The 115,343-nt window shown below is 68.2% G+C and carries 94 protein-coding genes, 1 tRNA gene and 3 pseudogenes (2 of these 98 cut by a window edge); 47 read left to right on the top strand and 51 right to left on the bottom strand.

The genetic code is table 11. The features are described from left to right. The 6 genes from F0U63_RS05280 to F0U63_RS05255 all read right to left on the bottom strand — a co-directional run. A protein-coding gene (locus F0U63_RS05280; RefSeq protein WP_395844330.1) for a pilus assembly protein PilY crosses the window boundary here: on the bottom strand, window positions 1-109 show its beginning. It extends 4,439 nt beyond the left edge of the window; 109 of the gene's 4,548 nt are visible here — the first part of the coding sequence; its start codon is at window positions 107-109; its stop codon lies off the left edge, out of view. A gap of 11 nt (window positions 110-120) precedes the next feature. Next, complete coding sequence (locus F0U63_RS05275) at window positions 121-627, bottom strand: hypothetical protein (RefSeq protein WP_395844328.1); 507 nt, start codon at window positions 625-627, stop codon at window positions 121-123. A 6-nt stretch (window positions 628-633) separates the two neighbouring features. After that, a complete protein-coding gene (locus F0U63_RS05270; protein ID WP_395844326.1) occupies window positions 634-1,827 on the bottom strand; it encodes a prepilin-type N-terminal cleavage/methylation domain-containing protein in 1,194 nt (397 codons plus the stop codon). A gap of 10 nt (window positions 1,828-1,837) precedes the next feature. After that, the gene (locus F0U63_RS05265; protein ID WP_395844324.1) at window positions 1,838-2,452 is read right to left on the bottom strand and encodes a prepilin-type N-terminal cleavage/methylation domain-containing protein; all 615 of its coding nucleotides are present in this window, start codon (window positions 2,450-2,452) and stop codon (window positions 1,838-1,840) included. A gap of 15 nt (window positions 2,453-2,467) precedes the next feature. Next, window positions 2,468-3,169 (bottom strand): Tfp pilus assembly protein FimT/FimU, encoded by a 702-nt coding sequence (locus F0U63_RS05260; protein WP_395844322.1) that lies wholly within the window; start codon window positions 3,167-3,169, stop codon window positions 2,468-2,470. Between the two features lie 182 nt (window positions 3,170-3,351). Next, the gene (locus tag F0U63_RS05255; RefSeq protein ID WP_395844320.1) at window positions 3,352-5,526 is read right to left on the bottom strand and encodes a M4 family metallopeptidase; all 2,175 of its coding nucleotides are present in this window, start codon (window positions 5,524-5,526) and stop codon (window positions 3,352-3,354) included. Window positions 5,527-5,701: 175 nt separating this feature from the next. On the opposite strand from F0U63_RS05255, the gene F0U63_RS05250 reads away from it, so the two are divergent. Continuing rightward, entirely contained in the window at window positions 5,702-6,847 is a 1,146-nt protein-coding gene (locus tag F0U63_RS05250) for a DUF1615 family protein (RefSeq protein ID WP_395844318.1), read from the top strand. 15 nt (window positions 6,848-6,862) lie between these two features. Here F0U63_RS05250 and F0U63_RS05245 read toward each other — a convergent pair whose 3' ends face one another. The 5 genes from F0U63_RS05245 to F0U63_RS05225 form a co-directional block, all read right to left on the bottom strand. Then, complete coding sequence (locus F0U63_RS05245; RefSeq protein WP_395844316.1) at window positions 6,863-8,329, bottom strand: M16 family metallopeptidase; 1,467 nt, start codon at window positions 8,327-8,329, stop codon at window positions 6,863-6,865. Further along, window positions 8,326-9,726: a M16 family metallopeptidase gene (locus F0U63_RS05240; RefSeq protein WP_395844314.1), complete on the bottom strand. Its 1,401-nt coding sequence runs from the start codon at window positions 9,724-9,726 to the stop codon at window positions 8,326-8,328. Before F0U63_RS05240 ends, F0U63_RS05245 begins: the two co-directional genes overlap by 4 nt. A 41-nt stretch (window positions 9,727-9,767) precedes the next feature. Continuing rightward, window positions 9,768-11,414, bottom strand: coding sequence for a bifunctional 3-(3-hydroxy-phenyl)propionate/3-hydroxycinnamic acid hydroxylase (locus tag F0U63_RS05235; protein WP_395844312.1), 1,647 nt, complete (start codon window positions 11,412-11,414; stop codon window positions 9,768-9,770). A gap of 166 nt (window positions 11,415-11,580) precedes the next feature. After that, window positions 11,581-12,324 carry an Imm52 family immunity protein gene (locus F0U63_RS05230; protein WP_395844310.1) on the bottom strand — a complete coding sequence of 248 codons (744 nt, stop codon included), beginning with the start codon at window positions 12,322-12,324 and terminating at the stop codon, window positions 11,581-11,583. 9 nt (window positions 12,325-12,333) lie between these two features. Continuing rightward, window positions 12,334-13,515, bottom strand: a complete 1,182-nt coding sequence (locus tag F0U63_RS05225) for a Tox-REase-5 domain-containing protein (RefSeq protein ID WP_395844308.1) — start codon at window positions 13,513-13,515, stop codon at window positions 12,334-12,336. Window positions 13,516-13,854: 339 nt separating this feature from the next. On the opposite strand from F0U63_RS05225, the gene F0U63_RS05220 reads away from it, so the two are divergent. The 3 genes from F0U63_RS05220 (at window position 13,855) to F0U63_RS05210 (ending at window position 19,649) form a co-directional block, all read left to right on the top strand. Beyond that, window positions 13,855-15,786 (top strand): fibronectin type III domain-containing protein, encoded by a 1,932-nt coding sequence (locus F0U63_RS05220; RefSeq protein WP_395844306.1) that lies wholly within the window; start codon window positions 13,855-13,857, stop codon window positions 15,784-15,786. A gap of 60 nt (window positions 15,787-15,846) precedes the next feature. Further along, window positions 15,847-17,679 (top strand): fibronectin type III domain-containing protein, encoded by a 1,833-nt coding sequence (locus F0U63_RS05215; protein WP_395844304.1) that lies wholly within the window; start codon window positions 15,847-15,849, stop codon window positions 17,677-17,679. Window positions 17,680-17,798: 119 nt separating this feature from the next. Further along, complete coding sequence (locus F0U63_RS05210) at window positions 17,799-19,649, top strand: glycosyl hydrolase family 18 protein (protein WP_395844302.1); 1,851 nt, start codon at window positions 17,799-17,801, stop codon at window positions 19,647-19,649. Between the two features lie 67 nt (window positions 19,650-19,716). Here F0U63_RS05210 and F0U63_RS05205 read toward each other — a convergent pair whose 3' ends face one another. The 6 genes from F0U63_RS05205 to F0U63_RS05180 all read right to left on the bottom strand — a co-directional run bounded on the left by F0U63_RS05205 (window position 19,717) and on the right by F0U63_RS05180 (window position 30,538). After that, the gene (locus F0U63_RS05205) at window positions 19,717-20,280 is read right to left on the bottom strand and encodes an RNA polymerase sigma factor (RefSeq protein WP_395848318.1); all 564 of its coding nucleotides are present in this window, start codon (window positions 20,278-20,280) and stop codon (window positions 19,717-19,719) included. Between the two features lie 161 nt (window positions 20,281-20,441). Beyond that, on the bottom strand, window positions 20,442-22,217 hold the full coding sequence (locus F0U63_RS05200) for a glycosyl hydrolase family 18 protein (RefSeq protein ID WP_395844300.1): 1,776 nt from the start codon (window positions 22,215-22,217) through the stop codon (window positions 20,442-20,444). Between the two features lie 203 nt (window positions 22,218-22,420). Then, window positions 22,421-25,147, bottom strand: coding sequence for a family 20 glycosylhydrolase (locus F0U63_RS05195; RefSeq protein ID WP_395844298.1), 2,727 nt, complete (start codon window positions 25,145-25,147; stop codon window positions 22,421-22,423). Between the two features lie 131 nt (window positions 25,148-25,278). Beyond that, window positions 25,279-27,027: an N-acetylglucosamine-specific PTS transporter subunit IIBC gene (gene nagE, locus F0U63_RS05190; protein ID WP_395844296.1), complete on the bottom strand. Its 1,749-nt coding sequence runs from the start codon at window positions 27,025-27,027 to the stop codon at window positions 25,279-25,281. Window positions 27,028-27,056: 29 nt separating this feature from the next. Next, window positions 27,057-29,639, bottom strand: coding sequence for a phosphoenolpyruvate--protein phosphotransferase (ptsP, locus tag F0U63_RS05185; protein WP_395844294.1), 2,583 nt, complete (start codon window positions 29,637-29,639; stop codon window positions 27,057-27,059). Then, complete coding sequence (locus F0U63_RS05180; protein WP_395844292.1) at window positions 29,627-30,538, bottom strand: N-acetylmuramic acid 6-phosphate etherase; 912 nt, start codon at window positions 30,536-30,538, stop codon at window positions 29,627-29,629. Before F0U63_RS05180 ends, ptsP begins: the two co-directional genes overlap by 13 nt. A 251-nt stretch (window positions 30,539-30,789) precedes the next feature. On the opposite strand from F0U63_RS05180, the gene F0U63_RS05175 reads away from it, so the two are divergent. Genes F0U63_RS05175 through nagA form a run of 3 tightly spaced genes read left to right on the top strand, consistent with a single transcriptional unit; the run spans window position 30,790 to window position 33,799 of the window. Next, window positions 30,790-31,581 carry a GntR family transcriptional regulator gene (locus F0U63_RS05175; RefSeq protein WP_395844290.1) on the top strand — a complete coding sequence of 264 codons (792 nt, stop codon included), beginning with the start codon at window positions 30,790-30,792 and terminating at the stop codon, window positions 31,579-31,581. Continuing rightward, window positions 31,578-32,636 carry an SIS domain-containing protein gene (locus F0U63_RS05170; protein WP_395844288.1) on the top strand — a complete coding sequence of 353 codons (1,059 nt, stop codon included), beginning with the start codon at window positions 31,578-31,580 and terminating at the stop codon, window positions 32,634-32,636. The genes F0U63_RS05175 and F0U63_RS05170 overlap by 4 nt, the downstream gene beginning before the upstream one ends. Next, window positions 32,636-33,799 carry an N-acetylglucosamine-6-phosphate deacetylase gene (gene nagA, locus F0U63_RS05165; RefSeq protein WP_395844286.1) on the top strand — a complete coding sequence of 388 codons (1,164 nt, stop codon included), beginning with the start codon at window positions 32,636-32,638 and terminating at the stop codon, window positions 33,797-33,799. The genes F0U63_RS05170 and nagA overlap by 1 nt, the downstream gene beginning before the upstream one ends. A 7-nt stretch (window positions 33,800-33,806) precedes the next feature. Here nagA and F0U63_RS05160 read toward each other — a convergent pair whose 3' ends face one another. Together F0U63_RS05160 and F0U63_RS05155 are read right to left on the bottom strand one after the other, a co-directional pair. Beyond that, on the bottom strand, window positions 33,807-34,136 hold the full coding sequence (locus tag F0U63_RS05160) for a hypothetical protein (protein ID WP_395844284.1): 330 nt from the start codon (window positions 34,134-34,136) through the stop codon (window positions 33,807-33,809). Between the two features lie 141 nt (window positions 34,137-34,277). Beyond that, complete coding sequence (locus F0U63_RS05155) at window positions 34,278-35,015, bottom strand: SDR family oxidoreductase (protein ID WP_395844282.1); 738 nt, start codon at window positions 35,013-35,015, stop codon at window positions 34,278-34,280. A 128-nt stretch (window positions 35,016-35,143) separates the two neighbouring features. On the opposite strand from F0U63_RS05155, the gene F0U63_RS05150 reads away from it, so the two are divergent. Both F0U63_RS05150 and F0U63_RS05145 read left to right on the top strand, forming a co-directional pair. Then, window positions 35,144-36,049 (top strand): LysR family transcriptional regulator, encoded by a 906-nt coding sequence (locus F0U63_RS05150; protein WP_395844280.1) that lies wholly within the window; start codon window positions 35,144-35,146, stop codon window positions 36,047-36,049. 28 nt (window positions 36,050-36,077) lie between these two features. Then, window positions 36,078-37,031, top strand: coding sequence for a sigma-70 family RNA polymerase sigma factor (locus F0U63_RS05145; protein WP_395844278.1), 954 nt, complete (start codon window positions 36,078-36,080; stop codon window positions 37,029-37,031). Window positions 37,032-37,047: 16 nt separating this feature from the next. Here the strand turns inward: F0U63_RS05145 and F0U63_RS05140 are convergent, their stop codons facing one another. Beyond that, window positions 37,048-37,980, bottom strand: a complete 933-nt coding sequence (locus F0U63_RS05140; protein WP_395844276.1) for an SDR family oxidoreductase — start codon at window positions 37,978-37,980, stop codon at window positions 37,048-37,050. 100 nt (window positions 37,981-38,080) lie between these two features. On the opposite strand from F0U63_RS05140, the gene F0U63_RS05135 reads away from it, so the two are divergent. Then, window positions 38,081-38,710 carry a TetR family transcriptional regulator gene (locus F0U63_RS05135; RefSeq protein ID WP_395844274.1) on the top strand — a complete coding sequence of 210 codons (630 nt, stop codon included), beginning with the start codon at window positions 38,081-38,083 and terminating at the stop codon, window positions 38,708-38,710. A gap of 371 nt (window positions 38,711-39,081) precedes the next feature. Here the strand turns inward: F0U63_RS05135 and F0U63_RS05130 are convergent, their stop codons facing one another. From F0U63_RS05130 to F0U63_RS05115, 4 genes are all read right to left on the bottom strand, one after another. Next, window positions 39,082-39,654 (bottom strand): prephenate dehydratase domain-containing protein, encoded by a 573-nt coding sequence (locus F0U63_RS05130; protein ID WP_395844272.1) that lies wholly within the window; start codon window positions 39,652-39,654, stop codon window positions 39,082-39,084. Window positions 39,655-39,661: 7 nt separating this feature from the next. Then, window positions 39,662-39,955, bottom strand: coding sequence for a Dabb family protein (locus F0U63_RS05125; protein WP_395844270.1), 294 nt, complete (start codon window positions 39,953-39,955; stop codon window positions 39,662-39,664). Continuing rightward, window positions 39,952-41,247 carry a PLP-dependent aminotransferase family protein gene (locus F0U63_RS05120; RefSeq protein ID WP_395844268.1) on the bottom strand — a complete coding sequence of 432 codons (1,296 nt, stop codon included), beginning with the start codon at window positions 41,245-41,247 and terminating at the stop codon, window positions 39,952-39,954. Before F0U63_RS05120 ends, F0U63_RS05125 begins: the two co-directional genes overlap by 4 nt. A 200-nt stretch (window positions 41,248-41,447) precedes the next feature. Beyond that, a complete protein-coding gene (locus F0U63_RS05115; protein ID WP_095984217.1) occupies window positions 41,448-42,101 on the bottom strand; it encodes a hydrolase in 654 nt (217 codons plus the stop codon). Window positions 42,102-42,249: 148 nt separating this feature from the next. Between F0U63_RS05115 and F0U63_RS05110 the strand changes: the two genes are divergently transcribed. Together F0U63_RS05110 and F0U63_RS05105 are read left to right on the top strand one after the other, a co-directional pair. Next, on the top strand, window positions 42,250-43,143 hold the full coding sequence (locus tag F0U63_RS05110; RefSeq protein ID WP_395844266.1) for a LysR family transcriptional regulator: 894 nt from the start codon (window positions 42,250-42,252) through the stop codon (window positions 43,141-43,143). 927 nt (window positions 43,144-44,070) lie between these two features. After that, a complete protein-coding gene (locus F0U63_RS05105) occupies window positions 44,071-44,259 on the top strand; it encodes a hypothetical protein (protein WP_395844264.1) in 189 nt (62 codons plus the stop codon). Between the two features lie 101 nt (window positions 44,260-44,360). Here F0U63_RS05105 and F0U63_RS05100 read toward each other — a convergent pair whose 3' ends face one another. After that, window positions 44,361-46,625 (bottom strand): hypothetical protein, encoded by a 2,265-nt coding sequence (locus F0U63_RS05100; protein ID WP_395844262.1) that lies wholly within the window; start codon window positions 46,623-46,625, stop codon window positions 44,361-44,363. A 364-nt stretch (window positions 46,626-46,989) separates the two neighbouring features. Here F0U63_RS05100 and F0U63_RS05095 point away from each other — a divergent pair. Both F0U63_RS05095 and F0U63_RS05090 read left to right on the top strand, forming a co-directional pair. Then, a pseudogene (locus F0U63_RS05095) lies at window positions 46,990-47,529 on the top strand (IS3 family transposase); the annotation flags it as partial. A gap of 4 nt (window positions 47,530-47,533) precedes the next feature. Next, a complete protein-coding gene (locus F0U63_RS05090; RefSeq protein WP_395844260.1) occupies window positions 47,534-49,450 on the top strand; it encodes an ATP-binding protein in 1,917 nt (638 codons plus the stop codon). A 227-nt stretch (window positions 49,451-49,677) separates the two neighbouring features. On the opposite strand, the gene F0U63_RS05085 is transcribed toward F0U63_RS05090, so the two are convergent. Next, entirely contained in the window at window positions 49,678-50,538 is an 861-nt protein-coding gene (locus F0U63_RS05085; protein WP_395844258.1) for a DJ-1/PfpI family protein, read from the bottom strand. A 547-nt stretch (window positions 50,539-51,085) separates the two neighbouring features. Between F0U63_RS05085 and F0U63_RS05080 the strand changes: the two genes are divergently transcribed. Continuing rightward, window positions 51,086-52,372: a hypothetical protein gene (locus F0U63_RS05080; protein ID WP_395844256.1), complete on the top strand. Its 1,287-nt coding sequence runs from the start codon at window positions 51,086-51,088 to the stop codon at window positions 52,370-52,372. Window positions 52,373-52,390: 18 nt separating this feature from the next. Then, on the top strand, window positions 52,391-53,524 hold the full coding sequence (locus F0U63_RS05075) for a tetratricopeptide repeat protein (protein WP_395844254.1): 1,134 nt from the start codon (window positions 52,391-52,393) through the stop codon (window positions 53,522-53,524). A gap of 669 nt (window positions 53,525-54,193) precedes the next feature. Here F0U63_RS05075 and F0U63_RS05070 read toward each other — a convergent pair. After that, window positions 54,194-55,615: a PLP-dependent aminotransferase family protein gene (locus tag F0U63_RS05070; protein ID WP_395844252.1), complete on the bottom strand. Its 1,422-nt coding sequence runs from the start codon at window positions 55,613-55,615 to the stop codon at window positions 54,194-54,196. A gap of 102 nt (window positions 55,616-55,717) precedes the next feature. Between F0U63_RS05070 and F0U63_RS05065 the strand changes: the two genes are divergently transcribed. Continuing rightward, window positions 55,718-57,205: a pyridoxal phosphate-dependent decarboxylase family protein gene (locus F0U63_RS05065; RefSeq protein WP_395844250.1), complete on the top strand. Its 1,488-nt coding sequence runs from the start codon at window positions 55,718-55,720 to the stop codon at window positions 57,203-57,205. Here F0U63_RS05065 and F0U63_RS05060 read toward each other — a convergent pair. Together F0U63_RS05060 and F0U63_RS05055 are read right to left on the bottom strand one after the other, a co-directional pair. Then, complete coding sequence (locus F0U63_RS05060) at window positions 57,180-57,425, bottom strand: hypothetical protein (protein WP_395844248.1); 246 nt, start codon at window positions 57,423-57,425, stop codon at window positions 57,180-57,182. The genes F0U63_RS05065 and F0U63_RS05060 overlap by 26 nt on opposite strands. A 70-nt stretch (window positions 57,426-57,495) precedes the next feature. Continuing rightward, window positions 57,496-58,398: a LysR substrate-binding domain-containing protein gene (locus F0U63_RS05055; protein WP_395844246.1), complete on the bottom strand. Its 903-nt coding sequence runs from the start codon at window positions 58,396-58,398 to the stop codon at window positions 57,496-57,498. Window positions 58,399-58,474: 76 nt separating this feature from the next. Here F0U63_RS05055 and F0U63_RS05050 point away from each other — a divergent pair, with 76 nt between their 5' ends. Both F0U63_RS05050 and F0U63_RS05045 read left to right on the top strand, forming a co-directional pair. Beyond that, a complete protein-coding gene (locus F0U63_RS05050; RefSeq protein WP_395844244.1) occupies window positions 58,475-59,389 on the top strand; it encodes an SDR family oxidoreductase in 915 nt (304 codons plus the stop codon). Window positions 59,390-59,419: 30 nt separating this feature from the next. Next, window positions 59,420-59,785 (top strand): hypothetical protein, encoded by a 366-nt coding sequence (locus F0U63_RS05045; protein WP_395844242.1) that lies wholly within the window; start codon window positions 59,420-59,422, stop codon window positions 59,783-59,785. On the opposite strand, the gene F0U63_RS05040 is transcribed toward F0U63_RS05045, so the two are convergent. Continuing rightward, window positions 59,782-60,390, bottom strand: a complete 609-nt coding sequence (locus F0U63_RS05040; protein ID WP_395848317.1) for an FAD-dependent monooxygenase — start codon at window positions 60,388-60,390, stop codon at window positions 59,782-59,784. The genes F0U63_RS05045 and F0U63_RS05040 overlap by 4 nt on opposite strands. Before the next feature lie 284 nt (window positions 60,391-60,674). Beyond that, window positions 60,675-61,805 carry an oxidoreductase gene (locus F0U63_RS05035; protein WP_395844240.1) on the bottom strand — a complete coding sequence of 377 codons (1,131 nt, stop codon included), beginning with the start codon at window positions 61,803-61,805 and terminating at the stop codon, window positions 60,675-60,677. A 148-nt stretch (window positions 61,806-61,953) separates the two neighbouring features. On the opposite strand from F0U63_RS05035, the gene F0U63_RS05030 reads away from it, so the two are divergent. The 3 genes from F0U63_RS05030 to F0U63_RS05020 all read left to right on the top strand — a co-directional run bounded on the left by F0U63_RS05030 (window position 61,954) and on the right by F0U63_RS05020 (window position 66,923). Further along, window positions 61,954-62,928: an AraC family transcriptional regulator gene (locus tag F0U63_RS05030; protein ID WP_395844238.1), complete on the top strand. Its 975-nt coding sequence runs from the start codon at window positions 61,954-61,956 to the stop codon at window positions 62,926-62,928. A 338-nt stretch (window positions 62,929-63,266) separates the two neighbouring features. Further along, window positions 63,267-64,979, top strand: coding sequence for a transposase (locus F0U63_RS05025; protein ID WP_395844236.1), 1,713 nt, complete (start codon window positions 63,267-63,269; stop codon window positions 64,977-64,979). A gap of 144 nt (window positions 64,980-65,123) precedes the next feature. Then, window positions 65,124-66,923 carry an amidohydrolase gene (locus F0U63_RS05020; RefSeq protein ID WP_002632396.1) on the top strand — a complete coding sequence of 600 codons (1,800 nt, stop codon included), beginning with the start codon at window positions 65,124-65,126 and terminating at the stop codon, window positions 66,921-66,923. Window positions 66,924-66,945: 22 nt separating this feature from the next. Here F0U63_RS05020 and F0U63_RS05015 read toward each other — a convergent pair whose 3' ends face one another. After that, window positions 66,946-67,893 carry a LysR family transcriptional regulator gene (locus tag F0U63_RS05015; RefSeq protein WP_081713719.1) on the bottom strand — a complete coding sequence of 316 codons (948 nt, stop codon included), beginning with the start codon at window positions 67,891-67,893 and terminating at the stop codon, window positions 66,946-66,948. Window positions 67,894-67,923: 30 nt separating this feature from the next. Continuing rightward, on the bottom strand, window positions 67,924-68,727 hold the full coding sequence (locus F0U63_RS05010) for a hypothetical protein (RefSeq protein ID WP_395844233.1): 804 nt from the start codon (window positions 68,725-68,727) through the stop codon (window positions 67,924-67,926). A gap of 426 nt (window positions 68,728-69,153) precedes the next feature. Between F0U63_RS05010 and F0U63_RS05005 the strand changes: the two genes are divergently transcribed. From F0U63_RS05005 to F0U63_RS04980, 6 genes and pseudogenes are all read left to right on the top strand, one after another. Next, a complete protein-coding gene (locus F0U63_RS05005) occupies window positions 69,154-70,326 on the top strand; it encodes an acyltransferase family protein (protein WP_395844231.1) in 1,173 nt (390 codons plus the stop codon). Between the two features lie 6 nt (window positions 70,327-70,332). After that, complete coding sequence (locus F0U63_RS05000; protein WP_095989796.1) at window positions 70,333-71,505, top strand: sensor histidine kinase; 1,173 nt, start codon at window positions 70,333-70,335, stop codon at window positions 71,503-71,505. Then, window positions 71,502-72,272: a LytR/AlgR family response regulator transcription factor gene (locus F0U63_RS04995; RefSeq protein ID WP_395844229.1), complete on the top strand. Its 771-nt coding sequence runs from the start codon at window positions 71,502-71,504 to the stop codon at window positions 72,270-72,272. Before F0U63_RS05000 ends, F0U63_RS04995 begins: the two co-directional genes overlap by 4 nt. A 258-nt stretch (window positions 72,273-72,530) precedes the next feature. Then, window positions 72,531-72,839 (top strand): annotated as a pseudogene (locus F0U63_RS04990) (transposase); the annotation flags it as partial. Between the two features lie 282 nt (window positions 72,840-73,121). Beyond that, entirely contained in the window at window positions 73,122-74,495 is a 1,374-nt protein-coding gene (locus F0U63_RS04985) for an IS110 family transposase (RefSeq protein ID WP_395844227.1), read from the top strand. After that, window positions 74,496-75,407: pseudogene (locus F0U63_RS04980) on the top strand (IS3 family transposase); the annotation flags it as partial. It abuts the gene before it with no gap. 259 nt (window positions 75,408-75,666) lie between these two features. Here the strand turns inward: F0U63_RS04980 and F0U63_RS04975 are convergent. Both F0U63_RS04975 and F0U63_RS04970 read right to left on the bottom strand, forming a co-directional pair. After that, window positions 75,667-76,077, bottom strand: a complete 411-nt coding sequence (locus F0U63_RS04975) for a VOC family protein (RefSeq protein ID WP_395844225.1) — start codon at window positions 76,075-76,077, stop codon at window positions 75,667-75,669. A gap of 56 nt (window positions 76,078-76,133) precedes the next feature. Then, window positions 76,134-77,129: a hypothetical protein gene (locus tag F0U63_RS04970; protein WP_395844223.1), complete on the bottom strand. Its 996-nt coding sequence runs from the start codon at window positions 77,127-77,129 to the stop codon at window positions 76,134-76,136. 241 nt (window positions 77,130-77,370) lie between these two features. On the opposite strand from F0U63_RS04970, the gene F0U63_RS04965 reads away from it, so the two are divergent. After that, complete coding sequence (locus F0U63_RS04965) at window positions 77,371-79,449, top strand: molybdopterin-dependent oxidoreductase (RefSeq protein WP_395844221.1); 2,079 nt, start codon at window positions 77,371-77,373, stop codon at window positions 79,447-79,449. Window positions 79,450-79,466: 17 nt separating this feature from the next. Here the strand turns inward: F0U63_RS04965 and F0U63_RS04960 are convergent, their stop codons facing one another. After that, window positions 79,467-80,345 (bottom strand): sigma-70 family RNA polymerase sigma factor, encoded by an 879-nt coding sequence (locus F0U63_RS04960; RefSeq protein ID WP_395844219.1) that lies wholly within the window; start codon window positions 80,343-80,345, stop codon window positions 79,467-79,469. Further along, entirely contained in the window at window positions 80,332-80,793 is a 462-nt protein-coding gene (locus tag F0U63_RS04955; RefSeq protein ID WP_395844217.1) for a carboxymuconolactone decarboxylase family protein, read from the bottom strand. The genes F0U63_RS04960 and F0U63_RS04955 overlap by 14 nt, the downstream gene beginning before the upstream one ends. Before the next feature lie 117 nt (window positions 80,794-80,910). Here F0U63_RS04955 and F0U63_RS04950 point away from each other — a divergent pair, with 117 nt between their 5' ends. The 3 genes from F0U63_RS04950 (at window position 80,911) to F0U63_RS04940 (ending at window position 83,066) form a co-directional block, all read left to right on the top strand. After that, on the top strand, window positions 80,911-81,522 hold the full coding sequence (locus F0U63_RS04950) for a pyridoxamine 5'-phosphate oxidase family protein (RefSeq protein WP_095984196.1): 612 nt from the start codon (window positions 80,911-80,913) through the stop codon (window positions 81,520-81,522). 255 nt (window positions 81,523-81,777) lie between these two features. Further along, complete coding sequence (locus tag F0U63_RS04945; protein WP_395844215.1) at window positions 81,778-82,569, top strand: serine protease; 792 nt, start codon at window positions 81,778-81,780, stop codon at window positions 82,567-82,569. 113 nt (window positions 82,570-82,682) lie between these two features. After that, entirely contained in the window at window positions 82,683-83,066 is a 384-nt protein-coding gene (locus F0U63_RS04940) for a hypothetical protein (protein WP_395844213.1), read from the top strand. A gap of 79 nt (window positions 83,067-83,145) precedes the next feature. Here the strand turns inward: F0U63_RS04940 and F0U63_RS04935 are convergent, their stop codons facing one another. After that, complete coding sequence (locus tag F0U63_RS04935; RefSeq protein WP_395844211.1) at window positions 83,146-83,955, bottom strand: VOC family protein; 810 nt, start codon at window positions 83,953-83,955, stop codon at window positions 83,146-83,148. A 196-nt stretch (window positions 83,956-84,151) separates the two neighbouring features. On the opposite strand from F0U63_RS04935, the gene F0U63_RS04930 reads away from it, so the two are divergent. The 3 genes from F0U63_RS04930 (at window position 84,152) to F0U63_RS04920 (ending at window position 85,429) form a co-directional block, all read left to right on the top strand. Continuing rightward, entirely contained in the window at window positions 84,152-84,241 is a 90-nt protein-coding gene (locus F0U63_RS04930) for an SHOCT domain-containing protein (protein WP_395844209.1), read from the top strand. 73 nt (window positions 84,242-84,314) lie between these two features. After that, window positions 84,315-84,851 (top strand): helix-turn-helix domain-containing protein, encoded by a 537-nt coding sequence (locus tag F0U63_RS04925; protein WP_395844207.1) that lies wholly within the window; start codon window positions 84,315-84,317, stop codon window positions 84,849-84,851. Next, the gene (locus tag F0U63_RS04920) at window positions 84,848-85,429 is read left to right on the top strand and encodes a transposase (RefSeq protein ID WP_395841548.1); all 582 of its coding nucleotides are present in this window, start codon (window positions 84,848-84,850) and stop codon (window positions 85,427-85,429) included. The genes F0U63_RS04925 and F0U63_RS04920 overlap by 4 nt, the downstream gene beginning before the upstream one ends. On the opposite strand, the gene F0U63_RS04915 is transcribed toward F0U63_RS04920, so the two are convergent. From F0U63_RS04915 to F0U63_RS04905, 3 genes are all read right to left on the bottom strand, one after another. Continuing rightward, on the bottom strand, window positions 85,426-86,889 hold the full coding sequence (locus F0U63_RS04915; protein ID WP_395844205.1) for a right-handed parallel beta-helix repeat-containing protein: 1,464 nt from the start codon (window positions 86,887-86,889) through the stop codon (window positions 85,426-85,428). The genes F0U63_RS04920 and F0U63_RS04915 overlap by 4 nt on opposite strands. Before the next feature lie 132 nt (window positions 86,890-87,021). Then, window positions 87,022-88,785 (bottom strand): immunoglobulin-like domain-containing protein, encoded by a 1,764-nt coding sequence (locus F0U63_RS04910; RefSeq protein WP_395844203.1) that lies wholly within the window; start codon window positions 88,783-88,785, stop codon window positions 87,022-87,024. Between the two features lie 153 nt (window positions 88,786-88,938). Then, entirely contained in the window at window positions 88,939-90,057 is a 1,119-nt protein-coding gene (locus F0U63_RS04905) for a fatty acid desaturase family protein (RefSeq protein ID WP_395844201.1), read from the bottom strand. A 276-nt stretch (window positions 90,058-90,333) separates the two neighbouring features. Here F0U63_RS04905 and F0U63_RS04900 point away from each other — a divergent pair, with 276 nt between their 5' ends. The 5 genes from F0U63_RS04900 (at window position 90,334) to F0U63_RS04880 (ending at window position 93,734) form a co-directional block, all read left to right on the top strand. Further along, the gene (locus tag F0U63_RS04900; RefSeq protein WP_395844199.1) at window positions 90,334-91,617 is read left to right on the top strand and encodes an amidohydrolase; all 1,284 of its coding nucleotides are present in this window, start codon (window positions 90,334-90,336) and stop codon (window positions 91,615-91,617) included. Between the two features lie 79 nt (window positions 91,618-91,696). Next, complete coding sequence (locus tag F0U63_RS04895; RefSeq protein ID WP_395844197.1) at window positions 91,697-91,924, top strand: AbrB/MazE/SpoVT family DNA-binding domain-containing protein; 228 nt, start codon at window positions 91,697-91,699, stop codon at window positions 91,922-91,924. After that, window positions 91,921-92,310, top strand: a complete 390-nt coding sequence (locus F0U63_RS04890) for a type II toxin-antitoxin system death-on-curing family toxin (protein ID WP_395844195.1) — start codon at window positions 91,921-91,923, stop codon at window positions 92,308-92,310. Before F0U63_RS04895 ends, F0U63_RS04890 begins: the two co-directional genes overlap by 4 nt. 127 nt (window positions 92,311-92,437) lie before the next feature. Then, on the top strand, window positions 92,438-93,490 hold the full coding sequence (locus tag F0U63_RS04885; RefSeq protein WP_395844193.1) for a type VI immunity family protein: 1,053 nt from the start codon (window positions 92,438-92,440) through the stop codon (window positions 93,488-93,490). A gap of 16 nt (window positions 93,491-93,506) precedes the next feature. Further along, on the top strand, window positions 93,507-93,734 hold the full coding sequence (locus F0U63_RS04880; RefSeq protein WP_395844192.1) for an AbrB/MazE/SpoVT family DNA-binding domain-containing protein: 228 nt from the start codon (window positions 93,507-93,509) through the stop codon (window positions 93,732-93,734). 146 nt (window positions 93,735-93,880) lie between these two features. On the opposite strand, the gene F0U63_RS04875 is transcribed toward F0U63_RS04880, so the two are convergent. Further along, window positions 93,881-93,953 (bottom strand) — tRNA-Phe (locus tag F0U63_RS04875). Window positions 93,954-94,141: 188 nt separating this feature from the next. Here F0U63_RS04875 and nhaR point away from each other — a divergent pair. Continuing rightward, the gene (nhaR, locus tag F0U63_RS04870) at window positions 94,142-95,035 is read left to right on the top strand and encodes a transcriptional activator NhaR (protein WP_395844190.1); all 894 of its coding nucleotides are present in this window, start codon (window positions 94,142-94,144) and stop codon (window positions 95,033-95,035) included. A gap of 12 nt (window positions 95,036-95,047) precedes the next feature. Here the strand turns inward: nhaR and F0U63_RS04865 are convergent, their stop codons facing one another. After that, complete coding sequence (locus F0U63_RS04865; protein ID WP_395844188.1) at window positions 95,048-96,637, bottom strand: amidohydrolase; 1,590 nt, start codon at window positions 96,635-96,637, stop codon at window positions 95,048-95,050. A 302-nt stretch (window positions 96,638-96,939) separates the two neighbouring features. On the opposite strand from F0U63_RS04865, the gene F0U63_RS04860 reads away from it, so the two are divergent. Next, on the top strand, window positions 96,940-97,443 hold the full coding sequence (locus F0U63_RS04860; protein WP_395844186.1) for a helix-turn-helix domain-containing protein: 504 nt from the start codon (window positions 96,940-96,942) through the stop codon (window positions 97,441-97,443). A 4-nt stretch (window positions 97,444-97,447) separates the two neighbouring features. Then, entirely contained in the window at window positions 97,448-100,069 is a 2,622-nt protein-coding gene (locus F0U63_RS04855; RefSeq protein WP_395844184.1) for a VIT domain-containing protein, read from the top strand. A gap of 29 nt (window positions 100,070-100,098) precedes the next feature. Here F0U63_RS04855 and F0U63_RS04850 read toward each other — a convergent pair whose 3' ends face one another. The 8 genes from F0U63_RS04850 to F0U63_RS04815 all read right to left on the bottom strand — a co-directional run bounded on the left by F0U63_RS04850 (window position 100,099) and on the right by F0U63_RS04815 (window position 107,963). Further along, on the bottom strand, window positions 100,099-100,371 hold the full coding sequence (locus F0U63_RS04850) for a YkvA family protein (RefSeq protein ID WP_395844182.1): 273 nt from the start codon (window positions 100,369-100,371) through the stop codon (window positions 100,099-100,101). Between the two features lie 140 nt (window positions 100,372-100,511). Then, window positions 100,512-103,277, bottom strand: coding sequence for a DNA gyrase subunit A (gene gyrA, locus F0U63_RS04845; protein WP_395844180.1), 2,766 nt, complete (start codon window positions 103,275-103,277; stop codon window positions 100,512-100,514). A gap of 160 nt (window positions 103,278-103,437) precedes the next feature. Then, on the bottom strand, window positions 103,438-104,592 hold the full coding sequence (locus F0U63_RS04840) for a hypothetical protein (protein ID WP_395844178.1): 1,155 nt from the start codon (window positions 104,590-104,592) through the stop codon (window positions 103,438-103,440). Window positions 104,593-104,648: 56 nt separating this feature from the next. Further along, a complete protein-coding gene (locus tag F0U63_RS04835; RefSeq protein ID WP_395844176.1) occupies window positions 104,649-105,101 on the bottom strand; it encodes an energy transducer TonB in 453 nt (150 codons plus the stop codon). Window positions 105,102-105,179: 78 nt separating this feature from the next. Next, window positions 105,180-105,995, bottom strand: coding sequence for a tetratricopeptide repeat protein (locus F0U63_RS04830; RefSeq protein WP_395844174.1), 816 nt, complete (start codon window positions 105,993-105,995; stop codon window positions 105,180-105,182). Between the two features lie 52 nt (window positions 105,996-106,047). Further along, window positions 106,048-106,731 carry a uracil-DNA glycosylase gene (gene ung / locus F0U63_RS04825; RefSeq protein ID WP_395844172.1) on the bottom strand — a complete coding sequence of 228 codons (684 nt, stop codon included), beginning with the start codon at window positions 106,729-106,731 and terminating at the stop codon, window positions 106,048-106,050. A gap of 182 nt (window positions 106,732-106,913) precedes the next feature. Further along, on the bottom strand, window positions 106,914-107,339 hold the full coding sequence (locus F0U63_RS04820) for a hypothetical protein (protein WP_395844170.1): 426 nt from the start codon (window positions 107,337-107,339) through the stop codon (window positions 106,914-106,916). A 159-nt stretch (window positions 107,340-107,498) separates the two neighbouring features. After that, on the bottom strand, window positions 107,499-107,963 hold the full coding sequence (locus F0U63_RS04815; protein ID WP_395844168.1) for a hypothetical protein: 465 nt from the start codon (window positions 107,961-107,963) through the stop codon (window positions 107,499-107,501). 182 nt (window positions 107,964-108,145) lie between these two features. On the opposite strand from F0U63_RS04815, the gene F0U63_RS04810 reads away from it, so the two are divergent. The 4 genes in view from F0U63_RS04810 to F0U63_RS04795 are tightly spaced (at most 11 nt apart) and all read left to right on the top strand, a layout consistent with a single transcriptional unit that may run on beyond the window. Then, window positions 108,146-111,850: a DUF4132 domain-containing protein gene (locus F0U63_RS04810; RefSeq protein ID WP_395844166.1), complete on the top strand. Its 3,705-nt coding sequence runs from the start codon at window positions 108,146-108,148 to the stop codon at window positions 111,848-111,850. An 11-nt stretch (window positions 111,851-111,861) separates the two neighbouring features. Then, on the top strand, window positions 111,862-112,980 hold the full coding sequence (locus tag F0U63_RS04805) for an AAA family ATPase (protein WP_395844164.1): 1,119 nt from the start codon (window positions 111,862-111,864) through the stop codon (window positions 112,978-112,980). A 4-nt stretch (window positions 112,981-112,984) separates the two neighbouring features. After that, on the top strand, window positions 112,985-115,312 hold the full coding sequence (locus tag F0U63_RS04800; protein ID WP_395844162.1) for a DUF5682 family protein: 2,328 nt from the start codon (window positions 112,985-112,987) through the stop codon (window positions 115,310-115,312). Beyond that, window positions 115,302-115,343 carry the 5' end (the start) of a VWA domain-containing protein gene (locus F0U63_RS04795; protein ID WP_395844159.1) on the top strand. The gene runs 1,077 nt beyond the window's last position, so the window shows 42 of its 1,119 coding nt (coding positions 1-42); its start codon is at window positions 115,302-115,304; its stop codon lies beyond the right edge, outside the window. Before F0U63_RS04800 ends, F0U63_RS04795 begins: the two co-directional genes overlap by 11 nt.

The raw sequence follows: 115,343 nt of genomic DNA, 5'->3' as shown, positions 1-115,343 counted from the left end.
GGGAGGTGTTCGGCATGCAGCAGGCCGCCTGATCGATGGCGGCCGCCGTGTCCGCCCTGAGCAGTACCACCAGGAGCACGACGAGGCTGAGCGTCAGCTTGCGGAACATGGAGACCTTCCTCACAGACCGTACCGGAAGAGGAACTCGACCTCGGACTCACGGCCCGAGGTCTCCTTGCACTTGACGACCACGCGGTAGTACTGGCCGCCCATGAAGCCGCCCGAGGCGGGAACGGTGTTGGCGATCTCCCGCGCCTGGCGGCCGGAGGCGCCCATGAACACCGGATCCACCCCCACCACCGTGGCCTGCGCGATGTCCGGCGCGCTGTCGCTGTAATGGCCGGTCATGATGCGCGTGCGCGCGCTCGGATCCGGATCATCGATGAGCCGCGTGTCGAGGATCTGCAAGTCGGAGGTCGCGCGGAACAGCTTCAGGCGCGAGAGCAGGTGACGGCGCGCCGCGTCCGCGCAGGCCCCCACGCGGTCGCCCCGCAGCTTCTCCGCCGAGGCCTCGCGGTTGTAGTTGGAGAACTGGATGGCTCCCACCACCAGCAGCAGCAGCACCGCCATGGCGATGACGGTCAGCATGAGGGCGTTGCCGCGCGGAGCCCTCTTCTTGAAACACATGGTGGATCAGCCTCCCCACACGTTGAGACCGGAGGATTCGTCACCCACCGGAGGATTGAAGGTCGAGCGCGACAGCATGTTGGGCACGCGCACGGTGGTGGTCATGTTGGTGCGGTAGTAGCCATCCGCCGGCCCCGCCTCGCCCGAGTCCTCCAGCTCCACGCGCTCGAAGACGCGGCGCCCATTGGACTCGGGGGTGGTCGAGCGGATGCCGATGCTCAGGCGCACGGCGCGGATGTTGGCCGGGTGCCGGTTGTAGCGGGCGGGATCCTCGTAGGGCAGCTTGAAGACGGGCACCGGCAGGGCATTGGGATCCGGGGTACGGTCCGCGACCGCGCTGCCCGTGTCCCCCAGCACCCAGTTGGACACCGGAGAGCTGGAGTCCACCGCCTGCACCCCCGCGTTGGGACTGCCCGGCACCGGCCGGTTCATCACGTAGGCCACCTGGAAGGACTCCACATCCGCGGCCAGCGGCACGGCGCTCGACAGGTCCAGCTCGTCCAACCCCTGGAAGGCCATCAGGAACGGGCGGCCGCCCAGGGCCACGATGCGGATGCGCATCACGTGGATCATCATCAGGTAGGGCGCGCTGCTGCCCGCCCTGGACAGGCACGGCGTGTTGATGGGCACGGACGACAGGGCCGGGTCCAGGACGAAACCGCCGGACGCGTTCGCCTCCGCCGACACGCCCGCCGCGCCGGCCTTCATCACCACGTACTCCCGGCCGCCCACGCACGACACGAGCAGGAGCTGGCCCTTGTTGAAGCTCGCGCCGAACGTGCTCCCGGGGTCCTCCAGCACGACGGTGGAGCCCGCGAGGTGCCCCCGGCGCATCCACGCCGCGTCCCGGTAGCGGAAGGCCAGGTCATCCGTGATGGAGTTGGGCTGGGAACCCCCGAGCACCACGGCGTAGTTGGACTTGGCGCCGTCCGGAATCACCGTCCCGCTGAAGTCGAAGGCGAAGCGCGGATCCACGCCGTAGCCCGCCATGCGCAGCCGCTGCTCGATGAAGCTCGTCGTCGTGCGCAACCCCTCCACCGCCACCTTCACGCGCGACTCGCGCTGGAAGACGCCCTGCACGCCCATGAGGGCGGTGGCCACGGCCGCGAGGATGATCGTCGTCATCACCGAGCCCACCATGAGCTCGACGAGCGTGAAGCCGCGCGGTGCGCGGGCCTGGGGGCGATTCGAATGAGGCATGGGGGACAGGTCAGATCTCGACGTTGATGTCGTTCGCGAAGGGACCGGAGTCGTAGAAGCTCACGTACTGGCGCACGTACCGCCGCTGGGTGACCTCCATCCACGAGACCACGATGATGACCTGGTGGATGGGCACGCCCGTGGCCTCGTCTGGCTTGTCGATCATCACCAGCACGCGCCGGAAGCGGCTGAAGTCCGCGTCCGAGTAGCTGGGGAGCAGCCGGCGGGCGCCCGCCGCGCGCTCGTAGGCGTCCAGGTCGAAGATGCAGCGGACGGCCCAGGCCTCGCCGCTGGCGGGCTGCAGCTTCTCCAGGCCGCCGGTGAGCGCGGCGACCTCCGCGCTGGGGTTGCAGTCCGCACCGGTCAGCAGGCCGGTGTAGCCCGGCACGCCCACCACCCGGTTGCCGCCCAGCGTGTCCAGCGCCCCGCGCACCTGCGAGGCGATGCCCGAGGCGCGCGTCGCCAGGTTGGCGTTCGCGTTCTGCCGGCTCGCCACGAGCAGCCCCTGGAAGACGCCCATCAACCCGATGAGCAGCACCACCGCGGCGATCATCGCCTCGATGAGAGACACACCGCGCGGGGTGGAGCGGCGGCTGCGGACACGGCGGCGGGAGGTGAGATCCACGGCGGTTCCTCCGTTCTAGGTTTTGTCCGGTGAAAAGGTGGCCATGAACCCAGAGGGTCCCGAGATGGCGAACAGGTACTGGCTCCGGCCCTGCGTACTGCTGAAGGCCAGCGACTGGTTGGTGGTGGAGATCCACCGGCCCGTGCCGTCCACGAAGTGCGCGCTCCCATCCGGGTAGAACCCCATGGCGCCGCTCGGACTGTCGGTGCCCGAGCAGAAGCTGCACGTCTGCACCGCGAGCCCCAGGAAGGGCGCGCCGAACGCGTCCGTGCTCCCCGGCGTCAGCGCCCCGAAGCGCACCTTCTTGCTGTAGTCGTCCAGGTAGTAGATGGCGGACACGCCGCCCGTGCCGGCCTTCGCGTCCACCGTGAACGGCAGCGCGAAGAGCCCACGCGGGTTGCGCACGAAGACACTCTGGCGATCCTCCACCACCAGGAACGCGCCCGTGCCGGTGCTCAGCGTGCCGCGCCCCCCCGCCGGATAGAAGACGATCCACACCGGATGGCCCGACGACGCGGCCCGCGTGCGCGCCGTGCTCATCACTCCCTGCAACTCGAACGCGGCGCTCTGCAGCGCCCCGCGCCGCCCCACCGCGTCGTAGGCCATCAGGCCCAGCCCGGCCGTCACGCCGAGAATGGCCATCACCACCAGCACTTCGACGAGGGTGAAGCCTCCCGGGCGCTGTTCCCTCTTCGCTGGCTTCGCAAGGTAGGGCATTTGACTACCCCTCTCCGGGAGAATACGGCCGCCGACTTACACTGTGGGCGAACAATTCTTAATTTATCAAAAAGTGCATTCTCGACACAATCCCCCCCGGAGCACTCGGGAATGCCTGAAAACAGCACGGGCGGCCCTCCTCGTGGGAGAGCCGCCCGCGGTCCATCCGCCCGGCGTGTCGGCTACGGCCGGGTGTAGTTGATGGCCAGGTTGTAGGTAGCCGCCGTGAAACCATCCACCATGATGTACGCGCGGGTCTCACCCGCGGGAACGGTCAGCTCGCACCGCTCGTAGGCGTTGGAGTAGTACGGGCGGCAGTTGTAGGAGGAGGTGGTGGGCGCGGAGCCGAAGCGGACGTACAGGTCGGGGTCCCCCGTGCCCGACATCACTACCTTGAAGGTCGTCCCCGCCACCACGCTGTACGGGCCATGAAGGATCTGCTGACCCTGGCTCGGCGAGCCGCTGACACTCACGGACACGGGGCCCCCCGCCTCATGCGTGGCCTTGAGGCTCACGCCCGAGTACGAGCTGTAGGCGTAGATCAGGACATACCAGGTGCCCGCCGCCGGGCTGGAGAAGGTGCAGTTCTCCGTATTGCCAATCTTGAACGAGCGGCAGTCATAGGAGCCCGTCGTCGGCACCGAGCCCTGTTTCACATACAGGTCCGCGTCGCCCGTGCCGCCGCGCAGGTCGAACACCACGTTGGGCAGACCGGCGGGCACCTCCAGCGTGAAGTACTGCTTGTTGCCCGAGCTTCCCGCCAGACCACTCACGGCGACGCCATTGGTCAGCGGGGTGGTGGTGGGCGGCGGCGGGGGCACCCCCACGGCCAGCCACGCGGCGTTCACCGCGGCGGCCTCGGCCGAGCCCACGCCGAAGAGCGCCTCGGCGGCCTGGATGGTGTACGTCTTGGCCTGCTCGAAGGTGGTGCTGGAGGTGAAGAGATCCGTGTTGGCCTTGTAGAAGATGCGGCCGGCCTTCTCCGGACCAATCGCCGTCACGTTCTGGGCCGTCTTGGCGCGCGGGTGGGTGCCGCCCTTGGACAGCAGCGCGAACACCAGGTTGCTGATGCCCGAGCTGTAGTGCACGTCCACGCCCGGGGAGTAGTCCCCGTAGAAGTCGAGCGAGTCCCCATCCAGGGCCGGATCGTCCATGTAGCGCAGGGCGTCATCCGCCGTGCTCGGCGTCCAGATGTCCTCGCCCACCTTGAAGATGTCCGCGTCCACGGCCCAGCCACGCGACCAGCTCTCGCACACGCTGGCGAAGATGTCGGACATGGACTCGTTGAGGCCGCCCGATTCCCCCGAGTAGACGAGGTCCGACTCGGAGTCCGTCACGGCGTGGGTGAGCTCGTGCACCGTCACGTCCAGATCCAGGCCGAGCTCGATGGAATTCACGCCATCGCCATCCCCGTACACCATCTGGGTACCATCCCAGTAGGCGTTGACGTACTCACTGTCATAGTGGACGGTGCTGATCAGCGCGGCGCCCGCGTTGTCGTACGAGTCGCGATTGAAGAGCGTCTTGTAACAATCATAGGTGGTGCCCAGCATGTCGTAGTTCATGTCGACATGGGCGTCGCCCACGGAGGCCTGCCCCTCGGAACGCTTGAGCGTGCCCGGCGTGGAGGTGCCATTGTTGGCCGAGTACACCTTGCGGGTGAGGGCCGAATGGACGCGGGGATTGACGAGCAGGATGCCGCCGCGCCGCGCGTCCACGTAGACGAGATCATCGGCGGGCATGCCCTCGCGCGAGCCCGTCACGCGGACCTGATAGGCCAGTTGGGGCTCCTGGGCGTGCTCGGGCAGCACGTAGACCAGTTGCGCCGGGCCCTGGGTCGCGGCACCGAGCGCGGACGAGCCCGCCACGGCCGCCTCGAGCGCGGCCTCGGGTGCCACGCTCGCCTTGGGCGCCGCGGCCTCGCCCGGGCGGACGGTGCCATTGAGGGCGTAGAGGTTGCCCGTCTCATCCACGTGCAGCACGAGCTCACCGCCCACCACGCGCAGCCCCCTCAGGGTCTGCTGGAAGCGCAGGTGTTGGTGGCCCCGCTCGTCCACCCGGGAGCGATGAAGCACCAGGTCCCCTCCGTCCACGCGAAAGATGGGGGCGAGGTGAGCCATCACCTCCCGCAGCTCATCCTTCACGCCCGCCGCGTCCAGACGTCCCGCGGACGACAGTTTCCCCAGACGTCCGGTCACGGCATAGGGAACACCCGCCTCGCTGCCCACCACGCGCACATCCTTGAAGCGCGACAGCGCTGCCTGAATGTCCACATCCTTGTCGCCCGCGCGCACCGCCTCCTCGTTCACGGTCTCCTTCGAACCACAGGCAGCCAGGCTCACGCCCAGCCATGTCATACAAAAAATTCTCAGAATCCGATTCGTCATGGCCCCCCCTTCCTTCAATGAAGTGGCCATCTAGTTCTCATAGCAACTCTTCACGAATCAAGGGGACGTCATGGTTTTGAAGTCTTTCATCACATACACATCTGGATGTGTCCGCTGGTATGCGGCGGCTTTGTTTGTCTGTGTATTGAGCGCCCTGAGCGGGTGCGCCCATAGACAGGCCGCGCCGGCCACGCCCCTGCCCCCCCGCGTCAGCGCCGAGGAGGCGGTGCGGCTGGTGCCCACGAACGTGAAGGAGCGGGAGGGTTGGGCGGAGGACGTCCTGGCTGCCCTGGAGGCCCACCGCATCCATCCCTCGCTCGAGGCGGTGTGCTCGGTGCTCGCCGTCATCGAGCAGGAGTCGGGCTTCCAGGCCAACCCGGCGGTGCCGGGCCTGGCACGCATCGTCCAGCAGAAATTGGATACCTATGCGGACAAGCTGGGGCCCTTCGGCCCTCCGGCGATCGCGGCCCTGCTCGGGGGCAAGGCACCTGGAGAGAAGCGGACGTTCGCGCAGCGCCTGGAGCAGGTACGCACGGAGAGGGATCTGGACCGCGTCTTCCGGGAGCTGATGGCGTATTACGAGACGGAGTTTCCCAGCACCTACACCGCGGCGAAGCTGGCCAGCGCCCTCTTCCAGTCCGGGCGGCTGGAGGACCTCAACCCCATCACCACCGCGGGCTCCATGCAGGTGAGTGTGCGCTTCTCCGAGGAGCTGGCGGGAGGAGAGGACGATGAGCGCGCGGCGCGGCGGGTGCGCGAGGAGCTCTACACGCGCGGTGGCGGGGTGTACTACGGCACCGCCCGGCTGCTCGGGTACGAAGCCCACTACTCCGACCCCGTGTACCGCTTCGCGGACTACAACGCGGGCTTCTACGCCTCGCGCAACGCGGCGCTCCAGAGCCAGGTGAGCCGGCTCACCGGCATCGAGCTGGTGGAGGATGGAGATCTGCTCGCCTACGACAAACAGGGCGAGCCCCTGGACACGGACAGCCACACCCTGGAGGCCATCCTCACCTTCCGGCGTCGCTACGCCCCGGACCTGAGCGAACGGCGGGTGCGCAAGGACGTGCGCGAGGAGAAGACGCTCGCCTTCGAGGAGACGGACACCTGGAGCGCCATCAAGCGCACGTACCAGGAGGTGACGGGTCAGCCCCCGGAGTACGCGCGGCTGCCGTCGGTGGTCATCCGCAGCCCCAAGCTCAGCGGGGACCGCTCCACGGCGTGGTTCGCCCAGTCGGTGAACAAGCGTTTCCAGCGGTGCCTGGGGCGCGCCACGCCCGCGACGAAGTAGCGCGCCCCAGCCGCCTCAGCGGCCCGCGGACTGGCGAGGAGCGAAGAAGGGATCGCTCAGGCGCATCTCGGTGACGGGGCCGTACTTGCGCGCCGTCTCGCGGATGTCCGCGGCCTTGCCGATGAGCACCAGGGTGAGGTCCTCCGAGGCGGGCACCACCCGCTGGAGCGCGGCGAGCACGCGCGCCGGCTCCGCGCTGGACACCCGGGTGGCGAAGTCGTCCACGTCCCGCGCGTCCAGGCCGTAGAAGGCGAGCTCGGAGAACTTCGTGGCCAGTTGCAGGCTCGTCTCCAGGGTGGGCGGGAACTGGCCCAGCAGGTACTCCTGGGTGGAGGCGAGCGTGGCCGCGTCCATGCCCTGCTGGCGGTAGCGGGTGAGCACCTCCAGGAGGAGATCCAGGGCCTGGGCGGTGGTCTCCGTCTTCGTGTACGAGGACACGGCGAAGACGCCCGGCTGCGTGGCGGTGATCACCGCGGAGCCCGCGCCGTAGGTGAGGCCGGATTTGATTCGCAGCGCGGTGTTGAGCAGCGAGGTGAAGCGGCCCCCGAGCGCCGTGTTGGCCAGGGACACGTCCACGAGCGAGGGATCCGTGCGCGAGATGCCGGTGTTGCCCACCCAGAAGTACGTCTGCGTGGCATCGGGCTTGTCCACCAGCAGCACGCGCCGCCCCTTCAGGGCCTGGGTGGGAGGCGCCACGGGAGCCGGAGAGGCCGCGCGGGCCCAGCCCCCCAACGCCTTCTCGAGCCGCGACGCGAGCTGCTTCGCGTCGAAGTCCCCCACCACGGAGAGGATGAGCCGATCCCCCCCCAGATGCGCCCGGGCATAGGCCAGCACGTCCTCGCGCTGGAGCGGAGCCAGGGAGGCCTCGCTGCCCCCCAGGGGCCGCCCATACGGGTGCGCGCCGAAGTGGAAGGCCTGGAAGTAGGTGCCGATGAGGCCGCGCAGATCTCCATCCTTCTCCGCGGCGAGCTCCGACACCATGCGCGCGCGCGTCTTCTCCAGCTCGGCCGGGTCGAACCGGGGTCGCTGGAGCAGGTCCGCGAGCAGTTCCACCATGAGCGTGGTGTCGCGCGACATGAACTGCCCCATCACGTCGAGCGACTCGCGGCCCGGGGACACCGCGAGCGAGCCGCCCACGCTGTCCACCGCCTCGGCGAACTGGCGGGCATCGCGCGTGCCGGCCCCCTTCTGGAGCAGCTCGGCGGTGAGCGCGGCCAGGCCCTCCTTGCCCTCGGGATCTCCCAGGGCGCCGCCGCGCAGCCGCGCGGTGAAGGACACGAGCGGCACGTCGTGGTCCTCCACCAACTGCACCCGGGCGCCGTTCTTCAGCGTCAGCACCCGGGCCTTGGGCAGCTTCACCGAGTCGCGCGCCGCGTCGCGCTGGACCGTCTGGGGCTTGGGTGCGGCCACCGGGGGCTGCTGGGCTCCCGCCATGGACGCCGAGAGTCCCAACACGAGCGCCGTCTTCGTCCACGCCTTCATCGCGCCGCCTCCTGCTGCTGCCCCGCCTTGCTCGAGTCCGTCTCGGGCACCAGCACGCCCACCGTGCGGTTGTCCCGGCCGAACACCTTGGCGGCCACCTGCCGCACCTGCTCGCGCGTCACCGCCTCGTAGCGCTCGGGCGCGCGGAACAGCTCCTTCCAATCACCGTGGAACACCTCGTAGGTGCCCAGCGCCTGGGCCCGGCCGCTGTTGGTCTCCAGGTAGCGCCAGAAGTCCGCCACGGCGATGTTCTTGGCCTTGCGCAGCTCCGCGTCGGAGACCTCCGTGGCGCTCACCCGGGCGAGCTCCTCGTCGAGCAGCGCCTCCACCCGGGCTGGATCTCCACCCGGGGGCAAGTCCACGAACACCCAGGTCAACGACGGGTCGAACCCCGCGCCCCGCGAGCCTTGCACGCGGATGGCCACCCGCTCCTCCTCCACCAGCCGCCGGTGCAGCCGCGAGGAGTCCCCCTCGGTGAGGATGCGCACCAGGAGATCCAACGCCGGGGCGTCCGCGTCCCCGCCGCGCAGCCCGTGGAAGGCCATCTGCACGAGGGGCGCCTGCGCGAGCTTGCGCACCACCACCCGGCGCTCGCCCTGCTGCACGGGCTCCACGGTGTGCACGGGCTCGGGCGCGGGCTGGGCGGGGATGGGCTCGAGGTACTTCTCCGCCAGGGCGAAGACGTCCGCGGGCGTCACCGCGCCCACGACGAGCAGCGTGGCGTTGTTGGGCGCGTAGTAGGTGCGGAAGTAGCGCTCCAGATCCTGCTGCGACCACCCCTCGATGTCCGAGGGCCAGCCGATGACGGGAATCTGGTAGGGGTGCGCCACGAAGGCGGTGGCCTGCACCTGCTCCATGAGCAGACCGGAGTTGTCGTTGTCCACGCTGGAGCGCCGCTCGGAGTAGACGACGCCCCGCTCGCTCTCCACCACCTTGGGATCGATCGACAGACTCGAGAGCCGGTCCGCCTCCAGCTCGAAGATGGTCTCCAGCGCCGAGCGCGGAAACCAGTCCTGGTACACGGTGACGTCCTCGGAGGTGTAGGCGTTGTTGCGGCCGCCATGCGCCTCCATGACCCGATCGAACTCACCGGGCCCGTACTTCTTCGCGCCGTTGAACATCATGTGCTCGAAGAAGTGGGACAGGCCGGTGATGCCGGGCCGCTCGTTGCGGCTGCCCACGCGGAACCAGTTGTAGAGCGAGACACTGGGATTGGCGGGCACGGGCCAGACGATGACCTTCAAGCCATTCTTCAGCGTCCGCTCCTGGATTTGCGCCCCCACCTTCGCCGCGGGGGGGGTGGCCTCCGTTCCGGCCGCCGCGGCCCGCCCCTGCGCACACGCCGACGTCCCGGCGAGCAGGACCAACCCCGTGATGTACAACTTCTGTCTGAGCATCCACTCTCCCTTAGAGTCTCGAACTTCCGTCCCCCACGCCCTCATCCCGCCGAGGAGCTGGCTCCCGGCAGGGGCGCGGGCAGGGGCTCCACGAAACGCAACGGCCCATGCACCCGCCGGCGCAGGACCGAGGCCAACCAGGCCAGGTGCGTGCCCCGGACCGCGCCGAAGAGGTAGCGGTCGGGGCGCAGCACGGCGATCTCCACCTGGTGCTGCTGGAACCACGCCTCGAGCGCTCCCTCGCTGTCCACCACCTCGCCGGGCCGGGCCTTGCTGGAGCGCGGCGTGCGGAAGCGCAGACACCGGGCGCCCAGGCTGTCGGCGAGCACCTGCGCGGCTCGCACGGAGGCCTCCTGGGTGTCCGGGTGGACGAGCACCGCGAAGCCCGGGCCGAGCAGCTCGTCGAGCCGCACCCGGCCACCGGGGCCCTCCACCCAGGGCTGGGGGAAGTACGTCCCCTCGGGCGCGTTGCGATGACCCCGGGACTCGCCCAGGATGAAGCCCCGGGGGATGAGGGGCCGGGGCTTGAACTCGAGGTTGCGGATGAAGCGATGGACGCGCGGGATGCGATCGATCGCCTGGAAGACCCGGTCGCGCAGGAAGGCGAGCGGACGGCTGCCGGTGAGCACGAGCCGGCCCATGTTCACGCTGGCCTGGAGCATGGCCTCGGCGTGGGGGCGGCGCTCCAGCTCATAGGTGTCCAGGAGGGACTCGTCGGCCTGGCCGTGGAGGACGGCGGCGAGCTTCCAGGAGAGGTTGGCGGCGTCGCGCAGGCCGGAGCACAACCCCTGGCCGAGCACGGGCGGCATCAGGTGGGCGGCATCGCCGAGCAGGAACATGCGGCCGTCGCGCCAGCGCGCGGCCACGCGGCGGTTGAAGATGTAGGGGGCGGCGCGCAGGACGGTGACGCGATCCGGATCCACGTACGGGGAGATGAACTCGCGGATGCGCTCGGGCCGGATCATGTCCTCGGCCTTCTCGTCCTCGCGAATCATGTACTCCACGCGCAGCTCGTTGCCGGCGCACCGGGTGACGAAGACATGGCGGTGGGGGTCACACACCATGCGGCACACGGCCGGGGGCTCCTCGGGCAGCAGGAGGGAGACGGCCACCATGCCCTCGTCATAGGTGGAGCCCACCATGTCGATGCCGGCCAGACGGCGCAAGGTGCTGCGGCCCCCATCACACGCGAGGAGATAGCGGGCACGCACGGTGTGCTCGGTGCCGTGGCGCACGTCCCGGATGGTGACCGTGAGGCCCTGCGCGTCCTGGGTGTAGGCTTCCACCTGCTGGCCGAGCCGCAGCTCCACGTGGGGGAAGCGCGCCACGCCCTGACGCAGCACGCGCTCGACGTAGGGCTGGCTGAAGAAGCGCAGGGCCGGGTAGCCGTTGCCGAAGTCCGTCTCCTGGATGCCGAGCCGGGCGAAGAGCTCGCCCGAGGCCCCCACGAGTTCCACCTCGGGGCAGGTGTACATGTGGGCATCCATGACCTCGGCGAAGCCGACGGACTGGTAGATGCGCAGGGCCTCGTCGTCACAGGTGATGGCGCGGGGCTGACCATGGTGGACGAGCTCGCGCTCGAGCACGAGCGTGCGGACGCCATGCTGTCCCAGGAGGTTGGCCGTCAGGGCGCCCACCGGACCGCAGCCGGAGATGAGCACGTCTGTTTCTTGTACCGATGGCATCATGGAAGTCTCGACATCGCTGCCCCGGCAGCCCGGGAGTGCGGCGGCGGCAATGTAGCGGATGCGAGGCGTCCCACCACGTTCGATGTGCGGGGCCTACCTCGCTGACACACCGGCGGCGGGTGGGCCGGTGACCCGGAGTGGACAGAAGGGGGTGCCACGCCTCCCATCATTCCTCACCGGTCACGGGGTCCGGACGTCGGATGAGACCGGCGCGGTCGAGCAGTTCACGCACGCGAGAGGTGAAGGCGACGTGCTCGGGGTTGCTCGCGCTCATGGGCTCGGGGGACAGGACGAGGAGCCAGCCGAGAGTCCCCACCGGCTCGATGCGCACGGGGGCGGGCAGTGGCGGCACCGTGCCCAGCCGACGCGACAGGTACGTCAACCAACCCACCCGCACTTCCCCATTCCGCTTCTCCACGAGGTCCACCATCTCGGATGAGCTGACCATGGCGAAGTCGGGGTCCCACGCGGTGGCCACACTGGTGAGCACCTCGGCCAGTAGCGGGGAACGAAGTATCCGCTCCCGCGACGGGCCCACCTGGGGAGGTTTGAACAGGCACGAATTCACGGCCCCAGGGGAGTAAGCACCGCAACTGAATTCAACGCGCGTTCGCTCCTTGGTCTTCGCATTCCAGACGTACTCCATGAAGCCGAATTCCTCGATGACCTTCTTGCCAACATCCGTGCGAAGCCTTCCTCGCAGGAACAACTGCTCCCACTCCGCAACCTCTGGGCGAACAGGATGGCCTGGCAGTGAACGAGGTGCGCCACGCCCCCCCCGATACCACTGGGAGAAAGAGGGGTCACACCGCGCCAGCATGTGAAAAAAGAGTTCCGCGCGCCGGGCACACTCCAGCGCCGTCTCCTTCCGAGGACCCCAATACGCCCCTGCGTAGAACCTCTCGTACATTCATTCCCCTCACTGCGTCGGTGGTGTATGGCGGACTTCAATATTGCCCAAACGACTCTCCTTGAAGGCCGTGCGGAGAAACCTCGCGAATTCGGCCTCGGCCACGTACCACACCAGCGGCAGTTTCAGCGTACCAGCAAGTCGTGACTGCTTCCTGGCTTGTTCCATCAGCCCTCTGAACCCTTTTCCGTTTTCAAACCAGGGTTGGGCCGTACCATCCTTCATGAGGAACTTCTTGTAGCTGGTGCCCTTTGCCTCGAGCAGTTCCTTGCCGTTGAAGCCGTCGAACTCCACCTCGCCAACCATGTACACGTACCAGGCGGGCCGTCCCGTCACCTGCTCCTGATAATCCAAGGCCTGCTTGGACTCGGTGGTGGGTTTCTTGTACGTCCACTTGCCGGGCCCCTTCGCCGCAACCGTCTGGGAGGGCGTCCCAGTCTTGGCGCTCGCGCCACCGCTGCGTCCCGGGCCTTTCGCCGCCATGTGGAGGATGGAGAGGGCTCCCAGGTCCATCCCCGCGGCGGAGGTCGCCGTCCCTCCCGCCACCACGGCGCCGCCCAACACCAGCTCGCCCCGGGCCGAGAGCGACAGCACCGGCAGTTCCGCCCCCAGTCCGCTCATGCGCCCCAGGGAGGCCTTCGCGCCCCCGAGCATCATGAGGACGTGCGTGGACAGGCGCGCCGCCTCGCGAATCTGGTCCTCCCGGGACATGGCGCCGTAGTGCGCGAAGTATTCCGGCGACGAGGCAATGAGGCTCGCCACCGTGCCAGGCAGTTGCGTCAGGTCCTCCACCGTGCGGATGGGATGCAGGATGGACTGGGCGAGCGCCACCGCCATCTCCCCCACGGCATCCTGGGCCCCGTCGAGCGCGGCACTGAGCGGGTCTCTCCCCAGGCCCAACTCGCTCAGGGGCAGGCCATCCCCACGCCGCAGTGCGTCGTTCACCGCATAGAAGACCCCCCCGCGCGAGAAGTAGAAGTCGCCCACCGCGAGAGCACCCACCCTCCACTCGCCCCCTACGAGTCGGAGTGGACCCATGCGCTGAAGGGGCTCTCCGGTGAGCGCGGCCACCAGGTAGCCGTCCGGACGAACCATCACCAGGAACCAGAAGCGCTCGGCCCGCCACTTCAGGTCGGCGTACTCCACGCGCTCGCCGCCCTCGAGCACCTCGCGCAGCAACCAGAACAGCACTCGACGAGGGGCGAAGCTCCGGGTCCCAGGCTGCCGCGCGGATGGCCCGTGGCACACCCTTCGAGAAGCACCCCCACGACCAGGGCCAGGAGAACCGCACCGACCTGACGGTGAATGGACAAGCCGCACCTCCTCCGTTGCCTCGATTGAAAACAGACACCGCGAGTGTGGCCCGGGGATGGGGGCGGGAGCAGTCCCCCGGCGTTCAAAACAGCACGGTCTCCACTTTCCGTGGAGAATCCGGATTATGGGTTGACCCGAAAAAATGGGTCCCACGCTCTTCCTGGTACTCGCTCCGGTCCGCTGCGTCCGGAGCCCCCCTCCCAAGGAGAGCCGAACATGTCCGTCCACCAGTGGAAGGCCCCGCGATGGCTGCGACTGCTTCCCTGTCTCGCCCTGGCGACCTCCGCCTGCCAACCGGACGGGAGCGCCGAAACCGAGGAGACCCGCACGGCCCTCGCGCCCCTGGAGAGTTGCACCGGCGTGTCCGAGTGGAACGCCAGCACCATCTATCAGCCGGGCAGCCGGGTCGTTTACAAGGCCAACCTGTACGAGGCCCTCGTCGCCATCTGGTCCGCGGACCCCGTCCTCGGCACCGCGAGCGGTTGGTACAAGCTCATCGGCCCGTGCACCACCAGCGGCGGTGACACCCTTCCGCCCACCCAGGTGACGGGCCTGAAGGCCACGAGCACGACCAGCACCCAGATCTCCCTCGCCTGGAACACGGCGACCGACAACGTCGGGGTCACCGGCTACCTCGTGTTCCGCAATGGCGCCCAGGTCGGCACGACGACCAGCACCTCCTATACCGACAGCGGCCTCTCGCCCTCGACGCAGTACAGCTACACCGTCAAGGCCAAGGACAACGCGGGCAACCTGTCCACGGTGAGCAGCACGCTCGTGGCCACCACCGCGACCGGGACGACGGAGCCCCCTCCCCCGCCTCCCCCTGGCTCCTGGCACCCGAGCTATCTGGCGCTCGGCACCGTCTACGAGCCCTTCACGGGCACCGACCGGTTCTTCACCAAGGTCAATCCGCTCTTCCCCGCCGGCAAGCGCCTCGACTACGGCTACCTGTACCTCAACGGGGGCTCGCAGATCTCCGAGTGGCATGACCGCGCCGTGCGCCTTGCGAACAAGAGCAAGGAACAGGGCATGACGCCCATCTACGTGGTGTATGGGATTGGTGGAAACACCGACAGCCCCGCGGCCGTCTGGGGCAACCTGCAGAGCGCCGCCTTCCTCACGACGTACTTCAAGGGTCTGCGTGACGTGGGCCAGACCGCGACGGGCATCATCGGAACGGGCCGCATCGGCTACGTCATCGAGCCCGATACGCTCGGCTACATCCAGCAGCAGTACGGGCCGCAGTATGGCAATGACCCCGCGCAGATGCCCGCGGCGACCTACGCCGTGTACGACTCGGGCGTGCTCCAGCGGGGCGTGGATCCCACCTTCCCCAACACCCTGACCGGGCTCGTGCAGAGCATCAACTACACCCTGCGCAAGTACACCCCCCAGGCCTTCCTCGGCTGGCAGCTCAACCTCTGGGCCGCGCCCGGCGCTCCGAGCACCGGCATCGTGCATTCGACCGAGGTGTATGGGCTCGAGGCAGGCAAGACGCGCATCCAGGAGAACGCGCGCGCCAACGCGGGCTTCGCCCTGAAGGCGGGCGTGAAGTACGGAAACGCCGAGTTCATCTCCATCGACAAGTATGGCCTGGATGGGGCCGGGGCGGCGGGCGCCAATCCCAATGATCCGGCGAGCTCGCTGTGGTTCTGGAACGCGGACCTCTGGAACAACTACCTCCTGTTCGTGCGGACCCTGAAGGAGACCCTGTCCCTGCCCGTGGTGCTCTGGCAGGTGCCCGCCGGACACATCAACGGCACCCTGCAGAGCAGCCCCACCGCGTACAACGCCTCGGGCACGTTCCCGCTCCTGTCCAACGCCGTGCAGCAGTACGAGGAGTCCGCCGCGCCCTATTTCTTCGGAGACCGGATCACGCTCTCGGGCAACCGGCTGGCCTGGTTCTCCAAGAACCTGTGGAACGATCCCAAGGTCTCGGTGAGCGGCAGCACGGTGACGTGGGGCTCGCACATCCCCGAGGCCGCCAACGCGGGAGTCGTCGCCATCCTCATGGGCGCCGGAGTCGGCGTGAGCACCCGCGCCATTCCCCAGCCGGGCAGCTACCCGGAGGATCAGCCCACCGAGGGCTACTACTGGATCAGCCGCGTCCAGGACTACTACCGCGCTCCGGTCACCCTGCCCTGACGCCTCTCAATCCCTTCACCTCCACCCCTCACACTTCATCCCTCCAGGAAGGAATCATCCATGTCTTCGTCGAGTCGAACCCGCGGGTCCCGGCCGGGCTCCTTCATCCTGGCCGCCGCCATGGCGCTGCTGTTTGGCCTGTCCCCCACCCTCGCCGCCGCCGCGGCACGCGGTGAGTGGGCCCCCAACGTCAGCTACGCGCAAGGCGACAACGTGACCTACAGCGGCAAGGGTTATGACTGCCGCCAGGCCCACACGTCGCTGGTCGGCTGGGAGCCGCCCAACGTCCCCGCGCTGTGGCTGGAGGGCACCAGCGCCCCCACCGATACCCAGGCGCCGACGGCGCCCTCGAGCCTGCGCTCCACCGCCACGAGCAGCACCAGCGTGTCCCTCGCGTGGACGGGCTCGACGGACAACGTGGCCGTCACCGGCTACGAGGTGTCCTTCAGTGGCGGCGGCGTGTCCGGACTCGCCAACAGCACCACGACGAGCGCCACCGTGTCCGGCCTCCAGGCCAACACCACGTATACCTTCAGCGTGAAGGCCCGGGACGCGGCCGGCAACCGCTCCGCGGCGAGCGCGGCGCTCAGCGTGACCACGCCCCCCAACATCGCCGATACCCAGGCGCCGACGGCGCCCTCGAGCCTGCGCTCCACCGCCACGGGCAGCGACAACGTGTCCCTGGCGTGGACGGGCTCGACGGACAACGTGGCCGTCACCGGCTACGAGGTGTTCGTCAACGGTGGCACGTCTGCGTCCACCACCAGCACCGCGACGAGCGCCACCGTGTCCGGCCTCAAGGCCAACACCACGTATACCTTCAGCGTGAAGGCCCGGGACGCGGCCGGCAACCGCTCGACGGCGAGCAACAGCATCTCGGTGACGACGACCAACACGCCGCCCGTGAGCAGCGGCAAGGTCATCGTCGGCTACTGGCACAACTTCGACAACGGCTCGACCAACATCCGCCTGCGCGACATCTCGCCCAAGTTCAACGTCATCCAGGTCGCCTTCGCCGAGCCGGTGGGCGGCCCCAGCACGGGCAACATGGCGTTCTCGCCCTACAACGCGACCGTCGCGGACTTCAAGGCGGACATCGCCTACCTGAAGAGCCAGGGCAAGAAGGTCCTCATCTCCCTGGGCGGGGCCAACGGCACGGTGGATCTGGCCACCTCCACCGCGCAGCAGAACTTCGTCACCACCATGCAGTCCATCATCGACACGTATGGCTTCGATGGCATGGACATCGACCTGGAGGGCAGCTCGCTGTCCCTCAACGGCGGGGACACCGACTTCCGCAACCCGACCACGCCGAAGATCACCCACCTCATCGCCGGCGTCCGGCAGCTCCTCACCCGCTACGGCTCCGGCTTCCTGCTCACGATGGCGCCCGAGACGGCTTACGTGCAGGGTGGCTACTCCGCCTACGGTGGCCCGTGGGGCGCCTACCTGCCGGTCATCTACGCGTTCCGTGACCGGCTGACGTACCTGCACGTGCAGCACTACAACACCGGCACCGTGACGGCACTGGATGGCCGCGCGTATGCCCAGGGCACCGCGGACTTCCACGTGGCCATGGCCGAGATGCTCCTGCAGGGCTTCCCGGTCGGCGGCAACGCGAGCAACATCTTCCCGGCGCTCCGCCCGGATCAGGTGGTGATTGGCCTGCCCTCCTCTCCCCAGGCCGCTGGCGGCGGTTACACGACGCCCGCCAACGTGCAGAAGGCGCTCGGCTACCTCATCAAGGGCCAGTCGTTCGGCGGCGGCTACGTGCTGCGCAAGTCCTCGGGCTACCCCGACTTCAAGGGCCTGATGACCTGGTCCATCAACTGGGACAAGTTCACCAACTACGAGTTCTCCAACAGCCACCGCGCCTATCTGGACAGCTTGTAGTCGCGCTTCGCCAGGAGCCTCTGGCGGCACGGAACATGGAGACGGATTGACCCGAAAGGGCGGGTTTCAACCTCTCTATAAGTTGTCTGTCTTCATGTTCCCGTGGTCCCGGAGGTCTCATGCGTCGGTCGTCGAAATTCGTCGTTCCTGGCCTGTTGAGTCTGTTCACCGCATGCCAGGGGGTTGAGCCGGAGCTGCCCGCGTCGGCTCATTCCCAGGTGTCCGAGCTGGCGGCCACCGCCACGGGGTTGACCGCCACGGTGTCCACCAGCTCGAGTTGGGAGGGTGGCTTCAGCGGCGTGGCCGTCATCAAGAACACCACGAGCAGCCCCATCACCGAGTGGGCGCTCACCGTGAAGTTCAATGGCGCCGCCGGCATCGTCGGCTCGCCGTGGGGCGCGGGCGGCTCGGCCACCAAGAACAGCGATGGCTCGTGGACCGTGCAGCCCAACACCTGGGGCGGCAACGTCGTTCCCGCCAATGGCAGCGTGACCGTGTCCTTCGATGGCGGTGGGACCTACAGCGGCGTGGCCAGCTGCTCCATCAATGGCTATGCGTGCTCGGGCGGCACCAACTCCACGGACAAGACGCCCCCCACCGTCAGCCTGACGGCCACCCCCACCCAGGTCATGACCGCGGGCAGCGTGAGCCTCACCGCGCCCGCCACGGACAACGTGGGCGTGAGCCGGGTCGAGTTCTACAAGAACGGCGTGATCTTCAGCACCGACAGCACCAGCCCCTTCACCGCGTCGGATGCCTTCAGCAACAGTGGCCAGAATGGCACCTACAGCTACACCGCCAAGGCCTATGACGCGGCGGGCAACAGCGCCACCTCGAGCGGTGTGAGCGTCCAGGTCAACCTGCCGGGCACGCCCCCCCCGCCCCCGCCTCCCGGCGGGCGCATGTACATCGGGTACGCCAGCTCGTGGAACACGAGCATCAATGACCTGACGACGGCGAACATCCCCAGCTACTACACCCACCTGAACCTCTCCTTCGTCCGGCCCGACATGGCGTACACCAAGGGCTCGTACGAGTTCGACCAGGCGGTGGCGGGCTTCGAGTTCGCCGAGGGCGCCACGACGAACAGCGGGCAGAAGAAGTTCACGCGCGAGCAGGCCCAGACGCTCATCAACAACATCCAGGCGCTGCGCACGCGGGGCACCCAGGTGTGGATCTCCGTCGGCGGATGGAGCTACAGCCAGGGGGACCAGTGGTCGCGCTTCAACGCGGGGCACGTGGTGGACCTGGCGCAGGACCTGGGTGCCAGCGGCATCGACATCGACTGGGAGTCGAGCGGCAGCAGCTGCAACAAGCTGACGGCGGACCAGTTCAGCTGCAGCAAGGACGGGGAGATCGCCAACATCATCACCACCCTGGACAACACCATCCGCGCCCGCGGGCTCAACCTGGGCATCTCCATCGCGGGCTGGTCCACGGGCGCCTACTACGTGAAGGGCACCCCCTTCGAGGAGGGCAAGGTGCAGTGGGGTTCGCCCTTCGGTGGAACGATGTACAGCGTGGTGAAGAACCACGGCTCCAAGCTGCACCACATCAACCTCATGTCCTACGACGGGGGCGACTACTACGATCCTCGCGAGGGCTATGAGTCGTACCGGGCCATCTACAGCGGCCCCATCGCCATGGGCCTGGAGATCGCTCCCGAGGGCGCGGGCGGCGCGACGTTGAAGCTCAACGCCGAGCCCGGCACGGTGTACGACGCCGAGATGCTCACCGGTCAGAACAACATGGCGACGAAGTATTACAACGTCGAGACGCTCGCCACGTACATGAAGAACAAGGGCAAGGCGACGGACGGAATGATGGTGTGGCAGATCTGGAAGGAGCGGGTCCACATGCCTGCTCCCACCGGCGCGGCGTCGGTGAACGCCACGGGCCAGAAGGTCTGCCAGATCCTCGGCATCACCAGCAACTGCAACCAGAGCATCCCCAGCCTGCCGAAGTACTAGGAAGAGGGCTCCCCGGGTACGTGGGTGGTTGACGCGTACCCGCTGGGACGTCTACCGGTGGAGCCCGTCAGGGAAGAACCTGTTCGTGGCCCACCTGGCGGAACAGCAGCTCCCGAAGGTGCGCCTTGCCCAGGCGGAGACGACTGCGGACGGTTTCGAAGGGAACCTCCAGCTCCTCCGCCATCTCCGGCACGCTCATCCCCATCACATGGTGCAGCACCAGGGCCCGCCGCTGCTCCTCGGAGAGCTTGTCCAGCAGCTTCTCCATCCGGCGCCGCAGGATGCAGTCCTCGGGCGGCGCGTCGTCGGCCAGCAGCGGAGCCGACTCGTCCTCCTCATCCTGCTTCAGCCGCGTGCGCTCGACACGCGCGCGCTTCGAGGCGGCGAAGGTCACCCGCCCCACCACGCGATCCGCCCAGGAAGCGAAGGCGCCCTCGCCGCGGTAGGAAGGCAGCCCCCGCAGGATGGCGATCAACGCGTCCTGGGTGATGTCATCCACGTCCGAATCGACCCGGACCGAGTAACGCACCAGGTTGCGCACCCGGGGCAGCAGCTGCGCCACCAGGGCCTCGGCGTCTTCACGCCGTCCTTCCATCACCGCGCGGAGGCGAGGCTCCTCCACATGGACCATCACCGGACGACGACCAGGGACATTGGCTCTCATCATTTGCATGGCGGGAACAGGACGGTGGGGGGTGGGGGTCTTGAACTGAAAACCGACGACGAAGGCCGGTGAGGGCATGCATCCCCCCACCGGCCAGTGACAGACATTCAAGGGAGCGCGAGGCGCTCCTACTTCAGCTTCTGGTACAGCGTGTCGAGCAGCGTGCCATCATCCGAGCTCAGCTCCCAGGCCATCGCGCCGCCCAACCCCTTGCTCAGGATGTAGTCCGCCTTGGCCGACATGGACTGTGCGTCGTCGTAGGCGATCCAGATCTTCGTGCTCGGGTTGTAGACGTAGGCCTCCTTGGCCTCCGCGTGGAAGTACTTGGTGTAGCCGTTCTTGCCCTCGTACTTGTTCTTGATGTCCTTGAAGTCGAACACGCCCGTCGGCCCGGAGGTGCCATCATCCCAGGTGCCATTGACCGGGGTGCCGCTCTGGAAGAGGCCGTTGTTCGTGGAGGGCACGTTGCCCCAGCCGCGGCCGTAGAAGGGCACGCCCACGACGATCTTGTTGGCCGGCACGCCCAGCTCGAGCATCTTCGCCACGGAGCCATCGGTGTAGAAGCCAGCGCTCGCCGCGGGGTCACCCGTGACGCGGTTGAGCGCGGACTGGAAGTTCGTCGAGCTCTCGAAGGCCCCGTGGTAGTCGTAGGACATCACGTTGATCCAGTCGAGCACGTTGGCCAGGTTCTTCGTCTCCTGCTTGTTCGCGAGCAGATCCGGCGAGGCGCCCGAGGCGATCGTGAGCAGGTACGACTTGCCCGTCTGCGAGGAGACGGCGTTGAGCTGGTTGCGGAACTCCTGCATCAGCAGCGTGTAGTTCTGCTTGTCCGAGGGGCTGGTGATGTTGCCGGGCAACCCACCGCCCACCGGGTACTCCCAGTCGATGTCGATGCCGTCGAAGACACCCGCGCCGTTGGCCGCGTCGACCCCGGGGAACTGGCCCTTGATGTACAGGTCCACGCAGGACTTCACGAAGGCCGAGCGGGAGGCCGAGGTGGCCGCCACCTTGGAGAAGTACGTGGACCAGCTCCAGCCACCCACGGAGATGAGCAGCTTGAGGTTGGGGTAGCTCTTCTTCATCTCCTTGAAGGCGCGGAAGTTGCCGCGCAGCTGGCCGGGGTCCCACTCGTTCGGGTAGCCACCGCCCTTGTCGATGTCCGCGTAGGAGTCACCGAGGATGCACTTGCCGTCCGCGGAGATGTTGGAGAAGGCGTAGTTGAGGTGCGTCAGCTTGCCAGCGGGGACCTGGGACGGCTGGTAGTTGCGGCCGTAGATGCCCCACGCGGTGAAGTAGGCCACGATGCGCTTGCCGCCAGGAGGAGGAGGAGGGGGCGGCGTGGTGCCGATCGCCACGGTGACGGTGACGGTCTGGGAGCCCACGTTGCCCGCGGCGTCATAGGCCTTCACCGTATAGGTGTACGTGCCATTCTGGCCCGAGGCGAAGGTGCGGCTGTAGGTCTTGCTCGTGGAGACCACGGCGCCGTTCTGGAGGATCTCCACCTTCGTCACGCCCACGTTGTCCGAGGCGGTGGCCGTCAGGTTCAGCGTGCCCGCGGCCGTGAAGTACGTGGAGCTGGCGCTCAGGCTCGTCGTGGGGGCGGTCGTGTCACCCGTCGGGGGGGGATCGGTGGGACCCGTGGAGACCGCCTTCCAGAGCGCCGGTACCGCCGAGGGCTCCCATCCCAGCAGCGAGGTATGGGCCTGGAGGCACTCATAGGAGCTGCCACCATAGGAGACCCGCGCTCCCACCGCGTAGGCCACACCCGGAGCCCAGGCGGGATCCGCGAGCGGGGCCTTCATCACACTGCCAACGCCCTCGCCCGCCGACGACAGGCCTTCCGACCCGCACCCCGCGGACAGCGCGGAAAAGACCAGACCCACGGCCCATTTGTTGAGACGCATGTTCGAACTCCTGGTTGCTTGGAATGAAGCGGGGCGAAGCGCGCGTCCACCGCGCGCTCGCGATGCCCCGCGCCAGAATCGCGCGGGTTCATCTCGATAGAGTGGACATTCTATAAATCCGGGTCAACACGTCCAAAACCCAGATTCATTTTTTTCTCACTCTTCCCGGTCCAGCAGTTCTGTCGGGTCTGGATATTCGATTGTTACTTCAGCGTGGCGACGCGGCTCGTGCGGCCGTCGCTCGCGCGGGCCCGGAGGGACACCGCGCCCGAGACGGCGACGGGCTCCTTGTATGGCTTCCAGGTGGCGCCCGCATCCGTGGAGTACTCGATGTCCAGGCCAGGAAAGAGAACGTTTGCATTCAGCTTTCCGTCGATGATCTTCGCGCCCGGCAGCGGGATGCGGTAGTTCACGCCCACGCGGCTCGGAAACTCCGAGCGCAGGTCCACCGCGCGGTAGCCGTCCAGCCGCGGCAGTACGAACTGGCCCAGACTGTTGGTGAAGTGGGCCCAGAGCGCGGCCGGATCGCCATCGGTCGGGAACTCCGGGTTCCAGGCGCGCTCGGCCACGCCGAGCATCTTCGGGAACGCGAAGTACTCCAGGAGGGCGGGGCTCTTCTGGTTCTCGGCCCAGAGCAGGCCGTGCATGCCGAGGATGTTCTTCTTGCCCTCGGCGGACAGGCGAACCTTGTCCTTCAAGTCCGACGGGTCGATGGGAACGCCCATCCGGTTGTGGGTGGCGTTGGCGTAGACGTCGAAGGGCCGGTACTCGAACGTCTTCTTCGTGTCGACGAAGTTGGCCCAGTAGTAGCCGGGCTCGTCCGGATCCTTGTTGTACGCCAGGTCCAGGTAGAGGTTGGTCGAGTGGGAGAGGATGACCTTGTAGCCCTGGTTGGCGAACTTGTAGGCATCATCCTCGCGGCCCCAGCCCCACACGTTGCTCCAGGGCATGGGCAGGAAGCCGGGGAGATCCTGCCCGTTGTGGATGATGTCGTCCCAGCCCGTCATCTGCGTGCCGCCCGTGGCGGTGATGATGCCCTGCCACTTCTTGAAGAAGTGGTTGAAGAGCTGGATGTCGGTCAGCTCGCGCGTCACGGGGTTCTGCTTGCACAGCGGCGAGCCCTGCCACCACACGTGACCGTTATTCAAGGAGGGCAGCTCGTCACCACCGCCGTGGATGGCATAGAGCGGGGCGCCCACCGCGTCGTAGCGCGCCTTGATCTCCTGGACGACCTTGGTCAGGAAGGCATACGACGAGTCCAGGCAGGGATTGATGAAGTTGTCCGTGTACATCTGGACGCTCTCGTGCTTGGACGTGTCCGCCGGGTCCACCAGCCGGTAGGCGGTGGCCTGCGCGAGGTCCGAGTCCTTGAGCTTGCGGTAGCGGTACTCCATGGCCTTCACGGCGGCGCGCGAGTGGCCGGGGACGTCGACCTCGGGGATCACGTCGATGTGCCGCTCCTTGGCATAGACGAGGATCTCCTCGAAGTCCTTGACCGTGTAGTACCCGCTGCCCTTGCCCAGGAAGTTGACCGTCTCGGGCATGTAACCCTGCGGGGCGTCCTTCACCGGATCCGCGTTGGAGGGCGCGGGCGGCTTGAGCGAGATGCGATCGCCCTCGGCGAGATCGTTGGACGAGCCGAACCCGGCGTGGAGCATCTCCTCCTCGGCCGGGTCGAAGCCGCGGCGGGAGCCGTAGCTCGTCAGCTCCGGGATGCCCGGGATCTCCAGACGCCACCCCTCGTCATCGGTCAGGTGGAAGTGGAACTTGTTGATCTTGTAGTGCGCCAGCACGTCCAGCAGCCGCTTGACGGTCTCCTTCGTCTGGAAGTGACGCCCCACGTCCAAAGCCATACCGCGGTAGGTGAAGCCCGGAGCGTCGGCGATCTGCACCCCTGGCAGGATGATTTCCTGGGGACGCGCGCCCTTCTTCGCGGCGTCATAGACCTCCGTGGGGATGAGCTGCCGGAGCGTCTGGATGCCATAGAAGACACCCGCGGCGTCCTTGCCGCGAATGGTCACCGAGCCGTCCTTCACGTCGAGCTCATAGCCCTCGGCGGTGGCCAGGTCGGGCTTGAACTCCAGGCGGATCTGCTCGCCGCCCCCCGTGGCCCGCGAGGTGATGTTCGCCGCCAGCACATCCTTCAGCGCGGCGGCCAGGTAGGAGGCCTCGTCCTTCAGCCCCTCGACGAAGCCGATGGCGAGGTCGCCCTTGAGCGACACCGTGCCCGCGACCGCCTCGACGGTGCGGGGAGCGGGCAGCAGCCGCGCCTTGAGGTCCAGCGTCTGGTGGGCCGGGTTCTCGTCGTAGCGCAGCCCGGGCGTCTGCACGGGCAGCTTGTCTCCCGGGAAGCGGGTGGTCTGCTTCGGGTCGTTCGCGTCCAGCTTGACCGTCGAGGGAACGGCGAACGCGGTCTTGTCGGAGAACTTCTCCCCGGTGAAGACGATGTGGAAGCCCGCCGGCGCGTCCGTCTTGAGGATGGCCCAATCACTGGCGAGCACGTCGATCGCGCGCCGCTCGCCCGGGGCGATGGGCTTGAAGTCCGGGAGGGGCTCGATGACGTAGTAGTCGCCACTGGCCGGCTTGGAGATCTTCACCCCCTGCTTCGCGAGCGCCTGCACAAGCGTGCCATCGCCCTCGCCCTCGTTCAGGATGCGCCGCACGAAGTTGAAGTAGAGCTTCCAGCCCTGGTTGCCCAGCTCACCGGGGCCCTTGTTCTCCAGGGTGAAGCTGGAGCGGAAGAACTTCGCGTCCTTGTTCGCCAGGTTGTCCGTGGGCTGCCACTCCACCGTGAGCGCGGCCGGAACCTGCGTGGTCGGCTCGTCGATGGGAGGGGTACCCGGCCCGGGCGCCGGCGGCTGCTCATTGGGTTCAGTGCATCCCGAGGAAAGAATCGCCATGAGAGGAAGAGACGTCAGCAAGCGTTTCATGTTGCCTCCGACAAGGAAAATCACACCTGTGGTTGCTTCTTGAGACAGCCCTCCCCCTACCCCGGGGAAATGGCTGACGCCAATTTCCCCAGGTCCCCAGGACGGAGTGCTGTGAAAGAAGGGGCGGTGCTTCAGCGCAGCAGCGCACGCAGCTCATCGGCCACGCGTTCCGCCGTGGGTCCGATGATCACCTGGATGGAACCCGCGGCGGGCTTGGCCACCCCCCGCGTTCCGAGCCCCTTCAGGGCCGTGTCGTTGACGCGCTGATCATCGACGACGATCAGCCGCAGACGGGTGGAGCAGCAGCCCACCTCGCGCACGTTGGAGGCCCCTCCCAACGCCTGGAGCACTCCCCGGGCCAGCACCTGTTCGGCGTTGCCGGAAACCGGGGCGCCCTCCCGGGCACCGCCGCCGCGCAGGACCTCCTGAATCTCGGAGGAGACCTGATCCGCTTGCGGACCGATGATGACCTGGACGCTGCCGGGCGACGGACGGATGACGCCCCGGGAGCCGAGCGACTTGAGCGCCGGCTCGTCGATGCGGGCGTTGTCCGCCACGGTCAAGCGCAACCGCGTGGTGCAGGCATCGACGGTCTGGATGTTGCTCGCACCACCCAGGGCCTTGAGCCAGGCCGCGCCCCGGGAGAGAGCGGGAGCCGGCAGGGAGCCGCCATCGATGGAGGCGGCGCCAGCGGCCGGAGCCGGAGCCTCGTCCTCCCGGCCCAGGGTCTTCAGGTCGAAGCGCGAGATGCAGACGCTGAACAGCCCGTAGTAGAGGGCGAAGTACGCCGCGCCCACCGGCAGCAGCAGCCAGGGCTGGGTGGACTGCTTGAAGTTGAGCACGTAGTCGAACAGACCCGCCGAGAAGCCGAAGCCGAGCTTCACCCCCAGGATGTCCATGGCGACGAGCGCCACGCCCGTGAGCACCGCGTGCAGCAGGTAGAGCGGCGGCGCGAGGAACATGAAGGCGAACTCGATGGGCTCGGTGACGCCGGTGAGGAAGGACGTCAGCGCCATGGACGTGAGCAGGCCGCCCACCTTGGCCCGGTTGTGCGCGGGCGCCGCCCGGTACATGGCCAGACACGCCGCGGGCAGGCCGAACATCATCACCGGGAAGAAGCCCGTCATCATCGCGCCCGCGGTGGGGTCACCCGCGAAGAAGCGCTTCAGGTCTCCCGTCACGCCGTTGTAGTCGCCCAGGAGGAACCACGCGACGTTGTTGAGGATGTGGTGCAGGCCCGTGACGAGCAGCAGGCGGTTGAAGAAGCCATACAGGAACAGCCCGAACCGGCCCGCGCTGAACACCGAGCGGGTCACCGCGTCCAGACCCGCTTCAATCACCGGCCAGCCAAACCCGAACACCAGCGCGAGCACCAGACAGGCCAAGCCCGTGATGATGGGGATGAAGCGGCGCCCGCCGAAGAACGCCAGGTATTCCGGCAGCTTGATGTCCTTGAAGCGGTTGTACAGCATGCCGGCGAGCAGGCCGGACAGGATGCCGGCCGGCATGCTGATCTTCGACTCGAGGCGCGCCTTGTAGCCCGACACCGCCAGGTCCCGGGCCGCACCCACCAGGCCCTCGAGCACCGCCGGAGGCACCTCGACGAGCGCCTTCGTGCCCTCGATGGTGATGAAGAAGCCGACGGCGCCCGCGAGTCCCGCCGCGCCATGGTTCTCCCGGGCGAAGCCCACCGCCACACCCACCGCGAACAGCAGGCCGAGGTGGGCGAAGATGGCGTCACCCGCGGCCGCCATGAAGCGAATGTCCAGCAGGTCTGGCTGTCCCAGACGCAGCAGGAGTCCCGCGATGGGCAGCACCGCAATGGGCAACATCAGGGCGCGCCCTAGCTGTTGGACTCCCGCGAACTTGTTGCTCACCATTCTTCTCTCCGTTGAAGCAATGCGACCGATCACAGGCCCGGCCAGGTATTCGTCACGAGGGCACGCACTTCGTCACCGCTCTCCAGCTCCAGGGCCTTGCGCGCGACTTCCGCGCACGCGGACAGCGACAGCGTGCGGATGAGGGCCTTGTGGCTGGGAATCACCGAGGGAGCCACCGACAGCTCGGTGACACCCAGGCCGATGAGCAGGGGCGCGGCGCGCGCGTCCGACGCGATGCCGCCGCACACCGCCACCGGACGGGAATGCTTGCGCGCGCCTTCCACCGTCTGCGCCACCAGCCGCAACACGCCCGGGTGCAGGCCGTCGAGCTGCGCCGCCACGTGCGGATTGCCCCGGTCCATGGCGAGCCCGTACTGCGTCAGGTCATTGGTGCCGATGGAGAGGAAGTCCGCCTCGGCCGCCAGGCGCTCGGAGAGCACCGCGGCCACGGGCACCTCGATCATCGCGCCGAGCTGCACCGGCGTGGACACCCCCAGCGCCTTGCGCTCCTCCTCCAGCATGACGCGCACCGCGCGCAGCTCGTGCGCGGAGGTGACCATGGGCACCAGCACGCGGCAGACGCCCTCGGGCTTCACCCGGAGGATGGCGCGCAGCTGGGTGCGCATCAGCTCGGGGTAGCGCAGCGACACGCGCACGCCGCGCAGGCCGAGCACCGGGTTCTCCTCGCGCGGCAGGGGCAGGTAGGCCAGGGGCTTGTCACCGCCCACGTCGAGCGTGCGGATGACGAGCGGCCTGCCAGCCAGGGCCGTGGCGATCGTCTGGTACTGCGCGGTCTGCTCGGCCTCGCTCGGCGCGGTGGTGCGCTCCAGGAAGAGGAACTCGCTGCGCAAGAGCCCGCACCCCTCGGCGCCCTGGCTGGCGGCGGCCGCCGCGTCACCCGGACGCCCGAGGTTGGCGAAGACCTCGATGCGCGCGCCATCCAGCGTGTGGCACCCCTCGTGCGCCTGCGCCAGGTAGGCCTCGCGGCGGGTGGCACGCTCGGCGAGTGCCCTCAGGGTGGCCTCCTGCTGGGCGGCGCTGGGGTGGACCTGGACCTCGCCCCGGTCTCCGTTGACGATCAGCGTCGCGCCCGTGGGCACGCGCAGGGCCGCGTCTCCCGCGGCCACCACCGCCGGAATGCCCAGCCCCGCGGCCAGGATGGCCACGTGCGAGGTGGGGCCGCCCTTCGCGGTGCAGAGCGCCGCCAGCCGGCCCGTCGGCACCTCCGCCAGATCCGAGGGCATCAGCTCATCGGCGACGAGGATGGCGTTGGAGGGCAGCTCGGTGGGAATGCGCGAGCCGTTCTTGCCCGTCAGCAAGGCAACGACGCGCCGGCAGATGTCGCGCAGGTCTCCGCCACGCTCCGCCAACAGCTCGTTCTCCAGCTCCTGCAGCACCCCCACGTGCAGCTCGGTCGCCGAGCGCCACGCCCACTCGGCGCTGTGTCCGGCCGAGAGGGCCCGGCCCGCGGCATCATTGAGTTCGGGGTCATCGAGCAGCTCGAGGTGCGCGCGGAAGATATCCGGTTGCACCCCATCTCCCGTGGACCGCTCGATCATCAGCTCGATCTCCTGGCGCACGCCCGCGAGCGCCTCGGAGAGGCGGCGCTGCTCCTCCGCGAGACCCCGGCCCCGCGGGTTGAGCTCCACCTGATCCTCGAGCACCCGGATGGCGATGCCCACCGCGACGCCCGGAGCGGCCGACGTGCCCTGGAACAGGGCCGGACGGTCGGACGGGAAGAAGGATACCGCGGAGGGAGCGGATACGAGCGCGGACGCCTCGACGGGCGCGGAGGGCTCGGCGATGGGCTGGACGGTGTCGCCCAACCCGCTGGTCACCAGGTCCACCAGGGCCTGGACGCGCTGCTCGGCCTGCGCGCCCTCGACGGAGATCGTCAACGTGTCGCCATGGCGGGCGCCCAGGCTCATCAGCCCCACGACGCTCTTGCCATTGACGGTGCGCTCACCACACGCCACGCGCACCACGCCCGGGTGCATCGCGGCGTGACGGCTGAACACGGCGGCGGGACGGGCATGCAGACCATGGGGGATGAGCAGCCGCACCCGCCGCGCGGACGTGTCTCCCGCCGCCTCGGCCACCGGCTGCGCCGTGCCCCCCTCGACCTCCAGCAGGGGCTCGCCCACCGCCACCTCGCGAGCCTCCACCCGCTGCTTGATGGTGTGCGTGTCCCCGTTGACCACCACCATCACCGTCAACAGGCTGCGCGCCTTGCGGGCCAGCAGGTCCATGTCGAAGCCGATGAGCGGCTCGCCCACCCGGACCCGCTGTCCCTCCTGGACGTGGGCGATGAAGCCCTCGCCGCGCAGGTTCACGGTGTCGATGCCGATGTGCAGGAGCACTTCCGCGCCCGTCCCCGTGCGCAGCGTGCAGGCGTGACGCGAGGCGTGCACCGACACCACGACGCCCTCGCATGGGGCGCGCAGCTCGGACGAGGTGGGGTCCACCGCGATGCCATCTCCCACCATGCGCTGGGCGAAGGCGGGGTCCGGAACCTCTTCCAGCGGGGTCGCCCAACCGGCGATCGGCGCGACGAGTTTCAACGTGGACAAGGCTTGCGTCTCCACGGGGGAGCTGACTCTCAGCGAGGACATGTTTCGCCCTTCTCCTTGGATGCGCTCTCCAGAGCGGCGCGCAGGTTACCCCCCGAGCGAACGAGGGCTTGATTGGCTTCGGCCGGGGACAGGCCCGCGAGCCCGAGGACGGCGCGGGGGATGTCTCCATGGCGGGCGAGCGCGTCCGCGGCGGCGGGCTCGCCGACTCCGGCGATGCGGGAAATGATGGTGACGCAGCGCTGGCGCAGCTTGGCGTTGTCCGGCCGCACGTTGCACATCATGTTGTCGAAGACGAGGCCCAGGCCCGTCATGACGGCCGTGGAGAAGAGGTTGAGCACCGCCTTCTGGGCCGTTCCCGCGCCCAGCCGGGTGGAGCCGGCGATCACCTCCGCCCCCGTGTGCACCACCACCGCGTGCTCCGCGGCGGCCACCAGCTGCGAGCCGTCCACGCTGGCGATGGCCACCGTCAGGGCGCCCCGGCGCCGGGCCTCTTCCACCACGCCCACGGTGAAGGCGCTGCCGCCACTGGCGGAGACGCCCAGCACCACGTCCGCCGGACCGGGGTGCAACTCCCCCACCCGGGCGCGGCCCGTGTCCGCGTCGTCCTCGCTCCCCGCGTCCAGGCCACGCGCGAGATCCAACCCTCCGGCCATCAGGACCGAGAGCCGGGTCGACGGCCAGCCAAACGTTCCGGGCAGCTCCAGGGCATCCAGCGCCGCGAGCGCACCGGCCGAGCCGGCTCCCGCGTAGATCAACCGTCCCTGGGTGCCCGCCAGCCGCTCCCGGGCCGCGTCCACGGCCCGTCCCAACGCGGGCAGCGCGGGCAGGCAGGCGGCTACCGCCCGCGACTGACCGCTCCACAGCGTCTCGAGCACCTCCGCGGTCCCCCAACCATCCAGCCCCTGGAATCGCCGGGCCGCCGCTTCCGTCTCCTTCATCAACGTGGCCTCCCCCGGATCAACTGGTATTAGATTGGACTGCTGCACCATACCAGCACGATTCCTGATTTCAACGTCAAAGTTGCCATTTTGGCAGGCAGGCGAGCACGTGAACCGTGGATTTTCACAAAAAGCACCATGATTTCAACGACTTCACTTGTCTAATAGAACCTGGAAGTCATGATTCAGGCTTGCGTCATGGTCTTAAAGTGGTATCTTCATGGTATTACGAGCCCAAGGAAGAAGGAGTCATGTCGATTCATCAGAGCGGAGTGGAAGCCCTCGACCGGGACGCGCTGTCCAACGACCTGCCACTGCCGCTCTACCTCCAGCTCGCGCGCTACCTGCGGGGGCAGATCGTCAGCGGCCGGTTCGGCCATCGGGACGCGCTGCCCGGCGAGCGGGAGATGGCGGAGCGCTTCAGCGTGTCGCGCGTCACGGTGCGCAAGGCCATCAAGGAGCTGCTGGACGAGGGCCTGCTGCAACAGCGCCAGGGCGTGGGCACCTTCGTCAACCGCGGCACCAGCCCCTATGTGGAACAGCGCCTGTCCACGCTGACCAGCTTCTCCGAGGACATGAGCTCGCGAGGCCTCGCCGCGGGCTCGGTGTGGCTCAACCGCACGGTGACGGCGGCCAACCCCGAGGAGGCCCTGGCCCTCGGACTGAGCCCGGGCGCCACCGTCAGCCGCATGCAGCGCCTGCGCACCGCCAACGGCAATGCCATGGCGCTGGAGACGGCGGTCATCCCCACGCGCTTCCTGGCCGATCCCCTGGAGGTCCAGGGCTCGCTCTATGACACGCTCCGGCGCAAGGGCTTCACCCCCTACCGCGCCCTGCAGCGCCTGTCCGCCATCCAGCTGCCCGCCGAACAGGCCGAGCAGCTCGGCGTGCCCGAGGGCTCCGCCGCCCTCTACATCGAGCGGCGCACGCTGCTCGAGGACGGCACCCCGCTGGAGTTCGTCCGCTCCCAATACCGGGGCGACGCCTACGACTTCATCGTCGAATTGAACCTGGCCGCCCCGGCCCGAGAGGTAAACCGATGAGCCTCACTCCCCAAGCCATCCATCCCGTGGTCCCGCAGGTGCCCGCCATGGCGCGCGAGGCCGCCCAGGCGGCGGACGCCGCGCGCCAGCAGATCACCCGCTGCGCGGGCACCTTCGCCGAGCTGGGCGAGCGGCTGCGTCAGCACCCGCCCCGCTTCATCATCACCTGCGCGCGCGGCAGCTCCGACCACGCGGCCAGCTATGGCAAGTACCTCATCGAGACCACGCTGGGCCGCGCCGTGGCCTCGGTGGGGCCGAGCGTGGCGTCCGTCTACAACACCCCGCTGGACTGGAAGGACAGCCTCTTCATCGCCGTGTCGCAGTCGGGCCGCAGCCCGGACCTGCTGCGGCTGACGGAAGCGGCGCGTGAGGCGGGCGCGCTCGTCGTCGGCTTCGTCAACCACGAGGACTCCCCGCTCATGCGCATGTGCGACGTGGGCGTTCCGCTGTGCGCCGGCCCCGAGCAGAGCGTGGCCGCCACCAAGTCCTACCTGCTCTCCGGCCTCGCCTTCCTGCAGCTCGTGGCGCACTGGTCCCAAGAGCCGGAGCTGCGCGACGCGGTGAACCGGCTGCCCGAGGCCCTGGAGGCGGCACGCGCGCTCGACTGGGCTCCCTCGCTGCTGCGGCTCGCCGACGCGCGCGGCCTGTACGTGCTCGGGCGCGGCATCGGCCTGGGCGCCGCCCTGGAGATGGCGCTCAAGTTCAAGGAGACGTGCCGGCTGCACGCCGAGGCCTTCAGCACCGCCGAGGTGCTCCACGGCCCGCTGGCCCTGGTGGGCCCCGGCTTCCCCGTGCTGGCGCTCGGCCAGGAGGACAACTCCGCGGGCAGCACCCGGGACGTGGTGCGCCGGCTCGTCGAGCTGGGCGCCGAGGTCCGCTCGGTGCTCGACGTGCCCGGCACGGAGCCGCTGCCTTCCGTCCCCGGCATCCCCACCGCCATCGCCCCCCTGTGCCAGGTGCAGAGCTTCTACATGGCGGTGCACCGGCTGGCCGTGGCGCGCCGGCTCGACCCGGACGCGCCCCCCCACCTGCGCAAAGTGACGGAGACGGTGTGATGAGACGCGTGCTGAGTGGGGCCCGGGTCTTCACGGGCGAGCAGTTCGTGGATGGCCACTGCGTGGTGCTCGAGGACGGGCACGTGGCCGCCGTGGTGCCGGCCCCGTCCGCGCCCACCGACGCCGAACAGGTCCGTCTGCCCGGGGACGCACTGCTGGTGCCCGGCTTCATCGACACCCAGGTCAACGGCGCGGGCGGCGTACTGTTCAACGACACGCCCACCGCCGAGGCGGCGCTCGCCATCGCGGCGGCCTCGCGCCGCTCGGGCACGACGGGACTGCTGCCCACCTTCATCACGGATGAGCAGACGAAGATGCAGCGGGCGTGCGAGGCCACCCTGGAGGCCATGGCACGTCCCGCCAGTGGCGTGCTCGGCATCCACCTGGAGGGCCCCTTCATCAGCGGCGACCGGCCCGGCGTGCATGATCCGCGCTTCATCCGCTCGCCCGAGGCCCGGGACCTCGACTACCTGGTGAAGATGCCGGAGCGCCTCGCCGCCCACGCGGGCCGGATGGTGATGACGCTGGCGCCCGAGCGCGTGGAAGACGCCATCCTCACGCGGCTCGCCTCGGCGGGAGTGCTGCTCGCGGCGGGCCACACGGCGGCGCCCTACGAGCGCACCCGCGACTCCCTGCGCGCGGGCGTGCGCGGCTTCACCCACCTGTTCAACGCCATGCCGCCCCTGACCAACCGCCAGCCAGGCCCCGCCCTGGCCGCGCTCGAGTCCGAGGAGGCCTGGTGCGGCGTCATCGTCGATGCCATCCACGTCCACCCGTCCCTGCTGCGCCTGCTCGTGAAGAGCAAGCCTGCCGGCAAGGTGTACCTGGTGACGGATGCCATGCCGCCGGTGGGCACCGACGCGCGCTCCTTCACCCTCTATGGGCACACCATCCTGCGCCGGGACGGGCGGCTGGTGACAGAGAACGGCACCCTGGCCGGCGCCGACATCGACATGGTGACGGCGGTGCGCAACTGCGTGCGCCTGCTCGGGCTGCCCCTCGAGGACAGCCTGCGCATGGCCTCGCTCTACCCGGCGAGCTTCCTCGGACTGGAGGGACAGCTCGGACGGATCGCGCGGGGCTACCGCGCGGACCTCGCCCTGCTGCGGCCGGACCTCACCGTGCTCGCCACGTGGGTGGCGGGCCAGGCGCAGTGGTACTGAGCCCCGCTCAGGGGCTCGAGCACCTGAGCTGGAGCGGATAGGACTCCATCAGGACACAACTGGCGCCGTCCGAGCACGACAGCAGCTCGGAGCAGGCGGTCGTCGCATCGAGGCAGCGCGCCTGCCGCTCCCCTTCCAGGGTGAAGGCGATGCAGCTCTTGCCCTCGGCACACGCCGGAAGCTCCGCGCCACACACGGGTGCTTGCTCCAGGCTGGCCCCCGACCTCACGCTCAGGCTCGCCTCGCGCGGCGCCTCCTCCCGCGGCGCGCCCTCCTGCGTGGTCCGGCATGCGCCCAGCAGCCCCAACATCAACAGACCGCCCATCAGTCTCGACACGCTTGAAACTCCTCTCGACAAGGGACGGGTGACTCCGCCCTCACGAGGCTCGAAGCTACCAGCGCGCTCGCCGCGCGGACGCATGGAGTGAGGGGCGCGCGCGGGCCACTGTCCTGGAAGCGTCACGACGAGGCCCGGCGGTCAGAACGTCTGGCTCGTGGGCCGGACGACGAGCTCATTGACGTCGACATCCGCGGGCTGGCCGATGGCGAAGGCAATCGCGCGGGCGATGGCGTCCGCGGGGATGATGTTCTTGCGGATCTCCTCGACCGCCAGGCGCTTCATCTCCGGATCCGAGATCGACTCCGCCAGCTCCGACTCGGTCACGCCGGGAGCCACGAGCGTGACGCGGATGGAGCCGCCGACCTCCTGACGCAAACCCTCGGAAATGGCCCGGACGGCGAACTTCGTCGCGCAGTACACCGCGGAGGTCGGCACCACCACGCGGTCGCCCACGGAGCTGATGTTGACGAACTGCCCCGAGCCCTGCGCCTTGAACAACGGCAGCGCGGCGGCGATGCCGTAGAGCACGCCCTTGATGTTGACGTCGACCATCCGATCCCACTCCTCGACCTTGAGGTGCTCCATCAGGGACAGCGGCATCAGCCCCGCGTTGTTGACGAGCACGTCGAGCCGGCCGAAACGCTCGACGGCGAACCCCACGAAGCTCCGCACGTCCTCCCGGCGGGTCACGTCGAGCTGCCGGTACGCGGCCTCGCCCCCCTGGCGGCGGATGTCCTCGACGAGCGCCTCGAGACGCGCGGTGCGCCGTGCGCCAACGACGACCCGAGCCCCCTGCGCGGCGAGCCTGCGTGCCGTGGCCTCGCCAATCCCACTCGACGCCCCCGTGATTGCAACGACCTTGCCTTGGATTTCCATGACGTTCTCCCTGGATGTGGACCCAGTCACCGGACGTCGCCGTGACGTCCAGACACGCGAAACATAGAAGTCGACCCTCCATGCCACCACCTCATAGGATTCAGTCCTTGGATGACGAGGAGTCATGCATGGCCGTCGATGGAAAACTCCTGGGAGGCATGGGCGTTCTGGCCGCGGTGGTGGACGCGGGAAGCTTCATCCGAGCGGCGGAGAGCCTCGGCATGACGCAGTCGGGAGTGAGCCGCGCGGTGGCCCGGCTGGAGCAGCGTGTCGGGGTGCGGCTGTTCGATCGCACCGCGCGAGCCGTCAGCCTGACCGACGAGGGACGGCGCTTCTACGAGCAGGTGGCGCCCCTGCTCGCGGGCATCGAGGACGCCGCGGCGACGGTGTCCGACGCGGCGGGCGCGGTGCGGGGCCTGTTGCGCGTGAACGTCGATTCCGCCTTCGGGCACAACGTGCTCGCCCCGCGCCTGGGTGAGTTCCTCGCGCGTCACCCGGCGCTGTCGGTGGAGCTGGTGGTGCGCGACCGCATCGGGGACCTGGTCGCCGAGGGGTTGGACATGGCGGTGCGCTTCGGCGAGGCCGAGCCCTCGGGCCTCATCTCCCGCCAGCTCGCGCGCTCCCGGGTGCTGACGTGTGCCTCTCCCGAGTACGTGGCACGGCATGGACGGCCCAAGCATCCGAGCGAGCTGGCCCACGGTCGCCACGAATGCATCCGCGTCCGCAATCCCTTCACGGAGAGCCACTTCGAGTGGGAGTTCCAGCGCGGGGACGAAGTCATTCCCGTGAACGTCCAGGGACGGCTCGTGGTGAACGACTCGGGCAGCCTCATTGGCGCCATGCTGAGCGGCCATGGCATCGGCCAACCCTTCGAGTTCAGTGTGCGCGACCTGCTCGAGTCGGGACGGCTGGTGAAGTTGCTGCCCGCCTGGTCGGACGAGAGGTATCCGGTCTACGTGTACCACCGCTCCCGTGAACTGCCCGCCGCCCGGGTGCGGGCCTTCATCGACTTCCTGTTGGAGATCGCGAAGTAACCGGGCGGACCTGATAGTTACCGGAGCGATGGACACCGCCCACTCCCTCGAGGAACACCGCGCCGCGCTGACCGGCCACTGCTACCGCATGCTGGGCTCCGCCGCCGAAGCCGACGACGCCGTCCAGGAGACGATGGTGCGGGCGTGGCGCAACCTGGAGCGGTTCGAGCAGCGCGCCTCCCTGCGCACCTGGCTCTACCGCATCGCCACCCGCGTGTGCCTCGACGCGCTGAGCGAGAACTCGCGCCGCATGCGCCCCATGGAGACGGGTCCCGTTGGCACGGTGGATGACACCCTCACCACGAGGCCTGGCTCTTACTGGCTCGAGCCCATTCCCGACGCGCTCGCCGTGCCCTCGGATGTGGATCCCGCTGAGCGTTTGATGTTGCGCCAGAGCATCCGTCTGGCCTTCGTGGCCGCGCTCCAGCACCTGCCGCCCAAGCAGCGCGCGGTGCTGCTGTTGACCGAGGTCCTCGGTTGGTCCGCCGCCGAGACCGCCGAGAGTCTCGACACCTCGGTCGCCTCGGTGAACAGCGCCCTCCAGCGGGCACGGGCGACACTCGCCACGCACGATCTCACCCAGGCCCGCGCGCCCCTGTCCGACGCTCAGTCCACGCTCGTGGACCAGTACGTCGAGGCATTCGAGCGGTATGACGTGACCGCGCTCACGCAGCTGCTCCACCAGGACGCGACCCTCTCGATGCCGCCCTATTCGCTGTGGCTTCGCGGTCACGAGGCGATCAGTGCCTGGCTATTGGGGCGGGGCTCGGGCTGCCGTGGATCCCGATTGGTACCGACCTTGGCGTGTGGCTCGCCCGCCTTCGGACAGTACCGGCCGGGGAGCGAGCCGGGGCAGCCCCATCAGCCGTGGGCGCTGCTCGTGCTCGAACTCTCGGACGACCGCATCACCGCGATGAACTCGTTCCTGGACACGGCGGCGCTGTTCCCGCGCTTTGGCCTGCCCAAGGAACTCGCACCGTAGGCCGCGCGCGATGACGTCAAGCCGCCGCGTTGCCAGACGACGGCAAAGGCTCGAAGTAGTGACGCTCGGCGAGGTCGGCGAGCAGCCCTGGGTGCGTCGGCTGCCAGCGCAGCAGTTCCCGCGTGCGCGTGCTGGACGTGGTGTTATCGAGCTGCGCGAAGGTGGCGAGGAAGCCGAGGTGCTTGTTGGCATCGTCCGCCGAGATGCTGGCTGCCGGTAGCCCGAGGCCACGGCCGATGGCTTCAGCGATGTGGCGGAACGGGATGCCCTCGTCGGCGACGCCGTGGAGGCGTGAACCCGCCGGCGCCGCTTCCAATGCCAGGCGGTACAGACGCGCCGCGTCGAGTGTGTGCAGCGCGGGCCAACGGTTGGACCCTTCTCCGACGTAGGCAGCGAAGCCGTTCTGACGCGCCATCGCGATGAGCGACGGGACGAAGCCGTGGAGATCCAATGAGCTATGCACCGTCGGTGCAAGACGGATGACCGAGGAGCGGACACCGCGCTGACCGAGCGCGATGACGGCGTTCTCCGAACCGACGCGCGCGCCGCCCTCGAGGACGTCGTCTTCGGTGCCGATACGACCGCGCACGCCAAACGCCAGCGGGAGCGTTCCCCCCGTGCTCACGAACGGCTTGCCGGAGCCCTCGAGCGCCGCACCGATAGCCTCGATGGCGCGGAGATCGGCCGCCGCCGCCCCCGCGTAGTCGCCGGTGAAGGCCACGTCGTGCTTGAACGCGAGGTGGATGACCCCCTCCGCGGCGGCAGCGGCCTCCCGGAGACCCTCGAGGTCGTCGAGCGAGCCTCTGCGCACCTCGGCGCCGGCGGACGCCAAGGCGGCGGCCGAGGTGTCGGAGCGAGCGAGGGCGACGACCTCGTGCCCCGCGGCGAGCAGTTCGGGAACGACAGCGGAACCAATGTGACCGGACGCACCGGTGACGAAGACGCGCATGGAACCTCCTGATGTCAGGGTCTGACATCAGATCTAGCAGCTGATGTCAGTTCCTGCAATCAGATGATGTCAGTTCCTGAAATCAGCTAGGCTGGAGCGCATGAGCCGCTGGGAACCCAACGCACACGAACGGCTGCAGCAAGCCGCGATGGAGCTCTTCCAAGAGCGCGGGTACGACCGCACGACCGTGGAGGAGATCGCCGCGCGCGCCGGGCTCACCGAGCGGACCTTCTTCCGCTACTTCACCGACAAGCGCGAGGTCCTGTTCTCGGGCTCGAAGGATCTCGAGAAGCTCATCGTCGAGAGCATCGCGGGTGCTCCACAAACGATGGCGCCGCTCGACGCCGTCACCATCGCGCTCGAAACCACGGCGCCCATGTTCGAGGAGCGCCGTGCGCGGTCGCGCACGCGACAGGCCCTCATCGCGGCGCACGCCGAGCTTCGAGAACGCGAGCTGATCAAGCTCTCCTCGCTCGCATCGGCGATCGCCGAAAGCCTGCGAGGGCGAGGTGTCGCCAGGCCGGCCGCCACTCTCATCGCCGAGGCGGGGATCGCCATCTTCAAAAGCGCGTTCGAGCGCTGGGTCGAGGACCTCCAGGAGCACGACCTCTCACATCACGTCCGCGGGGCGCTCGAGGAGCTCCGACTCGTCACGGCCGCAACGGGCGCGGCGTCTTCGGCCCGGCCCCAAACGAAAGCGACGCAACGCAGTCGACGGAGTTCCCCGTAGAGCCGAAGCACGCGAAGACCTCCCGAGGCCGCTCGGCGATGACGTAGCGCTGCGTGCGCAACCTCGGCGTGTGTGTGTGAGCCTGGCCCCGGCACGAGGGCCACCCCAGGCCGCGTGGTGTTGAGGCTCAAGACAGCCCACAGGCCCCTGCCACGCACCTGATAGGAGCGCGGCCTGGGCAGACGTGTACCCCAAGGGCGCTGCGCGGCCTGTCCACTGGCCGGGCACGAGCAGCCAGACGCGTGGCTCGACATTTCTCCGCCCTCCAGCAGGAGGCGCGGGCTCGCACCTTGGCGCCACGCCGCAACGGCATCACCGCGTCGGTGGGGCTGCGGACGTCGCTCGACCCGTCGTGCCGCATGGCCCGGACTTCAGGAGCGCACGAAGACCGACCACACCATCCGGATCGGACGTTTTCGGGAGATGAACTCCAGGCCATAGCGCGCCGCCGCGGGCTCCGTGGTCAAGGCCAGCTCGAACGCTCCCTCGGCGACGGCCTTCGCGGCGCTGCTGGTCGAATCCACGCTGACGATCTCTCCGACCCGGAATCCGCTGGGAAGGAGCTGGGCCACCAGCGGCTTGGGTGATGGATGACTCGCGATGGTCGGCACGGCGGACAGCCCCTCCCGGTCCTGTCTCTTCGCGATGCCGTAGAGAGGGGTGTCCATCACGAACACGTCCGACAGCACGAGCGAGTCATCCATGTAGAAGCGGTGGATTTCCTTGTAGGCATTGGCGACGACCACGTGGGTCAACGCGCCCGAGCGCAGCTCTTCGTACGCCTGCTCGTACGTCTGGTACAGCTCGGTGCGGGACTCCCGCCGCAGCCTTGAGCGGAGCAGATGGGCCGCTTGTTCGCTGCTGGTGCCGGGGGGTCCCAGTGTACCGACCACCACGTCGGCCGTGTGCCTGTCCACCAGGCTCACCCAACCAAGGTTCGTCATGGCTCTCTCACTCCTCGATGTCCGCGATGACCCAGGTGCTGATCTCGCGCCACCGCGCGGCCGACGCCTGGTGGAAGGGGTGAGCCAGGTAGCGCTGCAAGGTCTCCTGGTCATGGAGCAGGCCGATCACCGCGAAGTCATGCGCGATATCCCGGCGGCTGATGTTGCGCCCCGCCTGCCAGTGCAGCAGGTCCGGCACCCGTTCCCCGACCTGGTGCGACGACTGTTCGGCGGCGAGCGCATCGGGCTCCTGCCAGGTGATTCCCGGTTTGAACTTGAACAACACGATGTGTCTGATCATGACAGCTTGGACTCCGCGGCGACGAACCCGGCCAGCCGATCCAGTCCCTCGTCAATCAACTCCGGGGTGAGCAGGCTGAAGGACAACCGGAGCTGATGGGAGTGGTCCTGGTTCGCGTAGAAGTGGTGCATCGGCGTCCAGATGACTCCGTGTTCGCGTGCCGAGCGCTCCAAGGACTTGTCATCCACCGGAAAGGGCACCGTCACCACGATGAAGAACCCTCCGCCCGGCGTGTTCCAGCTGACCGGTCCGCCCGCGGGGAAGCGCCTGGCGAGCCCGGCGAGCACTCGCCGGAGGTTGAGCCGATAGATTTCGATCTCGCGTTTGTTGGCGGCGAGCATGCTGTACCCGTTGCGCAACAGCTTTCCTCCGACGATCGCCTGCGCGACCGGTGAGGTGTTGAGCGTGACATTGCTCTTGATCAACGACAGTTGATCCGCGAGCGACCCCACGACGACGCCCTCCCGCGTCACCGGCTGATCGGCGACGACGAAACCCACACGAGCACCGGGCAGTCCCGTCTTGGCGAACGAGCCGATGTGGAGCACGACCCGCCCGGTGTCGAGCGCCTTGAGCGTGGGCAGCCGGTTGTTGGGGTCGGCGTGGAACAGGCCATAGGCGTCGTCCTCGATCAACAACAGCGCGTGTTCCGCGGCGATGTCGAGCAACCGCCGCCGGGTGGTCAGATCGAGGCTGATGCCGGTCGGGTTGGAGAAATCAGGAACCAGGTACAACGCCCGCGTCCGCAGGCCCCGCTTCCGCGTGGCGGCCAGCTGGCGCCCCAGGTCGTCGAGATCGATGCCGTGGGGGCCGCTGGCGACCGGGATCACGGGCATGTCGAGCAGCCGCGCCGCGCCCGTGAGCCCGAAGTAGGTCGGCATCACGGCCAATACGGCGTCACTCGCATCCGTCCGCAGGGCCCTGAGCACCAGGAACATCGCTTCCTGGGCGCCCACCGTCACCACGATGGACTCCGGATCGACCCGGATGCCCTCGTCGACCTCGAGGTACTTCGCGACCAGATGGTGGATGACGCCCTTGGTCCGTCCATACTGGTACAAGGTGCGCCGCACCTGCGCGGCGCTCTGCTCGAGGTCCTGGGTCAGGTGGGCCACGAAGGCATCCAGGTATTCGTGCAACTGATTCACCTGGAACAGTTCCTCGAAGGGTCTGCCCGCGGCGAATGAAATGGCATCCGGATGATTGCTCGCGATGTCATTGAGCAGATTCATTGACAACAGCACCGGGTCGGCCAGCGCCCCGTGCAGTGTGTCCAAAGGCAATTCGAGCATGACGGCACAATCTCCAGCAGGAGTCGGGAAATGACATCGCGCGGCGCCGGGCGAAATGGATTGCGTGACTTCTCGGACGTGTCCGAGAAGTACATCAAGGCCTGACGTGTCGGCTGAACGAGGGCCGTCCGCACCGCACAGGCCGGCCTTGCCGGTGACGGGGATGCGAGGCCCGATGAGCCGTCACACCCCCGCCCAGGTCATGCTGCCTTGCCGGGCACGGGCGTGTTGAGCAACTGCTGCTCCCACAGGAACGCAATGCCGAGGCCAGCCGCATGCTGCTTGAGCAGGTCGACGAATTCAGCCACGTGCGCCGTCCGAGCGTGATCGCGCTGCCATTCGGACACGAGTGCCAGCCACGTCATCATGTTGGCGCCGGCCGCGATCATGCGTTGGATGGCCACCTGATGCGCCTCCACCGAAAAGGCGCCACACGCATCGGTGATCACCGTCACATCCCAGCCCTCGCCGAGGGCATGGATCACCGGCATGGCGACACAGACCTCCGTATACAGGCCCGCGATGATCAGCTGCTTGCGCCCCGTGGCCTTGACCGCGTCCACGACCTTCCGGTCCTCCCAGGTGTTGATGAACGTCCGGTCGATCACCTTCTGGCCCGGGAAGACATCGGTGATCTGCGGGAAGAGGAGGCCGCCTCGCTCGGCGATCACGCTCGTCAGAATGGTCGGGACGCCATAGGCCTTGGCGGCCTTCGCCAAGGCCGTTGCATTGTTGACCACCAGGTGCGGATCGTGGCTGTTCACGTTCGCGAGCTGGAACGGCTGGTGGTCGATCAGGACGAGGACCGAGTCCTCGGGACGAAGAAGCGAAGAGAGGCCGTTGCGGAAAGTCATCGGAGCATCCTTGTGCCGTTGTGGCGAAGTGGGTGATTGAGTGGTGCGCCAGCGACAACGCCGCTGGGAGACTCAATGTGGCGTTCTGGAGCTCGACGCGGTAGTACGACTCCGTGGCGAGCTGTGTCGCGGAAAGTGGAACGCTGAGTTGGACGTCGAAGATCTGCGAACGTTTGTGGAGGTGGCTGATGCCGGCGGGGTCTCGCCCGCGGCAGTGCGGCTCGGCGTGTCCAAGTCGATCGTCAGCCGTCGGCTCGTCCGTCTCGAAGGGGAACTCGGCGTCCAGCTGCTGACCCGATCCACCCGGGGGGCTGCGCTCACGGAGGCCGGGGCCACGTTCCGTGACCACGCCGCCAGGGTGTGCGCCGAACTCGACGCGGCAAGGGAGACGATCCTTCCCGCCGGTGACCTTCGCGGACGCCTTCGTGTGGCCGCGCCACTGTCTTTCGGCCTGACTCATTTCGCTCCCGTGCTCGCGGAAATGGCGCGACGCCACCCCCAGCTACACATCCAGACCAGCTACAGCGATCGCTTCGTCGATCTCATCGCCGAAGGGTTCGACTGCGCGATACGGGTGGGATACATCCAGGACTCCAACCTGATCGCACGACGCATCGCCACGATCCACGGGAAGCTCGTCGCGAGCCCGGCCTATGTCCAGGCGCACGGGTCGCCCGAGACCCCCCAGGAGCTGCTCGCTCACCAGTGCCTGATGCAGGGCACCGAGACCTGGCAGTTCATGGACGGCGACGAGGTCATCACGGTTCGTCCGCAGGGACGCTTCAAGGCCGACAACGGCGTGGCGCTGCTCGCGGCTGCGACAGCGGGCGTCGGGATCGCGCTCCTGCCCGCCTGGATCACCGACGAACACGTGGCCTCCGGAGCCCTCGTGCCCGTCATGACGCGGCATCCACCACCCGCGGCGGGTGCGTACGTGGTTCGACCGCCGGGTCAGCATCCCGCCCGGAAGATCCGGGTGCTGACCGAACTCCTGATCGAGCATTGCGACCTGTCCATGCGCTCCGCGGGATTCGCCCCTTAGGAGCACGACCACCCTTGCATGTCGTCAGGCGTGGCCCCGAGCCGGCGTCCGCTGGTGGGCTTGACGGTACCGACGTTCTTCATCGCCGCCGCGTTGGCGCTGACGGTGAAGTGGGGGCCGCCATGGCAGTTTGGCACAGCCGGCGGATCCGAACAGACGACTCGTAGGAGACGACTCGTAGGAACGACGAGAAGGGTGTCAGACGACTCGTAGGAACGACTCGGAGAGCGAGAGGTATCGGAACGAGTTCTTTGACACCTTCTCTGGCCTTCTCTGGCTCTTCACCGGGCTGGAGCTGCTCCGCCGGCTGGCCAGCCTGGTGCCTCCTGCGAGGGCAAACCTGACGAGGTTCCACGGCGTCTTTGCCCCAGGCGCGAAAGTGCGTCCATTTCTGCTCCCTCAAGCAGGGGCGGAGCCGGGGCTGGAGGAGGAGAGCCCCGCCTTTGCCGCGACGGTGGAGGAGCGGAGGAAGGAGCCCACACCCCGTTTGGACCAGGCCGGGCTGCTGCGCGGGACGTTCGCCCTGGAGGTGTTCGCGTGCTTGAGGTGTGGAGGCAGGCGGCGGGTGTTGGCGGACGTGAAGGGAGCAGCAGGGGTGAGAGCGATTCTTTAGCACCTGGGGTTGCCCACGGCGAGTGCGCACCTGGCCCCTGCGCGAGGGCCGCCCCAGAGCGCGGGGTGTTGAAGCTCAAGCCGCCACAGCCAGCCATGACAGCCAGGCACCTGCCGCGCCCCTCCTGGCAAGGCGGCTGGGGGAGGCGTGTACCCCACAGTGGCTGCGCGGCCTCTCCACCGGCTTGGCACACTGCCCACATCTCCCCCTCTGCGCTCGTCCTCGGCCCTCCTCCGCCCCTCTGCACCAGCCCTCCCCCTCCACACGGCCTCTCTCCTGCCTATACGCCGGGCCCGCTCTGGGGCGAAGAGGGCGTGCTGACGGCCGAGCTGGACCTCGGGATGCTGACACGGGCGCGGCTCGACTTCGACCCCTGCGGCCACTACGGCCGACCCGACATCTTCCGCCTGGAGGTGAACGAGCGCGAGCGGCCCGGTGCGACGTTCCTCCGTCAGGAGGCTCCCGGGGAGATGGCCTCGTCCCTGGCCTCGCGCGGCAGGTAGCGCCTGTCCCAGGTTCCGGGAGCACCCAGGCGGCGGAGCCCTGACGCGCGGAGTCTCGCCCGCCCGGGACAGGCGAGGACGAGACTCACCGACCGCGCGTGCTACCCGTTGGGCACGCGCTGGATGGAGCCGTTGGGCACGAGCTTCACCTGCTCCGGGTCGTAGCCCGTGGCCGGGTACTTGCGCTGACCCTGCACCTGGTAGACCTGGGTGCCGGTGCGCTCACGCAGCAGGGTGCCATCGGCGGGCAGATCGTCACGCACCTGCAGGGCATCCTGGTTGTTCGTGTCACTCACCAGGAGCGCCGAGAGCGAGCCATCCGGAAGGAGGAGGACGGGCCTCGGAGCAGGCCAGAGATTGAACTCGGTCGGGTCGGGGAAGACGAAGTTGCCGCCGCCCTGGTACACGAAGATCCCGGGGTTGTTCACCTCGCGCACCAGCGTCCCGTCGCGCGGCTTGGTGTCCTCGCGCAGTTTGTACTGCTGGCTGCCGTCACTGGCGTCCACGAGCAGGGCCAACAGGGAGCCGAACGGGATGGACTTGACGCTCGTCACGCCCGTGGCCTGGCCGTAGGCGGCCCAGGATTCGGAACTGGGCGCCCAGAAGCGGCCCCCTCCCTGGTACACCCAGATCGCGGTCTTACCCACCTCGTGCACCGCCGTGCCGTCCCGCGGCGACAGGTCGTCGCGCGCCTGGACCTGAGCACCGCCGTTGACCTCCACGAGGATGTTCGACAACGAGCCCGAGGGGAGCGACTTGACGCTCGTCACGCCCGTGGCCTGGCCGTAGGCGGCCCAGGATTCGGAACTGGGCGCCCAGAAGCGGCCCCCTCCCTGGTACACCCAGATCGCGGTCTTACCCACCTCGTGCACCGCCGTGCCGTCCCGCGGCGACAGGTCGTCGCGTGCCTGGACCTGGTCCACACCGTTGACGTCCACGATGACGCTCGACAGCGAGCCCGCGGGAAGCGGCTTGACGTCCGTCATGCCGGTGGCCTGGCCGTAGGCGGCCCAGGATTCGGAACTGGGCGCCCAGAAGCGGCCTCCCCCCTGGTACACCCAGATCGCGGTCTTACCCACCTCGTTCACGGCCACGCCCACCGTCGGCGCCGGAGTCGACTTGGGCATGTAGGCGCGCGGCAGGAACATGACATTGGCGCTGGTCTTGCCCACCGCGCTCAGGTAGCTGTTCAGCGACGTGGGATCGGGCGCCCAGAACAGTCCTCCACCAGCGGCGACGTAGTGCGCGGCACTGCCGCCAAAGCGCACCAGGGTGCCGTCCCGCAGGCGCCAGTTGGCCGCGAGCGCGTAGAACCCCTCGTTGTCCCGCTGCACCTTGGACAGATCGTAGCCGAGCGACTGCGCCTCCGCGTCATTGGCGAAGAGGAAGGGCGCGCCTCCGGCGATGACATAGAGCCGTCCGTCCGGACGGCGCAGGAGCGTGCCGTCACAGGGACCCACATTGGTGCGGTCGGCATTGGGCAGGTAGCACCGCGTCTTCGGAGAGCCGGGCAGCAACACCTCCTTGCCATCCGACGCTTTCGCATACATGCGGAAGGAGCGCGTCACTCCATCCGCCATGGGGGCGTCGCCGACGTCGCCCATGAACAAAGCGTTGAAGTCATAGGCGTGGTTGCCCTGAATGCCGAGGCGTTCGTTCAAGCTCGGGCGCGCGTGCCAAAAAGAAATAGGATTCTCGCTCACACCATCGGCGAAGGGCGGGCTCCAGACGACTCGTCCCTGGACAGTGCGGCTCTGATTGCTCGGATCATAGGCATAGGACTGGATTGAAAATGTCAGGCCCATGGACTCGAACTCACCCACGACCTGGGCGGGAGGAGGAGGCGGCGGCGGCGTGTTGGGGACTTCCCACTTGATGCCGAGGTCCACTTTCAACTCAGAACTGGAACTGTAACCAATGACTGTCGGCAATACGACCCACTCGCCCTCCGTGACGGACAATCCATTCCAGAGCGTTTTCGGCAACTGGTAGGTAGGGCAGGAAAAACCACTCCCATTGCGACTAGGCTCGATGATGACGTCTTTCCACCCGACGTAGGTCAGCTCGACCTTGCTGAGGGTCACACCCGAACCCGAGATGGAGTCCACGTAGACACCGCGCACGAGGGCGCCAGCCGGAGGCAGAGCCTCTATCGAGCTCTCGGGCTTCGAGGGGGTCCACCTGAAGTGAACGATCGTGGTGCCCGTCGTGGAAGTCAGACAGGACGAGCAGGGGTTGGGGTTGACGGGGATCTGAATCCCGATGGGCGGCAACTCCTGCGCCCGCACCGAGGAGGGAAAAACAGCCATCAGCACCGCGACCATCAACCCCGTGAGCCACGAAACCGGGCTCCCTCGGGTACTCAATCCATTTCCAAAGATACTGCTCACCATGAGTGTTCCTTCGCTGCGATTCGAATCGCTGTCCATCCGGGTCCAGGCTCGCTGGGGCCCCGAGGTGAGCGACGTCTAGCGTTTCGCACCGGACGAACACAATGAAGCCGTTCACACCAATGATGTGAACGGCTTCACACCCCCACGAGCGCGAGCGGCTACGGTGTCAAGGAATTCGAATCACAGGACAGAAGCCAGAGCGAGACTCGGCGTGGACGGTGAACCGACCTGTTCCCAAATTTTCTGAGAATTTGGAATTGGCCAAAGTGACGCACCCGGCTCATCGGCCCGACGCCTGCGCGTCCACGGCGGCCAACTCCTAGTGGTGACGGCGGTACACCAGGAGAGCCGCGGCAGGTAGGGCAGTCCGCGCGTGCACGCCGAGTTGCGCGCCCGAGGTCGGCGCGTGAGTCGCAAGCGCGTGGCCCGTCTCATGGGCCAGCAGGGCCTGTACGCTCGCAAGAAGCGCCGGTTCGTGCAGACGACGGACTCACGCCACGCTCAGCCCGTGGCCCCCAACCTCCTCGAGCGCGACTTCTCCCCCGGCCAGCCCAATAGCACCTGGGCCACGGACATTACCTACGTGTGGACGAGGCAGGGCTGGCTGTACCTGGCTGTCATCCTCGACCTCTTCTCACGCAGGGTGGTGGGCTGGGCGATGAGCGAGAACATCGACCGGCACCTGGTGCTCAACGCACTCGACATGGCCCTGAAAGGACGGCAGCCGGGGCGAGGACTGTTGCACCACTCGGATCGGGGCAGCCAGTACGCCAGCGAGGACTACCAGAAGGCACTGGCTGCTCGCGGGATTCAATGCAGCATGTCGCGCAAGGGCAACTGCTGGGACAACGCCGTGGCCGAGAGCTTCTTCAGCAGCTTGAATGGTGCTGGCGCTGGCGCGGCCCGAGGTGAAGACGCTCTTCCCCGGCCTGTGGTCGCGGCGCTTGCAGGAGGTGACACGGCTCGGACTGGGCCGCAAGGCGGGGGCGCAGTTGGTGCGGGAGGTGCTGGGGCCGCAGGTTCCGGACTCCGTGGTGCGGCGGGCCGTGGAACTGGCGGATGGCAACGTGCTCTTCCTGGAGGAGCTCATCCGCGGAGTGTCCGAGGGACGGGGGGAGGGAGTCCCGGACACGGTGCTGGCGATGCTCCAGGCGCGTGTGCAGCGGATGGACTCCAGGACACGCCAGGTGTTGCTGGCGGCGAGCGTCTTCGGCCGGGATTTCTGGCCGGGGGGCGTGTTGGAGCTGTTGGGCCGGCAGGTCGCGAGCGAGTCCCTGGAGAAGCACCTGCGGATGCTCGTGGAACAGGAGGTCATCGAGCGGCAACCCGACAACCGGTTCTCCTCCGAGATCGAGTACCGCTTCCGCCATGCGCTGGTGCGGGACGCGGCCTATGGCCTGGTGCCCGACCACCAGCGCCCGGTGGGCCACCGCCTGGCCGGCACCTGGTTGGAGCGGAAGGGCGAGCTGGACCCCCTGATGCTCGCCACGCACCACCAGCTCGGCGGGCAGCCGGAGCGCGCCGTCCATTTCTACACCCGTGCCGCCGAGCAGCTCTTCGACCGTTACGACATGCGGGGATCGATGCGGTGTGTGGAGGCGGCCCTGGCCTGCGGCGTGGAGGGCGGGACGTCCGGACGGCTGCGCGGGCTCCAGGCCGTGGTGGCCTTCTGGATGGATGACATGCCGAAATCCCTGGCGCTCGGCGGTGCCGTCCTGGAGGAGTTGGAGCCGGGCAGCCGGCTGTGGTGCTGGGTAATGGGTGGACAGATATTGGGGCGCATCTACCACGGCACGCGCCAGGAGCAGCTCACCCGGCTGAAACAGCTCTTGCGACACACCCCACCAGCGCCCGAGGCCCTCGCCGCCCATCCGTGGGCCCTTGCCTGCATGGGCCTGTCCTTCGTGTTCTCAGGCTCACGTGGGGAGCTGGAAGACTGGCTCGGGCAGATGCGGCAGATGCTCGCGGATGGGCCGTCGCGAGGGTGGCTGCGATACATCGACGGCTTCTTCCATCACCTCTTGGAGCCCAGGCCATGGCACGCCTTCGTGCAGGCCGAGCAGGGGATGCGGGACTTCCGCGAGTTCGGCGCGGAACGGGACGCGCTCACCGTGGAGGCCCTGGTGGGGCTGACCCAGGCCGCGCTGGGAGACGTCGCCGGAGCCGTGGAGCGGATGCAAGCGGTGGTGAGCGCGTGCCGGCGGCTGGAGGCGCATGTCACGGTGGGCACGATCCAGCACCGCTCGAGCCACATCCTGGCTGGCAGCGCCGATCCCGCGCACTGGCAGCAGGCCCATGAGCTGGCGCGCCCGTGGGTGGAACTGGAGAACTTGAATCCCTACCGGCGGGGCAGCGCCCACTCCGTGATGGCGAAGGTGCTGCTGGAGCGAGGCGAGTGGGACGAAGCCGAGGCGCATGCACGCAAGGCCTGTGAGCTGCTGGCTCCCTTCCGCGCGGACGTGGTCTACGCGCTCCGGTTCCTCAGCAACATCCTGCTCGCCCAGGGGAGGGCCACGGAAGCCCGCGAGGTGGCGGCGCTCGGCGTGCGGGAGTTGGAGCAGGCGCGTTGTATGGGGATCAATGCGGTGGGCATGCGCCTGGCGTTGGCGGAAGCCTGCTTCACGCAGGGCGATGACGGAGAGGGCGATGCGGCCCTGCGCGAGGCCCTGCGATGCGTGCGCATCCGCGCCCGTGACATCCCCGAGCCTCAGGCCCGGGAGCGTTTCCTGCGTCAGGTGCCCGAAAACGCCCGTACCCTGGAGCTTGCTCGCCAGCGCTGGGGAGATGCCGCGGCGTAGCGCCCGGGGCGTGTGCTTCCGCGGGAGGCCAGCCTGGGCCTCCGGGCGGTTGCCCGAAATCCATCTCCACGGGTCCCAGGAAAGGGACTCGCGCTTCGAGTTCCAATCAGGCCTGAGTGGAATTCCATCGTGCAGCAGCGGCTGCGCTGGACGGAGGTGGACGTCAGGGAAACCAGACCAGCCCCGAGCCGCTGTCAGCTCGGCTCGCACCTTCAAAGGGCGCGCATTCACCGTACGAAAGACTTTGGATCCTTCCGGAACGCCTTCCGGCAGCCCTCCGAGCAGAACAGGTGGTGCTGCCCTTCATGATCGAGTGTCAGGGCGCGCTTCGGGTCTACTTCCATATCGCAGACCGGGCACAGCGGCTTCTCCGCCGTGGACACAGGCCGCGTCGCGAAGGCCGCGTTGCTCGCGGGATCCTTCCAGCCCAGCCCCTGGTATTCGAGCTGGGTGGCGGTCGCTTCGGCCACCGTGCGCCCGAACGTGCGATCCACCACGTGCAACGCCAGATCGATGCCCGAGGTGAGTCCACCAGCGGTCGCGACCCGGCCAGAGTCCACGAAGCGGGCGCCACGCTTGACGTCGACTGCCGGGTAGCTGGATGCGAGCATGCCCAGTGCCGAATGATGCGTGGTGACCTGCTTGCCGTCGAGGAGCCCCGCCGCCGCGAGCACGAAGGCACCGGTGCACACGGACATGGTCAACTCGGTGTGGGCGCTGACCTTCTTGAGCCAGGCGAGCACCGCGGGCGAGGGCTCCGCCCCAAGGGCCGGGACGACGACCACGTCGGGCATGGGCGCATTGCCAAAGCTGAAATCGGGCAACACCGTGAGCCCCCCCGAGACCTTCAGGGGCTGCTTCACCTCCGCCACGGTGAACAGCTTGTACGCCGGGCCCGAACTGCCGGGCACGTCCACATACTGGAAGACACCCCACGGGCCCGCGAAGTCGACCACCTCCGCGCCTGCCGCGAGCACGAAGGCGACAGAGACAGGGAGTTTTGGCCGCTGCTGGGCGGCGGTGGGCTCGGCGGCGATCGCGGCAGTGGCCAGGCACAGGGCTGGGATCAAGGCATGAAGTCGTTGCATGGGTCTACATCCTACTGGCCTCGGCCATGGACCCTCTTGCGTCTTATTGCCACAGTCCGTACGCGCAAGGGGCGGCCGCGGCCACGCCAGTGCGCTCGCGGCGGTACATCGGTGCCCGCGAGAGCGATTGTGGAGCACCTGGGGTTGCCCACGGCGAGTGCGCACCTGGCCCCTGCGCGAGGGCCGCCCCAGAGCGCGGGGTGTTGAAGCTCACGCCGCCACAGCCAGCCATGACAGCCAGGCACCTGCCGCGCCCCTCCTGGCAAGGCGGCTGGGGGAGGCGTGTACCCCACAGTGGCTGCGCGGCCTCTCCACCGGCTTGGCACACTGCCCACATCTCCCCCTCTGCGCTCCTCCTCGGCCCTCCTCCTGCCCCACGCCGTCCCGCCTCCCCCGCGGTCTCGAAAACTCGAAAGATGGGACTCGAGTGCTGGCACGGTAAAAATATATTTCCAAGCAACTCGGCCGAGCACGAGGAGGATAACTCCGGTAACGCATCTGGCGATTCCCGCCTCGCCGCCCCTCTCTCCCGGATTCCTAGAGACCCATGACTGGAACCATTCGGAGTGGACCCCCCCTCCCCGCGACCCCCGCGCTCACCCGCGCCCGGTCCGCACCAGAGCTCCGGAACACCGCCACCGGTCCGCGGACCCCCGCCCGCTCCCAGTCGCTGCCGCCCCAGAGTGCCCCCCAGCCCAAGGACGCGTCCTCCGAGTCCAACAGGCCCGCGGAGATCCCGGCCCGCGCCGCCCCCGAGAAGCCCGCGGTCCAGGACAACTCCAAGCTGCCCGTGGATCAGCGGTTGACGGCCGCGGCCCTCGACTCGGTGGGCAATCCCTACTCCATCCTCCTCGACACGCCGAACAACAGCGGCCCGCTCGAGTTCAAGGGAGATCGGCTCACGCTGATGGACCACGACGTCCTGGTCGCCCCGATGGGCGAGTACAAGATGGCGCTCGATCCCAGCGGCACCAAGAAGAAGACCTACGGGGTAGGAAGCGCCTCGCAGCCCATCCCCGGCAGGATGGAGTTCAAAGGAACCGGGGCGGGAGCCACGCACACCCAGGGCGATGGGACCCCGGGCATCCACCACCAGCAGGTCAACGGGTACGCCAGCCTCGCCCGGGTGCGTCACGAGCAGACGCACCAGCACGGCAAGCTCAGCGCGAAGACGACGCTGGATGCCGCGCCCTTCCATGCCGAGGGCTCCGCCAGCCTGCGGCTGAACACGAACAAGGGACAGAAGCAGGCCATCGCCTATGTCGGGGGCAAGGCCCTGGTCGGCGCGCACGCGACGGCCGTGGGGCACGTGGGCACCAAGCACGCCAGCGTCGTCGGCCGGGCGGATCTCCGGGCCGGCGCCTTCCTCGAGGGCGAGACCGGTGTCGTGATGGATCGACAGCGCGGGGATTTCTTCGTCCAGGCGCGCGTGGTGAGCCTCGCCGGAATCGAGGCCAAGAGTCAGGCCCAGGCCCAGCTCGGGCCGTTCATCGCCTACGGGGGTATTTCGGCGAAGGCGGGCGTGGGGTATGAGTTCGGCGTGGGCGCGGGCATGAAGGATGGCGTGATCAAGGCGCAGGCCAACATGGGCGCCGCGTTCGCCGTGGGAGGCACGTCGTTCGCGGGCGTGGGCTTCGACACGAACTGGGTGCGTCAGCGCAAACAGGAGCATCGGCTGAGGAAGCAGGAGCGCCAGCAGGCGAGGTTGGACGGAGAGCCGCGTCCTCGGCGCATGCCACACTGGGCGCGCAGCCGCCGCTCCGAGGCGAGCGCCCAGCAGCCCGCCACCACCGCCCAGAAGCCCGCGGAACAGTCCGCACCCGGGCCGACGTGAGAGCGGAGAGACAAGACCATGGACTCCCTGAGCAAGCTGCTGGCGATGGGGCGGATTGAGGAGGCCTCGGAGCAGGCCAAGAAGCGTCTTCAGCAGGACCCCGGCGACGCGCGGGCCCTGTTGGCCCTGGCCAAGATCGCCCTGGTGCGAGGCGGGCTCGAGGAGGCCGAGGCCCTGCTCAACCGCGCCGCTTCCAAGGCGCCCGCCCAGGACGTGACGCTCCTGCGCGCGGGCCTGGCGGGCATCAAGGGCGATTGGGACGCCGCGCGCGGACTCTACGAGTCCCTCACCCGTCAGCCCCAGGCTCCCGCCGAGGCGTGGTACGGCCTGGGCATGGCGTTCGCCGCGCGCAAGGAGCTGCAGGCGGCGTGCGAAGCGCTGGAGCAGGCCGTGGAGCTCAACCCCGACCAGCCCTCCTTCCGCTTCGAGTTGGGGCGGGCGCTCACGCTCCTCGACCGGCCGCGCGCGGCGGTGTACCACCTCGTGCAGGGAGTGCGGATCGACCCCCGGGACGAACGCGGCTTCCGCGTGATCGCCGACATCCTGAGCCCGCGCCACCCCGTCCTGGCGCGGCGGGTGCTGGAGCTGGGCCTGCGCCAGGTGCCCGGCTCCGCCTTGCTGCGCGAGGCGCTCGCCCCCCCAGGTGCGCCCGCGGACGCAGCGGGCGCCAGCACGGAGGAGGAAGCACTCATCCAGCAGGTCAACGGGCTGCTCGACAACAAGCAGTACCGCGAGGCGCGCAAGCTGCTGCGCGAGGCGTCCGAGAAGGGCCTGCGCTCGGCGGGGCTCAAGCTGCTGGAGGCCGACACGTGCGAGGCGCTCTTCCCGCCGGACATCGCCGGGGCCGCGCGCGCCTACGAGGACGCCGTCGAGCTGGCGCCCAGGGAGTGGGTGACCCACAGCAACCTGGGCCTGTTCATCCTGCGCCAGGGCGGCATGCACGAGGTGTCGCGCGCCATCCAGGTGCTGGAGGAGGCCCGGCGCCTGGACCCCACTCGCCCCGAGCCCGCGCTCAACCTGGCGCTGGCCTACCACAAGGGCGGCCGCGACACCGAGGCGGCGGACCTGGCCCGGCGGCTCGTGCACGATCTGCCTGCCGCGCACCCGCTCGCCGTCCAGGCCCGGCAGCTCGCCGAGTCCCTGGCGGGCTAGGCCAGCCGAAGCGGCTCCCGTCAGGGGCGGCCACCGCCGAGGCCGAGAAGCCGGGCTTCGGCGCGGCTCCCCCTGGAACTAGCGTGGCAGGAAGGCCGCGTGGCCGTCGTGACTGGTATGGTCCTCGTTGGGGCTATTGCCCCCGCGCATCCCATCGGCGCCATAGGACTGCAGGAAGGGCCGCTCCCTCAAGCAGGGGCGGAGCCGGGGCTGGAGGAGGAGAGCCCCGCCTTTGCCGCGACGGTGGAGGAGCGGAGGAAGGAGCCCACACCCCGTTTGGACCAGGCCGGGCTGCTGCGCGGGACGTTCACCCTGGAGGTGTTCGCGTGCTTGAAATGGGGGCCGTGTGGAGGGTGAGGGCTGGAGCGCAGGTGCCGAGGAGGACCGCTGACAGGGGCCGCCCGAGCAGTGCCTCCTCTCGGCCCCTCTGCACCCTCTCTCCCCCTCAACAGGGCCCCCATCCCTCTTATGCGCCAAGTAGTAATGAGAGGCGTGTCCTCCAAAAGTAATGGAGCTGAGAGACCCCGCGCAGTGCGTGGGCCGCCCACCGTGGAGGCTCGAAGGCCCCCGTGAGTGAAATACCCGGGCTCGCGGATGAAACACCGTGAGACACTTCCGCGGACACCTGCTCGCCAGTGAGGGGGTCAAAAAATTCGTTCTTCGACACCTTCACGCGCCTGTCCGCTGGAGCGCCGTCGCCAGCTCGGCCAACCGGCTCAGCCCCCGCTCGAGCGGTGCGGTCCAACGGTTTCCGCAGTTGAGCCGGATGTAGTTCCGATACCCGCCGCTGGCGGAGAAGAGAACGCCCGGGGAGATGGAGATGCCCTCCTCCAGCGCCCGGCGGTACAGCTCCACGGAATCCACTCGCTTCGGCAACTCGACCCAGAGCACGAAGCCCCCTCGGGGCTGGGTGAGCCGCGTGCCCTCGGGGAAGCTGGACAGGATCAAGCGCGAGAACCGCTCCATCTGCAGCGAACAGTGCAGCCGGAGATCCCCGAGGTGCCGTTCGTATTCCCTCGAGGCCAGGTAGCTCGCCATCACGTGTTGCGCGAGCGAGCCACACCCCATCGTCGAGGAGAGCTGAAGCGCCTTCACCTTCTCGAGGTACCGGCCCGGCGCGAGCCACCCCACCCGGAGTCCCGGCGAGACGGTCTTGGAGAAGGAGGAGCAGGTCAGCACGCACCCCTGCGTGTCGAACGCCTTCAGCGGCTTGGGGCGGCTCCCCTGGAACGACAGCTCCGCATAGATGTCGTCCTCGATGAGCGGGACGTCGTACCGGGAGAAGAGCTCGACGAGCGCGGCCTTTTTCTCGTCGCTCATCAGCGCCCCCATGGGGTTGCTGAAGTTGGGGATGAAGAGGCCCGCCGAGATGTCGAACTTCCGGAGTGCCTCCTCCACTCGCTCCAGGGCGACGCCATCGGTCGAGTGCGCGGGCACTTCGACGACCCGGAGCTGGAGCTGCTGGAGCGCCTGGAGGATACCGAAGTACTGGGGTGACTCGATGAGGACCGTGTCCCCCGGCGAGCAGGTCGACCGCAGCGCCAGCCCGAGGGCCTCCATCGCGCCGTTGGTCGCGACGAGCTCGGAGGGCTCCACGAAGCAGCCAGACCTCTCGAGCCGGCGAGAGATCTGCCGGCGGTACTCGAAGTGGCCCGGAGGCAACTCGTACGTGCCCACCAGACGCGGCTGTTCCCGGACCACGCGGCGCGTGAACCGGTTGAGGGATTCACAGGGGTAGAGCTCCGCCGCGAGGCACGCGGCGCCCAGCTGGATCCACCCCTGTTCCCTCGCCGACTCGAAGACGCTCGAGACCATCTCCGGAACGGAGACCTCCTTCGGGAGGGACAGATGCAGTCTCGGCGTCGTGACTCCGGACGGCGTGCGCGGGCCCAGCACGTAGAAACCGGACTGCGGCCTGGCGACGATGAGGCCCCTGTCCTCGAGGAGCTCGAACGCGCGGACCACGGTGTTCAGTCCCACCTTCTTGAGGCGGCTCATCTCGCGGACGGAGTCGAGCCGTTCCCCGGGCCCGACCAGGCCACTGGAGATCTGCACTTCGAGCTCGGCGGCCAGACGCTCGTATTTCTTCATGGCGCTCCGAACTGTATCTCACGAAACCCGGATTTCTGCCTCTGTATCTCTCACGAGGGTGCCACTACCTTGCCCGCGGATGTGAGCCCCTCGGGAGACAACATGAACCTGGACTTCGATCTGCAACGCTTCCGCCGGCTGCTGGAGCTCTCCAGCGAGCAGGTGCTCTCGCTGTACGGGTCACTCGGCGAGAGAAAGGTCACCCACGCCAGTAGCCCCCAACTGATTGCAGACAGGTTCTCCGGGCCGCTCCCCGCCGAGGGACGCGAGCCCGAGGAGCTCCTCGCGCGAGATATCCCGTTCATCATCGGGCACTCGACGCTCAACATCAGCCCGAGGTTCTTCGCCTACGTGATGTCCGGAGGCAGCCAGGTCGGAATCCTCGCCGAGCTCCTCGGCGCCGCGCTGAACGTGAACCATGCGAAGTGGCACCTCGCCTCCGCGGCAGCGGAGATCGAACGCGCGGTCATCCGGTGGTTGTCGGAGTTCATCGGCTACCGCGCCGACGCGGGGGGCGCGCTGGTGAGCGGAGGCAGCGAAGCGAACCTGTACTGCCTCCGTGTCGCGAGGGACGAGAAAGCGCCGGGCGTGCGCGAGGACGGGTGCCGCTCCGCTCGTCCCCTGACGCTCTACGCGTCGACCGAGACACACTCCTGCATCACAAAGTCCGTGGAGATGCTCGGGATTGGCAGCCGGCACCTGCGGAAGATCCCGGTCGATTCCCGCTTCCGGGTCGATGTGCGAAAGCTGGAGGAACACATCACCCAGGACCTGAAGGCGGGCCTGCAGCCCTTCTGCATCATCGGCAACGCGGGGACCGTCAACTCCGGGGCGGTGGACGACCTCGACACGCTGGCGGACGTGGCCTCGCGGTGCGGGCTCTGGTTCCACGTGGATGGTGCCTATGGGGCCGCCGCGGCGGCAGTGGACCCCACGAGCGAGATGTTCCGGGGGCTCGAGAGAGCGGACTCGGTCGCCCTGGATCCCCACAAATGGCTCCAGGTGCCGTTCGAGGCCGGCTGTGCACTGGTCAGGGACTGGGCCAGCATCCGACGCTCATTCAGCTACGCCGCGCCCTACCTGCGAGCGAAGAGCGACAGCGCGGAGAAATGGGATTGGATGGGCCACACGTTCCAACTGTCACGCGGCTTCCGCGCGCTCAAGGTCTGGATGCAGTTCCAGGTCTATGGAAGCCGGAAGCTCAAGGCGGTGATCGAGGAGAACGTGTTGCTCATGCGGCGACTCGGGGCGGAGATCGACCGGGCACACGACTTCGAGCGGATGGCGCCGGTGCCACTGTCCATCGTGTGCTTCCGATACGTCCCCGCCCATGGGCCCTCGTTGACCGACGACGAGCTGGACCGGCTGAATGACCGGCTCCTCGAGGAGTGCGAACGGCGCGGAGAGTTCTTCCTGACCGGAACGAAACTGAACGGTCGCACGGCCCTTCGGGCGTGCCTCATCAACCACCGCACGACCGAGGCCGAGACACTGGGCCTGCTCGCCCACCTCCGCACCCTGGGGGAAGAACTCACGGGCGCCCCAGGGCCGGAGCGAGGTGCGGTCAGTCGTTCCGGTTCTGCGCGGTGATGTCACCCGGGAGCGGGGTGTCGCGGTTCGAGCCCAACCTCAACCGCGCCATGGCATCCCCCATCCAGTTGGGGGCGTCCGAGTACTGCGTCAGGGCATTGGCGACGTCACCCGGGTTCTTCATGGCGATGTGGGCCGCTGGACCGCCGAAGGCGGTGAAGCCAGGCCGCAGGAAGAGGAGCGCCACCTCCTTCAAATCCACTCCACGGGCATCTGACACAGGGGCTCTCCTTACGCACCTTGGGTTGCGTTCACCGGGGCCCGGACGCGGACGGCCGCGCTCCGGGGCCTCATCGGGCGTGCACGAGTTCGCTGACGGCGGACGACAGCAATTCAACCAACCAGGTCATCACGGCGCGCACGCGGCGTGGCACCGAGCGCCCATGCGTGTGCAGCAGGGTGATGGGCACCGGCCGGGCGCTGAACTCCGGCAGGATCTCCACGAGCTTGCTCTCGTGCCGCTCCAGCATGGGACGCGGCACCTGCACGATTCCCAGGCCCGCGATGCACGCCGCCTCGTACACGTCGAAGTTGTCGACGGTCACCAGGCTGCGCATCGGCAGCTCCTGGTACGTCTCGCCGTCGAAGTATTCGAAGCCCGGGGCCGGGTCCATGGCGTAATGGACGACGAAGTGGTTGCGCAGATCGTCCAACGTGCGCGGAACCCCATGCTCGCGCAGGTACGAGGGGCTCGCGCAGTTCATCATCTGCGCCTCGCCAATGCGGCGCCCGACGAGCCCCGGCTCATTGACCGGACCCACCCGCAGCACGAGATCGAACCCCTCACGCGCCGCCGCCACGAGCCGGTCGCTCGCGGAGATATCCAACTGGAGCTGCGGATGGCGCGCGAGCAGCTCGGGCACCCGGGGAATGATGAAATCGCGCGCGATGAGGACGGGGACTTCCACGCGCACCCGTCCCCGCAGCGCACGGCTCGTGTGAAAGAGCGCCGCGACCTCCTCGGCCTCCGCGAGCAGGCCATGGGCCCGCTTCAGGAGTTGTTCTCCCTCGGGGGTGGGGCGCACGACGCGGGTCGAGCGCTGGAGGAGTTGCGTGCCCAGCTCCGCCTCGAGCTTCTGCACGTGCGCGGACGCGCGGGCCTTGGGCATGCCAAGCTGGTGGGCGGCTTGCGTGAAGCTGTTCAGCTCCGCCACCCGGACGAAGACCTTCAGGGCATCGAGGTCGAGGCTCATTGTCTCGTTCTACCAGACAGTGTGTCGGCGGTCTCCTGGTTTACCGGCACCCGCGCGACTCGTTAAACAAAGACGCATGAGCCAGTGGACCACTTCCGACATGCCTTCGCAGCAGGGCCGTTCAGCCGTCATCACCGGGACCGGAGGCCTCGGACTCGAGGACGCCCTCGCCCTCGCCCGGACGGGCGGTGAGATCATCATCGCGGGCCGCAACCCGCAGAAGGGCGCGGAGGCCCTCGCGAGGGTCCGCTCCGAAGTCCCCTCCGCGAACGTCCGGTTCGAGCAGGTCGACCTCGCCTGCCTCCAGTCCATCGCCGACTTCGCCGCGCGGCTGAAGGCCCAGCGCGGGAGTCTCGATCTGTTGATCAACAACGCCGCGGTGATGACCCCGCCGGACCGGCAGGCCACGACGGATGGCTTCGAGTTGCAGTTCGGCACCAACTACCTCGGCCACTTCGCCCTGACGGCCCACCTCCTGCCGCTCCTGCGCAAGGGGACGAACCCGCGTGTCGTCACCCTGTCGAGCGTCGCCGCGCGGGCCGGCGCCATCGACTTCGACGATCTGCACTCGATGCGGGACTACCAGCCGATGCGGGCCTATGGCCAATCGAAGCTCGCCTGTCTGCTGTTTGCCTTCGAGTTGCAGCGGCGCAGCGAGGCGAACCAGTGGGGCGTCTCCAGCATCGCCGCGCACCCCGGCGTCTCGCGCACGGACCTGTTGCACAACGCTCCGGGGCGCTGGAGCGCCGCCGGCATGATGCGGACGTTCATGTGGTTCCTGTTCCAGCCCGCGGCCCAGGGGGCGCTCCCCACGCTCTTCGCCGCGACGTCGCCCGAGGCGAAGGCCGGCGCCTACTACGGCCCCGACAAGATGATGGAAGTCCGTGGTCATCCCACGCTGGCGAAGGTGCCGCCGCAAGCGGAGGACAAAACGGCCGCCGAACGTCTCTGGCGCGTGTCCGAGGAACTCACCCGCGTCGCCTTCCACTGAGCGCCCTCCAGGCTTCCCGCGGGGCACGCCATGCACAAATACCTCGTCTACGCGGCATACGGCTTTTTGACCTTCACCGGAGTGATGCACTTCGCCATCGACGTCGTGTCCCAGCACCTGCGGGGCAAACACGCCCCCGGCACCGAGACGACGCTCTACTACGGCCTCCACTCGGCGTTCGCGCTCGGGCAGTTCGTGTTCGGTCTGCTCGGGCTCTGGCTCGCGGGGCGATCATTGGAGATGCTCAAGGAGCTGCCCGTCGTGACGGTGTCCGTGCTCGCCGCCGCCGGGTGGCTCGCCATCGCGGTCCTCTTCATCGAGTACTGGCAGCCCAAGCTCAACGCGTCCCTCTTCTTCGTCCTGATCGTGGCCGCGACGCTGGCCGGGCGTCGCTAGGCACCCGCGAGGGGCGTCCCGAACCAGCGCTCGAGGGCCGGGCGCAGACCGCCCGGCCGGCCGGCCCATGCGACACAGCCGTCGGGACGCAGCAACATCGGCCTCGCCCCGGGCGCCCGCACCACGCGCACCCGAGACGCCCACGGCACCGCCTGCTCCGAGGCCTCTCCGCTTCCGTCGACCAGCAGTCCGCGGCCCTCGTGCAGCAGCGCATACAGACGTGTGGCCGCGCCCTCCACGGTCAACCCGGCGTCGGCGACGAGGCGCCCGACGAGCGGGTCATCATCGCCGAGCTCGTAGCGCGTGGTGATGCCGCTGATCATCTCGCCGAAGTAACGATTGACGTCGGGATGGGCGCTCATCAACTCGGCCACGATCTGGCGCATCGCGGAGGACTGGGGGTCGGGGCGCATGAGGGTGAGCTGGGCGCGCGTGTTGTCGAGCACTCGCGCCGCCACCGGATGGCGCTCCTCGGTATAGGTGTCCAGCAGCCCATCCGAGGCCTCTCCACGGAGCGTGGCGCGGAGCTTCCAGCCGAGGTTGACCGCGTCGAGCAGGCCGAGGTTCAGCCCCTGGCCTCCGAACGGGGGCGAGGGCCGCCCCAGAGCGCGTGGTGTTGAAGCTCAAGCCGCCACAGCCAGCCATGACAGCCAGGCACCTGCCGCGCCCCTCCTGGCAAGGCGGCTGGGGGAGGCGTGTACCCCACAGTGGCTGCGCGGCCTCTCCACCGGCTTGGCACACTGCCCACATCTCCCCCTCTGCGCTCGTCCTCGGCCCTCCTCCGCCTCTCTGCTCCAGCCCTCCCCCTCCACACGGCCTCTCTCCTGCCTATACGCCAGGCCGTCCCGCTTTTTCGTCTTCGCGGATGTCGCCCCACTGAGTCCAAGTCTCAAGTCGTGGGCAGCGTACCGCCGTCGATGACGTAGTCGGCGCCGTGGATGGACGCCGCACGGTCGGAGGCGAGGAATGCGATCAGCTCCGCGGCCTCTTCGGGTCGGCCGGGGCGGCCGATGGGAATGCCGCCGAGCATGTCGATTATTGCCTGGCGGGCGGCAGCGTCGTCGATCCCACGGCTCTGGGCAAGGCTTCGAATGAAGTCCTTCGTGGCCAACGTTTCGATGAAGCCGGGCGACACCGTGTTGACGCGCACGCCCTTGGGACCGAGCTCGCTGGCGAGTCCCTTGCTGTAAGTCCGCATCGCCGCCTTGGCGGCCGCGTAGGCGAGCGTCGAGTCGGTCAGCGGCAGGCGATGCTGGATCGAAGAGACGTGAAGCACCACGCCCTTGCCACGCTCGAGCATTCCGGGCACCAGCGCCCGGTCGAAACGGACGGCCGACATGAGGTTCAGCTGCAGGGAATTCTCCCAATCGTCCTCCGACAACGCCGCGAACCCGCCGCTGGGCGCGTCCGAGCCGCCGACGCAGTTCACGAGCACATCAACGCCACCCCATTCGGCGAGGAGCTTGTCGGCCACGTGTTTCACGCCGCCCAGGGTGCTCACGTCTGCTTGAATGAAGAGGGTCGGCCGATGCCCGTCTTTCGGCACCGATCGCCCGGTCGTGGCGACCTCGCCGCCGCCGGCCATCAGCCGGCGGACGATCGCCTCGCCGATGCCTTTCGTGCCGCCGGTGACGAGGACACGCTTGCCGCGAAATTCACGCTCGTCGATTCCGAAGGCGGCGTCTGGCTTGATCGATGTGATGTTCAACGAGGTGATGAGCGCGCCGGACACGGTGAACTCGTTCCGCAGGTGGGCGACGCCGCCGGGGAAGTCGCCGGTCAGCCGGGTGCGGATGACGACGGTCTGGCCGTCGATTGACGCGCCGAGCGGCTCGACCGTGAGCCGGAATTTCGCGAAGACGTCGCCATACAACTGCCGGATCGCGCTGACGCCGCGGTACTCATGCCCTTGGTCACGGACGACCGCATCCGGCGAAAAGCACTCCGCGAGTTTCTTGCTGTCTCTTGCCTGCTCCGCGGCCAGATAGTCATTGATCGCGCGGGGGATTTCGATGTTCATACAGTCTCCGGTTCTTGGTCCGATGGATCGTTGATTTCCAGCAATGGATATGTTTCAACGATGAATGTAGATTAGACCGGGCGTTCTGGAGTATCCATGCTCAACAGGCCGGTTCTTTGGTCCGAAACGCCAGGCGCATGGAGGTTTTGTGGACGTTCTTGCTGAAGTCATGTCGCTCCTCCGCACGCAGGGCCAGCTCTACGGCCGCTTGGAGTTGTCCGCGCCGTTTGGGTTGAAGTTCCCCGGGAACAAAGGAATCTGCCTCATCGTGACGCGCGGTTCGTGCCTGCTGATCGTCGACGGCCGCGAACCGATTCCGCTCGTCGGCGGGGATTTCGTTTTCCTGCCTTCGCCGAAGACGTACACGCTGGTGAGCGGGCCGCGGGAGCCGGTCCGGCCGGCGACCGACGTCGTGTCACCCGAGACGTTTCATCGAACGCGTCTCTTCTCGCACGGCGGGAAGGGCACTCCCGTGTCGGTGATCGCCGGCTGCTTCACGTTCGAGTCGCCGGAGAGCGAGATGCTGGTCAAGCACCTGCCCGCGATCGTGCATCTGCCGGCGTCGTCGCACGAGTCGCCGTGGTTCGGCGCGACGCTTCAACACCTCGCGGCCGAGACGATGGGCAACCAGCCCGGCTCGGCGGCGATCGTCGACCGCCTGGCGGAGGTGCTGTTCGTTCAGGCGATGCGCAGCCAGATCCATTCGATGATCGGCAGCGGCAGCCCGAGCTGGTTGCGCGCGATCGCCGACCCGCAAATCGGCGAGGCGCTGCGGCTGATGCACGCCGAGCCGGCGCGCAACTGGACGGTGCCGGCGCTTGCTGAAGGCGTCTCGATGTCGCGGTCGGCGTTTGCCGAGCGATTTCGCAAGCTCGTTGGCGAGACGCCGCTGGATCACCTGACGCGGTGGCGAATGGTCCGCGCCGCCGCCATGCTGCGCGAGCGTCGGCCGATCAAGATGGCGGCGGTCGCGAACGCCGTGGGGTACGAGTCGGAAAGTTCGTTCGGCAAGGTCTTCAAGCGAGTCATGAACGTCTCGCCGGGCGGCTACCGGCTTTGTCATCATCAGGGCGCGGAGACCGATTCGGAGTCGAATCCACCTTCGCCGGAGTTTTTGAGTTGATGAGCGAACCGCTCCCTCAAGCAGGGGCGGAGCCGGGGTTGGAGGAGGAGAGCCCCGCCTTTGCCGCGACGGTGGAGGAGCGGAGGAAGGAGCCCACACCCCGTTTGGACTGGGATGCTCCACGCCTCCTCGTTAGGAGTGGGTTCGACTCAAGGCGGCGGGCAAACTCTATTGGAAGCGGCGGGAATCGAACCCGCCGCTTAGCGCTCCCAGAGTGAGCCTGGCGGAGTCTTGTGGGAGCCTGGCGGTAGCGTGTGCCCTGGCGAGGTGTGGCTGGGGAGGGGCTGGTGGGGGCGCACGGGTGGGAGTACCGGCAGAGGCGGCCGGAGGGGACAGTGTTGTATGCGGCGGTGAGGGACAACCTTGCCACGCTGCTGGCGGAGGCGAGCGAGCTGGGGCGCGGCCTGCCCCAGTACGTGGAGCGGGACTTCGCCCGGTACCTGGAGTGCGGAGTGCTGGCGCACGGCTTCGCGCGGGTGCGCTGTGAGAGTTGTCAGGACGAACTTCTCGTCGCCTTCTCGTGCAAGGGACGAGGGGTGTGCCCGTCCTGCAATGCGAAGCGGGCGCATGTGACGGCGGCGCACCTGGTGGAGCGGGTGCTGCCGCACGTGCCTTATCGACAGTGGACGCTGTCCTTTCCGCACCGGGTGCGGTGGGTGCTGCTGAAGGATGCGGGACTGCTCTCGGACGTCCTCACCGTCGTCCTGCGCGCGGTGTTCGCCTTGCAGCGCCGGAGGGCACGGCGGCAGGGCCTGCGGGGTGCGCAGGCAGGGGCCGTGTCTTTCATCCAGTTCTTCGGTTCGGCCTTGCAGGTGACTCCGCACTTCCACTCGCTGGTGCCGGATGGCGTCTTCGTGCCGAGAGAGGGCGGCGTGCACTTCGAGGGGTTGGCGCCACCCACACAAGGCGAAGTGGAGCGGCTGCTGAAGGTGGTGCGGCACCGGGTGTTGCGGCTGTTGGAGAAAAGAGGGGCCCTGCCCGCGCAAGGGCCCGAGGACGCGCTGCAGGCGTACCAGGCGCACTCGCTGCAGCAGCGGCTGCGCTGGACGGAGGTGGACGTGCGGCCCCCTCCCCGAAAGCAACCCCAGTGCGCCGTCCTGGAGGGCTTCTCCCTGAATGCCAACACGCACCTTCACGCCAACGACAGGCAGGGCCTGGAGCGGCTGTGCCGCTACGGGGCGCGCGGTGCGCTGGCGCTGGAGCGTTTGTCACGAGCGGAGGACGGCCGCATCGCCTACCGAATGAAGCGCCCGCTGCCAGACGGCACCACGCACCTGCTCTTCACCGGGCTGGAACTGTTACGGCGTGTGGCGTCCCTGGTGCCTCCGCCTCGGGCGAACCTCACGAGGTTTCATGGCGTCTTCGCTCCGGGCGCCAAGCTCCGTCCATTTCTGCTCCCTCAAGCGGGGACGGAGGCGGGCCCACAGAAGGAGAGCCTCTGCCTGGCCGCGACGGTGGAGGAGCCGAGGAAGCAGAGGACGGCGCGGGTGGATGGGGCCGGGCTGCTGAAAAGGACGTTCGCACTAGACGGGCTTCGCCTGTCCGCGGTGCGGAGGCAGGCGAAAGGTGCTGGCGGATGTGACGGCCCCCGCTGGGGTGCGCTCGATAGTGGAGCACCTGGGACTTCCCACGCAGGCTCTGAAGCGGGCCCCGGCCCGGGGACCACCCCAGCGGGCGTGGTGCTGAACCTGGCGCAGCCGCTGTCCACACGCCCCAACTCCCCTGCCTCTCTCCTCAAGCGAGGGCGGCCAGGGCAGGGGTGTGCCCCAAGGGGTTGCACCGCCCCGTGTCCTGGCGCGGCGCGCGGCCTTGCTCGCCCCGGCAGCGGCCCTTCTCGGCCTCTCCGCTCCAGCCCTCACCCTCCACATGGCTTCTATCCCGCCTATACGCCGAGGCGCGATAGAGGGTGGCGGCTCAGCACAACCTGCCGCCGCAGCGTCACTTCTGCGGCGGCAGGCTCTCTCGCAAGTTTACTTGCCGAATGGAAGGCGCGCAGCTGGGCCGAGCGCCTCTGGGGCTGGGCCGCGAGCTTGTTGCCGACCCAGCTCTGAACCGCAGCATGCCCGATAGGCATGCTAGTCCCTACCAACAAGTAGTGTTCCGGGATTTTCTTCCGTACGAGACTCTCACCCAAGGCAGATCACTTGGCCCTCTGCTGGCCTCCCCATGCAACCCTCTGCCGTGAAAAAGGACCCATGTCTGCACTCCGACTCCTGGCTCTCTCGCACCTGTTGCTCGCCGGCCTCCCTGCGCGTGGAGACGAGCTTCGTCCCGGGGCCGATCTGATCGTTTTCAACGCGAAGATCACCACTCAGCACCTGGCGCAGCCGGCGGCTTCCGCGGTCGCGATCAAAAGAGGGCGGATCTACGCAGTGGGCGACGACGCCGAGATCCTCGCCCTCAAGAACAGCAAAACCCAACTGATCGATGCGGAGGGGCATCGCCTGATCCCGGGCCTCAATGAAGCCCACGTCCACGTGCTGAATGAGAACAACTACAACTACAACGTGAGGTGGGACGGGGTTCCCACCTTGAGCCGCGCCCTCGAGATGTTGAAGGAACAGGCCAAAAGAACGCCCAAGGGCCAATGGGTCAAGGTGATCGGGGGTTGGTCGCCGTATCAGTTCAAGGAGAACCGGTTCCCGACCCCGGAGGAGCTGAACGCCGCGGTACCTGACCGGCCGTACATCGTTCAATACGCCTACAACCAGGCGTTCTTGAACGAGTTGGCGATGAAGGAGATCGGCGTGGGAACCCCCAAGTTCCAGATGCCGCCCGGCACGGAGTTCGAGAAAGACAAGCAAGGCAAGTACACCGGCGTCGTGCGAGGGTTCACCTGGACCTTCGTGGCGCTCGAAGCGGTGGTCCCGTTGCCTTCCTTCGAGGAGAAGGTGAACTCGCTCGCCTACGCGATCAACGACTTGAACCGGTTCGGAGTGGTATCAGCGCTGGAGTCCGGCAGCATCATCCCCTACCCGGAAGGGCACAAGCCCATTGAAGCCCTGATCAAGGATCAGCGTTTGAACGTTCGTTTGCCTTTCATGGATCTCCAGCTCGTCGAGCCCGGCGCTTCGATGGTGGACGCCGAGATCGATGCCATCACCCAGAAGTCTCCGACCAGCCCCGGGGACAACACGCACCCAACCCTGGCGCATGGTCACGAATACCAAACCAACGGAGAAGTGCTGAACGCCCAACTCCACGACCATGAGAACTTCGACCGGCCGGCGGTGGTGATCGATCGGGAACTCATGCGAAAGACCGTCGAAGAGGACGTGGGCAAGCTGGTGAAGCGGCGAAGCCCGTTCCGGATGCATGTCAGCTACGACGAGAACATCTCTCCATTCCTGGATGCTCTGGAATCGCTGAACAAGAAAATGCCTTTCGACGGCCTGCGGTGGAGCATCGAGCACGCCGAAACGATCAGCCCGAAAAACATCGAAAGGATCAAGAAACTGGGCGGCGGAATCGCGCTGGACGACAAGATGGCGCTCCACGGAGACGGCTTCATCAAGACCCACGGCCGCGAGGTGGCCCTGCAGACGCCTCGCTTGCGTCAGCTCGTCGACAGCGGGATCCCGCTGGCCATGACCACCGACGGATTCAGGGCTTCTTCTTACAACCCGTGGGTGGCTATCCAGTGGATGGTCACCGGCAAGTCGGTGTCGGGCTCGGAGATCCTGGCCAAGGACAACCGCCTGAGCCGGGAAGAGGCGCTCAAACTCTATACTTTGGGTGCCGCGTGGTTCACCAAGACCGAGAACGAGAGCGGGAGGATCGCGCCGGGCAACCTAGCGGACTTCGCGCTGCTGAGCACCGACTACTTCTCGGTGCCGGAAGGGGAGATCCAGCACATCACTTCCGTGATGACCGTCGTGGACGGGAAGGTCGTGTTCGGTGCGGGCAAATACAGCAAACTCGCTCCGGAACTGCCGAAGATCATCCCGACGTGGTCCCCGATCAAGTACTTCGGCGGCTACTCTGGCGCGAAATGACGAGCTGTTCCGATGAGAGGCGTCAGACGATGAGCAGACCTGCCGCCGGACGAAGCGACTTCAGCTTCACGGCGGCCAGGGTGGCCAGGAAGTCGGTCCCTGCCGAGGACAGCTTGGCTTGATCGTAGATCACCACGACGGGCAGCCTGGGCGGGGCCGGCAGCACCGGACGGAAGTTGAGCCGGCTGCCCGCGAGCTTCGCCATCGTCTCGAAGCCGATCGCGACGCCTTTGCCGGACTCGACGGCCGCGAAGAGACTGGAGATCCCGTCGCACTCCATCACGATGTTCGGCTCCTCGGTGAACCCGGAGAGGATCTTCCGGATCGCCGAATGAGCCTCCGGGTGCTCGCTCTTCGTGAAGGTGATCAGCCCTTCCTTCGCGACTTCGGCCAACGGCACTTGCTTCAGCTTCGCGAAACGGTGCTCTTTGGGGAAAGCCACGGTGACGCCGTAGCTTCCGAGCTCTTTCATCGCCAGCCCCTCGAATGACTGGGGGGCGACGCCGATGGTGATTCCGAGATCCAGCTTCAGATCCCTCACGCCGCGGACGATCCCGTTGCTCGACAGGTCTTTGAGCTCGATCTGGATCGATGGATGCTGCTTGTGGAAAACCCGCATCGCTTGCTTCAGGATTTCCACGGCCGGCGTGGCGGCGAATCCGATCCTCAGGATGGACCGATGCGAAGGCGATTTCCGTCGCACCTTCTCGACGGCGTCTTCGACCCGACGGAGGATGACCTTGCATTCGGCGAGAAACACCTTGCCCGCTTCCGTCAGAGCGATGGAATTGGGATATCGCTCGAGGAGATCGACTCCGAGTTCCTCCTCCAAGTCGCGGATTTGCCGGCTGAGCGCAGGTTGAGAAACATGAAGCAGTTGCGCCGCGCGGGTCACGCTGATCTGCTCGGCAACCGCCGCGAAATACCTCACGTGTCTGAGTTCCATGATCGCAGCATAACCAAAAGGCATGCTAGCGGCACCCAAAAGGTATTTACCGGCTCAGCGCGTGAGGGCCATGACGAAGATGCGCTGGCTCTGGGGTGTCTCCTCGCACGTGCCATCCACGGCAGGCACGTAGCCTAGCCCCACCACCCGCACTCCGTATCGGGCGTGGGAGGCCACGGAGTGCACCTTCGGCAGGCACAGCTCCGGGACCATGTCTTTCACGGCGCGCTCCCACTGCTTGCTCCCCGTCCAGGACAGGGCCACCACCGAGTTCGCCTCGACTCCTGCCACAATCATCCCCAGAGCGTCCGTGGTGATGGCTCTGGGCTGACCGGGGATCTCCCGGGTAGGAATCCCGGTGGCCACCGCGCCGAGCGGCTTGCCTTGGCCCGAGAACCGCACCATGACGAAGTCATCGCCGAGCGGGATGACACTCGTTCCGAAGGTGAAGCCCTCGGAACGGCTCCGGCGTCCCACCACTCCCAGCTGTCCATCCGGAAGCTCCGCGGGATTCTCCTGTCCGAAGATGGGGAGGACGTGCGACCAGAGCGGCTCGAAGGACTCGGACCGCCGGCTGAGCTTGCCGTCTCCCCAGCTCAGCAGCGTGGACTGGCTGACGTGCGTCAGGTACGGCGGAGGAGGATTCACCATCACATCGGTCAGCACCTGGTTCATGGCGTCGCGGCGCTGCATGGAGGGCCACTGGACTCCCGCGCCATGATAGAGGCAGCGCGAGATCCAGAAGTCCTCGCCCGAGGTGGCGACTCCTGTAGGCACGTATTCGATGCCCAGGCTGCGGGTGCAGGCGCCCTGCCCATCCATCAGAAGCAGCCGGTTGGCTTGCTTGCCGTCGAGCACCTCGGCGCAGCCGAAGTCGATGCTGGTGGTGCCATATTCACGCCCCCCTCCACTCCAGGGTGGACAGAAAGCGCGTATCGGGCGCGATGTTCAGATCGATCTGCGTGAGCACCCCCGTCTGCTGTCAACACGCCCCAACTCCCCTGCCTCTCTCCTCAAGCGAGGGCGGCCAGGGCAGGGGTGTGCCCCAAGGGGTTGCACCGCCCCGTGTCCTGGCGCGGCGCGCGGCCTTGCTAGCCCCGGCAGCGGCCCTTCTCGGCCTCTCCGCTCCAGCCCTCACCCTTTCCCCACTATCGGTGAAGTCAAGAAGCGGTGCGGCATCCCGGTGATGGCCCGAGACCGGCTCGCGCCGCCCGGAGACCGGCTGGCGACAAGCGCATGGAGCCTGGGAGGACCGGGCCCCATCGTGGCTCTCCAGGAGGGACCATGAACCCGATACCGCGACCCGCCACCGAGCGCCGCCCCGACCTGGACTGGCTCCGGGTGGTGGCGATCCTGCTGCTCCACCTCTTCCACACCGGAATGATGTTCAACTCCTGGGACTGGCACCTGAAGGCCCCCGAGCTCCTGCCCGTCCTGGAGCCCTCCATGGAGTTCCTGCACCACGTGCGCATGCCCCTGCTGATGCTCATCTCGGGCGCGGTCACGGCCATGGCCCTGAGACGGCGGGGGCTCGGGGCGTTCGTGTGGGACCGGACGAAGCGCCTGCTGTGGCCGCTCGTCTTCGGCATCTTCGTCATCGTCCCCCCGCAGATCTACGCCGAGCGCCTCTTCCGGGGCACCTTCCACGGCGGCTACCTGGACTTCTACCCGTCCGTCTTCCAGTTCGTGTCCTACCCCGCGGGCAGCTTCAGCTGGCACCACCTCTGGTTCGTGGCCTACCTCTTCATCTACTGCCTCCTGGCCGCGCCCCTGTTCGCGTGGCTGGAGACAGCGAGAGGCCGGGCCTTCTTCGAGCGCGCCGAGGCGTGGCTCGCGCGGGGCTGGAACCCCTGGCTCCTCTTCCTGCCCCTGGCCCTGGGCCGCATCCTGCTGCGGCGCTTCCCCGAGACGCACGCGCTCACCGACGACCCCAACACCTTCGTCTACTACGGCCAGCTCTTCCTGCTCGGGCACATCCTCGGCCGGGGCTCCCGGCTCCAGGAGCGGCTGGTGGTCATGCGCCACCGTTCCCTGGCAATCTCCGGGGTGCTCTTCGCGCTCATGGTGCCCTCCTTCGAGTACCCCTTCCCCTTCGAGCACCTCGGCACCTACGCCCTCGTGTGGTGCCTGCTGCTCACCGCCCTCGGCTACGCGCGGGCCCACATCCCCACGCGCAGCGCCTGGGTGACGTACGCCCAGGAGCTCGCCTATCCGTTCTACATCTTCCACCAGACCGTCATCGTGCTCGTGGGCTTCGCGCTCCTGCGGCCGGCCGTGGGCCCGTGGACCCGCTTCGGACTGGTGCTCACCCTGTCCTTCCTCGTCACCTGGGCGCTCTGCGAGTGTGTGAAGCGCGTGCCCTGGCTCCGCCCCTGTTTCGGCATGGCGGGCCGGAAGCCGGTGGCGCCAGGTGCGGTTCCCACCCCGAGCCCCCTCGAGGCCAGGTCCGGAGCCTGAGTCCCCATGGAAGCGACCCCCACGCGCCAGCCCGCCCTGGAGTCCCGCCCCTGGCGTTGGCCCGTCCTCCGCGCCCGCGAGGCCCTGGCGCTGCTGGGGTTCGGCGTGGCGGTGGGCCTCTGGCTGGGCAGCACGGTGTGGCTCACGATGAGGGCGGACGGCAGCACCGTCCCCTGGACCCGCCCCTTCCTGTGGGAGCTCACCGGAGCCCTCGCGGCCTTCCCGCTGCTTCCCATGGTCCAGACCGCCATCCTGAATGCCCCGAGCCCTCGTGCCTCCGGGAGGAGCCGTGGCGCGGCCTGGGGGCGGTTCCTCGGCATCCACCTGGGCACCTGGCTGCTCTACACGTCCCTGCACATCCTCTTGATGGTGGGCTCGCGGAACCTGCTCTACGCGCTCCTCGGGTGGGGCTCCTACGATTACGGGCACCTGGGCTTCCGGGTGCCCATGGAGGCCCAGAAGGATCTGATCGTCTACGTGCTCGCCTACGCGGGCCTCACCGTCTACGCGGCCTGGAAGGAGCGCCAGGAGAACGCCCTGCGCGAGGCCCGGCTCGAGGGGCAGCTCAAGGCGGCCCAGCTCCGCACGCTCATGGGCCAGCTCAACCCGCACTTCCTCTTCAACGCGCTCAACACCATCAGCTCCGTGATGTACGAGGACTTGGCGAAGACGGACCGGCTCCTGAGCGACCTGGGGCTGCTGCTGCGCGAGAGCCTCGAGCGCGGCACCGGTCCCACCTGGCCACTCGCCGACGAGCGCAAGCACACCGAGCGGTTCCTCGCCCTGATGCAGGCCCGTTTCGGAGAGCGGCTCCGCGTCCGCTGGGAGCTGGAACCCGGCCTGGAGCCCCTCCCCGTCCCCCGCTTCGCGCTCCAGCTCCTGGTGGAGAACGCCCTCAAGCACAACCAGGAGCAGCTCACCGGGCTGGAGGTCCGACTCCGCGCCTGGAGCGAGGGGGGCGCCCTGCTGCTGGAGGTCGAGGACACCGGCCGGGGCCTCGCGCGCCCCTCCCTGGCGACGCACGGCGCCGGCCTGGGCCTCACCGGGCTCCGGCAGGCGCTGGAGCTGCTCCACGGGCCCGAGGGCCACCTGGAGCTGGGAGCGGGCCCCGAGGGTGGCGCCCGCGTCCGCATCCGGGTCCCCGTGACGAGGGCCCGCTCCGAGGAGGCCCTGCCATGACGACGCCCCTCTCCGTGCTGGTGGTGGATGACGAGGCCCCCGCCCGGGCCAAGGTGAAGCGCTTCCTCGCGGACGATGCGCGGTTCACCCTGGCCGGCGAGGCCCAGGACGGCGCCGAGGCGGTGGCACGCATCGAGGCGCTGAAGCCCCACCTGGTGCTGCTCGACATCCAGATGCCGGGGCTCACCGGCTTCGAGGTGCTGGAGACCCTGGGGCCCGAGCACTGCCCCGAGGTCATCTTCTCCACGGCCTATGATCAGTTCGCCCTGAAGGCCTTCGACGCCCACGCCGTGGACTACCTGCTCAAGCCCTACGACGCCGAGCGCTTCCGGAGGGCACTGGACAAGGCGTGGACCCGGCTCGACGGAGGGCGCACGGACACGGAGCGCCTGAAGGCGTTGCTCTCCAGCCTGGAGCCTCCCCGGGAAAAACCCCTGGAGCGCCTGCTGGTGAAGACCGGGGAGGCCTGGGTCGCCCTGCGCGTGGACCGGGTGAGCCGCTTCTCCGCCGAGGACAAGTACGTGCGCGTCTTCTCCGACGAGGGCCAGCACCTGGTGCGCCAGACGCTCAAGCACCTCGAGGAGCGCCTGGATCCGCGGCGCTTCGTGCGCGTCCACCGCAGCGAGCTCGTCAACCTCGACGCCGTGGTCCGGCTGGAGCCCTGGAGCCATGGCGATGGTCTGCTGATGCTCCGGGACGGAGGCTCCGTGGTGCTCAGCCGCACCTACCGCGAGGCCTTCCTGGAGCGCTGGGGCGTGGAGGGATAGGCTCCCTCGAGCCCCGCAAAGACCGCCTCCCTCAAGCGGGGACGGAGGCGGGCCCACAGAAGGAGAGCCTCTGCTTGGCCGCGACGGTGGAGGAGCCGAGGAAGCAGAGGACGGCGCGGGTGGATGGGGCCGGGCTGCTGCGCAGGACGTTCGCACTAGACGTGTTCGCCTGTCCGCGGTGCGGAGGCAGGCGAAAGGTGGGCCTGATCCGCTTTTGTGGACATACCTCGTAAGTCGGCTACACGGGAGGTAGTGTCCATGGAGAGAAGAAAGAGGCGGAGCTTCAACGCGGAGTTCAAGGCCGAGGCAATCCGACTGGTGCGCGAGGGAGGCAAGAGCGTCTCCCAAGTGGCCAAGGACCTGGACCTGACGGACTCAGCCCTGCGCAACTGGATGAAGCAGGCGGAGGTGGATGCGGGCAAGGGCCCCGCGGGCGCTCTCACCACCGCCGAGCGGGAGGAGTTCGCGCGGCTACGTAAGGAGAACCGCCAGCTGACGATGGAGCGTGACTTCTTAAAAAACTCCTCTCGCTCGGTACCGCACCGCCTGTTGCGGAAGAAACTGGAGGGCGTCTGCGACGGCGCGCTCGGTTGCGAGCGGGTCCAAGAAATGGGACGCTTGCGGTCATGTCGTAGAAGGTTACTTCCCAAGTCCCGTCCTAGGGTTACGCTCACGATTCGCTGGGTGGAGCGGCCGTCTACTTTTTGGTGCAGCAGTCGAGCCCGTTAAAAAACATGGTCCGGAGAGGGTTGCGGACTTGCAAGTGGTGATGCCCTCTGGGCAATCCCGTTTAGGAAATTGATTCATTGCGCCCTCTCTCCGCCCGGCACCTGCTGGAGGGAAGCCGAAATGAAGAAGATGGGGACAAAGAAGGGAGTTCAGAGGCGCCGCACCCTCACGTCGCTGCATCCGGATGCGGCGGGCCTCGACGTGGGCGCCACTTTCCACGTGGTCGCGGTGCCGCCGGGACGTGCCGAGAGGTCGGTTCGCTCCTTCCGCAGCTTCACCACGGAGCTCCACGCACTCGCCGACTGGCTGACGGAGGTGGGCATCAAGACCGTGGCGATGGAATCCACGGGAGTCTATTGGATTCCCGTCTACGAGATTCTCGAGGCGCGGGGCTTCGAGGTCCTGCTCGTCAATGCGCGGGACGTCAAGCACGTGCCCGGCCGCAAGACGGATGTCAACGATGCTCAATGGCTGCAGCAACTGCACGAGCACGGACTGCTGCGCGGTAGCTTTCGGCCGCGCGAGCAGGTCGTGCAGCTACGCGTCTATCTGCGCCACCGCGAGCGACTCATCGAGTACGCGGCGAGCCACATCCAGCACATGCAGAAGGCCCTCATGCAGATGAATGTCCAGCTCCATCACGTGGTGACGGACATTACAGGTGTGACCGGTATGAGGATTGTTCGGGCCATCGTCGTGGGGGAGCGGGATCCGAGAGTCCTCGCCTCCTATCGCGACGTACGCTGCAAGGCGTCGCTCGAAACCATCGAGGAGGGTCTCAAGGGCAACTATCGGCCCGAGCACGTGTTCGCGTTGCGTCAGGCCCTTGAGCTGTACGACTTCCATCATCGGAAAGTGGCGGAGTGCGACGCGGAGGTGGAGCGAGTCATGCACGCGCTCAACGCGGGACGCGTAGCACCGACGAGACCTCTTCCAAAGGTACGCCATGCGTCCGGTCGCCATGAGCCCGCCTTCGACGCCCGGGGCGCGCTTTATACATTGCTGGGGGCTGACCTCTCCCAAATCCACGGCTTTGGGCCCTACACCGTGCTTCGTCTCATCGCCGAGTGCGGCGACGACATGCGCAAGTGGCCAACAGCCAAGCACTTCACCTCGTGGCTGTGCCTGGCGCCAGGCAATAAGATATCTGGAGGCCGACTGCTCAGCTCACGTACACGTCGCTCCTCCAATCGCGCGGCCACACTGCTGCGGATTGCCGCTGTCAGCATCGGTCGCACGCAAACCGCCCTGGGTGCCTTCTACCGGCGCCTGGCGGCGCGTACCGGCAAGGCCAAGGCGGTCACCGCCACCGCGCGCAAGCTCGCCGTCCTCTTCTACAATGCGCTCCGCCATGGTCTTGCGTACGAGGACCCGGGTGTCGGCTACTACGAAGAGCGCTACCGGCAGCGCGCCGTGCGCAATCTAGAGCGCAGGGCTCGGCAACTGGGGTACACCCTGGTGACCCCTGAAGCGGCCACGGGAGGAGTTTCTTAGGAAAGCGGCGGCCTTCTTCGCGAAGGAGGGCTCGACGTGAAGTTCGAGCTGATGGACGCGCAGAAGGCCCTCTTCCCCGTGAAATTCATGTGCCAGCAGTTGGGCGTGTCGCGCTCGGGCTACTACGCCTGGCAAGGACGTCCGGAGTCCGCGCGGCAGGCGTCGGACCGGGTGCTGGCCGAGGAAGTCAATCGGGTGCACCAGGAGAGTCGTCGCACGTACGGCAGCCCGCGAGTGCATGCGGAGTTGCGCGCCCGCGGCCAGCGGGTGAGCCGCAAGCGCGTGGTGCGTCTCATGCGTGCGCAGGGTCTGGCCGCTCGCAGGCGACGGCGCTACGTGACCACGACGGACTCGCGTCACCGCCAGCCCGTGGCGCCCAATGTCCTGGCGCGGGACTTCTCTCCCGCGCAACCCAACACCAGCTGGGTGACAGACATCACCTACGTAGGCACTCGCGAGGGCTGGCTGTACCTGGCGGTGGTGCTCGACCTGTTCTCGCGCAAGGTGGTGGGCTGGTCCATGAGCGACAGCATTGACCGGCACCTGGTGCTCGGTGCGCTGGACATGGCGCTCGAGGGCCGTCATCCCCCACGCGGGCTGTTGCACCACTCGGACCGGGGCAGTCAGTACGCCAGCGAGGACTACAGAAGCGCCCTGGAAGCTCGTGGCATGGAGTGCAGCATGTCGCGCAAGGGCAACTGCTGGGACAACGCCGTGGTGGAGAGCTTCTTCAGTACGCTGAAGCAGGAGCTCGTCTACACCACGGACTTCACCACGCACCAGCAGGCCCGATTGGCGCTCTTCGAGTACATTGAGGTTTTCTATAACCGGCAGCGGCGGCACTCGACTCTGGGCTACGTCAGTCCAGCGAACTTCGAGCTTGCAGCCTTACCGCAGAAGTTGGCAGCATAGCCCTACTGTCCACGTCAGCGGATCAAGCCCACGGCCAGCTCGTCCGGCTGCCCCTCGCGGCTTCAGCGGAAAAAGAAAACCCCGGCTCGCCTGATGGCGCCCGGGGCGTTGCTACATCCCTTGCTACAGTCTCCCGGAAAGCTGAGTCCTTTCCGGGAGATACGGAGTGGAGGCGGCGGGAATCGAACCCGCCGCCGAGGGAAGAGGTCCGCAGGGGATCCGAAACGGGCGGAAGTGAAGCGCCTCGACTCAGCCCCCCTCACCGCGACGTCGGCGGAGTGGTGAGCGCGAACGCGGCGCCCTGCGGATCCATGAGCTGCACGATGCGCTGGCCACCGGGGACCTCCATCGGGCCGTTGAGCACCCGCGCCCCCTTCGCCGTCGCGCGGGCAAGCGCGGCGTCCAGGTCCTCGACCGTGACGTAGTACATCCACGAGGCGTGAAGACCGCGATGACCGCCCCCTGCGGGTCCCCAATCACCGCGAAGCGTCCCACGGAGGGGACATCCTCTTTCACGTAGACCTGGCCGCCGAGGCGCTTCACCTCCGCGACGGTTTCGTCGACGTTCGCGACCTGCACGTTCGCCTGCCAGTAGGACGACGCGCCCAACTTCTTCGCGGGCTCGGGCAATGCGGTCACGCCGCCGAGTGACCCCTGGCCGCCGATCCACATCCCAGGCCGGCTACTGGGACGAGCGCTGAGCTCCAGATCAGGGTCCGCGAGCCCTCACTGAGGCTGGGGGATCTCCAGATGGAACGCGGGATCCCCATCCGCCGGGCCCAGGAAACTCGAGACCTCGGGGTTGGCCCGGATGGCGGCGATGAAGGCCTCGTGTTGGCTCTCGGGAATGGATCTCGGCGAGATGTCGATGATGTTGAGGCGCGCGATCTGCTCGGGCGACGCGGCGTGCCGCGAGACGGTGGACGGACCCAGTTCGTTGATCTTGTCCGTCATCGCCCGCAGGGTCTCTTCCCTCGACAGGCCCGCGTTCTGGGCGGCCACATAGGTCTCGACGACGGCATCTCCGGGCGCCCCATAGAGCGCCAACTGACTTCGGACGCCCTTGTTCTGGATGTTGTCATACATCGCCCGGGCCTGCGCCTCGGGCGTCCGAGCCGTGCTGGAGATCCGCAGGTTCGTCACCCCCGCCGCGGCCATGATGTCCTGCACCACCCGCGTCGAGTGGGCGCTGAAGGCCGAGGGGACCACGTCCGCGCCGAGTTGGATGCCAGGGGCCGTCGCGGTCCGTGGGGCCAGATTCGCGGGCCTCGTCTGCGGAATCGGTGCCTGCGGGGCCGGTTGGTCCAAGTGCGCTGGCCGCGGCTGGGGAAGGGGTACGCTCTGGTTCTGCCTCTGGAACGACGTGGTCGGCAATCCCATCGACTTGAGATGTCCCGTCGAGTCGAGCTCCCTGGCCTTGAACGATGTCGGGGGGCCCATCGCGGTGGCCTGCAGCGCGCCCGGCCCGAAGGAGGGGGCCGTCAGCACGGCCTGCTGTTCGAGCGGCTTGGGATCCAACTCCGGTCTCACGGAAGAGCGGGGAGGCTTCGGCGAGAAGCGGCTCTCATCGAAGTTCACCCGCGCGGGGGATGCCGGCTTGCTCTCCACCGGGATGCTGTTCGTCCCGCTGTTGTTCGCGGCCGGGGCGGGCGCGTTGCTGGTGGACGAAGTGCCCGAGGAACCGCGATTGGGACTGGAACCACCAACCGAATCGACCCCCATGAACGACGCTCCTTCTCCGAAAAAAGGTTTGAGTCCCAGCATAGTTGAAAATGTTGCCCGGAGTGAACCAGGGCAGACTCCTCCGGAAGGAACTGTCCTCCTGGCAGCCCCTTACGAGTCGTCTGACACCTGGTCTGAGACACCTGGTCTGAGCCCCTTACGAGTCGTCTGACACCTGGTCTGTCGGCGGCGACGTGGCTGTCGAGAAAGTGCCGCACGACGGTGTGGTAAATTGTTCCGGATGAGCGCCACAATCACCGAGGACCCAGGAGCAGCAGTCGTGCGGAGCGTATGCCCGCACAACTGCCCGGACACCTGTTCCATTCTGACCACGGTCAAGGCTGGCCGCGCTGTCGAGGTACGAGGCAATCCCGACCATCCGACGACTCGGGGCTTCCTCTGCGCGAAGGTCTCTCGGTACCTGGAGCGTACCTATCATGCCGGCCGCGTGCTCCAACCGATGCGCCGCGTGGGCGCGAAAGGTGAGGGGCGCTTCGAACCGATCTCCTGGAAGGAGGCGCTCGACGAGATCGCGCGCCGGTTCAAGGGGATCATCGCGGAGTGGGGGGCGCAGGCCATCCTGCCGTACTCGTTCAGCGGCACGCTCGGGCTGCTGCACAACAGTTCGATGGATCGGCGCTTCTTCCACAAGCTCGGCGCCTCGCTCCTCGATCGCACCATCTGCGGCTCCGCCGGCGTGGCTGGCATGGCCTACAGCATGGGCAGTTCCATGGGCATGGATACAGAGAGCTTCGAGGGAGCGCGCACGATCCTCCTGTGGGGCACCAACACGCTGACCTCGAACCCCCACCTCTGGCCGTTCGTCACCGCGGCTCGCAAGAGAGGGGCGAGGGTGATTGCGATCGATCCACGCAAGACGCGGACCGCGGAGCAGTGCGATGAGCATATCGCGCTGCTGCCGGGGACTGACGCGGCGCTGGCGCTCGGGATGATGCACGTCATCTTCCGTGACGGCCTGGGCGACGAGGATTACATGGCCCGATACTGCGTGGGCCGGGACGAGCTGGCGGCGCGCGCCGCCGAGTACCCGCCTGAGCGGGTGGCGGCCATCTGCGGTATCCCAGCGGCATCGGTCGAGGCCCTCGCGGTTGAATACGCGACGAGCAAGCCCGCGGCCATCCGCATGAATTTCGGGATGCAGCGCCACACGGGCGGAGGGATGGCGGCGCGCGCCATCACGTGCTTGCCAGCGGTGACCGGCGCATGGCGCTCCGCCTCTGGCGGTCTCCAGCTATGGACCTTCGAGACCTTCCCGGTCAATCATGCCGCGTTGCAGCGGTTTGAGCTGATCCCGCCCGGCACCCGCACGCTCAACATGGTCGAGCTCGGGCGGATCCTCACGGAGGTCTCCGACCCACCCGTCAAGGCCCTGTTTGTCTACAATTCCAATCCAGCCAGCGTGGCTCCCGACCTGGAGCGCGTCAAGGCCGGGCTCCGGCGCGAGGATCTCTTCACGGTCGTTCACGACCAGTTCCACACCGACACGGCCAACTTCGCGGATCTCCTCCTCCCGGCGACCACGCAGCTCGAGCACGTGGACATGCACATCGGGTACGGCCACCTGTATGTCATGTGGAACGCGGCGGCAATCGCGCCGCTCGGCGAGGCCATTCCGAATACGGAACTCTTCCGGAGGCTCGCGGCGCACATGGGCTTCAACGAGCCGTGCTTCCAGGACAGTGACGAGGCCATGGCGCGCCAGGCGCTGCAGAGCGAGCACCCATGGCTCGCGGGGATCACCTTCGAGCGCGTTCGAGCCGAGGGCTCGGTGCGCCTGAATGTTCCAACGCCGTTCGCGCCGTACGCCGAAGGAGGCTTCTCGACGCCCTCCGGCAAGTGCGAGCTCTTCTCCGCGAGGATGGCCCGCGACGGCCATGACCCGCTGCCGTCATGGACTCCCCCACGGGAGAGCAGCGCGTCGAGCCCTGAGCTCTTCGCACGCTATCCGCTGGCGCTGATCTCACCGCCCGGTCATTACTTCTTGAACAGCACGTTCAGCAATGTGCTGACGCGCTTCGAGAAGGGCCCGCGGTTGGAGATCCACCCCACCGACGCGGCGGCGCGCGCGATCGTCAACGGCCAGAGGGTCCGTATCCGCAACGATCGCGGCGCGTTCCTGGCCGATGCCGTCGTGACGGAGAGAGCGCGACCAGGGGTGGTCGTCGCTCCGTCGCTCTGGTCGAGCGCGCTCACACCTGATGGGCGGAACGTGAACCACACGACGTCGCAGTCGGTGACCGACATGGGCGGCGGGGCGACGTTCTACGACAACCTCGTGCAGGTCGAGGGCGCGGGCTGAGCGCGCGCTGAAGCCTCCTACGACGACTCGCCCACCACCGCGCGCCGGATGCCCTTCAGCTTGTCGGGGTTGCGCGTGACGTAGAGGGCGACGATCCGGCCGTCCTCGATGGCAAGCGCCGTGGTCTGCAGCATTCCATCCGGATCCAGCGTGACGTACGCGGGCAGGCCGTCGATGGTGCCTTCGTGCACGAGCTGCGCCGAGCCCACGGCTGGAATGCGCCACACCGCTGCGAAGAGGCGCACCAGCTTCTCCCGGCCGTAGATGGGATTGAGGACCGCCTTCGCCTTGCCGCCGCCGTCGGCGTACAGGATGGCGTCCTGGGCCAGCAGTGCCTGGAGCGCCCGCGTGTCGCCGCTCCGGGACGCGGCATGGAACGCCGAGGCCAGCTCGTGGCCCTTCGCCTCCGTCACGGGGAAGCGGGGCCGGGCCTCCTGCACATGCTCCCGCGCCCGGCTGGCGAGCTGGCGGCACGCCGCGGGAGCGCGGTCGATGGCCTTCGCCACCTGCTCGAAGTCCATGCCGAACACGTCGTGCAGGAGGAACGCGGCGCGCTCCAGCGGGGACAGGCGCTCCAGGGCCATCATCAGGGTCAGCGTCAAGTCATCGCCCTCCACTGTCTCGATGATGGGCTCTGGAAGCCAGGTCCCCACGTACTCCTCGCGCCGGACGCGCGCGGACTTCAGGACGTCCAGGCACAGGCGCGTCACCGTGCGGACGAGCACGGCCTCGGCGTCCCGCACGACGTCGCGGTTCGTCTGGTGCCAACGGAGATACGCCTCCTGCACCACGTCCTCCGCCTCCGCGACGATGCCCAGCATCCGGTACGCGATGCGGAGCAGCTGGGGGCGGAGCGGGTCGAAGACGTCCGCGGGATTTGAATCAGGCGGCTTCACTGCGAGGGGTCACCGGGTGCACGGTCCGGAAGCCGAGGACGAGCCGGTTCGCGGTGTTGATGACGCCAATCATGAGGGTCAGCTTCACGATCTCCTCTTCGGTGAAGTGCGGCTTGAGCGCAGCGTAGTCCTCATCCGGGGCATGTGTCGTGGAGACGAGCGTCAGGGCCTCGGTCCAGCCCAGGGCCGCCCGCTCGCGGTCGGTGTACAGCGGCGACTCACGCCAGCCGTTCAGAAGGTAGATGCGCTCCTCGGTCTCCCCATGTGCGCGGGCGTCGCGGGTGTGCATGTGGATGCAGAAGGCGCAGCCATTGAGCTGGGACGAGCGGATCTTGACGAGCTCGCGGAGGCTCGGCTCCAGCCCCAGGGCCTCCACCTTCTTGCTGAAATCCACCATGAGATTGAGGGCGTCCGGCGCGACCGCGAAAGCATTCATCCGGGGCTTCATGTGCAGGTCCTCGTTCTGGGGGGGCGAAGTGCCCTCCCCTCCCCAGGACGACGCAGCCGGTGCCGCGTGTGACATGGCCATTTCAAATGGCTAAAAGGACCCAGGAGGCACCCCCGGATGAAGACCGTGAACGATGTGGAGACGCTCGAACGCCTGTACGGGGTTCCCGGGAAGTCGTCCGTGCTCAAGGAGGTGGACCACCTCCACCCTGCATACCGGCCCTTCATCGAGCGATCTCCGTTCATGGTCCTCGCCACGTCCGGCCCTGGAGGGCTGGATGCCTCGCCGCGAGGAGACCCCGCCGGGTTCGTGGTCATCGAGGACACGCGCACGCTGCTGCTGCCCGACCGCCGAGGCAACAACCGCATGGACTCGCTGCGGAACATCCTGGCGGATCCGCGCGTCGCGCTGCTGTTCTTCGTCCCGGGCGTGAACGAAACCCTGCGTGTCAACGGCCGGGCGAGCATCGTCATCGAGCCGTCCATGCTGGAGCGCTTCACCTTCGATGGGAAGGCGCCGCGCTCCGTGCTGCGCATCACCGTGGAGACGGTCTACTTCCAATGCAGCCGCGCGTTGGTCCGCTCCAGGCTCTGGGACCCGGCCCGGCACGTCACCCGCACCGAGTTCCCAAGCCCCGGCTCCATCCTCGAGGCGCTGAGCCCGGATGACTTCGACGGCGGCGAGTACGACCGCGAGTTGCCCGGCCGGGTGAAGGCGACGCTGTACTGAGCATCGCGCCCGCGTCGAACACCGTGGCCTTGCGCACGCGAACGCGGAGCGTCCGCCCTGCGCGCACTCATTTTCATCAGGGCCTTGACACGTCACCGCCTCGATTGACGTGTCAATGCCACGCCACACCCCTCTGACCGCCGCTGTTTCGTCCGCGAGCCCTCGCTGGGACGACGGCCTGTTTCGGGCGGCATGCCGCGTGCATACGCATCCCCACGGCACTTCAGGCGCACACGAGGAAGGGAGAAACACCGCATGCGCTTCATGGCTGGAATGGTGGTCGCGATGGGCCTGCTGGGCTGCGGCGGGGCGGACACGGACGACGTCAGCGGGCTCGAGGGTGTTGGAAGCGTGAGTGGAGAAATCGTCGGTGGGTATGTGTCCCCGGCAGGCGAGGCTCCGTGGCAGGTTTCCCTGCGGAAGTCTTCTCACTCTTGTGGAGGTGTGATCTACGATTCCAGAACGGTGATCACGGCTGCCCACTGTGTGGCCGGATATCAGCCCTCGTCGTTCTCGGTCAGATATAACAGTCTGTATCATGGTTCCGGGGGAGCGCTCGTTCCCGTCAGTTCGATCGTCGTGCATCCTTCCTACAATTCAACAACCATCGACAACGACATCGCGCTGGTCAAACTCTCCTCCGCGCTGACCTTGGGGTCAACCCAAGCCAAGGCCGTCAAGCTGCCTGCTCAAGGTTCGGATCCAGCGGCGGGCGAGATGGCACTGGCCTCGGGTTGGGGAGTGCTCTCCGCAGGCAGCTCGCTCTTTCCGGCTGCTCTGCAGAGTGTAAAGGTCCCCATCGTCTCGCGTGCGACCGCGAAGGCGGCTTACGGCTCTTCGGCCACCATCACGAACAACATGATCGCCGCGGGGATGACGGAGGGAGGCAAGGATACCTGCCAGGGAGACAGTGGAGGCCCCCTGATCATCAATGGCGAGCTCGTGGGGCTCACAAGCTGGGGCCGGAGCTGCGGGCGACCGAATACTCCGGGCATCTACACCCGGGTCGGCAAATACGTCAACTGGATCAAGGACAACGCCAGGTAGGGATGGGATGGCCTCCGATGTCCTCACCTCTGACCTTCAAAGACAAAACTGGTTGCGTGAGCAAGAATGAATGAGCAGTTGGCATTTGGGCCTCTACCGGAGCTGAACAAAAAATGCGAAAATTCCTGACTTTCTTCTCGCTGGGTAGCTGTCTGCTGATGACTGGCGCCGGAGCGCAGACTCCGCCCGCCGCGCAGCCCCAGACGCCCACGAATGCGTGCTACCTGTGGAAGGGGCGTGGAGGAGCTCCCTCGGCGAGCTACATGGCTACCCATGCGAGCTGCCGTCCATGGAATAGCAATTACGGGTGGAGCTTCTTCAAGAACACCAATGGGGTGGACTACTATCGCGGAACATTCAAGGACGCCGTGGCCTCTCCCTCCACCTGGGCGGTCTATACCGACTTCGGCTCAGCGGTTGTCTCCTCGAAGGCGGACTACGACTCCTTCGTCGCCAATACCAAGCTGTCCGGCTCATGCGGTGAATGCCTGCACTGAGCCGTCCCGCGCTGGCCGGTGCCTGTTCGCACCGGCTCGGTCGCTCCGAGGCGAGTGAAGCGCCTCGACTCAGCCACCCTCACCGCGGCGTCGGCGGAGTGGTGAGCGCGAACGCGGCGCCCTGCGGATCCATGAGCTGCACGATGCGCTGGCCACCGGGGACCTGCATCGGGCCGTTGAGCACACGCGCACCCTTCGCCGTCGCGCGAGCAAGCGCGGCGTCCAGATCCTCGACCGTGACGTAGTACATCCACGACGGCGGCACGTCGCGACCGTCGGGCGTCTTCATCCCCTTCGGCAGGGTCAGCATGCCGCCGAGCTGCTTGCCGTTGCGGCCCCACAGCAGGTACTTGCCCATCGCGCCCATGTCGAACTCGCCGAGGCGCTCCCAGCCGACGATGCGCTCATAGAAGGTGAACGCGGCTTCGTGGTCGGTCGTGTACAGCTCGTGCCACGAGAACTCGCCCTGCCTCGCGACGTCGTGCGACTGCATGTCAGCCGCGGGCGAGAAGACCGCGATGACCGCGCCCTGCGGGTCCGCGATCACCGCGATACGTCCCACGGAGGGCACATCCTCTTTCACGTAGACCTGGCCGCCGAGGCGCTTCACCTCCGCGACGGTTTCGTCGACGTTCGCGACCTGCACGTTCGCCTGCCAGTAGGACGACGCGCCCAACTTCTTCGCGGGCTCGGGCAACGCGGTCACGCCGCCGAGTGGCCCCTGGCCGCCGACCCACATCCTGTAGTCCCCGTCCCCTCCGACTTCGAACGGCTGCGTCTTCCATCCCATGACCTCGACATAGAAGGCGAGCGCGCCCTGCGGGTCGGTCGAGAGGAGTTCGTACCAGACGAAGCGGCCAGTGTCGTTCTTGCTACTCGGCTCGGTCATGGCCCGTGAACCTAGCGTACGGCACCAATGCCCGAAAAGGGTGTCAGACGACTCGTAGGAGCCATGGCTGACCGGAACACCCGCCCAGGGTTGACGCATCGAACCGCCCTGAGCGTCACGGAACAGTGGTAGACTGAAAGACTTTCATCAAGGTGATTCGTGAGTACCTCCCTCATGGCCCTGTTCCTTCAAGGCGATGAAGGACCTTCAGTCGATGATGGACAATGGGCTCATCACGCCGGACGAGTACGCGCGGAAGAAGGCGGAGATTCTCGCGCGCCTCTGAAGGGATGCAGAGCCACCTTCTCTGGGTGGGAGCTAAGTAGGTCGCCAGAAGTTCCGAGACAAATTCCGGCCGCATGCACAGCTTCTGGAGCATGCGACCGGCAAGGAGCCCTGCCGAACTGGGGCTGACAGCATACGACAGGCGGAAGCTGGAGCGGGCGTTGCGGCAGGCGCGCGACGCCCGCTACTTCCGTCGTCTTCTGGCCATCAAGCTCATCGCCGAGGGCAAGGGCCCGGGTGAGGTCGCGCACCTGGCAGCCCTGAGTCGACCAGCGGTCTACTTCTGGCTTGAGCGCTACCTTGCAGCACGCACTCCATCAGCGCTGTTGGATGCCCCGCGCTCAGGCCGGCCCAGAAAAGCCCCGCGCCTCACCAGCAGGCGCCTGCGTCGAGTAGTGCGCAGCAGTCCAGAGAGGGCTGGCTGGGCGAGCCATGGCTGGACGGTGCCGCTGCTCCGCTCGCACTTGCAGAGGCAGGGCTTCGAGGTATCCCCCCGCACGCTGCGTCGCCGACTGCACGAGGCGGGGCTGGCGTGGAAGCGACCCCGGTATGTGTACGTGACGGCGGCGCCCCATCCAGGGCAGAAAAAGGGGGCCTTGTCCGCCGTTTGAAGCGCCTCAAACGCCAGTTCCCCCGTGCGGTGCTGCTCGTCATGGACAGCACGGTGCTGCGCTGGTTTCCACCGCTGCGCGCCGTATGGGCTCCTGTCGGTCAGCAGGCAGTGGTGCCCATTACAGGTGAAAATGCCAAGCGCACGCTCTGGGGCGCCATCAACCCGCGCACCGGCAGGCGTGTCGTCATGGCCACCAGGCGCAGCCGGCAGGAGGACTTCATGGCCTTTCTGCGCACGCTGCGCGCCGCCTACCCCGGCCGCCCGCTGCTCTTGGTGCTCGACAGGGCCAGCTGCCACACCGCCCAGAAGTCCCAGCAGCTGGCCTGCCGCCTCGGTATCCATCTGCTCCTGCTGCCCAAGCAGCACTCGGAGCTCAACTGCATGGACCACTTGTGGCGTCCACTCAAGCAGCTCGTATCGGCCAATCGCCAGTACCCTACCGTGGAGCAGCACGTCGACGCCGCCATCCAATGGGTACTGGGCCTCTCTGCCCAGGAAGCCCTCCGCAAGGCGGGCTGCCTCGCCGAAGGCTTCTGGCTGCGCGATTTGTTAGAGAACTTCTGGCGACCTACTTAGTTCATGGACGGAGCCTTCCACGCGAACGCCCCCAGGTCATACGGACCCGAGCCACGGGCCACGCCGTCGTAGTCGAAGTCGACCACGCCCGACAGGTTCACGCCCGCGCCCACGGCCGGAGAGGTGGCCTGGAGGTGGAAGTCCCCCGCCGCCGGATTCACGAAGCCCGCCGCACTCAGGTTGGAGGTGAGCAGGTTCGGTCCCGTGAGCGATTTCACGCAGGCAGTCGTCCCCCCGTTGGCGGCGTAGGGAGTGGGCACGCCCGCCACCAGGTTGTTGGCGAAGGTGAGCGTGCCCAGGCCACCGCAGAAGAAGTACAGCCCCTCGTGCGCCGAGTTCACCACCGTGTTGTTGTCGAAAACGAGGGTCGAAAGCGTGCTCGCCGCCTCCATGTTCGCGGCGGTGTTGCGCAGGAACATCGCGCCCCACCTGCCTCCGACGATCACGTTGTTGGTGATGACGGAGCCGCCCGTTCCCTGGAAGGCGATGCCCTGCGTGCGGTAGGGCTGGGCCGCCTCGATCCAATTCGAGTCGATCAACCCCTTGCTGCCTGGGTTCACCGTGATGCCGCCCGAGTGGCTCTCGATCTGGTTCAGCCCATAGTTGCGAATCACGTTGTGCTGGACGGTCATTCCCCCGGTCGCCGCGCCGATCTGGATTCCATCGTTGCCGATGTTCTCCACCCGGTTGTCGACTACCTCGAGGCCAATCACCTCCGCCTCCCACTGCCGGGAAGTGCCACAGTCATAGCCCGGGGTGTAGCCATTGGCCGTCACCCAGCCGTAGTGCGAGGGGCCGATGTACATGCCCTCGTATTTCGTGTCATGGACGTAGGTGTCGTGGATCTTCGTGTTGTACTGAGCCCACGTGCCGCGGCTCCAGGTTCCGTCGCACCGCGGGTAGGTACGGAAGGCGATCCCCACTCCACCATTCCCATCGCCGCGCACCTCCACATGGCCGATCTCGACGTCGGAGACCCCTTCCCGGAGATCGATGTGGGCCTGATTGCCGCCCGAGGTCCCCGCCACGAGCCCATGGGGATGGGCCGAACTCCCTGCCCCCGTGAGCTTCAAGTAGCGGCTGCCTCCACCGATGTAGACCGGGCTGCCGGTGGTGGAATTGAAGACAGCCTGCCCACCGCAGTTGGTGATCACCGCGGGCTGCGCCGCCGTTGCCACCACTCCATAGAGGCCGATCCCCGTATAAGTCCCCGGCTTGATGCAGAGCGTCTTTCCCACATAGCGGGAGGCGGGTTGGGACCGGCCATCGATCCAGATGTAACCGGAGCCGTTGCCGATGAACTCCGAGCAGCTCCCTGCCTGGATCGTACAGGCCAGGTCCGCTGCCACGACGAGCTTCGTGGAGTCGACGAGCGCTTGCTCCTGCTCTGGGCCGCCACAAGCCAGGAGACCAAAGGTGAAGAGTGCTACGACGGAGGGTGGGCGTGCATGATGAGCCATGGATGACTCATCATGCGGAAATTCCTGTTTTTCTCAATACTCCAAGTGTGATTAGGCTTCACTCCTATCTGTGTTCCTGCCCCAATGTCTGTCGGAGTAGGACAACGTTTGGAGACCCGAGCCCCGCCGCGTCTACTGCGCGAGGACCGTCACCGTCCGGGTCCGGGTGGTCGTGTGGCCCGCGAGGTCGGTGAGGCTGTAGGTGATGGGATAGGTACCGGGGACGTGGCTGTTGACCGTGCCGGAGATCTGGATCCGGCTCCAGCCGGAGTCCCAGGGCGCATAGCCCCCATCACACGTGTCCTCACCCCGGGCGCCCTGCTCCTGATAGGGCGCGTGCAGAGGCAGGGTGAGTTCCCGCGGGCCATTCAAATACAAATAGGGCGCGAGGGTGTCGACGACCGTCCACTCCGTGAAGCACGCCGTGGCGTTGCCGGAGAGATCCACCGCGGAGACCGAGCCGGTGAAACTTCCCGGAGAGCCGTAATACCGGGGCAGATTGCCGACGTCCGACAGGCCGCAGTTGTCACTGAAATCGACGTCGTCCGTGTCGCTCATGCCACCGTAGGTGCATTCCAGCTGCACGCGCGCGGGGCAGGTCAGGATGGGCGGGGAGACATCGCTCGTGCACGAGTTCTCGGTGACGAGCCGGAAGGAGGTACGGTTCCGGTGCGCTCCCCGAGCGTCATACTGGGTGTAGGCGACCAGGAAGTGGGAAGGCGCCTGGGCGGCGATGCCCACCCAATCCAGTGGCGAGTCCTCGTGGAAGCCGGAGAGCCAATCCTCCGCCTGGGGTTCGAGCGTTCCCAGGGGAGACACCCGAGTGGTCATCAACCTGCGGCGGCCATACTCATCCGTGGTCTGCCAGAGCACCCGGTAGTCCTGTCCGTCGTAGGTCACATCGAAGGGGGCCTTGAACCAGGAGTCCTTCGGCACGGGCAGCTCGACCGGTGAGCCCACGGGGATGTCCGCCGGGTCGGGCAACGCACCGTCCGAGGCACGTACCCGCCGGGCCTTCAACGTGTTGCCCTCGCTCCAGAGCACGAGGAACCCTCCCTCCCGCGCGGCGACGCGGACCGTGTCCGCGCCCGCCGGGGAGATGAACAGGGGAACGGGGTCGAGCACTTGCCCCGCGGCGTCGAGGCGCGCCGCCTTCACGCCTCCTGCTTTCTCGGCCCACACCACGAGGCTGCCGCCGCCATGAGAAGCGGTGTGGAGCGAGGACACCCCGGTGGTGTCACCGATGGCGATGGGTCCCGACTCGATGTACGTCCCGTTCGAGGGGCGGATCCGCACGCCCATGATCTGGCGCTTCACCTCCTCGGCCACGGAATCCCAGTAGTAGCCGGAGAAGGCCACCAGGTAGTTCGTCCCGTCGAAGGTCACGGAAGGCGTTTCGTGGGGCAGGCCGAAGGGGTCCGGTGGGCTGATGACCAGGGGAGAGGAATCGAGGACCACTCCATCCGAGGCTCGTACCCGCGCGCCCCTGAGACGGGGTCCGATGATGGGATCCATCCAGGTGACCAGGAAGTGGGTACCGTCGAAGGCCACCGAGGGCAGGTATTCGACCGAGGGACTCGTACCGATGCGCAGGGGAGTGGCGTCCAACTGCACACCGTCCGAGGCCCGCACCCGGACCCCGAGGATGTCCGGCGAGTCCCCCTCCTCCATCCAGACGACGAGGTAGATGCCCTGACCCGCGGCCACCGTGACCTGGGCGTGATCGATCGCGGAGGAGCTCGGAAGGGTATTCACGAGGGTTTCGGCCCAGGGCTGGATGAGGGAGCCGAAGCCAAGGGGCTTCTGGGTCTGGCTCGAGGAGACGGGCCCCCCGGGCGTGGTGGCCTCCGTTGGACCACAGGCGGAAAGCAGGCCCAGGAGGGGAAGGCCGCGCATCAGCGCACGCCAGGGAGCGTGGAGTCGAGAACCGCGGGGGCAGATCGGCATGGAAATACCTCATGGCCGTCGGGCAGGGGGAGCGACGACGGAAGCCATACCCTACACACGCTCCGTCATCCTCGCATATGCCGGAAGTCATGGATGGTCAGCTCAAACGGGAGCCCTGGCCGCCGCACGGGAAGCGAGCCTCCGCATGGATTTCTTGCCCACCGCGACGTCCACCATCTTCCGCAAGCGCGTCCAGACACTCTCCTGCACATAGGGGATGCCGTACTTCTGGCACAGCGCGCGCACCTTGGGCTGCACCCGCTGGTACTGGAGCATCGACAGGTCCGGGAAGATGTGGTGCTCGATCTGATAGTTGAGCCACAGGTGGAGGAAGTCGTTCAGATCGCCCCCGGTGCGGTAGTTGGCGGTGCCGATCACCTGCTGGACGTAGCGCGCGCCCTTGCCCTCGGGCGCGGAGTCGAAGCGGTACAGATCCTCGCCGGTGTGGTTGGGTCCCCCCACCATGAAGGTGTGCAGGTTGGAGAGGATCTCGGCCATGAGCGAGTTGCACAGGGCGCTGAAGGCGGCCCAGGTGCCCAGCGGCAGGAAGAGCGCGGGCAGCAGGACGAAGTTCCAGGCGATGTAGGGCGCGTAGCCGCGCAGCAGCACCTCGCGCCACTCCTCACGGGTGAGCGGGCCGTCCGGGCGGCGCTTGCGCCGAAGCGAGGCCAGTGTCGTTGGAGCGTAGTAGCTGGCCCGCCAGGTGCTCGCGAGCAGCACGATCCGGACGTAGCGCAGCGCGAGAGGAAGCCCGGTGCCTCGCATGAAGCCCTCGGAGTTGCGCTCGTGCACGTCCGGGTCCCCGTCCTCGCCGGTGTGCGAGTGGTGGAGCACGTTGTGCTCGAACACCCAGGCTTCGGGGAGCATCCAGTCGAACCAGTCGAGGAAGCGGCGCTTGCCCTTGGCGAACTCCTTGCTCGTGCGCTCGACGGGGATGCCCGGGACGCGGTCATAGCAGCGGTGCCCCATATGGTGCATCAGCATCCAGCGCGAGGAGCGGCCAAGGCCCAACGCCGCGGCGCTCAGCGGGTTGGGCATCAGCCAGCACGTGGCCAGGCCGATCACCGCGGCCGTGCGGCCCCAGCGCTCGATGCGCCGCAGGTGTGAATAGTCCGCCTCACTGACAGAGGCGTCGAGTTCGGCGCGCAGCGCGCGAATGTCGGCCAGCAGGCCCTCCAAGTCCACGGAAGCGGGCTCGAAGTCGGCGGTAGCGCGAGACACGCGGGGGGACCTCGGTAGCTCGGGCAGGCACGACGAGGAGAGAGTCGCGATGAGCGGGCCCGCAGGGAAGTACTGGAGAACACACGCTACCCCTGGGCCCGTGGCTCGGGGAACGGGTTCGCGCGGGGAACGTCTCCTGGGACACCGACTGAAGTGGGTTATCGCCCGTCTTTCCTCCGTCCGGGGTGACGTCCTATGACCGGCGTCGCCATGCGCCCTCCTTCCTTTTCCTTCCGTGTGCTCCCCTCCCCCCGCCTCCTGCTCGCCGCCGCGGCAATGCTTCTTCCCGCACCCGTCCTCGCCGATCCGCTCGCGGAACAGATCAAGGCCGATCTGCCGGGCCTGCTCGCGCTCTATCGCGACCTGCATGCCCATCCCGAACTGAGCCTCCAGGAGAAGGCGACCTCGGCCCGGCTCGCCACGGAGGTGAAGAAGCTCGGCTTCACCGTGACTCCCGGGGTGGGGGGCCATGGTGTGGTGGCGGTGCTCGAGAACGGACCCGGCCCGGTGCTCCTGGTGCGCACCGATCTGGACGGGCTCCCCGTCGAGGAGGCCACGGGGCTGCCCTACGCCAGCCAGGTGAAGGCCGTCACGCGCGAGGGCGCGCAGACGCGGGTGATGCATGCCTGCGGCCACGATCTCCACATGACGGCCTGGGTGGGCACCGCGCGCCGCCTCGCCGCCCTGAAGGCGCTCTGGTCCGGCACGCTCGTCATGATCGGACAGCCAGCCGAGGAGGTGGGAGTGGGAGCCCGGGCCATGCTGGCGGACGGGCTCTACACACGCTTTCCCAAACCCCAGTTCGCGCTGGCCCTCCACGACGTGGCGGATCTTCCCGCGGGCACCGTGGGCTACTCGCGGGGCCACATGTCGGCGAACGTCGATTCCGTCGACATCCTGGTGAAGGGCGTGGGAGGCCATGGTGCCTCGCCCCATACGACCAAGGATCCCATCGTCCTCGCCTCGCGCATCGTCGGGACTCTCCAGACACTCGTCAGCCGGGAGATCGCGCCCCAGGAGACGGCGGTGGTGACCGTGGGCAGCTTCCTCGCGGGGAGCAAACACAACATCATCCCCAGCGAGGCCCGGCTCCAGCTCACCGTGCGCAGCTACTCGGCGGAGACGCGCCGCCAGCTGCTCGAGGGCATCGCCCGGATCGCGCGCGGCGAGGCCATCGCCGCCGGCCTCCCCGAGGAGCACATGCCCGTCGTGACGACGAAGGAGGAGGAGTTCTATCCCTCCGTCTTCAACACCGGGCCCCTGACGAACCGGCTCGTCGACGCCTGGACCCGGCGCTTCGGCGCGGAGCGCGTGGTGGAGGTGCCACCCACCACCGGAGGAGAGGACTTCAGCCGCTATTCCCTGTCCGACAAGTCCATCCAGAGCATGCTCTTCGTGGTGGGCGGCGTCCCGCGGGCCCGGTGGGACGCGGCCGGAGGAGACCCCACGAAGCTGCCCTCGCTCCACAGCCCCCGGTGGGCTCCCGATGCCGAGCCCACCCTCCAGACCGCCATCGAGGCGATGAGCACCGCCGCGCTCGATATCCTGACGAAGAAGTGACCCCCGCCCCGATCGCCTCCCTTCCGGGTGGGTACCACCTGTGTTCGACCGTTGTTATAACGGAGTGGAGAGGTGCTCCATGCGGAAGACCCTGACGACCATCGGTAACAGCCTCGGGCTCATCATCGACCGTCCGATTCTCGAGCTTCTCCACATCGACAAGGACACGCCCCTGGAGATCGAGACCGATGGAAAGTCACTCATCATCCGTCCCGTCACCGCCGAGGATCGAAAGAGCCAGGTGCGTGACGCGACGAAGCGGATGATGGACGCGCATGACGAGACCCTGCGCAAGTTGGCGAAATGAACCCGGTCTTCCTCACTCTCGAGGACGTGCTCGAGATTCATCACGTCCAGCTCGAGCGGTACGGTGGACCTCCAGGACTGCGCGATCAGGGCCTCCTCGAATCCGCGCTCGCACAGCCGATGGCGACCTTCGCTGGTGAGTTCATCCACCCGGATCTGTTCACCATGGCGGCCGCGTACCTCTTCCATCTCGTCTCGAACCATCCGTTCGTGGACGGGAACAAGCGGATTGGCCTGCTCGCCGCCCTGGTCTTCCTCGACCTGAACGGCGTGTCCATCGTCACCGCCTCGGATGCGCTCTACGAGCTCACGATGGAGGTCGCACAGGGACAAGCAAGCAAGGAGTTGGTGGCCTCCAGACTCCGGCAGATCGCAGGGGAAGGCTGAACATCACGCCGCTGGTGCTGAGTTCCAGGCGACTCCCGCCATGCCCTCACCTGCCGCGCGCCTCCCACCTGGTGTCCTGCGGCTCTCGTGACACCGAGTGGATCCCCAATCAGACTGGCCTTGACTGATGACCAGCCAATATCCGCGCCTTCGTCTTCGTGGCACGACTTCAGACCGTTGGAAGTTCTACGACGGGGAGCCTCCGCGCCCACCACGGGAGTTGCTCGCACGAGAGGTCATCCGCATCGCCTTCTACATGCCGCACGAACACCCTGAACTCTCCTCGGGGGTGAGCCACGCCATCGATAGCTACATGCGCGCGGTGGGTCAGGGGCCCAGGACCATCAATTACGTCCACTTCTCCCACGACGAAGGATCCCGTTTGACGGAGGAGCGCTGGGGTTGGGCGCACCGCATCCTGCAGGAGGCGAGACGCTGGTCTTTCCCCGATGATTATGAACCTTGGGAGCGAAGAGAGATCGAAAAGAAAGGATTTGAGCGAGGCCTTCTCTTCACCGGGGGCGATAACAGCCGGAATGGTTACCAACTCGAGTACCAGGCACGCATTCCGTGGCGGCCTGAGCCCCAAGAGACGATTTCGAGCTTGCTCACCGCGACGCTTCCCATTGAGTACCTCGAAGAACACGGGCCAGCGCGTGTGCGCGAGTTGGCGCTCGACATGGCCTCCAAGCTGATGTTCGCCTCCGGGCACGCGGGACTGGCCCTTCACCTCTACCAGAACCTTCGGGTCAGAGACGTCGGCTTTCGCTCCGAGGTCATGCGATATCCTGGCATCGATCTCCGGCCCGCTTGGTTCAATGAAAAGTGGGTGGGTCTCCGGGTGGATGGAGTCCATTGGCTCAACTTCCTCGGACCGCCTGTTCTCACACAACTCGGTGGCGCGACGGCCCTTCGTTCCCGGTTGCACTCATCCGAGACGGCTCTGGCGGAACTCGCCGGGGATCGCGTCGTTGTCTCTCTTGGAGAGAGACCCGAGGCCGGAGACCTCACCACTGGCGAGACGCTTCCCGCCTACCGTGAATTCGCCCGGGTGATGGAACCCTGGTTCGAACCGCTGTTCCTACCTCGAACCACCGTGTCCGTTGATCCGCCCCGGTACACCACGCTTCGCGTCACCGAGGACGAGGCCCGGCGCTGGTGGAGACGATTCCTCGACTGACCCACGGAGGTGTTCCATGCGAAGAACCCTGACGACCATCGGCAACGACCTCGGGCTCATCATCGACCGCTCGATTCTCGAGCTTCTCCACATCGACAAGGACACTCCGCTGGAGATCGAGACCGATGGGAAGTCACTCACCATCCGTCCCGTCACTCCCGAGGAGCAGAAGAGCCAAGTGGGTGACGCGACGAAGCGGATGATGGACGCCCACGACAAGACCCTGCACAAGCTAGCGAAATAAGCCCGCGCCCCCGTTCCGTTTCCGTGGAGCAGGCGCACCCGGCATCCTTGGCCTCGTGGCGCCACCGTCGCACGGGCCAGGAGCGATCGCGGGCAAAAAGAAAGGGCGTCAGACCGAAGCCTGACGCCCTCGAACTTTCTACTCTGTGCCCAGGGGCGGAATCGAACCACCGACACGGGGATTTTCAGTCCCCTGCTCTACCGACTGAGCTACCTGGGCGTGCTGGCCAACCGCGCGAAGCGAGGGCCGATTTACGGGGACTCGGCCCCTACGTCAAGCAGCTTCTTCACTCCCCTCGTCCTTCTTCCTCTTCCCCCCTCGCCCGCCCCACCGCCCTCCTTGCTTCCGCCTCCCCACCGCCCACACGCTTGCCCCCTCCCGCCCCCTCCACCCGGCAGGCCCCTCCCGTGAGCTGGCTCAACTACCACCACCTCCTCTACTTCTGGACCGTCGCCCGCTCCGGCTCCATCGCCAAGGCCAGCCAGGAGCTCCACCTCGCCCAGCCCACCATCAGCGCCCAGCTCAAGCTCCTCGAGGAGTCGCTCGGTCACAAGCTCCTCGAGCGCCAGGGCCGCCGCCTCGTCCTCACCGACGTCGGCCGCACCGTCCTGCGCTACGCCGATGACATCTTCCGCCTCGGCAACGAACTCAAGAACGCCATCCACGGCCTGCCCTCCGGCCAGCTCCGTGTCGCCGTCGGCGTCACCGACGTCGTCCCCAAGCTCGTCGCCGAGCGCCTCCTCCAGCCCGCCTTCGACGCCTTCCCCAACATCCACATCACCTGCCGCGAGGGCTCCCTCCCCCAGCTGCTCGCCTCCCTCGCCCTCCACGAGCTCGACGTCGTCCTCGCCGACACCCCCTCCTCCGAACCCGTCAGCATCCGCTCCTTCAACCACCTGCTCGGCACCTGCGGCCTCTCCTTCTTCGCCGCACCCCGCCTCGCCCACCTCGCCCGCGGCTTCCCCGGCTCCCTCGAGGGCGCCCCCCTCCTGCTCCCCTCCGAGGTCTCCTCCCTCCGGCGCGCCCTCACCGCCTGGTTCGACGCCCAGGGCATCCACCCGCGCGTCGTCGGCGACTTCGACGACAGCGCCCTGCTCGAGGCCTTCGGCCAGCGCGGCCACGGCGTCTTCGCCGCCCCCTCCATCATCGAGGCCGAGGTCTGCCGCCAGTTCAATGTCTCCGTCCTCGGCCGCACCCAGGACATCGAGACCGGCTTCTACGCCATCTCCGTCGAACGGCGGCTGCGCCACCCCGCCGTCGTCGCCATCGCCGAGAGCGCTCGCGCCCAGCTCTTCGGCTGAGCGCCCCCCACGTCACCGCTCCCGGTACACCTCGCGGCCGTCCACCACCGTGGCCACCACCCGCGCGTCCACCAGCGCCCGCGCCTCGTCCTCCACCGGGTCCACCGATAGCGCCGTGAAGTCCGCCTCCATCCCCACCTTCAGCCTCCCCCGGCGCCCTTCCGCGAACGACGCCCACGCCGGCCCCACCGTGAAGCCCTCCAGCGCCTCCTCCCCCGTCAGCCGCTCCTCGGGCCTCCACCCGCCCGCGGGCTGGCCCCTCGCGTCCTGACGCGTCCTCGCCGCGTACAGTCCCGCCAGCACGTCCGGGCTCTCGATGGGGAAGTCACTGCCCAGCGCCAGCACCGCCCCCGCCTCCTTCAGGCTCTTCCACGCGTACGCGCCCTCGAGCCGCTCCGCCCCCAGCCGCGCCTGTGCCCACCCCATGTCGCTCGTCGCGTGCGTCGGCTGCACGCTCGCCACCAGCCCCGCCGCCCCCAGCTTCTGGATGTCCTCGGGCCGCAGGATCTGCGCGTGCTCCACCCGGTGCCGCAGCCCCTGCGTCTTCGTCTCCGCCGCGGCGCGAATCAGCGTGTCCACCACCAGCGTGTTCGCCCGGTCTCCAATCGCATGCACGCACACCTGGAAGCCCCGCTCCATGAAGGCCCGCGTGCGCGCCTCCAGCTCCTCGGGCTCCATCAACAACAGCCCCGTCTCCCCCGGCGCGTCGCTGTAGGCCGTGTGCAGCGCCGCGCCCCGCGAGCCCAGCGCCCCATCCAGCAGGAACTTCACCGACTTCATCTCCAGCTGCCGCCCGCCGTACGTCCCCAGATCCAGGTATGTCCGCCGCGCCTCCCCCTGCCCGTCCGCCATCGCGTACACCCGCACCGGCAGCCGCCCCGCCATGTCCCACTGCTGAAGCAGCCGGAACGTGCGCGGGTCCATCCCCGCGTCGTGCACGCCCGTGAGCCCCACCGCCGCGCACCGCTCCAGCGCCGCCGCGAGCCGCGCCTCGAGCTGCTCGTCCGTGGGCGGCGGCACCCGGGGCACCACCAGCTCCATGGCGTTGTCCACCAGCACCCCCGTGGGCTCGCCCCGCTCGTCCCGGAGGATCCGCCCCCCGGCCGGGTCCGGCGTGTCCCGGGTGATGCCCGCGCGCCGCAGCGCCTCGCCATTCACCCACGCCGCGTGGTGGTCCACCCGCGTGAGGTACACCGGCGTCGTGGGAAAGCGCGCATCCAGCTCGGCCCGGCCCGGAAACCCTCCCCCCGGCCACCCGTTCTGATCCCACCCCTTGCCGATGAGCCAGTCGCCCTGGAAGCTCGTGGCCGGTGCGTCGGCGAGCCGCTGCACGGCCTCGTCCACCGAGCGCGCGCCCTCCAGCCGAGCCACCGTCAGGCTCAGCCCCAACCCCGCCAGGTGCGCGTGCGCGTCCACCAGTCCGGGCACCACCACGGCCTTGCCCAGGTCCACGACACGAGCCCCCTCGCCCGCCGCCTCCAGCACCTCCCGCTTCGTTCCCACCGCCACCAGCCGCCCCCGGCGCACCGCCAGGGCCTCGGCTTCCGGCCGCTCCGCGTCCAACGTGCGGATGCGGCGTGCCACGTAGACTGTCGTCTCCACTCGCGCGTCCTCGGGCACCCGGCGCGCACAGCCTGCCCCCAGCGCGAACAGGACCGCCCCCAGGAGGGCGAGCCGTGCCGCGCCTCGGGCCCGGGCACCATCATCAATGTGTTGGGATGACTCTCCCCGCATCGGCGGGCCTGCTTTCCCTGCGTGAAACAGCGCGGCGCACCGTAGCCCCGCCGCCCCCACCCCGCCCACTCCCTCTCGCCGCCCCGCTCTCCGAGCCTCCCTCCCGGACAACGTGACAGTGGCGAATCGACAGCGGCATCTTGACACCATCAGTGTCGAGTCCTACTGTCATGTTCGTGAGTCAGGCGAAAACATCCCGGGAGTGGAAGCTCTCGGAGCTGGCCGAGGCGGTGGGGGTGACCCCGAGGACCGTGCGCTACTACGTGCAGCGCGGCCTCCTGCCGGCTCCGCCCTTCAAGGGTCCCGACACCGTCTATGGCGAGGAGCACCTGCTGCGCCTCAAGGCCATCCGTGTCCTCCAGGCCCGCTTCCTCCCCCTCGATGCCATCCAGGTGGAGCTGGCGCGGCTCACCCCCGAGGCCCTCCAGGCGCTCGCCGAGGCCGAGCCCTCCGCACCGCCCCCCGTGCCTGGCGCCGTGCCACCCCCCGCGGTGCCCGCGCCAGCCCCTGTTTCCCCGCCCGAGTCCGCCCCCCCTTCCGCCGCTCCGACGAACTGGCGACGATGGGAGCTGGCACCGGGACTCGAGCTGCACCTCGCCGACACGGCGGATGCGAAGACCCGGGCGCTCGCGGAGCACCTGCGCGCCCTCCTCCAGCAGTCCCAGGAAAGGTAGAGCCATGCACGACGAGAAAGCGGGGCTGTACACGCGCGGCGGCACCCAGGTGGCCTTGCAGGGAGTGGACGTCACCGGAGAGCTGCTCGGAGGCCATGCCCGGGTGCGCGTGTGCCAGCGCTACCGCAACACCGAGCCGCGGCCCATCGAGGCCGTGTATGTCTTTCCGCTGCCCTCGGACGCCACCCTCAGCGCCTTCTCGCTCGAGTGCGCCGGGCGGCGCGTCCAGGCCGTGCTCCAGGAGCGGGAGAAGGCCTTCCACACCTACGACGACGCGGTGACGGCCGGCCATGGCGCCGCGCTGCTCGACCAGGAGCGCCCCAACGTCTTCACCGCCCAGGTGGGCAACCTGCTGCCCGGGGAGGAGACGCGCGTGGAGGTGGAGTTCCTCCAGGTGCTCCAGGTGGAAGAGGGCAGCCTGTGCTGGGTGCTGCCCACCCTCGTCGCTCCCCGCTACATCCCCGGCACGCCCACGGGAGACCGCACCTCGCACGGCGTGGCCGATCCGACGAGCCGGGTGCCCGACGCGGACCGCATCACCCCTCCCGTGGGTGACGCGCCCTATGGCCTCACGCTCGAGCTGCTCGTGTCCCTGGGCCGCGAGGTGGTGGTGGAGAGCCCCTCGCACGCGCTCCAGCTCTCGCGCACCGAGGGCGGCACGCGCGTGACGCTCGCCCGGCCGGGCGTGGTGCTGGATCGGGATGTCGTGCTGAACATCCGCGGCCCGGACACGGACGCGGCCTTCACGCCGCTCGTCACCCACCGCCAGGGCGACGCGCCGGGCACCTTCGCCCTCACCGTGGTGCCGGACCTGCTGGGCATGGCCGGCGCGGCCCGGCGGCAGGAGGTGGTGTTCGTGGTGGACACCTCGGGCTCCATGGACGGGGAGAGTCTGCCCCAGGCCCAGGGCGCGCTGCGGCTGTGCCTGCGCCACCTGCGCGAGGGGGACCGCTTCAACATCATCGCCTTCGAGAATGCCTTCCATCTCTTCTCGCCCCAGCCGGTGCCCTTCACCCAGAAGACGCTGGAGCAGGCGGACCGGTGGGTGGCGGCGCTGCGTGCCCACGGGGGCACGGAGCTGCTCGAGCCCCTGCGCGCCGCGGTGGAGGCCATGCCGGAGGGTGTGGTGGTGCTGCTCACGGATGGGCAGGTGGGCAACGAGTCGGAGATCCTCCAGGCGGTGCTGGCCGCGCGTCGGACGGCGCGCGTCTACTCCTTCGGCATCGGCACCAACGTGAGCGACGCGCTGCTCAAGGACCTGGCGCGGCAGACGGGCGGCGCGGTGGAGTTCATCCACCCCGGCGAGCGCATCGACGACAAGGTGGTGGCCCAGTTCTCGCGGGCGCTCGCCCCGCGTGTCACGGACGTGGAGGTGCGCTTCGAGGGCGTGGAGGCCACGGAGCTGGCGCCCGCCGAGCTTCCTCCGCTCGTGGATGGCACCCCCTGGAGCCTCTTTGGCCGGTACACCACGCCGGGCACGGGCACGGTGGTGCTCAAGGGCCGCGCGGGGGCGGAGCCCTTCTCGCTCGCCATCGCCGTGAACCTCCCCGCGGCGAGCGACCGGCCCGCGGTGGAGAAGTTGTGGGCCGCCGAGCGCATCCGCGGGTGGCAGGCCGCCGCGCTCGTGGGCCGGCGGGCCGAGGCGCTCAAGGAGCGCATCCTCCAGCTCGCGCTCGCGCACGGCCTCGTGACGCCCTACACCTCCTTCGTCGTGGTGGAGGAGCGCACGGGCGAGCGCCGGGCCTCGGGCCAACCCGAGACGCGCGTCATCCCCGTCCATGCCCCCGCCGGCTGGGCCATGTTCGGCACGGACGGGGATACGGCGAAGAAGGAGCTGAGCAAGCCCGCCCCGCGCCGGGCCATCACCGCCTCCGCGCTCCCGTCCGTCGACCGCATGCGCGCGGCCCCGGCTCCCGCGGCGGCGCCTCCACTGCGCCCAGGGGCTCCTCCCGCGGCGGCGCCTCCACTGCGCCCAGGGGCTCCTCCCGCGGCGGCGCCGCCGCCCCCGCGTGCCCCCGCGCCCCAGCCCCTGCTCAAGGGCCCGGCGAAGAAGAGCCAGAGTGGCGCGGTCTACGGCCCGCCCGGAGAGGAAGAGGTGACGGGCTCCAGGCTCGCGCGCGTGGAGGATGCGGCCGCCTCCCTCCTGGAGGCACTGAGTTCCCCTCCGGAGGCACTGCGTTCCCCTCCGTCCATGCCGGACATGGCGCTGGACGACGAGGGGGCCACGGACGGGGCCACGTCCCGGGAGGCCCGAGTGGATCTGCTCGGCCAGCAGCTCGCCAGTGGGTTGTGGGCGGGCACCGGCCCGGGGAGCGAGCCCGTGCGTCAGGCCCGTGCCACCGCGCTCGCCCTGCTGGAGTTGCTGCGCCAGGGCATCACCAGCGGCCATGCGCTCCATGGCGGCCAGGTGAAGAAAGCCGTGGAGGCCCTGCTCGCGCTGATGCCCTCCCTGGGCCAGGCCCCCGAGGTGGCCGAGCTCGCCCTGGGCGTGGCGTGGCTCGTGTCCGTGGGCCCGCGCACCCGGGGACGCATCTCCCAGGCGGCACGGCCGCTCGCGGGGCTCAGCGCCCGGTTGGAGGACGAGGGGAAGCTGCGCCAGCACGTGGACACCCTGGCCACGCGCTGACGTCCTGCCCCGCGACAGGGCGGGGCCTTTCAGCGCTCGCCGAGCGGAGACCTGCCGGTGCGAGGCGCGTCCACCGGCGTCGGCCACCCCATGGGCTCGGGCCGGTAGTTCTCCAGCTCCCGCTTCATGAACCAGGCCACCCCGGCCAGCACGCCAAGGTCGTCCAGCCAGCCCAGCAGGGGCAGGAAGTCCGGCACCACATCCACGGGGAAGAGGAAGTAGGCCACGGCGAACAGTCCCATCAGCCGCCGCCACTGCGGCACGCGAGGATCTCGCACGTAACGGAAGAACCGCGTTCCCATGACTCGAAGACCGGCGATGTTCATGTCCCTGCTTACGAAAAGGGGCGTGAAATCATTGCGAGGCCCGGTCGTAGGAAGGGCGGGCCGCTCGTGCACCGAGCAGCCCGCCCTCACCTTCCTTCACACCTCAGCGCGCGGCCTCAGCCCTGCTCGGGCTCGGAGCCCTCGGGCGACTCGGAGCCCTCGGCGGCCTCGGACGGCTCGGCGGCCTCGGACGACGGCTCGGACTTGCCGGCGGCCGCGGACTCGCTCGCCAGCGCCTCGACCGTCTCGCCCTCGTCCTCCTCGGACTCGGGCAGCTTGGAGATGCCCGTCACCTTCTCCTCGGCGCTCTCCAGGGCGATGAGCCGCACGCCCTGCGTGTTGCGGCCGATGACGGAGATTTCCTTGGCCTTCATGCGGATGAGCATGCCGCCGTTGGTCACCAGCATCACCTCGTCCTTGTCCGTCACCGGCACGAGGCCCACCACCTTGCCGTTGCGCTCGGTGGTCTTGATATCGATGATGCCCTTGCCGCCACGGCCCTGCTGCCGGTACTCGGCCTCCTGGGTGCGCTTGCCGTAGCCGTTCTCCGTCACCGTGAGGATGGTGGTGTCCTTCTCCACCACGTCGGCGCCCACCACCTCGTCGCCCTCCTCCAGGGTGATGCCCTTCACGCCGTAGGCCTGGCGGCCCATGGAGCGCACTTCCTGCTCGGGGAAGCGGATGCTCATGCCGAGCGCGGTGGACAGGAGGATGTCCTTGGAGCCGTCGGTGATCTTCACCGCGACGAGCTCGTCGCCCTCGTCGATGCCCAGCGCGATGATGCCGCTGGAGCGCACGTTGGCGAACGCCGACAGGTCCGTGCGTTTGACGACGCCCTTCTTCGTCACGAAGAAGACGAACTGGTTCTCACCGAACTCGCGCGTCACCAGCACCTGGGCGAGCCGCTCGCCCTCGCCGAACTGCACCAGGTTCACCATGGCCTTGCCGCGCGAGGTGCGGCCGGCGAGCGGCAGCTCGTGCACCTTGAGCGAGTAGAGCCGGCCCTTGTTGGTGATGGGCATGAGGAAGGCGTGGGTGCTCGCCACGAACATGTCGGTGACGAAATCGTCCTCCTTCGTCGTGGCCCCCGTCTTGCCGCGCCCACCGCGCTTCTGCGCCCGGTACTCCGACAGCGGCGAGCGCTTCACGTAGCCGGTGTGCGAGAGCGTCACCACCATGGTCTCCTCGGCGATGAGGTCCTCGCTGGTGATCTCCTCCACCGCGCCGGTGATTTCCGTGCGCCGCTTGTCGCTGTAGCGCTCGCGGATCTCCTTGAGCTCCGTCTTGATGACGTTGAGCAGGCTCGTCTCGTGGGCGAGGATGTCCTCCAGGCGGAGGATTTCGCGCACCAGGTCCACCAGCTCGCGGAACAGCTCCTCGCGCTGCAGGCCGGTGAGCCGCTGCAGGCGCATCTCGAGGATGTTCTTGGCCTGATCCTCGCTGAAGCCGGCGCCCTCGTAGCGGTGCTCCAGGCCCGAGTAGTTGGGCTCCTCGGCGCGCGCGCGCGACTCGAGCAGCGCCATCTGCGCCTTGGCCTGCGCGTAGTCGATGCGCTGCAGGTTCTTGAAGCGCTCCTGCTCGTAGAGCTCGGGAGACAGGATGTGCATGAGGCCCCAGCGCGCCTCGTCCGGATCCCTCGAGGCGCGGATGAGGCTCACCACCAGGTCGATGAGATCCTGCGCGACGAGCAGGCCCTCGACGATGTGGCGGCGGGCGCGCGCCTTGCGCAGCTCGAAGCGGCTGCGGCGTGTCACCACGTCGCGGCGGTGGGAGATGAACCGGTCGAGCAGCTCCTTGAGGGTGAGCGTGCGCGGCTGGCCGCCGTCGATGGCGAGCATCACCGCGCCGAAGGTGGTCTCCATGGGGGTGTTGGCGAACAGGTTGTTGAGCACCACCCCGGAGATGGCATCGCGCTTGAGCTCCACCACGATGCGCATGCCCTGGCGGTCGCTCTCGTCGCGGATGTCGCTGATGCCCTCGAGCTTCTTGTCTCGCACCAGGTCGGCGATCTTCTCGATGAGCCGCGCCTTGTTCACCTGGTAGGGGATTTCCGTGACGATGATGCTCTCGCGGTCGCCCTTCTTGGAGGTTTCGATCTCCGTGCGCGCCCGGATGGTGATCTGCCCGCGGCCCGTCTCGTAGGCGCGGACGATGCCCTCGCGGCCGGTGATGATGCCGGCGGTGGGGAAGTCCGGACCGGTGATGAACTGCATCAAGTCGCGGACGGTGGCGGTGGGGTGATCGATGAGGTGCAGCGTGCCGTCGATGACCTCGCCCATGTTGTGGGGCGGCACGTTGGTGGTCATACCCACGGCGATGCCGGAGCTGCCGTTGACCAGGAGGTTGGGGAACTTGGTGGGGAGGACGAGCGGCTCGAGCAGCGAGTCGTCGTAGTTGGGACCGAAGTCGATGGTCTCCTTCTCGATGTCGGCGAGCATCTCCTCGGCCAGCCGCTCCATGCGCACTTCGGTGTAGCGCATGGCGGCGGGGGAATCGCCGTCCACCGAGCCGAAGTTGCCCTGGCCGTCCACGAGCAGGTAGCGCAGGGACCACTCCTGCGCGAGCCGCACCATGGCGTCGTAGACGGAGGAGTCACCGTGGGGGTGGTACTTACCGATGACGTCGCCCACCACGCGCGCGCTCTTCTTGTAGGCGCGGTTGTGGAGGTTGCCCAGGTCGTTCATCGCGTAGAGCACGCGGCGATGCACGGGCTTGAGGCCGTCACGCACGTCGGGCAAGGCGCGCCCGATGATGACGGACATCGAGTAGTCGAGATACGAGCGGCGCATCTCGTCTTCGATGTTGACTTGGATGAGTTCTCCCACGGCGCCCGAAGGAGGCGCGGGGGGCGTTGCCGGCTTGTCGGTGGTGTCGTCGGCCATGAATTCGTGGGTCAGGGGAAAGGCCCGCCCGAGGGGGCCTCTCCGAGGGATTGGGTGTACGTAACCCCCGGATTTTCCAGCGTCAACAATGCTGATGCCCGGGGTGTGAAGGGGAGCCAGAAAGAGGACCCGGAGCCCGCCCGGTTGGGGGGCAGTGAACTCAACCCAGGACCTCGCGAACCTGTTGTACCAGCTGGGTCAGACGCGAGGGCGCCCACCATCCGCGCGACACCCGCGTGCCCATTCCATGTCGTTGGATCAACTCCCGGAGTGCCTCGCACACACGCTCGCCGTCCGGGCCATGACGGCCTTCATCCGCCTGCCCGGCGAGCTTGTCCAACCGGGCCCAGCGCGCGGGCGTCCAGCGCTCGTCCTCGGGAATATCCGGCCGCTGCGCGTCCCAGAGTTCGTAGGCCACCTCGAACAGCGCCGCCCGGGCATCCTCCAACACCCCAGGGGCGTGCAGGCGCACGTGGGGCGCGTATTCCCGCTCGAAGAGCCACCACATCACCGCCAGACACTCGGCTGGATCGGGCTCGAGCGGGGCGAGCCGCAGCCGCGCCATGTGCAGCAGCCGACTCCGGGCCTCCTGGTACCAGTACTCCGCGTGAAGCAGACGCTCGGGGCCGGTGCCCGGCGGGCGACGCGGCGCGAGGGCGGCCCGCTCGCGCAGCTCCGCCACCATGAAACCCCGCGCGTCCACCCCGGACAGGCGGCGCCAGAGCGCGGCCAGCGCCGCCTCGCCCCGGGCCCACCCCAGGGACAGCTCCTCGCGCTGCCGGCTCGAGAAGGGCAGCCTCCCGGAGAGCAGCACCGGGTGCGCGAAGAGCGGCTCGAGGCGGGCGGCGAACAGCACGGCCTCGCGCAGCGCGGGCAGCGAGTCCGGCAACAGCTCCGCCGCGGTCTGCTCGCGCAGGTGGGCGGGCACCTCGCGGGGCAGGGTGACGAGCCAATCCTCCAGCGCGCTCATCAGGCCGCCCAGCGGCTCCTGGGCGCTACGCCCGAGCTTGCGCGCCACGTCCCGGGCGAGCTGCTCGCGCAGCGAGTGCACCTCCCACAAGGTTCGCACGGTCGGTTGGCTCGTGGGCCAGTTCTCGGCCTGGGCGCGGCGCAGCGCGGGGCCGAGCAGGGCGTCCAGCGCGTCCTGATGGGCCCGCACCTCGCGCAAGAGGGGCAGCTCCTGCCGCAGGCGCTCCTGCCACCGGGACTCGGCCAGCGCGAGCACCAGCCGGTAGTAGCGCTCCCGGGCGGGCGCGAGCAGCGCGGACTGGCCCTCCAGACGGACCTGGAATTCGTCGTCGATGGGCGCTGCCATGGAGAGGAGTATACCTCCGGACCGAGGCGACGAGCGGGCCCCGGACGTGGGGGTCATCAGGGAAGCTTGAGCCACACATTGAGGGCGAAGTTGGACAAACGGAGGGGCTTGCCGTCCCAGAGCACCGGGCGGTAGCGGCGGCTCTCCAGCGCCCGGATGATGGCCTCGTCCAGGTGCGGCAGGCTCTTGATGATGCGGCAGTGCTCGACCCTGCCCTCCTGGGTGATGGTGCACCGGGCGATGGCCAGCCCCTCCACGCGGGCCGCGATGGCCTCGGGCGTGTAGCGGACTGGATCGCCGGAGAGCAGCTCCAGCGAGGTCGGTCTGTCGAACGAGCAGTGCGTCCATTCCTCGGAAACGCCGTCGTCCGCCAGGGAGGGCTCTTCCGCCCTGCTCATCTGTTCCTCGGAAACGCCGTCGTCCGCCAGGGAGGGCTCTTCCGCCCTGCTCGGCAGGCCCAGCACAAGGGCGAGCACGCCCACCAGAAGCCTCGAGGAAACCTGGAACATCCACCCTCCCTGCCGGGTGACCGGCCACTTCCCGCCGATATTGTCATGGGCGGAGCGGGTCACGCCCACCCGCTTCGGTCACGCCGTCCGGGCGGCGGTGTCCTTGGGCCGCAGTGGGGCGGCGAGCCGCTCGGCCTCCGCTCCCAGGGGGCCCTCGGGATCCAACGCCTTGGCGCGCTCGAAGGCGGCGAGCGCGGCCTCGCGATCTCCCTTCAGCTTGAGGGCCACGCCCACGTTGAGGTGCGCGCCGCCGTTGTCCCGGTCCATGGCGAGCGCCTCGCGGAAGGCGGCGAGGGCCTCGTCCAGGTCTCCGGCGAGCAGGGCCTCCTTGCCGGCCTGCACGCGCTTGTCCGCGTCGTTGACGAGTTCCACCTGGAGCAGGCTGCCCCCGGCCACGGTGACGATGAGCGCGCGCAGGATGCCGCCCCAGTAGAAGGTGAGCCCCTCGGCGGCGGCCACGGCGGCGATGGGCAGGTCCGGCAGCAGTTGCTTGCCGCGGAACTTGAAGCGCACCTTGGTGTAGCGGCCCTTGTTCGCCCAGTGGATGACCTCCCCGCGCAGCTTGTTCAACCCCTCCTCGATGCGCTTGGGATCGATCTCGAAGGGGAACGCGGCGCCTCCCACGGGCTCGCCCGCGGGCAGGGCCTTCTGCTCGGACTCGGCCACGGGCTCGGCCACGAGCTCGGTGAAGGAGGAGGCGGGGGGAAGCACGTCCACCGGAACGGGAGGCGGCACCGGAGCCGGGGCCTTCTTCTTCGCGGCGGACGGCCGCGCCGGGGCCACCGGCTTCTTCACGGACGAGGGGCGCTTCTTCGCGGCAGCGGCGCTCTTCTTCGGAGCCGCGACGGCCTTCTTCGGGCTCGCCGGGGCCTTGCGGGGTGAGGTCTTCGCCATGGTGACGGGACTCTAACCAGTCGCGAGGCAACGCGCTCGCGGGGGGCGCCCCTCACCCAGGCAGCCGCCAATCCACGGGCGCGCGCCCGCGCTTCTCCAGCTCCGCGTTGGCGTGGCTGAAGGGCTTGCTGCCGAAGAAGCCCCGACTGGCCGACAACGGCGAGGGGTGCGGGCCCTTGAGCACCGCATGCCGCCGCTCGTCGATGAGCACCTGCTTCTTCTGGGCATAGCTGCCCCACAGCACGAACACGACCGGCTCCGGCTGCTCGTTCACCGCCCGGATGACCGCGTCCGTGAAGGCCTCCCAGCCGTGTCCCGCATGGGAGTTGGGCTCGGCCTCGCGCACCGTCAGCACCGCGTTGAGCAGAAACACGCCCCGCTCGGCCCAGGGCACCAGCGAGCCGTCCTTCGGCCGGGGCAGCCCCAGGTCCGACTGGAGCTCCTTGAAGATGTTCACCAACGAGGGCGGGGGTTTGACGCCCGGCCGCACCGAGAAGGCCAGCCCATGCGCCTGTCCCGCCCCGTGATACGGATCCTGCCCGAGGATGAGGACCTTCACCTGGCCGTACGGCGTCAACCGGAAGGCCGAGAACAAATCCTCCTCGGGCGGATACACCGTGTGCCGTCGGCGCTCCTGCGCCACGAACGCCTCCAGTTGCTGAAACCCCGGGCTCGCCAGGACGTCCCGCAGCGCCTCGCGCCACTCTTCCGGGAGCAGGTTCTTCAACGAATTCATCGTGCCTCCACGACTCGCGTGTCGATGAGCCCTCCTCTACCTGACTCACGCGGTCAGCTCGCGCCAGAGTGCCTGAAAAGTCGGGTGGAGGACCCTCGGCGCCCCGGGAGGGGCCGAAAACACGACGGGCCCGGAGAGGATATCCTCCCGGGCCCGCGAGTGCGAGTGGCTAGCGCTCTGGATTACTGCAGCAGCATCTGGGCCATGCGCTGGGCGGCGAGCTCCGTCGCGTTGTTCAGGCCGAGCTGGCTCAGGCCCTTCTGCGCGAAGTTGCCGGCGAGCTGGCCCAGCACGTCCGTCACGCCCTTCTTGCCGGTGGCCAGGTTGAGCGCGGCGCTCAGGATGCTGTTGCCACCCGCGCCGTCCAGGAAGCCCGCGGCCCCGCCGAACTTGCCCAGGAGGTTGCCGAACACTCCTGCTCCACCACCACCTCCGGGGATGAAGCTGGAGGCCGCGCTGAACAGCGACTGCGTCAGGCTCTTGCCGCTCGCGAGGTTGCCCGCGAAGCTCAGGGCCGCGCCCGCCAGCGGGTTGACCATGGAGACGATGGGAGCCGCGAAGCTAGCAACCTTGCCGAGGGCCTTACCGATTCCGCCGAGGAAACCCATGATGAAATCCTTTTCGAGGGGCCGCCGCGGCGGCCGTAAGTGCTACTGACAAAAGGATTCTCGCACGCCCCGATTATTTGTTTCCTGATCCCCCGAGAATTTCGCCTTTTTTGAAAATGCCTGGGAGATCAAGGGGATGGGCGCGCTCCCGCGAGGAACTCAGGGCTTGAACTTGGGTTTCGGGCGCTGGAGTTCCAATTCCTGAGACAGTTCCTTGGAAGCGGCATCGCTCTTCGGGGGAACCTTGTAGGGGACGGACTCCTCGGCGCCGAGCGTCCGCCCGTACTGCGACGGCGTGGGGCCCTTGCTGAAGCCATCCTGCGTCTGGCCGGGGATGATGGGGATCTCTCCCTTGACCATCTTCTGCAGGTGGTTCTCGACCTCGGCGACGGTCGGAATGCTGGGGTCCTCCTTCTTGAGCGCCTCGTCCGGGACGATCATGATCGCGGGCGGCTTCTCCGGATGGGAGGCGTAGTCGAGGATCTTCTCCACGTACTGCTCCACCGGGATCTTGAGCAGGCTGGCCTGCTCCTTCACATCCGGATCCTTCAACAGCTCGTCGCGAACGTCGTCGATGGGGCGCCGCAGCTTCTTGCCTTCGGGCTTGCTCTTCTCTTCGGACATAACGAGGTGCTCTCCAGAGGGAATGAAGGCCAGAGCAGGGTCGAGCGTGAATCGCCACGTCCAGGCCCGGGCGGAGGGCCGTATTGCTAGCCCAGTCGCCCCCCGGATTGCAAAAAGGCAACCCTTGTCCATCCGCGCCGTGGGGGTGGTGCGCTACGGTTTTGGTTCGCGCGGAGACTGCAATGCGTCGCTTCGAATTGGTCGAGGGCTCGTCGAGGAAGTTCTGGGAGATTGAGGCACAGGACACCGGCTTCACCGTGCGCTGGGGCCGCATCGGCACGAGCGGGCAGAGCCAACAGAAGTCCTTCCCCACCGCCGAGAAGGCCCAGGCCGAGCAGGACAAGCTCATCGCCGAGAAGCAGAAGAAGGGCTACGCGGAGGTGGGCGGCACCGCCAGCGCCGAGGCACCGCCTCCCGCGAGCCCGCCTTCACCCGCGCCCGCCAGGAAGGCCAAGGCCATCGCGCCCCCGCCCGTCGCCGAGGCCCCCGAGGCGCCTGTCATCCCTCCCGAGGCGCCCGCCCCGACCGCGCCCCCCTCCGACCCGGATGCCCCCATCGCCTGGACCGAGTCGCTCCTGCGCCGCGTGCATCCCCGCCGGGGTGGCGTCGCCACGCCAGTGCGTCCGCTCCCGCCGGTGAAGAAGTCCTGGGCCCTGGTGCGCGAGGACTTCCTCGAGCGCGTCCCCCCCGGGCTCATCCCCGAGGACCCTCACGCGAACAATCTCACCGCCGAGCTCCGCGCCGTCGCCGAGCGCATCAGCCGCCCCGAGCCCTCCCTCGGCACGCCCGAGGAGGACGCCGTCCTGGTCATCTTCCTGCAGTACCAGGAGTCCTGGAACAAGGTCCCCCGCCACGAGCCCATCATCGAGCTGCTCTTCGCCCTGGGCGGGCCCGTTCACGCCACGCGCGCCATGCTCCTGTCCCTCGACCTGTATCTGGCGGGAGACAAGGCGCTCCATGCCCGGCGGGGCGTGAACACCAACCCCCACCACCTGCACTACAACCTGCTGTCGCGCGGCCACCTGCGCGGCCTGCCCCGCCTGCGGGCCCTGCTCGCCACCCAGACGGATGACGCGGGCTACCAGGCCGCTCGCGACGCCGCCGCCCTCCTGCGCGACTCCGAGACGCGCCGCGCCGCCTCCGCCTTCCTCTTCCCCACGGAGACCGCCTGGGTGCGCGCCCAGGCCGAGGAGTTCGTCGCGGCCCAGGAGCCGGGCTTCCCCTTCATCCTGAGCAGCGTCTCGGAGCCCGACACGCTCGCCCCACTCATCCCCCACGTGGACGTCTGGAATCTGCTGCGCGAGCCCAATGGCCACCTGGCCTCGCTGCTCGATGGCATGGGGGTGCACGGCCTCGCGCTCCTGCGTGAACTCCAGCCCAAGCTCATGGGAGCCGAAGCGGTGCGGACCTGGGCTGAGATCACCGCGAGCGTCAACGCGGATGAGGCGATGCAACTGCTGCTCGACGCCGAGAAGGAGGCCCTCCCGTTCCTCATCGAGGCGACCGCGCGCTGGCCCCACCGTGCACTGCGGCTGATCAGCCCCCGGGCCGCCCTCCGGGGCAAGGAGGGCGATCAGGCCCGCTCCATCCTCGGCCACCTGCTGCGCCGCGAGTCCGCCGCCGTCCGGGCCGCCCTCCCCCTCCTGTCCGACGAGGCGCGCGAGGTGGTGGCCCGCCTCCAGGCCCAGGCCGGCCCCGATGTCCCCGACGCGACCCCCGAGCAGCTCCCCCCCGTCCTCGCGACTCCCCCCTGGCGCTCGAGCCAGAAGCCCGAGGCGCTCCCCGTGCTCGACGGCGTGGTGCCCCCGGCACTCCCCGATGCGCTCGTGTGGCGCGAGGGCGAACAGGAGGAATGGGCCCGGCGCAAGGGCTGGGAGTACAAGCCCTACGGCAGCACGGTGCGAGAGCAGGAACTGCTGAGCGGAAAGGTGGACCCCGCCTGGATGCCCGAGCAGATGGACATTCGTTTCTTCGCCTACGCTCCGGAAGCACTCGCCCTCAAGTTCCTCGGCAAGCTCGAGCCCCGCCGGTACACCGAGGAATGGCTCCACCCCATCATCGCCCGCCTGGGGCTCGCCGTGCTCCCAACCCTCGTCGACATCGTCACCACGCACGGCGCCGACACCTACGCCCTGCTCGCGCCCTATGCCGTGACCCGGCTCGCGCCCCAGGTGGCCGAGGCCTTCCACCGCACCAAGAAGGCCCGCCCCACCGCCCGCGCGTGGCTCCTGCGCCACCCCGCGCACGCCACCGCCGGACTCCTCGTCCCCGCGCTCGGCAAGCCCGGCAAGGCCAAGGACGCCGCCTGCGCCGCCCTGCTCATGCTCGCCTCCAACGGACAGGAAGCCACCGTCCTCGACGTGGCCGGCCGCGCGTCCCCCCAGGTCCTCGAGGCCGTGCGGCGCGTGCTCGCCTTCGATCCCATCAACCTCTTTCCCTCGAAACTCCCCGCCCTGCCCGAGACGCTCGGCCTCGACGGGCTGCCCCGGCCCCTGCTCCGGGACCGCTCCGCGAAGCTGCCCCCCGCGGCCGTCCGGGAACTCGCGACCCTGCTCGCCTTCTCCTCCCTGGATGCGCCCTACGCGGGCCTGGAGCAGGTGAAGGCCGCATGCGACCCCGCCAGCCTCGCCCGCTTCGCCTGGGGCCTCTTCGAGTCCTGGATGGCGGTGGGTGCTCCGAGCAAGGAGTCCTGGGCCTTCCAGGCGCTCGGCCTGCTCGGCGATGACGACACCGCGCGCAAGCTCGCCCCGCTCATCCGCGTGTGGCCCGGCGAGGCCGCTCACGCCCGCGCCGTCATGGGGCTCGACGTGCTGGCCGCCATCGGCACCGACGTCACCCTCATCTATCTCAACGGCATCGCCGAGAAGGTGAAGTTCAAGGGCCTGCAGCAGAAGGCCCAGGAGAAGATCGAGCAGATCGCCGAGGCGCGCGGCCTCACCCGCCAGGAGCTGGCCGACCGGCTCGTGCCCGACCTCGGCCTGGACGAGAGCGGCTCGCTCACCCTGGACTTCGGCGGGCGCACCTTCACCGTGGGCTTCGACGAGCAGCTCAAGCCCTTCGTCAAGGACGCCTCCGGCGCCCGGCTCAAGGACCTGCCCAAGCCCGGCCAGAAGGATGACGCGGAGAAGGCGAACGCCGCGGTGGAGCAGTGGAAGGCGCTCAAGAAGGACGCCAAGACGGCCGCGACCACGCAGATCCTCCGCCTGGAGCTGGCCATGTGCGCCCGGCGCCGCTGGAGCCCCGAGGTGTTCCGCCGCTTCTTCGTCGAGCACCCGCTGCTCATCCACGTGGTGCGCCGCCTCGTGTGGGGCACGTACTCGGCCGAGGGTGCGCTCCAGGACACCTTCCGCGTCGCCGAGGACCGCACCTTCGCCGACCCGAACGAGGACACCTGGACGCTTCCCGAGGACACCCTCGTGGGTCTGCCCCATGCCCTGGAGCTGGACGGCAAGACGGCGGGCGCGTGGGGGCAGATCCTCGCCGACTACCAACTGCTGCAACCCTTCGCGCAGCTCGGCCGCTCCACCTTCGCGCTGGAGCCGGCGGAGCGCGAGGCCACGAAGCTCGCGCGGGTGAAGGGCCTCAAGCTGCCCACGGGCAAGGTGCTGGGCCTGGAGGCGCGGGGCTGGCGGCGCGGGCCCCCCCTGGACGGCGGCGTCGCGGGCTGGATGGAGAAGCCGCTGGGGGACGACCGCGTGGCCGAGCTCGATCTCGATCCCGGCCTCTACACGGGCTCCCTCGCCGACTCTCCCGAGCAGACGCTCGGCGAGGTGACGGTGTGCCGGGCCCACACCTGGCACAACGAAAGCATCCAGGCCTGGGGCTCGCTGGATGCCATCCTCTTTTCCGAGCTGGTGAGGGACCTCGAGGGCCTGCGGCCCGCGTGAGGACGACGACCATGGCGACGACCCGAAAGAAGAACACGGCGGCGACGGCGGCGGAGATCCAACGGCCTCCCGCGGAAGTACTGCACGCGGAGGAACTCGCGCGGCTGCGTGACGCGGACAACGCCCCCCGGCCCCCGGGCTGGAACCTGTCGCTGCACGCCGTGCGCCGCTTCATCCTCGGCGACGAGGCGCTGGGCGTGCAGCGCAAGTTCGTGGGCAACCCGAGCCTCGTGGACCGGGCCATGGTGACGCTCGCCACCAACCGAGGGTTGATGCTCGTGGGCGAGCCCGGCACCGCCAAGAGCCTCCTGTCCGAGCTGCTCGCCGCCGCCATCTCCGGCACCTCCACCCTCACCATCCAGGGCGGCGCCTCCGTCACCGAGGACCAGATCAAGTACTCGTGGAACTACGCGCTGCTCGTCTCCGAGGGCCCCACGCCCCGCGCGCTCGTGCCCGCCCCGCTCTACACCGGCATGAAGGAGGGCCGGGTGGTGCGCTTCGAGGAGATCTCCCGCTGCCCCATCGAGGTGCAGGACTCGCTCTTGTCCATGCTGTCCGACCGGGTGCTCGCGGTGCCGGAGCTCAAGGACGCGGACGCCATGGTGTTCGCCCGCGAGGGCTTCAACATCATCGCCACCGCCAACACGCGCGACCGCGGCGTCAACGAGATGAGCGCGGCGCTCAAGCGGCGCTTCAACTTCGAGACGGTGTTCCCCATCGGCGACTTCGCCACCGAGCTGGCCCTCGTGCGCGACGAGACGGCACGGCTGCTCCAGCGCTCGGGCGTGCCGATGGCGCCGCCGGAGGATCTGCTCGAGGTGCTCGTCACCACCTTCCGCGAGCTGCGCACGGGCGAGACGCAAGAGGGTCAGGCCCTGGAGCGGCTCAGCGCGGTGCTCTCCACCGCGGAGGCCGTGTCCGTGGCCCACGCGGTGGGCGTGCGCGGCTACTACCTGCGCGGCGATGGCGGCTCGGCGGCGGACCTCGTCGAGTGTCTGGCTGGCACCGCGGCCAAGGACAACGCCGAGGACCTCAAGCGCCTGCGCGTCTACCTGGAGCAGCGGGTGTCGCGCCGCACCGGCCCCCACTGGCGCGCCCTGTACGACGCCCGCCACCTGCTGCCAGGGTGAGCGCGTGAGCGGGCGGAACGACTCCCGGCTCCACGTCGTCGGCGTGCGCCACCACAGCCCGGCCTGCGCCCGGCTCGTGGCCCACACCCTCGAGACCGTGCGGCCCCGTCACGTGCTCATCGAGGGGCCCGTGGACATGAACTCCCGGCTGGAGGAGCTGCTCCTGCCGCATGAGCTGCCCCTCGCCATCTTCAGCGCCTACCGCGACGAGGAGCGCACCCATGCCTCGTGGACGCCCTTCTGCGCATACTCGCCGGAGTGGGTGGCGCTGACGAAGGGACACGCGGCGGGCGCCCAGGTGCGATTCATGGACCTGCCCGCCTGGGACAAGGCCTTCGAGGGCGTGCGCAACCGCTACTCGGACGGGGAGCGCCGCACCGCCCGGGCCATCGAGGCGCTCTGCCAGAAGCTGGGCCTGGAGGGCATGGACGCCCTGTGGGATCACCTCTTCGAGCAACCGCTCGGAATGGACGTGCTCGCCGAACGGCTGCGCGTCTACTTCGACTCCCTGCGCGGCGAGGAGGAGGCCTCCGAGCGCGACACCCAACGCGAGTCCTTCATGCTCGCCCACGTGGAGGCGGCGCTCGCCCGGGACGAAGGGCCCGTGGTGGTGGTGTGCGGCGGCTTCCATGCCCCCGTGCTCGCGCGGGCCCAGGCGCGGCCCGGGGCCGATTTTCCCCCCGCGCCGAGCCACCCCTCCGCCAAGAGCTACCTCGTCCCCTATAGCTTCCGCCGCCTGGATTCCTTCGCCGGGTACGAGTCCGGCATGCCCTCGCCCGCCTTCTACCAGGCGCTCTGGGAGTCCGGCGCCGAGGCCGCTCCCGGGCACCTGTTGCGCGAGGCCGTCGGGCGGCTGCGCGGGCGGGGCCAGCACGTGTCGTCGGCGGATCTCATCGCCGCCTCCGTCATGGCCGAGGGTCTCGCCCGGCTGCGCGGCCACGCGGTGCTCTCGCGCACGGACCTGCTGGATGGACTCGCCTCCGCGCTGGTGAAGGAGTCGCTGGACGTGGCCCTGCCCTGGACGAAACGGGGCGTGCCCTCGCCCGACACGCACCCGCTGCTCGCCGAGGTGCTGCGTGCCTTCAGCGGCGAGCGCACGGGACGGCTCAGCCCCCTCACGCCCCGGCCTCCCCTGCTCACGGACGTCGAGCACACGCTGCACGCCCACGGCCTCACCCCCAGCCCGGGCCCCCGCACGGTCCGGTTGGAGCTGCGCGAGCCCGGTGACGTGGAGCGCGGACGCGTGCTGCACCGCCTGCGGGTGCTCGGCATCCCCGGCTTCACCCGGAACTCGGGCCCCACCTTCCCCACCGAGCCCGTGCTCCAGGAGTCCTGGACGGTGGCGCCCGCGGAGGACTTCCTCTCCTGGGTCATCGAGGCCTCGGGCTGGGGCGCCACCCTGGAGCAGGCCGCCACCGCGCGTCTGGAGGAAGCCCTCCTCCAGGCGGGGCCGGACCTGGAGCGGCTCACCCTGCTGCTGGCCGAGAGCTTCTTCATCGGCGCGAAGCACCTGGCCCGGCGCGTCCTCACCGAGGTGGCCGCACAGGCGGGCAACGAGCCGGAACTCGCGCGGCTGGGCGAGGCCCTGGAGCAGTTGCTCGCCCTCTGGCGGCATGACGTGCTGCTCGGCGCCCAGGGCTCCGCCGAGGTGGGGCACCTGCTCGCAGCGGCCGTCGAGCGCGGCCTGTGGTTGCTCGAACAGCTCGACGGACCCTCGCTCCCCGCCGACGAGGGGCACCTCCGGGCGATGGCCGCGCTGCGCGACACGCTGCGCTTCGCCGCCCAGCCCCTCGCGCTCGACGTGGCCCGGGCCAGCGCCGTGTTCGAGCGCCGGCTCGCCTCCCCCCATGCGCCGCCCGCCGTGCGTGGGGCCTCGCTCGGGGCGCTCTGGTCCCTGTCGCGCTTCCCCGACGAGGCGAGTGCCGAGACCGCCGCCCTGCGTGCCACTCGCGCCGCCGCGCGCCCCTCGACCCTCGGGGACTTCCTCACCGGGCTGTTCCGGCTCGCCCGCGAGCAGGTGGTGCACACGCCCGCCCTCACCTCGGTGCTGGACGAGCTCATCCGCCAGCTCACCGAGGAGGACTTCCTCATCGCGCTCCCCGCGCTGCGGCTGGCCTTCGGGTTCTTCCCTCCCCGGGAGAAGGAGGGCATCGCCCGGACCCTGCTGCCACTGTATGGACAGGACGCCTCGGGCGCGCGGGCCCTGGTGCAACTGGACGTGCACCCCGCCGTCATCCTCGCGGGCGCGGCGCTGGACGATGAAGTGGAGCAGGTGCTCGAACGCTTCGGCCTGCATGGGCCCGGAAGGAAGGAGGAGCGCGATGCCCCTTGAGCCCCTGGCGCGCTGGCGCCTCGTGTTGGGA

The organism is Cystobacter fuscus, assembly GCF_044360685.1.
Lineage (GTDB): Bacteria > Myxococcota > Myxococcia > Myxococcales > Myxococcaceae > Cystobacter > Cystobacter fuscus_C.
This window is presented reverse-complemented; position numbering and strand designations above follow the sequence as displayed.

Coding starts and splice junctions, on each gene's coding strand:
- F0U63_RS05275 (WP_395844328.1), bottom strand. CDS start 627: ATGTGTTTCAAGAAGAGGGCTCCGCGCGGCAACGCCCTCATGCTGACC.
- F0U63_RS05270 (WP_395844326.1), bottom strand. CDS start 1,827: ATGCCTCATTCGAATCGCCCCCAGGCCCGCGCACCGCGCGGCTTCACG.
- F0U63_RS05260 (WP_395844322.1), bottom strand. CDS start 3,169: ATGCCCTACCTTGCGAAGCCAGCGAAGAGGGAACAGCGCCCGGGAGGC.
- F0U63_RS05255 (WP_395844320.1), bottom strand. CDS start 5,526: ATGACATGGCTGGGCGTGAGCCTGGCTGCCTGTGGTTCGAAGGAGACC.
- F0U63_RS05245 (WP_395844316.1), bottom strand. CDS start 8,329: ATGAAGGCGTGGACGAAGACGGCGCTCGTGTTGGGACTCTCGGCGTCC.
- F0U63_RS05240 (WP_395844314.1), bottom strand. CDS start 9,726: ATGCTCAGACAGAAGTTGTACATCACGGGGTTGGTCCTGCTCGCCGGG.
- F0U63_RS05235 (WP_395844312.1), bottom strand. CDS start 11,414: ATGATGCCATCGGTACAAGAAACAGACGTGCTCATCTCCGGCTGCGGT.
- F0U63_RS05230 (WP_395844310.1), bottom strand. CDS start 12,324: ATGTACGAGAGGTTCTACGCAGGGGCGTATTGGGGTCCTCGGAAGGAG.
- F0U63_RS05220 (WP_395844306.1), top strand. CDS start 13,855: ATGTCCGTCCACCAGTGGAAGGCCCCGCGATGGCTGCGACTGCTTCCC.
- F0U63_RS05215 (WP_395844304.1), top strand. CDS start 15,847: ATGTCTTCGTCGAGTCGAACCCGCGGGTCCCGGCCGGGCTCCTTCATC.
- F0U63_RS05210 (WP_395844302.1), top strand. CDS start 17,799: ATGCGTCGGTCGTCGAAATTCGTCGTTCCTGGCCTGTTGAGTCTGTTC.
- F0U63_RS05205 (WP_395848318.1), bottom strand. CDS start 20,280: ATGGTCCATGTGGAGGAGCCTCGCCTCCGCGCGGTGATGGAAGGACGG.
- F0U63_RS05200 (WP_395844300.1), bottom strand. CDS start 22,217: ATGCGTCTCAACAAATGGGCCGTGGGTCTGGTCTTTTCCGCGCTGTCC.
- F0U63_RS05195 (WP_395844298.1), bottom strand. CDS start 25,147: ATGAAACGCTTGCTGACGTCTCTTCCTCTCATGGCGATTCTTTCCTCG.
- nagE (WP_395844296.1), bottom strand. CDS start 27,027: ATGGTGAGCAACAAGTTCGCGGGAGTCCAACAGCTAGGGCGCGCCCTG.
- ptsP (WP_395844294.1), bottom strand. CDS start 29,639: ATGTCCTCGCTGAGAGTCAGCTCCCCCGTGGAGACGCAAGCCTTGTCC.
- F0U63_RS05180 (WP_395844292.1), bottom strand. CDS start 30,538: ATGAAGGAGACGGAAGCGGCGGCCCGGCGATTCCAGGGGCTGGATGGT.
- F0U63_RS05175 (WP_395844290.1), top strand. CDS start 30,790: ATGTCGATTCATCAGAGCGGAGTGGAAGCCCTCGACCGGGACGCGCTG.
- F0U63_RS05170 (WP_395844288.1), top strand. CDS start 31,578: ATGAGCCTCACTCCCCAAGCCATCCATCCCGTGGTCCCGCAGGTGCCC.
- nagA (WP_395844286.1), top strand. CDS start 32,636: ATGAGACGCGTGCTGAGTGGGGCCCGGGTCTTCACGGGCGAGCAGTTC.
- F0U63_RS05155 (WP_395844282.1), bottom strand. CDS start 35,015: ATGGAAATCCAAGGCAAGGTCGTTGCAATCACGGGGGCGTCGAGTGGG.
- F0U63_RS05150 (WP_395844280.1), top strand. CDS start 35,144: ATGGCCGTCGATGGAAAACTCCTGGGAGGCATGGGCGTTCTGGCCGCG.
- F0U63_RS05145 (WP_395844278.1), top strand. CDS start 36,078: ATGGACACCGCCCACTCCCTCGAGGAACACCGCGCCGCGCTGACCGGC.
- F0U63_RS05140 (WP_395844276.1), bottom strand. CDS start 37,980: ATGCGCGTCTTCGTCACCGGTGCGTCCGGTCACATTGGTTCCGCTGTC.
- F0U63_RS05135 (WP_395844274.1), top strand. CDS start 38,081: ATGAGCCGCTGGGAACCCAACGCACACGAACGGCTGCAGCAAGCCGCG.
- F0U63_RS05130 (WP_395844272.1), bottom strand. CDS start 39,654: ATGACGAACCTTGGTTGGGTGAGCCTGGTGGACAGGCACACGGCCGAC.
- F0U63_RS05125 (WP_395844270.1), bottom strand. CDS start 39,955: ATGATCAGACACATCGTGTTGTTCAAGTTCAAACCGGGAATCACCTGG.
- F0U63_RS05120 (WP_395844268.1), bottom strand. CDS start 41,247: ATGCTCGAATTGCCTTTGGACACACTGCACGGGGCGCTGGCCGACCCG.
- F0U63_RS05115 (WP_095984217.1), bottom strand. CDS start 42,101: ATGACTTTCCGCAACGGCCTCTCTTCGCTTCTTCGTCCCGAGGACTCG.
- F0U63_RS05090 (WP_395844260.1), top strand. CDS start 47,534: ATGGTGCTGGCGCTGGCGCGGCCCGAGGTGAAGACGCTCTTCCCCGGC.
- F0U63_RS05085 (WP_395844258.1), bottom strand. CDS start 50,538: ATGCAACGACTTCATGCCTTGATCCCAGCCCTGTGCCTGGCCACTGCC.
- F0U63_RS05080 (WP_395844256.1), top strand. CDS start 51,086: ATGACTGGAACCATTCGGAGTGGACCCCCCCTCCCCGCGACCCCCGCG.
- F0U63_RS05075 (WP_395844254.1), top strand. CDS start 52,391: ATGGACTCCCTGAGCAAGCTGCTGGCGATGGGGCGGATTGAGGAGGCC.
- F0U63_RS05070 (WP_395844252.1), bottom strand. CDS start 55,615: ATGAAGAAATACGAGCGTCTGGCCGCCGAGCTCGAAGTGCAGATCTCC.
- F0U63_RS05065 (WP_395844250.1), top strand. CDS start 55,718: ATGAACCTGGACTTCGATCTGCAACGCTTCCGCCGGCTGCTGGAGCTC.
- F0U63_RS05055 (WP_395844246.1), bottom strand. CDS start 58,398: ATGAGCCTCGACCTCGATGCCCTGAAGGTCTTCGTCCGGGTGGCGGAG.
- F0U63_RS05050 (WP_395844244.1), top strand. CDS start 58,475: ATGAGCCAGTGGACCACTTCCGACATGCCTTCGCAGCAGGGCCGTTCA.
- F0U63_RS05045 (WP_395844242.1), top strand. CDS start 59,420: ATGCACAAATACCTCGTCTACGCGGCATACGGCTTTTTGACCTTCACC.
- F0U63_RS05035 (WP_395844240.1), bottom strand. CDS start 61,805: ATGAACATCGAAATCCCCCGCGCGATCAATGACTATCTGGCCGCGGAG.
- F0U63_RS05020 (WP_002632396.1), top strand. CDS start 65,124: ATGTCTGCACTCCGACTCCTGGCTCTCTCGCACCTGTTGCTCGCCGGC.
- F0U63_RS05015 (WP_081713719.1), bottom strand. CDS start 67,893: ATGCCTTTTGGTTATGCTGCGATCATGGAACTCAGACACGTGAGGTAT.
- F0U63_RS05005 (WP_395844231.1), top strand. CDS start 69,154: ATGAACCCGATACCGCGACCCGCCACCGAGCGCCGCCCCGACCTGGAC.
- F0U63_RS05000 (WP_095989796.1), top strand. CDS start 70,333: ATGGAAGCGACCCCCACGCGCCAGCCCGCCCTGGAGTCCCGCCCCTGG.
- F0U63_RS04995 (WP_395844229.1), top strand. CDS start 71,502: ATGACGACGCCCCTCTCCGTGCTGGTGGTGGATGACGAGGCCCCCGCC.
- F0U63_RS04985 (WP_395844227.1), top strand. CDS start 73,122: ATGAAGAAGATGGGGACAAAGAAGGGAGTTCAGAGGCGCCGCACCCTC.
- F0U63_RS04970 (WP_395844223.1), bottom strand. CDS start 77,129: ATGGGGGTCGATTCGGTTGGTGGTTCCAGTCCCAATCGCGGTTCCTCG.
- F0U63_RS04965 (WP_395844221.1), top strand. CDS start 77,371: ATGAGCGCCACAATCACCGAGGACCCAGGAGCAGCAGTCGTGCGGAGC.
- F0U63_RS04955 (WP_395844217.1), bottom strand. CDS start 80,793: ATGAAGCCCCGGATGAATGCTTTCGCGGTCGCGCCGGACGCCCTCAAT.
- F0U63_RS04950 (WP_095984196.1), top strand. CDS start 80,911: ATGAAGACCGTGAACGATGTGGAGACGCTCGAACGCCTGTACGGGGTT.
- F0U63_RS04945 (WP_395844215.1), top strand. CDS start 81,778: ATGCGCTTCATGGCTGGAATGGTGGTCGCGATGGGCCTGCTGGGCTGC.
- F0U63_RS04940 (WP_395844213.1), top strand. CDS start 82,683: ATGCGAAAATTCCTGACTTTCTTCTCGCTGGGTAGCTGTCTGCTGATG.
- F0U63_RS04935 (WP_395844211.1), bottom strand. CDS start 83,955: ATGACCGAGCCGAGTAGCAAGAACGACACTGGCCGCTTCGTCTGGTAC.
- F0U63_RS04930 (WP_395844209.1), top strand. CDS start 84,152: ATGAAGGACCTTCAGTCGATGATGGACAATGGGCTCATCACGCCGGAC.
- F0U63_RS04925 (WP_395844207.1), top strand. CDS start 84,315: ATGCACAGCTTCTGGAGCATGCGACCGGCAAGGAGCCCTGCCGAACTG.
- F0U63_RS04915 (WP_395844205.1), bottom strand. CDS start 86,889: ATGGCTCATCATGCACGCCCACCCTCCGTCGTAGCACTCTTCACCTTT.
- F0U63_RS04910 (WP_395844203.1), bottom strand. CDS start 88,785: ATGCGCGGCCTTCCCCTCCTGGGCCTGCTTTCCGCCTGTGGTCCAACG.
- F0U63_RS04900 (WP_395844199.1), top strand. CDS start 90,334: ATGCTTCTTCCCGCACCCGTCCTCGCCGATCCGCTCGCGGAACAGATC.
- F0U63_RS04895 (WP_395844197.1), top strand. CDS start 91,697: ATGCGGAAGACCCTGACGACCATCGGTAACAGCCTCGGGCTCATCATC.
- F0U63_RS04890 (WP_395844195.1), top strand. CDS start 91,921: ATGAACCCGGTCTTCCTCACTCTCGAGGACGTGCTCGAGATTCATCAC.
- F0U63_RS04885 (WP_395844193.1), top strand. CDS start 92,438: ATGACCAGCCAATATCCGCGCCTTCGTCTTCGTGGCACGACTTCAGAC.
- F0U63_RS04880 (WP_395844192.1), top strand. CDS start 93,507: ATGCGAAGAACCCTGACGACCATCGGCAACGACCTCGGGCTCATCATC.
- F0U63_RS04860 (WP_395844186.1), top strand. CDS start 96,940: ATGTTCGTGAGTCAGGCGAAAACATCCCGGGAGTGGAAGCTCTCGGAG.
- F0U63_RS04855 (WP_395844184.1), top strand. CDS start 97,448: ATGCACGACGAGAAAGCGGGGCTGTACACGCGCGGCGGCACCCAGGTG.
- F0U63_RS04850 (WP_395844182.1), bottom strand. CDS start 100,371: ATGGGAACGCGGTTCTTCCGTTACGTGCGAGATCCTCGCGTGCCGCAG.
- gyrA (WP_395844180.1), bottom strand. CDS start 103,277: ATGGCCGACGACACCACCGACAAGCCGGCAACGCCCCCCGCGCCTCCT.
- F0U63_RS04840 (WP_395844178.1), bottom strand. CDS start 104,592: ATGGCAGCGCCCATCGACGACGAATTCCAGGTCCGTCTGGAGGGCCAG.
- F0U63_RS04835 (WP_395844176.1), bottom strand. CDS start 105,101: ATGTTCCAGGTTTCCTCGAGGCTTCTGGTGGGCGTGCTCGCCCTTGTG.
- F0U63_RS04830 (WP_395844174.1), bottom strand. CDS start 105,995: ATGGCGAAGACCTCACCCCGCAAGGCCCCGGCGAGCCCGAAGAAGGCC.
- ung (WP_395844172.1), bottom strand. CDS start 106,731: ATGAATTCGTTGAAGAACCTGCTCCCGGAAGAGTGGCGCGAGGCGCTG.
- F0U63_RS04820 (WP_395844170.1), bottom strand. CDS start 107,339: ATGGGTTTCCTCGGCGGAATCGGTAAGGCCCTCGGCAAGGTTGCTAGC.
- F0U63_RS04815 (WP_395844168.1), bottom strand. CDS start 107,963: ATGTCCGAAGAGAAGAGCAAGCCCGAAGGCAAGAAGCTGCGGCGCCCC.
- F0U63_RS04810 (WP_395844166.1), top strand. CDS start 108,146: ATGCGTCGCTTCGAATTGGTCGAGGGCTCGTCGAGGAAGTTCTGGGAG.
- F0U63_RS04805 (WP_395844164.1), top strand. CDS start 111,862: ATGGCGACGACCCGAAAGAAGAACACGGCGGCGACGGCGGCGGAGATC.